This is a genomic window from Brachybacterium rhamnosum, assembly GCF_039526185.1.
In the GTDB taxonomy this organism is placed as follows: Bacteria; Actinomycetota; Actinomycetes; order Actinomycetales; family Dermabacteraceae; genus Brachybacterium; species Brachybacterium rhamnosum.
Map to the genome: position 1 here is coordinate 1 of NZ_BAAAIS010000003.1, position 114,720 is coordinate 114,720.

Genomic DNA, 114,720 nt, shown 5'->3' on the forward strand with positions numbered 1-114,720 from the left:
GTGCCCCTTGTGGGTGAGAGGCCCCCAGTAGATGACTGGGTTGATAGGCCAGATGTGGAAGCACAGCAATGTGTGGAGCTGACTGGTACTAATGGCCGATGACTTTTCAACACAAAGTTTTTGTTTGCTGGTGTTCGCGTCCACTGTGTGGTTCTGGAGAAGCAACTCCTGCCATCGCGTCCCCCTGGGTGGGGGTGTGGTTGGTCAGGGCTGGTTGGTCTCGCCGTGTTACGGCGGTCATAGCATCGAGGAAACGCCCGGTTCCATTCCGAACCCGGAAGCTAAGCTCGATTGCGCCGATGGTACTGCACTCGGGAGGGTGTGGGAGAGTAGGTCGCCGCCGGACATCTTCATCGGGAAGGGTGGAGGACGTCGCTGGGACACTCGGGAGAGTGTCTCGCCGTCCCCGCCCTTCCCTTTTTTCATGCCCTTTTCCAGGGCCGGCTCAGACGCCCGCCCGCTCGTTCGCGGCGCCCCCGGCTGTGCGCTCCCCGTTCTTGAGCGCGCAGTCCACTCCGCCGATCCGGTACGGATCGCGCTCGCGTGTCCGCCTTCGGAGGTGCGGGCCATCGGGGCCCGTGGATCCTGATGACAGGACCGTGGTGGGTGCCGTTGGGGGCCGTGCGACCCTGCACCCTTCCTTCGGCGAAGGGCTGTGACCGGCGTCGTCACGGCCCGTCACACCCTGGTGAGAGCAGTCACGGGAGGCGGGGTTACCCACGCGTCGGGTCTCCGGGGTCCCCTACAGTGGGGGCGCGGAATCATCAACTGAAGAGGGACGGTCGCGTGGCTGAGCACAGCAGGAATGAAAGCGACCGCGGGGACGGCGAGCAGCGCCGGGAGGCCCGCGGTTCGTCGCAGGGAGCCCGGGATCAGCAGCGCCGCGAGGGGGATCGCGGGCGTCGTCCCGGGGGCCAGGACCGCCGCGACTCCGGCCGCGGGTACCGCGGCACCGATCGACCGCGTCGGGAGGAGGACCGTCCGTTCCGTGGCGGGGATCGTCCCAACCGTGACGGTGCTCGTTCCTATGGGAACGGCGACCGTCCGCGCAGGGACGGCGATCGCCCCTACCGCAGTGACGACCGTCCGCGTCGCGATGGCGATCGCCGCTACCGCAGTGACGACCGTCCGCGCAGGGACGGCGATCGCCCCTACCGCGGTGACGACCGTCCGCGCCGCGACGGCGACCGATCCTTCAACGGGAGCGGCCGTCCGCGTCGTGATGGTGACCGTCCGTCCCACAGCGGCGACCGCCCCCGTCGTGACGGGGAGCGGTCCTTCCGCAGCAACGACCGTCCGCGTCGCGATGGCGACCGTCCCTTCCGTGGGAGCGATCGTCCCCGTCGGGACGACGACCGTCGAGGACCGCAGCAGCGGCGCGGCGAGCGGGGCCCGTGGCGCGACGACGATGGTCGCCCGTCCCGTGATGACCGTCCGTCGCGCCGCGGTGACGATCGCCGGGGCTCCTGGGAGGACCGTGGAGCCCGCCGCGACGACGATCGCGGCCGGCGTCCGTCCCGTGACGGGCACGGCCCCCGGGATGACCGTGGAACCTGGTCCGGTGGCGGCTCGCGCTCGTCCCGCCCGGGGCAGGAGGCGCGTGCGCAGCGGCCCGTGGAGCCGGAGATCCCCGCAGGCATCACCGGCGCGGAGCTCGACAAGGAGATCCGCGGTGAGCTTCGCGGCCTGAGCAAGGAGACCGCAGAGCGCGTCTCCCAGCACCTCGTCGCCGCCTTCGCGCTCGAGGAGGTCGCGCCTGAGGTCTCGCAGGAGCACGCCCGCTTCGCCGCCCGTCTGGGCGGGCGCGTCGGCGTCGTCCGCGAGATGAACGGCATCCTCGCCTACCGGGCTGGCGACTACAGCACGGCCGTGCGCGAGCTCCGCACCTCGCTGCGCATCACCGGCCGCACCGATGTGCTGCCGATGATCGCGGACGCGGAGCGCGGCCAGGGCCGCCCCGAGCGGGCCCTCGACATCGCCGCCTCGGACGAGGCCGCCGGGCTCGGAGTCGATGCGTCCATCGAGCTGATGATCGTCGTGGCCGGGGCCTACGCGGACACCGGTGACGTCGAGACGGCCCTGCGCACGCTCGACATCCCCGCGCTGCGCCACAAGGTCAACGGTCGCTGGCAGGTGCGGCTCTGGGTCGCCTACGCGGATCTCCTCGAGCTCGCGGGCCGCGGGGACGAGGCCCACCGCTGGCTCGTCCTCGCCGCCGATGCGGATACGGAGGGGCTGACCGATGCGGGGGAGCGGCTGGGCCGTCCGGCCCCGGAGGTCGCCCCCGAGCCCTCCTGGGAGGACGACGAGCAGATCTCCGTCCTCGACGCCTATGACACGGAGGCCGAGGAGCGGGAGCGCGCCGAGGCGGAGGACGAGGAGCCCGCTGAGGCCGGCGCGGATGCCGTCGAGCCCGAGGGCATCGATGAGGACGTGTCCCACGGCGCCGACGCTGCCGACGAGTCCGACTCCGACATCGACGTGATCGACGAGCCCGGGGCCGACGACGATCCGGAGGGCGGGACCGACCCGGAGACCGCGGCGTCCGTCGACGGCGACGCCTCGACGTCGCCCGAGGCTGCGTCGGAGACGAGCCCCGAGGCCGCGTCGGAGACGAACTCCGAGGTCGAGCCGGAGGCGAGCCCCGAGGTCGAGTCGGAGCAGGCCGAGCAGGCAGAGGGGGCCCGGTGATCCGCAGGCCGGACCTCTCCCTGCTCGAGCAGTACGACGCCTTCCTCTTCGACCTCGACGGCACCCTCATGCACGGTGCGCGCCAGATCCCCCACGCCGGGGACGCCGTCGAGGCCGTGCGCGCCGCGGGTCATCCCGTCGCCTTCGCGACGAACAACGCCTCCCGCACCCCCCAGCAGGCCGCCGACCACCTCGGCGTGGTCGGCATCCCCGCCCGGGCCGAGGAGTTCGTGACCTCTCCCCAGGTGGCCGCACGTCTGCTCTCCGATCGTGTCCCCGCCGGCGCGATGGTCCTGGTCGTCGGCGGCCCGAGCCTCGCGGCCGAGGTCGAGGCCGCGGGCATGGTCCCCGTGGAGGAGGACCGCGAGGACGTCGCCGCCGTCATCCAGGGCTGGAGCCCGGACCTCGGCTGGTCCCGCCTCGCCGAGGGTGCCTACGCGATCCGCCGCGGGGCCGTCTGGATGGCCACCAACGTCGACGCGACCCTCCCCACGGAGCGCGGCCTCGCCCCGGGCAACGGCTCGCTCGTCGCGGCGCTCCGCCATGCGACCGGTGCGGAGCCGCTCGTCGCCGGCAAGCCCGAGCCGGGCATGTTCACCGTCGCCGCGCAGCAGGTCGGCGCGCGTCGGCCGCTCGTGATCGGCGACCGTCTGGACACCGACATCGAGGGCGCGAACCGGGCGGGCGTCGACGCGCTGCTCGTGCTCACCGGCGTCGACGGTCTCGAGGACGCCCTCCGGGCCGATCCGGTGCGTCGGCCCACCCACGTGCTGCCGGACCTCGAGCGCCTCGGCGCCCCGTTCGCCCTGCCCGTCGTCGAGGGTGACCGTGCCCGCTGCGGCGCGGTCGGCGCGACCTGGACGGAGCAGGGAGACATCCGACTGGAGCACGGCGACATCGCCGACGACGGCCTGCAGCGTGCCGTGCTCGCCCTGCTGGCCGTGCACTCCGCCGACCGCGCCTGGACGGGCCGCCTGCTGGACGCGCGGGGGACCGCCCTCGGCCCGATCCCGCGGTGAGCGGGGAGCGGCTGGACCGGGCGCTGCTCGCGGCCGGCCTCGCCCGCTCCCGCACCCACGCCCGGCGCATCGTCGAGGAGGGGCGCGCGCGGATCGGCGGGACGCCGGCGACCAAGGTCTCCCAGCAGGTGCCCGCCGGTGCCGAGCTGACCGTGGTCGACGTGCCCGACGGCGTCGAGTACGCCTCGCGCGCCGCCCACAAGCTGCTCCATGCGCTCGAGGGGTCCGGGGTGGATCCCGCCGGCCTGCGCTGCCTCGACGCCGGGGCCTCCACCGGCGGCTTCAGCGACGTGTTGCTGCGGCGCGGGGCCGCGACCGTGGTCGCCGTGGACATCGGCCACGACCAGCTCGCCGACCACGTGCGCGCGGATGACCGCGTGATCGTCATGGACGGGACGAGCGTCCGCGACCTCACACCGGGCGTGATCGGCGGGGAGGTCGACCTGGTGGTCGCGGATCTCTCCTTCATCTCCCTGCGCACCGTCGTCGCCGCCCTCGCCGGGGCGGTCCGCGAGGGCGGCGACCTGCTGCTCATGGTGAAGCCGCAGTTCGAGGTGGGGCGGGAGGCGCTCCCGCGGACGGGCGTGGTCACCGATCCCGCCGCGCGCGAAGAGGCCGTGCTCGGTGTGGCCCGTGAGGCCGCGCTCGCGGGGCTGCGGCCGCTCGCCGCCCGCACGAGCGCCCTGCCCGGCCAGGACGGCAACCGCGAGTACTTCCTGCACCTGCGCCGCACCGGCGCGACCTGCGGGCTCGACGCCGAGGCCTATGACATGATCGGGGACGCCGTGCACGGTGAGGACCGCTCCGCGAGGAGCCGTGGTCCCCGGGGCGCGGCCGGCCATCAGCCCCCGCAGCACACCCAGGAGGATCCACGAGCATGAGACGGTTCCTCCTCTACGTGCACTCCGGGCGCGCCTCCGCGCTCACCGCGATGCTCACCGTCCTCGCCGAGCTCGGCAACCGCGGGGTCCGCGCCGTGATCATCGACGAGCAGTACGACGAGATCCGCTCCGCTCCCGCGAGCGCGCTGCCGCCGACCCTGCTCGACATCCTCGACTCCGAGGAGGTCGACGTCGTCGACGCCGTCACCGCGGCGGACATGGTCGAGCTCGGGATCGTCCTCGGCGGCGACGGGACCATCCTGCGCGCACTCGAGGTGGTGCGCGAGGCGGGGGTCCCCGTGCACGGCGTGAACCTCGGTCACGTCGGCTTCCTCGCCGAGAGCGAGGTCGCGGAGCTCTCCACGACCGTGCGCCGGCTCCTCGACGTGGACTACGAGATCGAGGAGCGCGCGACGCTCGACATCGTCGTGCGGGACTCCGCCGACCACGTCCTTCACACCGACTGGGCGCTGAACGACGCGAGCCTCGAGAAGGCGGACCGCCAGAAGATGATCTACGTGGTCATCGAGATCGACGGCCGCCCCGTCTCCTCCTTCGGCTGCGACGGCGTGCTCCTGTCCAGCCCCACCGGCTCCACCGCCTACGGGTTCAGCGCGGGGGGCCCGATCGTCTGGCCCGAGGTGGACGCCTTCCTGCTCGTCCCGCTCGCCGCCCACGCCCTGTTCGCGCGCCCGCTCGTGCTGGGCCGCTCCTCCGAGGCCGCGATCGAGATGACGATCGACAACCGCGACGAGGGCGTGCTCACCCTCGACGGCCGCCGGGTGGTCGACATCCACGCGGGGATGCGCATCGAGGGGCGGCTCTCCCCGCGCTCCGTGCGTCTGGTGCGCCTGAAGAACACCCCCTTCGCCGACCGCCTCGTGGAGAAGTTCCAGCTCCCCGTCGTGGGCTGGCGCGGCCGCGTGGGCCGGCAGGTCTGACCGGGGTCGCCGCGTGCTGTCCACCCTCCGCATCCGCCACATCGGCGTGATCGACGACGCCACCCTCGAGTTCGGTCCCGGCTTCACCGCCCTCACCGGTGAGACCGGCGCCGGCAAGACGATGATCGTCACCGGTCTCACCATGCTGCTCGGCGCCCGGCTCGACCGCGGCCGCACCGAGGTCGCCTCGACCGTCGACGGGACACTCGCCCTCGCCGGCCACGAGCGCCTCGCGGCGGCGCTCGACGAGCTCGGCGCCGAGGACGAGGACGGCGAGGTCCTCGTGGTGCGCCGCGTGACCCGCGACGGCCGCTCCCGCGCGCAGCTCGGCGGGGTCCCCGTCCCCATCGGCACCCTCGCCGATCTCGTGGGCAGCGCCGTGACCGTCCACGGCCAGTCCGACCAGCAGCGTCTCCGCGACCCCGATGCGCAGCGCGAGGCGCTGGACCGCTTCGCGTCCGGCACGCTCGGGCCGCTGCTCGAGCGCCACCGCTCCGCCTGGGCCGAGCGCTCCGCCGCCCGTTCCCGCCTCACCGAGCTCGACGAGCTGCTCGCGGACCGCGAGCGCCGCGGCGCCCGGCTCCAGGAGGCCCTCGAGCGGATCGAGGGGACCGACCCGCAGCCGGGGGAGGACGACGAGCTGCGCGCCGAGCTCGAGCGGCTCGGGAGCGCCGAGGAGCTGCGCGGGGCCGGCGCGACCGCCGCCGACGCCCTCGTCGGCGACGACGGGCCCTCGGCAGGCGCCCTCGTCGACATCGCCGCGGAGGCCGTGGGACGCGCCGCCCGCACCGACCGGACGCTCGAGCCGATGCTCGAGCGCCTCGACGCGCTCCGCATCGAGATCTCCGACCTCGCCTCGGAGCTGTCCCTGTACGCGGAGGGGATCGACGCGTCCCCCGGGCGGGTCGACGCCGCGAACGAGCGGCTCGCCGAGCTCACCGCCCTCGTGCGGGACCTCGGCGCCCTCCTCCCGGGCCCCGACGGCCCCGCCGAGGACGTCACCGCCCTGCTGGAGACGTCCCGCACCGCCGCCGTGGATCTCGACCGCTTCGAGGGCGCCGAGTCCGAGCGCGCCTCGCTCTCCGAGCGGCTCACCCGGCTCGAGGACGAGCTCGACGACGCCGCCACGGAGCTGACCGCTGCGCGCACGACCGCCGCGGCGGAGCTCTCCGCCGCCGTCCAGGAGGAGCTGCGACTCCTCGAGATGCCGGACGCCGCCCTCACGGTCGAGGTGACCGCCCAGGCACATCGCTCCCACGGCCGCGACGCCGTCGCGATCCTGCTCGCCCCGCACCCCGGAGCGACGCCCCGCCCCGTGGGCAGCGCGGCCTCCGGCGGCGAGCTCTCCCGCGTCATGCTCGCCCTCGAGGTGGCCCTCGCCTCCTCGCGCGAGGACCGCACCGCCGCTCCCGTCTTCGTCTTCGACGAGATCGACGCCGGGATCGGCGGCCGGGCCGCGCTCGCCGTCGGCCAGCGCCTCCAGCAGCTCGCCCGTCACGCCCAGGTCATCGTCGTCACCCACCTCCCGCAGGTCGCGGCGCACGCGAGCACCCACCTGCAGATCGTGAAGTCCTCCGCGGAGGGCGCCACCAGCTCGACCGTCGAGGTCCTCGACCGGGCCGAGCGGATCCGCGAGCTCGCCCGCATGCTCGCGGGCGACGACCACTCCGACCTCGCGCTCGCCCACGCCGAGGAGCTGCTCGACGACGCCCGGGCGGGAGCCCGATGAGCCCCGCCGTCTCCGGCACCGCGAGGCTCGGCCGCCGCACCAAGGACCTCACCCAGCGCCTCGAGGCCGGCGACATCGCCGTCATCGACCACGAGGACATCGACCGCGTCGCCGCCGAGGCCCTCGTCGAGCGTCGGCCCGCCGCGGTGATCAACGCAGCCGCCTCCACCTCGGGCCGCTACCCCAACGCCGGTCCGCGGATCCTCGTCGAGGCGGGGATCGTGCTCGTCGACGCCGTCGGCCCCGCCCTCTTCGAGACCCTCCGGGACGGCGACGCGATCACGATCGAGCACGGTGCCGTGCATCGGGACGGCGAGGTGGTCCTCCACGGCGAGGCCCAGGACGACGCGACCGTCGCCGCCGCCCAGGAGGCCGCCCGCGAGGGGCTCTCCGAGCAGCTCGAGCTGTTCGCCGAGAACACGATGGAGTACATGCTCCGCGAGCGGGACCTGCTGCTGGACGGCGTGGGCGCCCCGGACGTGCGCACCCCCCTGCACGGCCGCTCGGTGCTGATCGTGGTGCGCGGCTACCACTACAAGGAGGACCTCGCGACCCTCCGACCCTTCATCCGGGAGAACCGGCCCGTGCTCATCGGGGTCGACGGCGGCGCCGACGCGGTCCTCGACAGCGGCCTGCGCCCCGACATGATCATCGGCGACATGGACTCGGTCTCCGACCGGGCCCTGCGCTCCGGGGCGGAGCTCGTCGTCCACGCCTACCGCGACGGCCGCGCACCCGGCCTCGAGCGGCTGAGCGAGCTCGGCCTCGAGGACCGCGCGGTCGTGTTCGCCGCCTCCGGCACGAGCGAGGACATCGCCATGCTCATGGCCGACGAGAAGGGCGCGAGCGTGATCGTCGCCGTCGGCACCCACGGCACCCTCGAGGAGTTCCTGGACAAGGGACGCGCCGGGATGAGCTCCACCTTCCTCACCCGGCTGCGGATCGGGTCCAAGCTGGTCGACGCGAAGGGCGTCTCCCGGCTGTACCGCCAGCGCATCTCCACCCTGCAGCTCGTGCTGCTCGCCCTCGCGGGCCTCGTCGCCCTGGGCGCCGCCCTCTGGTCCACCGAGGGGGGCCAGGCGCTGTTCCAGATCGTCGGCGCCCGCCTGGACGGCCTGCTGTCCGCCTTCACCCTGCTGTTCGAGCCCCGGCCCGCCGGGCCGTAGGAGGGAACCGATCCCGTGATCGACTTCCGATATCACCTCGTCTCGCTGATCTCCGTGTTCCTCGCCCTCGCGGTGGGGATCGTGCTGGGGGCGGGACCGCTGCGCGACACCCTCGGGGACCAGCTCTCCGGGCAGGTCGAGCAGCTCCGCACCGAGCAGGACACCCTGCGCGGCCAGGTCGACGAGCTCGAGGCGAGCAACGACCAGCTCGCCTCGTTCATCAGCGGTGTGGGACCCCAGATCGTCTCCGGCGCCCTCGCCGGCCAGGACGTCGCCGTCATCACCGACGACGACTCCACCCGCAGCTCCGTCGCGGCGCTCGGCACGCTGCTCGAGGACGCGGGCGCCGGGACGACCTCCCCGGTCGCCCTCGGCTCGACGCTCTGGGACCCCGCCGAGGGCGACGCCCGGGACGAGGCCGTCGCGGACGTCGAGAAGATCGCCCCCGGGGCGCTGATCAGCCAGGGCGCGGGCGACGCGACCGCGCCGACCTCCTCGGAGCAGCTCGCGACCCTCGTGGTCACGCTGCTCTCCGCCGACGACCCCGCAGGGCTCACCGACACGCAGCGCGAGCAGCTCTGGCAGGTGCTCCAGGACCACCAGCTGGTGACCCTCGCCGACGGCGTCCCGGGCACGGTCGACGCCGTCGTCTACGCGAGCGCGGACCCCGCCGAGTTCACCGTCGAGGCGGACGACGAGACCACCGCGACCGAGCGCGCGCAGGGGCAGCTCGCCGCGCAGTCGGCCCTGCTGGCCCGGCTGGTCGAGGACGACGTCCCGGCCGTCGTCGCCGCCGTCACCCCCGCGAACGACGCCTCCACCGGCATCCTGCGCACCGTGCGCGGCGACTCCCGCTTCACGACGCTCTCGACGACCGACCGGCTCCAGGAGGCCGACGGTCCGGTCCTCGCCGTCCTCGCCCTGGTCGAGCAGACCCGCGGCGGATCCGGCGCCTACGGCACCACGACCGACGCCGACGCGCGCCTGCCGCAGATCCCGGAGACGCAGGGGCTCGGCACGGGCACCGGCGCCTCCGACGGCGGGGGAGCGGGATGACCGGGGGAGCGCTCCGCACGGAGCTCGAGCGCACGAACTACGCCGGCCGCACCGTGACCCTCGCCGAGGGCGCGGCCGTCGTCGGTGCGACGACCCTGCTCTCCCTCCGCGCGGGCCGCGCGGACGCCGCCGTGATCGGCGCCATCGGAGCGCTCGGCCTCGCCGACGACCTCATCGAGCCGCGACGCCGCCGTGCCGGGCTGCCCGTCGAGAAGGGGCTGCGCGGCCATCTCGGGGCGCTGCGCCGCGGCCGCGTCACCACGGGCGCCGCGAAGGCGATCGGCATCCCCGTGGTCGCCGGCATCGGGGCGCTGCTCGCACCGGGGCCTCGCCGGCCGGTGGGGCTGATCGTCGACGCGGGCATCGCCGCGGGATCCGCGAACCTCGTCAACCTGCTGGACCTCCGCCCGGGACGGGCGCTCAAGGCGGTGCTCCCCGCCGCCGTGCTGCTGGCGGCCGTGCCCGTGCGCGCCGGTGAGGCGCGGGAGGCCCGTGAGAGCAGCGGCGCCGCGCTGGCCCTCGCCGCGCTGCTGCCGGGGCTCACCGCGCTGCCGGCGGACCTGGGGGAGCGCGGCATGCTCGGCGACGCGGGGGCCAACGCCCTCGGCGCCGCCACGGGGACCGCCGCCGCCCGCCGCCTCCCCGTCCCGGCCCGAGCGGCCCTGCTCGCAGGGATCGTCGCGCTCACCGCGGCGAGCGAGAAGGTCAGCTTCAGCGCGGTCATCGACCGGACCGCGGCGCTGCGCAGGATCGACCGCTGGGGGCGCCGCCCGCTGCCGGTCGACGAGGGGACGCGATGAGCGCCGCGCCTGCGCCGCACGCGGCCGAGCCCTCGAGGAGCGTCGGTCCCGGTGCGGCGTCCCTCGGCCGGACGGTCCTGCGCGGTGCGGGGATCATCCTCGTGGTCACCCTCGCCGCGCGCGTCGCCGGCTTCGTGCGCTACCTCGTCTTCGGGGCGAGCGTCGGCGCCGGGGACGTGGGCACCGCGTACTCGACCGCGAACCTCCTGCCCAATGTGCTCTTCGAGGTCGTCGCGGGCGGAGCACTCGCCGCCGTCGTCGTGCCGCTCGTCGCGGGTCTGGTCCCCGAGCGGGACCGACCTGCCGCCGCGGAGGGCGGCGACGTCGCCGCGGAGCGGGCCGACGGCGCCCGGCGGGCGGACTCGATCATCTCCGCGCTGCTGGGCTGGGCGCTGCTGCTGACCGTCCCGGTCGCCGTCGCCGTCTCCCTGTTCGCGAGCCCCATCGCGGGCTACCTGCTCGCGGCCGACGGCACCGGCGCCTCCGGTGTGGCGCTCGGGGCGCGACTGCTGCGGATCTTCTCGGTGCAGCTGCCGCTGTACGCGGTCGCCGTGGTGCTCGGCGCCTACCTGCAGGCGCGGCGGCGGTTCTTCTGGCCGGCGATGATGCCGCTCATCTCCTCGCTCGTGGTGATGGGCGCCTACCGGGTCTACGCGCTGCTGGTCCCCGCCGTCGCGACCTCCACCACGATCTCCTCGGGTGCCGTCGCCTGGCTCGGCTGGGGGACGACGGCCGGGGTCGCCGCCATGGCTCTCCCGGTCGCCGTGGCCGCCCGCCGCTCGGGGCTGCGCCTGCGCCCCACGCTGCGCATGCCCGAGGGGACGGGACGCCGCGCCCTGCGGCTCGGGGCCGCCGGTCTCGGGGCCGTGGGCGCCCAGCAGGCGGTCATCGCGCTCGTGATGGTGCTCGCGATGCGCGCCGGCGGCACGGGGACGCTGCCCGTCTTCCAGTACGCCCAGGCGCTGTACCTGCTGCCCTTCGCGATCCTCGTGGTGCCGCTGGTCACCGCCGGGTTCCCGCAGCTGTCGGAGCTGCGCCTGGTGGGGGACACGATCGGCTTCGCCCGCGCCACGACCGCCGGGCTCCGCTCCGTCATCGCCGCTTCGGTGCTCGGCGCCGCGGCCCTCATCGCCGCCGCCCCCGCGCTCGAGCAGTTCTTCCGGCTCGTGGACCGCGCCGGCGCCGGCGGCGTCGGCTCCGCGACGGCGGCCCTCGCCCTGGGCCTGCCCGGCTTCGCCGTGGCGACCCAGTGCACGCGCGTGCTCTCGGCCGCGCTGCGCGCCCGCGACGCGCTCCTCGTGGGCTCCGCGGGCTGGGTGGTCGCGGCGCTCCTCATCGTGATCCTCGTGCTGCCCTCCCCGGGGCGCACGAGCGCCATGGCCGCCACGGCCTTCGGCCTCTCGATCGCCGGCGGCATGGCGCTCTCCGCCCTCGTGGGGCTGGGGCGGGTGAGCGACCTCGTCGCCCCCGGCGGCCAGATCCCGCAGCTGCGCCGGATGGCGATCGTCGCACCGCTCGCGATGGTCGTCGCCTCGGTGCCCGGCCTCCTGGTCTCCAAGGCGCTCGTCACGGCGGGCACGGGGACGATCGGGACGGTCGCTTCGGGGGTGCTCGCCGCGCTGGTCTCCGCCCTGGTCGCGGCCCCGCTGCTCGCCCTGGGGGATCCGCTGCTCGCCCGCTCCGTGATGCGCCGCCTGCGACGCCGCGGCGGCGAGGAACTGCCCGGGGCGACGGCGACGGGCGCGGGGGAGCGCAGCGCCGAGGACCCCTCCGCATGAGCCTCCGGGTGCTGCTCGTGCGCCCGCGGGCGAGCGGCGGGCTCGCCGCGCACGTGGACCAGGAGCACGCCGCGCTCGAGGGGGCCGGGGTCGGGGTCCGTGCCTCGGCGGCGGTGATCGGGGAGCGTCCCTCACCGCGCGCCGACGCGGCCGCCCTGCGTGTGCTGCGCCGGGAGACGGCCGCCCTGCGCGCGACCGGGCCGATCGCCGTGCACGCGCACGGGCTGCGGGCCGGCGCCCTCGCGGCGCTCGCCGTGCGCTCCCTGGGACCGGCCAGCGGCGCGGCACCGGTGCGGCTCGTCGTGACCCTGCACAATCGCACCGTCGGCGGCACGGCCGTGCGCGCCGTGGGGGCGGTCCTGCTGCGGATCCTCACGAGCCGCGCCGACGTCGTCCTCGCCGTCTCCCCGGACCTCGCCGAGCAGGCGGCCCGCGCGGGGGCGAGCGAGGTGCTCCACGCCGTCGTCCCGGCTCCCGCAGGCCCGTCGGGTTCCTCCGATCCTGTCGATCCGGCGGGTCCTGCTGACCCTGCTGACGCCGGCCGACCGCTCGACGTGCTCGTCATCGCCCGCCTCGCCCCGCAGAAGGGGCTCCCGGACCTCCTGGACGCCGTCGCGGTGCTCGAACGGGACCTGGTGTCCCGGGGCAGGGTGCGCGTCGGCATCGCCGGGGACGGGCCGCTGCGGCAGGCGCTCGCCGAGCGGATCGCCGCGGAGCGTCTGCCGGTGGAGCTGCTGGGACGACGCGAGGACGTCCCCGCGCTGCTCTCCCGCGCGGACCTCGTGGTCTCCGCGGCGCGCTGGGAGGGACAGCCGGTCGCGCTCCAGGAGGCCCTCCGCGCCGGCCGCGCGATCATCGCGACGGATGCGGGCGGGACCCGCTGGGTGACGCAGGAGGCCGCGACACTCGTGCCCGTGGGCGACGCTCCCGCCCTCGCATCTGCGATCCTGGAGCATCTCGACCCGGCGGTCCGCCGCCACCGGGAGCAGGCCTCGCGACAGCGGGCCCGCTCCCTCCCCGGAGCACGTGACATGACCGACCAGCTCCTCGACGTCCTGGCCCCCCGCGATCCCCGATGGTAGGTTGACAGTCCGTGGCAGATACCAGCGTGAACACCCCCCGAACCGGTACCGGACCGATCCCCAGGATCGGCCAGAGCGCCTCGACGAAGCCGTTCCGGAATCCCGGCACCTCCAAGCACATCTTCGTGACCGGGGGTGTCGTCTCCAGCCTCGGGAAGGGCCTGACGGCCTCCTCGCTCGGCATGCTCCTGCGCTCCCGCGGCCTCGCGGTGAAGATGCAGAAGCTCGACCCGTACCTCAACGTGGACCCGGGCACCATGAACCCGTTCCAGCACGGCGAGGTCTTCGTGACCGAGGACGGCGCGGAGACCGATCTCGACATCGGCCACTACGAGCGCTTCCTCGACGAGAACCTCGGCGCGGACGCGAACGTGACTACGGGCCAGGTCTACTCGAACGTCATCGCCAAGGAGCGTCGCGGCGAGTACCTCGGCGACACCGTCCAGGTCATCCCGCACATCACGAACGCGATCAAGGAGTCGATGCGCGCCCAGGCCGGTGAGGGCGTGGACGTCATCATCACCGAGATCGGCGGCACCGTCGGCGACATCGAGTCCCAGCCGTTCCTCGAGGCCGCCCGCCAGGTGCGCCAGGACCTGGGCCGCGAGAACGTGTTCTTCGTGCACGTCTCGCTCGTGCCCTTCATCGGCCCCTCCCAGGAGCTGAAGACCAAGCCCACCCAGCACTCCGTCGCCGCGCTGCGCTCGATCGGCATCCAGCCCGACGCGATCGTGCTGCGCGCGGACCGCCAGCTGCCCACCTCGGTCAAGGCGAAGATCTCCTCCATGTGCGACGTCGACATCGACGCGGTCGTCACCTGCGCGGACGCCCCCTCGATCTACGACATCCCCCACGTCATCCACGACGAGGGCCTGGACGCCTACGCGATCCGTCGACTCGACCTGCTCAGCCACGACGTGGACTGGTCGCAGTGGGACTCCCTGCTCCAGCGCGTCCACCACCCGGTGCACACCGTCGAGGTGGCGCTCGTGGGCAAGTACGTCGACCTCCCCGACGCCTACCTCTCGGTGACCGAGGCGGTCCGCGCCGGCGGCTTCCACCACAGCGCCAAGGTCGCGATCCGCTGGGTCGAGTCCGATTCCTGCGCGACCGCCGAGGGCGCCGCCGCGGCGCTCAAGGGCGTCGACGCGATCGTCGTCCCCGGCGGCTTCGGCGTGCGCGGCGTCGACGGGAAGGTCGGCGCCCTGCGCCACGCCCGCACCCACGGCATCCCCGCCCTGGGCCTGTGCCTCGGCATGCAGTGCATGGTCATCGAGTACGCCCGCACGGAGCTCGGCTGGGCCGACGCCCACTCCTCCGAGTTCGACCCGACGACCGCCCACCCGGTCATCGCGACGATGGCGGAGCAGCAGGACATCGTCTCCGGCGAGGGTGACCTGGGCGGCACGATGCGCCTGGGCTCCTACGACCACCAGCTCACCGAGGGGTCGCTCGCGGCGACCGTCTACGGCTCCACCCGGGTCGCCGAGCGCCACCGCCACCGCTACGAGGTCAACAACGGCTTCCGCGAGGAGATCGAGAAGGCCGGGCTGCGGATCTCCGGCGTCTCCGCGGACCGCTCGCTCGTGGAGTTCGTGGAGCTGCCCGTCGAGGAGCACCCGTACTACATCGGCACGCAGGCCCATCCGGAGCTGAAGTCCCGTCCCACCACGGCGCACCCGCTGTTCGCGGGTCTCGTCGGCGCCGCGATCGACGCCCAGAAGGCCACCCGTCTGCTCGAGGTCGACCCGGTCGAGGTGGACCCGGTCGTCGAGATCGACGACGCCGCCGCGGACGCCGAGGATGCCTGACCAGCACGAGGGGCAGGTCCCGCAGGAGCTGCGGGACCTGCCCTCCCCCCGACCCGTCGCCGAGCGCACCCTGCTGCACGACGGCATGGTCTGGGACCTGGTGCGCGACACGATCGACTTCGCACCGGGCGTCCGCTTCGACCGCGAGTACGTGTGGCACACCGGTGCCGTCGCCGTGCTCGCGGTCGACGACGCCGACCGTGTCCTGATGATCCGTCAGTACCGCCACCCCGTGGGCCACGAGCTCTGGGAGATCCCGGCCGGCCTGCTCGACCTCGACGGCGAGGCGCCGCATCTGGCGGCCGCCCGCGAGCTCGCCGAGGAGACTGGCACCGAGCCGCTGTCCCTCTCCACCCTGGTGGACCTGCGCCCCAGCCCCGGCGGGAACGACGAGGTCATCCGGGTCTACCTCGCCGACGGCGTCCGGGCGAGCGACCAGGAGTACGAGCGCACCCACGAGGAGGCGGAGATCGTCACGCGCTGGGTGCCGCTCGCGGAGGCGGTCACCGCCGTGCTCGAGGGCCGCATCACGAACGGCACGACCGTCTCGGCGCTGCTCGCGCTGCAGGCGGCCCGGACGACGGGCGCCGCCCTCCGCCCGGCCGACGCCCCTTTCATGGCCCGACCCGGGCGCGACTGAGCCGCCGCGGCGGGCGGAGGGCGACCGCCGGAAGCGCCTCCCGGCCTCAGCGGTCCTCGTAGAGGCAGAACGGGTGCCCGGCGGGGTCGAGCATGACGTGCACGTCCTCCTGCGGCTGGAACTCCGCGAGCCGTGCGCCGAGCTCCTGCGCCGCCGCGACGGCCGTCGCCACGTCACGAGCACCGATGTCGAGGTGCATCATCATGTGGGGCTCGCCGGGCCCGGCGGGCCACCTCGGCGGCGCATAGTGCTCCTCGCTCTGGAAGGCGAGGTTCGCCGGGGCTCCGGGGACCTGCATGGTGCACCAGTCCGGGGTGTCGGCGTGCAGAGGCCATCCGAGCAGGTCCCGGTAGAAGTGCGCGAGCGGCTGCGCCTGCGGGGCGCTCAGCACGGTCCCGATCCAGCCGCTGAGGTGCGGTCGCGAGGAGAGGGGTGGCGGGGTCTCGTCCATCGCCCCATCCCACGCCGGGCGGGCCGGGCCGTCAAGGACGGGGCAGCCTCATCGGCCCGTCTCGGCTTGCTCGACGAGCGCCCCTCGGATCACCGACGCGGTCTGCTCGACCTGCCAGGGCCGCGCGCCGAGGGCGAGCAGCTCCTCCTCGACTTGGGCGACGTCGCCCGGGGTCTCGTGCTCCCAGGTCCAGGAGCGCAGCACGCCCGGCTGGAGGAGGTTCTCGGTGGGCACGTGCAGCTCCTCCGCCCGCTCGCCGACGGCCGTGCGCAGCAGCTGGTACCGCTCCCAGACCTCGGGGTGCTTCTTCGACCACAGCTTGTGGGGCGGGGGATAGGACGCCTCGGAGCGGTCGGGCAGGTGCGCGGCGGGGAGGTCGAGGCCCGAGCGGGCCGCCTTCCACCAGGTGTCCTTCTTGCGCAGGGGCGCCGGCAGCGAGCGGTCGAAGGCCTCACGGCCGCGAGGGGACTCCTTGGCCGCCGCGACGATGTCGCGGTCCTTGATGACCCGGTGCGGGGAGAGGTCCTCGCGGGAGGCGATCTCGTCGCGACGCTCCCACATGGCGCGCGCCGCTGCGAGCTGCTTGGTCGAGCGCAGCCCACCGATGCCGTGCAGGCCCCGCCAGCTCGAGGAGCGGGTGGGACCCTGCTCCCGGGCCGCCTCGTGGGCGAACTCCTCGCGGGCCCACTGCTCCTTGCCCGCCTCGCGCAGTCGTGCCGCGAGCACGTCCCGCACCTCGACGAGGACCTCGACGTCGAGCGCCGCGTAGACGAGCCAGCTCTCCGGGAGCGGACGCTTGGACCAGTCCGCGGCGGAGTGCTCCTTGGCCAGCGAGAGGCCGAGGGTGTCCTCGACGACCGCGCCCAGGCCCACGCGCTCCATGCCCAGCAGGCGGGCGGCGAGCTCGGTGTCGAAGAGGGAGCCGGGACGCAGGCCCAGCTCGGCGAGGCTCGGGAGGTCCTGGCCGGCCGCGTGGAGGACCCATTCGCGCTCCGCGAGGAGCGTGGGGAGGGTCGAGGGCATCGTGAAGGCGAGGGGGTCGATGAGCGCCGTGCCCCCGGCCTCGGTGCGCAGCTGGACGAGATAGGCGCGTGAGCTGTAGCGGTAGCTCGAGGCGCGCTCGGCGTCGACCGCGACGGGCTCGTCGGGGGCGCTCGCCGCGGCCTCGCACCAGGCCAGGAGCGGCTGGATCCGGTCGATGACGGGCACGAGGCCGTCGCGCGGCGCGGTGAGCGGGGTCGGGGCGGGGCGCTCGGCGTCCTCGGCCGCGGGGTCCGGGGTGGTCTGGTCGCGGACGGGACCGGTCATCATTCTCCTGGGGAGGGGGCGGTGCTGGGGGAGCCGGGGGAGCGCGGTGCACGCGCCCGGTGGCTCGGGGCGATCGGTGCGACGCGCGCCGGGGCGGGCGGCAGGCCCCCCGCGGCGGCGAGCATCGCGGTCCAGGCGTCGAAGTGCGGGGCGAGGTCCTCGCCGGCGGGGGTCCACGAGACGCGCATCTCGACGTCGACCGTCGAGGGGCGCGAGGCGAGGGAGCCGTAGGACTGGGAGACCACGCGGGTCGCCGTGCAGCCCAGCTCGCGGGACTCGGCGCCGTGCAGCTCGAGGGACTCGGTGACCCAGGACCAGGCGACGTCGCCGAGCATCGACTCGATCGCGAACTCGGGCTCGAGCTGCGCCTGCACCAGCGCGACCATGCGCACCGTGCCGTCCCAGGCCTCCTGGCCCTCGGGGTCGTGGAGGATGACCAGGCGCCCGCTCGCGAGCTCCTCGTCGTGGACCACGATCTCCGCGGTCGCCGCCCATGCGGAGGGCGCCATGCGAGAGGGGGCGGGGATCTCCCGCCATTCCAGCTCGGGGCGCAACGCGGTGGCGGTCATCGCCGCGACGGCGGAGCGGAAGGCGTCGTCGCCGGGACGGAATCGATGCACGGACACGCGTGGGAGCGTATCCGGACGCACCGGGCGCACGGCGCAGGCGCGCCGCCCGCCGGGGAACCGGCTCCCGCGGTCCCGCTCGCGGTCACGGGAGCAGCGCCGGTGTCGGCGCGGAGGCGGGGCCCGGCGCCGCTCCGGCTCAGGCCCCGGCGGCGTCGTCGGAGTGGACGAGGCTCACCGAGTTGATGCAGTACCGCTCGTCCGTGGGGGTGGGGAAGCCCTCGCCCTCGAAGACGTGGCCCAGGTGCGAGCCGCAGCGGGCGCAGCGCACCTCCACGCGCCGCATGCCCAGCGACGTGTCCTCGAGGAGCTCGACGGCGTCGGAGTCCGCGGGGGCGTAGAAGGCGGGCCATCCGCAGTGCGCGTCGAACTGGGTCTCGGCGGTGAACAGCTCGGCGCCGCAGGCGCGGCAGGCGTAGGTGCCGGCCTCGCGGACCTCCTCGTACTCGCCCGTGAAGGGGCGCTCCGTGGCGCCCTCGCGCAGCACCTGGTAGGCGGCGGGGTCGAGGCGCTCGCGCCACTCCTCCTGGCTGATGGCCACGGGATAGGGACGGGATCCGATGGGCTGGTGGGACACGGGGTCCTCCGATCTGCGGGAGCGGTCGCGGCGGGCGGTGGGAGCGCCGTGGGGCGGCTCCGGGGGAGCGGGACCGGCCGTGCGCACGAGATCGAGGACGTGCAGGTCGGGGCCGATCGCTCCCAGCGGGCGCCCTGACTCGATCCTAGGCCGATGTCTAGACTGCTGGGCATGAGCCGCGACACCTCCGGGACCACCCTCCGCCACCGCGAGCAGGACATCCAGGAGCGCCGCACCTCCCTGCTCCCGCACATCCGCTGGGCGGACGCGGCCGTGGTCGGAGGGGTCGGCGCCGCCGGGGCCTTCGCCCTCAGCGCCGGGCTGCTCGCCCTCGGCGCCCGGGTCATGGCGCGGCTCCCGCTCGTGCCCCAGATGGGGATCCGCCAGCGGCCCGATCTCGCGGTCCGCGCCGTCTTCCCGGACCGCGTCCACCTCGACGAGTCCTCGGAGTCGCGCCGGGCCGGGTACCTCGCCCTGCGCCAGGGCGGGGGCGGCGTGCACCTCCGGCTGGGCCCCGTGGAGGGCCGCCCGACGCCGCGCACCGTCGCCCGTCCCGTGCTGGCGAGGGACACGGGCGCCCCGCTCCAGGTCGCGCGCACCAACGTCAACGGCTTCTTCTGGGCCGGCACCCCGTGGACGGCCCACGGCCTGCCCACCGAGGACGTCCAGGTCGACTCGCCGGTCGGGTACATGCCGGCGTGGCTGGTGCGGCCGGACGAGGCGGCGGGCTCCGCCCCGGGCAACGCGGACACCTGGGCGATCTTCGTGCACGGGCACGGATCGACGCGCGGGGAGTCGCTGCGCAGCATCCCGCTCCTGCACCGCCTGGGGCTCACGACGCTCGCGATCACCTACCGCAACGACGCCGGCGGCCCGGCCTCCGCCGACAGCATGTACCACCTCGGCTCGGACGAGTGGGAGGACACCGAGGCGGCGATCGAGTACGCGCTCGCGAACGGTGCCCGGCGCATCGTGCTCATGGGCTTCTCGATGGGCGGCGGCATCGTCCTGCGCACCTCCGTGCGCTCCGCGCACCGCGACGCGATCGCCGCGCTCGTGCTCGACTCCCCGGCCGTGGACTGGCAGGACATCCTCATCTACCACGCGACGGCGCTCAAGGCCCCGCGCCCCATGCGCCGGCTCGCGCTGTGGATGATGACCTCGAACCGGGGCGCGCGCATCGTGCGCCTCCACGAGCCGCTCGCGCTCGCCGAGATGACCCCCGACTTCTACGGCCGCACCCTGCGCCATCCCACGCTGCTCTTCCACGCTCTGGACGATGCGACGGTGCCGCCCGCCCCCAGCCGGCGGCTCGCCGCGCTGCTCCCGGACCTCGTGCGCTTCGAGCCCTTCGAGGGCGCGTCCCACACCCGCGAGTGGAACCGGGACCCGGGCCGCTGGGAGCGGATCCTCGCCGAGTTCCTCGTGGACACGCTCGATCTCGGGGTCGACGTCGGCGCGCTCGAGCTCCCGCTGCGGGACCCCGCCTCGCCGCCGCTGCCGCAGTCGGTCGGCACGCGGGTCTGAGCGGCCCCGGGAGGCGGGAGCCCGATCAGTCCCGTCGCCGCCAGCGCGGGATCATCGCCTCCTCGCCGAGCAGCAGCGAGTCCAGCGCCCAGCGCTGATCGCGAGGCGCCCCGTCGATCACGTGCGGGGAGCTCCCGCCCACCGTGCGCGCCGTGATCGAGAAGCACAGCTCGTCGAGCCGTCCCGCGGCGGCGAGCGTGCCCAGGGTGCCGGGCCCGCCCTCCGCCTGGATCGCGAGGAGCCCGCGCCCGGCGAGCACGTCGAGCGCCTCGACCGCGCCGGCGGCGGCGAGCACCTGCTCGGCCGGCAGCCCCGACCGCTCCCGGGCGGCGTCGAGTCCCGTCGACGGGGTGAGCAGCAGCAGCGGCCAGTGCTGGTCCAGACCCTCCGGCAGCTCGCCGGTCGTGGAGAGCACGGCGAGCAGGGGGGTGCGCCCACCGCCCGGTCGGTGGTCCCCGCCGGTGAGGTGCTCGTCCTCGGCCGGGTGCGTGTAGTCCTCGGCCCGCACGGTCCCCGCGCCCACGAGCACGACGTCCGCGAGGGCGCGCAGCACGCCGAAGACGAGCGAGTCGTCGGGATTGCGCAGGGTGCCGCTCGTGCCGTCGGCACCGGTCACGGAGCCGTCGATCGTCGTGTTCATCATGGCCCGCACGCTCGTGCGGCCGGCGGGCGGCGCATACAGCTCGGCGAGCGCGAGCGCCCCGTCGGCGTCGTCGTCGATCCGGAGGGGGCGGGGGAGGAGGGCGCCGTCGCGCCGGACCAGCTGCAGGGAGCTCATGCCCCGATCATCCCGCACCTCCCCGTGGACCGGGTCAGGTCCCGCGCGCCCCTACACTGGCCCGCGTGACCGCCGCCCTCGCCGACCGCCGCCCCGAGCCCACCCTGGACCGCCTCCTCGCGGACCTGGTGCCGCCGCCCCGGTTCGCGCAGGCGCGTCTGGAGACCTATCGCCCGGACCCCGAGCACCCCTCCCAGCAGCAGGCCAAGGAGCGGATCACGGCCTTCGCCGCGGAGCTCTCCCGCCCGCGGAAGGCCGGCCTGCTCTCACGGCTGCGCCGGCAGAGCACCGAGGCGCGCGGCATCTACCTCGACGGCGGCTTCGGCGTGGGCAAGACCCACCTGCTGACCTCGCTGTTCCATGCGGTGCCCGGCAAGCGGGTCTACGGGACCTTCGTCGAGTACACGGACCTCGTGGGGGCGCTCGGCTTCCAGCGGGCCGTGGACCTGCTGGGCGAGAGCGTCCTGGTGTGCATCGACGAGTTCGAGCTCGACGACCCCGGCGACACGCTGCTCATGACCCGCCTGATCCGTGAGCTCTCCGACCGGGGCGTCGCCGTCGCGGCGACCTCGAACACCCTGCCGGAGGCGCTCGGCGAGGGACGCTTCGCCGCCCAGGACTTCCTGCGCGAGATCCGCTCCATGTCCGAGCGGTTCGACGTCTTGCGCATCGACGGCGAGGACTACCGGCGCCGGGACGGGATCCGGGAGATCGCGGCGCTCCCGACCGATCAGGTGCGCGAGCATGCCGCGGCCCGGGAGGGCGCGACCCTCGACTCCTTCGACGACCTGCTCGACCACCTCGCGACCCTGCACCCCTCCCGCTACGGCGCCCTCATCGACGAGGTGACCGCGGCGCACGTGACCGGGCTGCACGTGCTCACCCACCACCACCACGCGCTGCGCTTCGTCGTCCTCGTGGACCGGCTCTACGACCGGGAGGTGCCGATGCTGCTCTCCGCGGAGGACGACGCCGCCGTGGTGCCGACCCTGTTCACCGAGGAGCTGCTGCGCAGCGGCTACCGCAAGAAGTACTACCGCTCGCTCTCGAGGCTCGCCTCGCTCGCCCACGACGGCCTCGCCCTCGCCGAGGAGCCCACGGCGCGCTGAGCCGGACCCGGGACCCGGGGAGTCGGCGGGTCAGACGGCGCGCACCACGAGGACGCCCGGGCCGTCGAGCCCCGTCACACCGACGCCGCCGGCCCCTCCGACGTCGGCCCCGTCGGCCTCACGGAGCGGCGCGCCGAAGCGGGCGAGCACCTCGCCAGCGACGGGGAGCACCGCACTGCCCTCACCCCGATGGGCGAGCACGGCGACGTCGCCCCGTCGCAGGAGCACCGTCTCCTCGGCGAGCACCTCGACGCCCGTCTCCCGCAGATCGGGGTCGCGCAGGGCGGGCAGGTCGCGACGCAGGCCGATCAGCGTGCGGTACCAGACGAGCATCCGTGCGTGCTCGTCCCGGGAGCGCTCCTCCCAGCGCAGGATCGAGGCGGTGAAGGTCGCGCGGTCCTGAGGGTCGGGGACCTCCTCCGCCCAGCCCATCCGCGAGAACTCCTCGGTGCGGCCCGCGGTGACGAGCCGCCCCAGCTCCTCGTCGTGGTCGGTGACATAGGCGAAGGGGGTCGAGGCGGCCCACTCCTCACCCTGGAAGAGCATCGGGGTGCCCGGTCCCAGGAGGATCAGCGCGGCCGCCGCGGCATGGCGCCGGGGGTCCAGGCCGTGATGGACGCGGTCCCCGGCGGCGCGGTTGCCCACCTGGTCGTGGTCCTGGAGGAAGGTGACGAAGGAGTGGGCGTCGTAGTCCGTCGAGGCCGGGTCGACGGGCGCGCCCCAGTCCTGTCCGCGGAAGCTCGAGTAGCCGCCGTCGTGGAGGAACACCCTCGTCAGGACCGTCGCGAGCACCTCGGCGGAGCCGAAGTCCCCGTAGTAGCCCTCCCGCTCCCCGGTGATCCAGGCGTGGACGCCGTGGTGGACGTCGTCCGCCCACTGCATGTCCATGCCGAGGCCGCCGTTCGCGACGGGGCTCACGGTCGCCGGGTCGTTGCGGTCGGACTCGGCGATCAGGAGCAGGGGACGTCCGGTCTCGCGCTCCCAGCCCTCCACGGCGAGCGCGAGCTCGGCGAGGAAGGGGAGCGCGGAGTCGTCGTGGAGCTCGTGCACGGCGTCCAGCCGCAGTCCGTCCAGGCCCATCCCCACGAGCCACTGGCGGGCGGCACCGATCAGGAACGCCCGGACCTCCGGCGACCCCGGCTGGTCGAGGTTCACGGCCTCGCCCCAGGGCGTGTGGTGGCGATCGGTGAAGTAGGGGCCCTGCAGGCCGAGGTAGTTCCCGGCGGGCCCCAGGTGGTTGAGCACCACGTCGAGCAGCACGGCGATGCCGCGCCGGTGGGCGGCGGCGACGAAGCGGGCGAGGGCCTCCGGGCCTCCGTAGGCGGCGTGCACCGCGTAGAGCCCCACGCCGTCGTAGCCCCAGCCGCGGTCACCGGGGAAGGCCGCGAGCGGCATGAGCTCGACCGCGTCCACCCCGAGCTCCACGAGCTCGTCCAGGCGCCCGATCGCGGAGTCCAGGGTCCCGCCGCGGCCGTCCGGCCCGGGGGTGAAGGTCCCCACGTGCAGCTCGTACAGGACACGACCCCGCAGCGGGCGCCCCTCCCAGGGAGAGCCCTCGGCGGCGAGGGCGCCGAGCGCGGCGAGGTCGACGACCTCGCTCTCGCCGTGGACGCCGTCGGGCTGGGACAGCGAGCGCGGATCGGGGATCCACGGTCCGTCCCCGTCCAGCCGGAAGGCGTAGCGCTCGCCGGGGCGGGCGGGGGAGCCCGGCAGCGTGTGCCAGCCCCGCTCGTCCCGCCGCAGGGACGAGACCTCGCCGTCGCGGCGGATCTCGACGTGCTCGGCCGACGGCGCCCAGATCGCATGGCCCCCGGCGAGCTCGTGGGAGACGGGCGGCGGCGTGCGGGTCATCGTCCCGCCCCCTCCGTCTCGCGGACCAGCAGGGCGACGGGCAGCTCCTCGAGCAGCTCCCGCAGCGGCACGAGGCCGCCGTCCGTCGACCGACCGCTGAGCAGATCCCGCCAGCGGCCCTCGGGCAGGGAGAGCCGCGCATCGCCCCAGCCTCCGCGCTGGGCGAGACCGTGCGCGAGGCGCGTGGCGACCGTGACCGCCTCGAGGGGTCCCTCGTCGACGCCCCGGCCGAAGGCGACCGCGTGGGAGGTGGTGGTCGGCAGCGGGCGGTAGGCGGCGTGGCGGCCGGCGAAGAGCTCCGGCCGCTCCCGGCGCAGGCCCAGCGCGCGGTGCGTGAGCCAGAGCTTCTCGTCGCCGACGCCGTCGGCGCCGGCGCCCTCGATCATCCTCTCGAGCCGCGCCGCGTGGGCCTCATGGTCGACGGGCCGACGGTTGTCGGGATCCACGAGGGACAGGTCCACGGTCTCGTTGCCCTGGTAGACGTCCGGCACGCCCGGCATCGTGAGCTGGACGAGCTTCTGGCCCAGGATGGCGGCCCGCTGGGCGGGGAGGGTCCGGCGGGTCCAGTCGGTGAGGACGGCGTCCACCTCGGGGGAGGCGAGCGCCGCCCGTGCGAGGTCCTGGACCTCCTGCTCGTAACCGGGATCCGGCTCGGTCCAGCTGGTGCGGGTCTTCGCCTCGCGCATCGCCTTCTCGAGGTAGCCGGAGAGGCGCTCCTCGGTGATCCGCGGCGCGTCCGACCCGGGCAGGTCCCAGCACGCCGCGAGCACCTGCCACAGCAGCAGCGCGATCGCGCCGTCCACCCGGTCGCCGCGCGAACCGGCGGTCGCCTGCTCGAGCGCCTGCACCGTCAGGGCCCAGTCGAGCGGTGCCTCCGTGAGCACCGCGAGCCGCGCGCGCACGTCCTCGCTGCGCTTCGTGTCATGGGTGGACAGCGTGGTCATGGAGTCCGGGCGGGTGCGGACCATCATCAGGGCGTGGTCGTGGAGGTCGTCCGGCTCCACCCCGATCCGGTCCGGGTCCGCGCCGACCTCCGTGACGGGCAGGAAGCGCGGGTAGCGGTAGAAGGCGGTGTCCTCGTGCGCCTTCGCGTGGACGGGCCCGCAGGTCTGCGCGAAGCGCACCACCACCTCGGCGCGGTCGGCGCTCGCCGTGCGTCCCGCGCTGCCCACCTCGTCGCCGCACACCAGGGCGACGACGAGCTCGAGCGCCGCGACGACGTCCTCGTCGTCCCCGAGCACGAGCCGTGCCCGCGCGGCGGCGTGCTCGATCACGGCCCGCTCGGCGCCCGGCGCAGGCTCCCCGGGCACGATGTACGCGCGATAGCGGTCCATCGAGCCCAGCAGCGCGACGACGACCTTCTGGAGGTTGCGCCGGGTCGTGTCGCGCAGGCGGATGTCCTCCTGGCAGATCCGGTGGATGAGGGAGGTGAGCCGTTCGATCTCCGCCCACAGGCTCGTGGACACGACGAGCCGGGTCGACTCCTCCGCGACCTGGTCGAAGCTGCGCTGGTCGCCGGTCATCCGCTGCCAGAGCTGGGTGAGCCCGAGCGCCCCGCGCGGGTCGTGGAACAGCCCGCCCACCCGCCACAGGGCGTCGTAGCCCGTCGTCCCGTCGCACGGCATGTCCCCGGGCAGGGTCTCCTCGCCCTCGAGGATCTTCTCCACGACCGTCCAGGCGGCCCCGCTCGCCGCCTCGAGGTCCCGCAGGTACCCGCGGGGGTCCGCGAGGCCGTCGGGGTGGTCGATGCGGTAGCCGTCGATCACGCCCTCGCCCTGCAGCCGCAGCAGCGTCGCGTGCGTGGCCTCGAAGACCTCGGGCAGCTCGACCCGGATCGCGGCGAGGGTGTCGACGTCGAAGAAGCGCCGGTAGTTCAGCTCGTCGTCCGCGACCTTCCAGTACGCGAGGCGGTACCACTGGCGCTCGAGGAGATCGGCGAGGCCCAGGTGCTCGGTGCCCGCGGCGAGCGGCAGGACGTGGTCGAAGTAGTGCAGCACCTGCTCCTCACGGGCGGTGCCGTCGCCCCGGGGGATCATCGCGGTGCCGACGGAGAGCTCGCCGTCGGCGAGCACGGAGCCGATGGGCCGCCCGAGCACGGGCACGAGGATCCCCTGCCCGGCGGGGTCGAGGTCGAACCAGTCGGCGAAGGAGGAGGCGGGGCCGTCCCGCAGCACGGACCACAGGGCGTGGTTGTGCCAGATCGGCGTCGGGATCGCCATGTGGTTGGGGACCACGTCGACGACCAGTCCCATGCCGTGGTCGTGGGCGGCGGCCGCGAGCCGGCGCAGCGCCTCCTCCCCGCCGATGTCCTCCGAGACCCGGCGGTGGTCGACGACGTCGTATCCGTGCATCGACCCGGGGGCGGCCTGCAGCACGGGGGAGCAGAACACGTGGCCCACCCCGAGCCGCGCGAGATAGGGCACGAGCGCGGCGGCCTCGTCGGCCGTGAACCCCGCGTGCATCTGGAGGCGGTAGGTCGAGGTGGGCGGGGCCGGACGGTCCACGGCGGGGACGGCTCCGGTGCGATGGGCGGTGGTCACGATGTGCCTCCCGGGGATCGATGGTCCGGCGGCTCCCCGGCCCGGTGCCGGGGAGCGCTCCTCAGCCGTGCTCGGTCGGTCTCAGCCCTGGTCCGTGCCGGCGGGGTCCTCGATCGCCGGCCGCATGAGCAGCAGCATCGAGTGCGGCGGGCGCGTGATGGTGGTCCCCGCGGCCAGCTCGGTGTCCACCTCGTCCTCACCGTCGGTGCCGAGCACGGTGGTCCACACGGGTCCGTGGTCCTCGCCCGGGAGCGTGAACTCGACCCCGTTGCCGGAGGCGTTGAACAGCAGCAGGGCGGAGTCGTCGACGATCTGGTCGCCGCGTGCATCGGGCTCCGGGATCGCCGAGCCGTTGAGGAACACCGTGAGGCACTTGTTCTCCGCGGCGTTCCAGTCCTCGTCCGTCATGGGGGCGCCGTCGGTGCCGATCCACTGCACGTCCGGGAGGCTCGAGGCGGAGCCCTCGCGCACCACTCCCTGCAGGAACCGCCGACGGCGGAAGATCGGGTGCTCGCGGCGCAGGGCGATCATGCGCTGCGTGAACCAGAGCATGTCCATCTGGTCCGGCTCGAGCTCCCAGTGCATCCAGGAGATCTCGTCGTCCTGGCAGTACGTGTTGTTGTTGCCGCCCTGGGTGCGGCCCATCTCGTCGCCGTGCAGGATCATCGGGACCCCCTGGCTGACGAGCAGCGTCGCCATGAGGTTCTTCGCGCGGCGCAGGCGGAGGTCGAGCACCGAGCGATCGTCCGTCGGCCCCTCCGCACCCGAGTTCCAGGAGCGGTTGTGGGACTCGCCGTCGTTCCCGCCCTCGCCGTTGGCCTCGTTGTGGCGCTCGTTGTAGGAGACGAGGTCGCGCAGCGTGAAGCCGTCGTGGGCGGTGACGAAGTTGATCGAGGCGATCGGGGTGCGCCCGGTGTGCTGGTAGAGGTCCGAGCTGCCGGCCAGCCGGGAGGAGAACTCGCCGATCATGCCCGCCTCGGAGCGATGGAAGTCGCGCACCGTGTCGCGGAAGCGGCCGTTCCACTCCGACCACAGCGGCGGGAAGCCGCCCACCTGGTAGCCGCCCTCGCCGAGGTCCCAGGGCTCCGCGATGAGCTTCACCTGGGAGATGACCGGGTCCTGCTGGATGATGTCGAAGAAGGCGGAGAGCCGGTCCACCTCGTGCAGCTCGCGGGCGAGCGTCGAGGCGAGGTCGAAGCGGAAGCCGTCCACGTGCATCTCGGTGACCCAGTAGCGCAGCGAGTCCATGATCAGCTGCAGCACGTGCGGGGTGCGCATGAGCAGCGAGTTCCCGGTGCCGGTGGTGTCGTAGTAGTGCGCCCTGTCCTCCTCCACGAGGCGGTAGTAGGACGCGTTGTCGATGCCGCGGAAGGACAGCGTGGGGCCCATGTGGTTGCCCTCCGCGGTGTGGTTGTAGACCACGTCGAGGATGACCTCGATGCCGGCCGCATGGAGGTTCTTGACCATGGTCTTGAACTCCTGGACCTGCTGGCCCCGGTCCCCGGCGTACGCGTACTCGTTGTGGGGCGCGAAGAAGCCGATGGTGTTGTAGCCCCAGTAGTTGCGCATCCCCTTCTCGACGAGGTGGCCGTCCTGCACGAACTGGTGCACGGGCATGAGCTCGACCGCGGTGACGCCGAGCTCGGTGAGGTGCTCGATGATCGCGGGGTGACCCATGGCGACGTAGGTGCCGCGGATCGACTCGTCGACGTCGGGGTGGAGCATCGTCAGGCCCTTGACGTGGGCCTCGTAGATCACCGTGTCGTGGTACTCGTGGGCGGGGGAGTGGTCGCTGCCCCAGTCGAAGTAGGGGGAGACGACGACCGAGTGCATCGTGTGCGCCGCGGAGTCCTCCGTGTTGCGCGCCTCGGGGTCCTCGAAGTCGTAGCTGTACAGCGAGGGATGGTTGCTGGCCATCCCCGAGATCGCCTTCGCGTACGGGTCCAGCAGGAGCTTGCTGGGATCGCAGCGCAGGCCGGCAGCGGGGTCGAAGGGGCCGTGCACGCGGTAGCCGTAGCGCTGCCCGGGCTGCACCGCGGGCAGGTAGACGTGCCAGACGAAGGCGTCGACCTCGGTGAGCTCGATGCGGGTCTCGGCGCCCGCGTCGTCGAGGAGGCACAGCTCCACGCGCTCGGCGGCCTCCGAGAACAGGGCGAAGTTGGTGCCGGAGCCGTCGAACGTGGCTCCCAGGGGATACGACTGACCGGGCCAGATCTGCATGGGCACAGGCTAGCGGCACGCGACCGGGGAACTCCCGTGAGCCGCACCCCTGGTCGGTTCCGCGCCCGAGTCGTGACCGAGGGAGGCGGGAAGAGGTCCGGGGACGACGAAGGCCCCGGCATGAGCCGGGGCCTTCGGATGGTGGGCGATACTGGGATCGAACCAGTGACCTCTTCCGTGTCAGGGAAGCGCGCTACCGCTGCGCCAATCGCCCGTTGCGCCCTGGGGCGCGGGGGAGGGATGGAGCGGACGACGGGACTCGAACCCGCGACCCTCACCTTGGCAAGGTGATGCTCTACCAACTGAGCCACGTCCGCACATCGGCCAGGCCGACGAAGAGCAACATTAGACCGACCTGCGGGTCGAGGCAAACCGAGACGCCCGGTCGTGGTCGAGGTCACCGTCCCGCGGCGAGGTCGCGCCTGCAGCGCGCCCGCGCAGTCCCCGCGGACCCGGCGAGCCCGCCTCCGGGAGGCATGTCGGGGCTCGACGGCGGCGACGACGGGAAGGGGTGCCGTGACGACGTAGGTCACATCGGATCTGGTCCGGACCTCGTCGAGGAGCGTGTAGGCTGTTCCAGGTCCGCTCGAGAGAGCAGGCCCCCGAGGGCGATTGGCGCAGGGGTAGCGCGCTTCCTTCACACGGAAGAGGTCACTGGTTCGATCCCAGTATCGCCCACGCAGGATCCCTGTGGATCCCGCACTGCGGACGTGGCTCAGTTGGTAGAGCATCACCTTGCCAAGGTGAGGGTCGCGGGTTCGAGTCCCGTCGTCCGCTCCACAGGGACGGCGCGCCCGACGAATCGTCGGACGCGCCGTCTCCGTATCGCGGGTGCACCGCACCCCGCGGTGGGTTGGCCGAGAGGCGAGGCAACGGCCTGCAAAGCCGTGTACACGGGTTCGAATCCCGTACCCACCTCCACCGCGTCCCCCGGGACGCGGAGCGGGCGATTGGCGCAGCGGTAGCGCGCTTCCCTGACACGGAAGAGGTCACTGGTTCGATCCCAGTATCGCCCACCGAGACGAGCCCCTGACCGGGAGACCCCCGGTCAGGGGCTTCTTCATGTCCCCGGGGAGATCGTCACGACGGCGCGGCGGCCAGGTCGGGGGACCGGCCGTCGGCGGCGAGGGACCGTGCCACGAAGCCCGAGACGAGCAGCTCGCGGACCGCGCCCGACAGCGCACCCAGGTCCGCGGCGGGGGCCGCGGCGGGGACCGCCACGCACTGCGGGATCCGCAGGAACGCGGGCTCGAGCAGGCGCCAGCCCGGGGCCTCCCGGAGCGCGGCCGTGAGCGGGTCCCGGATCCCCGTGATCACGTCGAGCGTCGGATCCTCGCCCGGCAGCGGGTGCTCGGGGAGGGGGACCAGCTCGGCGCCCTCGACCGTGCGCGCGAGATGCAGGTGCAGGGCGGAGCCCCTCTTGGCGCCGATGCGGAGCCCGGGGCGGTCGGCCTCCTCGGCGACCGTGGGCGGTGCGGCTTCCGGGACGGCGAAGCAGCCCTCGATCATCACGTAGGGATCCGTGAAGGCGAGCGTCCGGGACCGGTCGGGGTCGTGGGCGAGGAAGCCGAGATCCGCCGCGCCCGTCTCGAGAGCCTCCACGGCGTCACGGGCGGCGGTCACCGCCCGCAGCTCCACCGCTCGGCCGGAGCGCCGGCCGAGTTCCCGCGCGAGGTCCACGCTCACGCCGCGCGGGCTCTCCGGGTCGCCGTGCGCGAGCACCGCGTTGCCGAGGTTGATGACCGCGCGCAGCGGTGCGCCGTCCGCTCTCCGTCCGTCGTCCATGCCCTGACCCTAGGACGGGACCCCGGGACGGGACGAGCCCCGGACCTCGTGGAGGTCCGGGGCTCGCGGCGGAGCGGGGGCGGTCAGGCCCGCGCGGGGCCGTCCTCGGCTGACGGGTCCGCGTCGGCGGTCGGCTCCGCGGTCGCGGACGACGCCGCCTCCGCGGGGGCGCCGGCCGAGGTCGCCGGGCGGCCGTCGGTCAGACGCTTCGCGTCCTCCGGCGTCACCTCGACCACGGCCTCTACCGTGTGGAGGGCGAAGGGCTCGCCGTCGTGCTCGTCGATCGCGGACTCGATCGCGTCCTCGAGCACGTGCCGCGCGAGGCGGTTGCGGATCATGAGCGGGTCCTTCGACAGATCCTTCCAGATCGCCACGCACAGGAGCAGCATGACCAGGACGAACGGCAGCGAGGACACGATCGTGATGTTCTTCAGGCCGTTGAGGGCCTCGGCCGGCTCGTCACCGCCGGCCAGCAGCATGATCGCCGCGACGGCACCGGTCGCGACGCCCCAGAAGACGACCGCCTTGCGGGTGGGCTCCTCCGCACCGTGCTCGGAGAGGCCGCCCATGACGATGGAGGCGGAGTCCGCGCCGGTGATGAAGAAGATCGCCACGAGCACCACGGCCAGGACCATGAGGATGATGGTCACGAAGCCGGGGACGGGCAGCGCGTCGAGGGTCGAGAACAGGATCGTGTCGAAGTTGATGTCCGGCACGCCGTCCACGACCTTCGAGAGCATCGAGCCCTCGTCCTGGGCCCGCTCGGCGCGCTCCTGGATGCCGATCGCACCGCCGCCGAAGATCGAGAACCACAGCAGGGAGACGACCGACGGGACCAGCAGCACGCCGACCACGAACTGACGGATCGTGCGGCCACGGGAGATGCGGCCGATGAACAGGCCCACGAAGGGGCACCAGGAGACCCACCACGCCCAGTAGAAGACGGTCCAGCTGCTCATCCACTCGGCGAGCGACTCGTCACCGGCGGCCGCGGTGCGCGAGGCCATCTGCGGGAGCTGGTCGATGAAGCCGCCCACGGCGTTCGGGATGACGTTGAGGATGAAGAGGGTCGGGCCGCCGATGAAGACGATGACCGCGAGGACCACGGCGAGCACCATGTTGGTGTTGGAGAGGAGCTGGATGCCCTTCTCGATGCCGGAGACCGCGGAGGCCACGAAGCACGCGGTGAGGACCGCGATGATGAGGACGAGGACCGGGGAGGTCACCTTATCCATCAGGCCCGTGGAGGTGATGCCGCCGCCGATCTGGAGGGCGCCGAGGCCCAGGGAGCAGGCGGAGCCGAACAGCGTCGCGAGGATCGCGAGGATGTTGATGATCCGGCCGCCCACGCCCTCGGAGACCCGCTCGCCGAAGATCGAGGCGAACATCGCGGAGAACAGCTGCGCTCGGCCCAGGCGGTAGGTGCCGTAGGCCATGCCGAGCCCCACGATCGCGTACATGGCCCACGGGTACAGGGTCCAGTGGAAGAGCGTCGTGCCCATGGCGGTGGTCATCGCCTCGGGGGTCTGCCCCTCGACGGTGCCCGGCGGCGGGGACATGTAGAAGAACAGCGGCTCGCCCACCCCGTAGAAGATGAGGCCGATGCCCATGCCGGTCGCGAACATCATGGAGATCCACGAGGCGGTCTTGAACTGCGGCTCCTCGCCGTCACGGCCCAGCGGGATACGACCGAAGCGGGAGAACGCGACGACGAGCACGAAGATCGTGAAGACGGAGGCGGCGATCACGTACAGCCAGCCGAAGTTGCCGATGACGCCCGCGAGGGCGCTGTCCGCGACCGCGCCGAGGCCGGCGGGGGAGACGAGCCCCCAGATCACGAAGGCGATCGCGAGGACGGCGGCGACGCCGAACACGATGCGGTCGGTGCCCTGGGTGTGCTTCCGTCTGCGCCGTGGCTTCGCGTCGCGGAGATCGTCGAGGAGCTCCTTGGTCGTCTGTGTGTTCTGACTCATGGGGAACGTCGCCTCGGGCGGCCGCGATCGGGGATCGGCCGGAGGAGGGACGACTCCTTCCTGGGGTCGGGGATGTCGTTCCTGGCCACCATAGCGACGGCCGAAACGGTCAGAACCGGCGAAAAGGGAGGTCGGTCCGGTCCGGGGCATGTCTGACGTGCACCGATTCACCCCGAGGGGGTGATCCCGGTCTCATCGCTCCGGGCGTGGTGAGGTCCCCGTCGGCCCGGATCGGGGTCGTGGTCGGAGACGGTTCCCCGATACCATCGGCCGCGGAGCCGGCATCGTCGGCCGGCTCGACCCGCACACCAAGGAGCATCCCGTGGCCCAGATCGCCATCACCCTCGACGGTTCACCCCAGCGGATCGAGGAGGGGGCCACGGGCACGACGCTCTTCGAGGGCACCGCCTCGATCGTCGCGCTGCGCATCGACGGCGAGCTGCGCGACCTCGCCACGTCCCCCGCCGAGGGCCAGTCCGTCGAGGGCGTCGACATCTCGAGCCCGGACGGCCTCTCGATCCTGCGCCACAGCACCGCGCACGTGCTCGCGCAGGCCGTGCAGAAGGTCAACCCCGAGGCGAAGCTCGGCATCGGGCCGCCCATCACCGACGGCTTCTACTACGACTTCGACGTCGCCGAGCCCTTCACCCCCGAGTCGCTCAAGGCTCTCGAGAAGGAGATGGGCCGCATCGTCAAGGAGGGCCAGCGCTTCGTCCGTCGCGAGATCAGCGACGACGCCGCCCGCGCCGAGGAGGCCGCCGAGCCGTACAAGCTCGAGCTGATCGGCCTGAAGTCCACCGCCGACGACGCCGGCGAGGGCGCGAGCGTCGAGGTCGGCGCCGGCGGCCTGACCATGTACGACAACGTGAACCGGCGCGACGAGGTCGTCTGGACGGACCTCTGCCGCGGCCCCCACCTGCCCACCACCAAGCTGATCGGCAACGGCTTCGCGCTGACCCGCTCCGCCGCCGCCTACTGGCGCGGCAGCGAGAAGAACCCGATGCTGCAGCGCGTCTACGGCACCGCGTGGCCCACCAAGGACGAGCTCAAGGCGCACCAGCAGCGGATCGCCGAGGCCGAGCGGCGCGACCACCGCCGCCTGGGCAGCGAGCTGGACCTCTTCTCCTTCCCGGACGAGATCGGCTCGGGGCTGCCCGTGTTCCACCCCAAGGGCGCCATGATCAAGATGGAGATGGAGGACTACTCGCGCCGTCGCCACGTCGAGGCCGGCTACTCCTTCGTCTCCACCCCGCACATCACGAAGAAGAACCTCTTCGAGACCTCCCGCCACCTCGAGTGGTACGCCGAGGGCATGTACCCCCCGATGCACGTGGACGAGGAGGTGGACGGCGACGGCAACGTCACCAAGCAGGGCCAGGACTACTACCTCAAGCCCATGAACTGCCCGATGCACAACCTCGTCTACCGCTCCCGTGGGCGGTCCTACCGCGAGCTCCCGCTGCGGCTGTTCGAGTTCGGCAGCGTCTACCGCTATGAGAAGTCCGGCGTGGTGCACGGCCTGACCCGCGCCCGCGGCTTCACCCAGGACGACGCGCACATCTACACCACCCGCGAGCAGATGAAGGAGGAGCTGACGAGCCTGCTCGGCTTCGTGCTGGACCTCCTGCGCGACTACGGGCTCGACGACTTCTACCTCGAGCTCTCGACCCGCGACCCCGAGAAGTCCGTGGGCGACGACGCCACCTGGGAGGAGGCGACCCGCACCCTCGAGGAGGTCGCCACCGCGTCCGGGCTCGAGCTGGTCCCCGATCCGGGCGGCGCCGCCTTCTACGGCCCCAAGATCTCCGTCCAGGCGAAGGACGCGATCGGCCGCACCTGGCAGCTCTCCACGATCCAGCTCGACTTCTTCGAGCCGGAGCTGTTCGAGCTCGAGTACACGGCGACCGACGGCTCGCGCCAGCGGCCCGTGATGATCCACCGTGCGCTGTTCGGGTCGATCGAGCGCTTCTTCGGCGTGCTGCTGGAGCACTACGCCGGGGCGTTCCCGGTGTGGCTGTCCCCGGTGCAGGTGGTCGGGGTGCCCGTCGCCGCCGAGTACGCGCCCTACCTCGAGGAGGTCGCGACGAAGCTCCGTGAGCGCGGCGTGCGCGTCGTCGTCGACGACTCCGACGACCGCATGCAGAAGAAGATCCGCACGCACACCAAGGAGAAGGTCCCCTACCTGCTCATCGCCGGCGGCGAGGACCAGGAGAAGGGCGCGGTCTCCTTCCGCCTGCGCGACGGCAGCCAGGACAACGGCATCCCCGTCGACGAGGCCGTCGAGCGGATCGTCGCCGCGATCCGCGACAAGGCGCAGGTGTGAGCGAGGCCCCCGAGCCCTCCGTCGAGGACGCCCGCGGCTTCGCGGGCGTCCCCGACAGCACGCAGCGCCTGTGGACCCCGCACCGGATGGCGTACATCGGCGGCCAGGACAAGCCCGATGACCCGGACGACGCCGAGCAGTGCCCGTTCTGCTCCGCGCCGGGCCGCGACGACGAGGACGCCCTCATCGTCCACCGCGGCGAGGTCGCCTACGTGATCCTCAACCTGTACCCGTACAACACCGGTCACCTCCTCGTGTGCCCGTTCCGCCACGTCGCGGACTACACCGAGCTCACCGAGGCGGAGGTCGCGGAGGTCGCCGCGCTCACGCGGACCGCGATGCGCGTGGTGCGCGAGGTGTCGTCCCCGGCAGGGTTCAACCTCGGCATGAACCAGGGGGAGGTCGCCGGGGCGGGCATCGCCGCGCACCTGCACCAGCACGTCGTGCCGCGCTGGATGGGGGACGCGAACTTCCTCCCCGTCGTCGGCCGCACCAAGGCGCTGCCGATCCTGCTCGCGGACACCCGTGCGATGTACGCCGAGGCCTGGCCCGCCTGAGGGCCGGTCCCTCGGCGGGCAGGACCGGGCGCTGGGCTACGATGCGACAGGTCGACGGGCGCGCCGGGGGAGGCGCGCCGCACCACCGCCGCGGGAGGAGACCGGAGCGATGAGCACGATCCCGGCACCGCCGCGCGCCCCGCGGCCCGGGCCGCAGGGCCCGCCGCCGTCGCAGGTCCCGTCGGACGGGTACGGGTACGACGTCCGGCGGGTCGATCCGCAGGGCCCCGGTCGCCTGGCCGAGCCCCGCGGCCAGGAGCGCCGCCCGCGCCGTGCCTGGGTGCAGCGCCTCTACTGGATCCTCTCCCTGCTGGGGCTCGCCGTCACCGGGGCGGCCGTGTGGTTCTTTGTCATCCGCCCGCTGGGGCTCGGGACCTCCCTGGTCGCGTTCACCTCCGCGCTCGTGCCCGTCACGATCGTGCTCGCCGCCGTGTGGTGGGTGGATCGCTACACGCCCCAGCCGCGGATCACGCTCGTGTACGCCTTCGTCTGGGGCGCCGCCGGCTCCGTCGCGCTCACCTTCGTCATCGGCGGCGTCTTCACGGAGCTGGCCCTGCCGGAGGCGGAGGCCGGCTCCGCGACCGAGAGCTTCCTCGGCGCCGCCGTGCAGGCCCCGCTCGTCGAGGAGTCGATGAAGGCGCTGGGTCTCGCGGCGCTGCTGATCTGGGGGCGGCGCTTCCTGGGCGGCCCGATCGACGGCGTGGTCTATGCCGTGCTCATCGCCGCGGGCTTCGCGTTCACGGAGAACATCCTCTACTTCGGCCGCTCCTTCCACGAGGCGCAGGCAGCCGGGACCGTCGACGTCTTCTGGCAGACCTTCCTGCTTCGCGGTCTGCTCTCGCCCTTCGCCCACGCGTCCTTCACGTCGCTCTGCGGGCTCGGGCTCGGCATCGCGGCCGAGCGCCGCTCGCTCATGCTGTACTTCGGGCTCGGCCTGGGCGGCCTCTCGCTGGGCATGTCCCTGCATGCGCTCTGGAACGGCTCGAGCTTCTTCCTCGAGCCGGATCCCGAGCGCCCGCTCGCCGGCTTCCTGCGCTACTACCTGACCGTGCAGGTCCCGATCTTCCTGCTGCTCGTCGCGATCGTGCTGTTCCTGCGGCTGCGCGAGAAGCGGATCCTGCGCCGGCAGCTCTCCGAGTACGGCCGCGCCGGCTGGTTCTCCCCGGCGGAGGTCGAGGTGCTCATCTCCATGCGGGGCCGCGCCCGCGCCGAGCGCTGGGCCGCTCGCCACGGCGCCGTCGCCCGGATGGCGATGCACGACCTCATCCTCGCCTCCGTCGAGCTGGGAATGGAGCGCCACGGTGTGCTCCAGGGGCGTCCCACCGAGCGCACGCGGCGCCGTGAGCGCGAGCTGCTCGAGCGGATCACCGTGGACCGCCGCCAGGTCTCCGCCCTCGAACGGCCGGTGGTGCGCGGCGCGGGGACCTCCGCCCCCGTGCCCGTATGATGGTGCGGCGGTCCGCAGCTCCCGCGGGCCCGCACGCGCTCGGCTCACCGTGCGCGGGAACTCGCTGATTCCTTCGAGAGGGGACCGATGTCCGGGCACTCCAAGTGGGCGACCACGAAGCACAAGAAGGCTGCCATCGATGCGAAGCGCGGCAAGCTTTTCGCCAAGCTGATCAAGAACATCGAGGTCGCCGCGCGTGTGGGCGGTCCCGACCTGGCCGGCAACCCCACGCTCTTCGACGCCGTCCAGAAGGCGAAGAAGTCCTCCGTCCCCAACGACAACATCGACCGCGCCGTCAAGCGCGGCGGTGGGCTCGACGGCGGCGGCGTCGACTACCAGACGCTCATGTACGAGGGGTACGCCCCCGGCGGCGTCGCGCTGCTCGTGGAGTGCCTCACGGACAACAAGAACCGTGCGGTCTCCGAGGTGCGCCTCGCCTTCACCCGCAACGGCGGCAACATGGCGGACTCCGGCTCGGTCTCCTACATGTTCAACCGCAAGGGCGTCGTCACCGTGCCCAAGGAGGGCAACACGGAGGACTCCCTGCTCGAGATCGTCCTGGATGCGGGCGCCGAGGAGATCACCGACGAGGGCGACACCTTCGAGATCCTCTCGGAGGCGAGCGACGTGGTCGCGGTGCGCACGGCGCTCCAGGAGGCGGGCGTCGACTACGACAGCGCCGAGGCGCAGTTCGTGCCGAACCTCCGCACCCCGGTGGACCTCGAGGGCGCCCAGAAGGTGTTCCGCCTCATCGACGCGCTCGAGGACAGCGACGACGTCCAGAACGTCTACTCCAACGTCGACATCCCCGAGGACGTCGCCGCGCAGCTCGACGCGGAGGACTGATCGCGAGATGAGCCTGCGCGTCCTCGGTGTGGACCCCGGGCTCACGCGCTGCGGCTACGGAGTGATCGACGCCGGCTCCGGCCGCAGCGCCTCCCTCGTGGACGTGGGGGTCGTGAGGACCTCGCCGGAGGACACGATCGACGTGCGCCTGCTCGCGATCTCCCGGGGGCTCGAGGCCAAGATCGAGGAGCACGCCCCGGACGTCGTCGCGATCGAGCGGGTCTTCGCGCAGGCCAACACCCCGACGGTCATGAGCACCGCGCAGGTCACCGGGGTCGCGATTGTGCTCGCCGCCCAGCGCGGGATCCGCATCGCGCTGCACACGCCCTCCGAGGTGAAGGCCGCCGTGACGGGCAGCGGGCGGGCGGACAAGAAGCAGATCCAGGCCATGCTCGTGAAGCTCCTGCGGCTGGACGCCGCCCCACAGCCGGCGGACGCCGCGGACGCCGTCGCGATCGCGCTCACCCAGCTGTGGCGCGGCCCGGGGCCGGTGCGCCGCGACGCGAGCGGCGGGGCTCGCACGAGCGCTCAGTCCGTGTGGGCGGAGGCGGAGCGCGCGGCGCGGCGCGCCCGGGACTCCTCGACCTCCCGCTTCTGATCGAACAGCTGTTCTAAGGTGGTCGCGTGATCGCAACCCTGACCGGGACCGTGGCCTCGATCGGCCTGGAATCCCTCGTGCTCGACGTCCACGGTGTGGGCTACCTCGTCCGCACCACCCCCGCCGCCCTCGCGCAGACCCGCCACGGCGCCGAGCTGACCCTGCACACGGAGCTCGTGGTCCGCGAGGACTCGATGACGCTCTTCGGCTTCCCCTCCGCGCAGGACGCCGACGCCTTCCGGGTCGTGCAGTCCGTGAGCGGGATCGGCCCGCGGCTCGCGCTGTCCGTGCTCGCCGTGCTCTCCCCGGAGGACCTCGCCCGCGCCGTCGCGGAGCAGGACGTCAAGAGCATCACCCGCACCCCGGGCATCGGCCCCAAGGTCGCCAGCCGCATGATCCTCGAGCTCGGCGGCAAGCTCGCCCTCCCCGCGGAGCCGGCCGGCGGCGCCGCCGTCGGCACGCCCGCCCCCGCCGCGTCCGCCGCCGTGGACGCCCAGGTCGTCGAGGCGCTCGTGGGACTCGGCTGGCCCGAGAAGTCCGCCACCGGGGCCGTGGAGCGACTCCGCGCCGAGGCCGGCGAGGACGCCGACCTCGAGCCCGCCGCCCTCCTGCGCACCGCCCTCCAGTCGCTCGGCGGCGCGCGGTGACGGCAGACGGGATCGACGGGGCCGACGGGATCGACGCGACCGCCGACGCCCCCGAGGACGACGGCACCGCGCTCACCAGTGCGACCTCCGGCGCTCTCGAGCGGGCGGCCGAGGCGGCGCTGCGGCCGCGCCGGCTCGCGGACTTCGTGGGCCAGGAGGTCGTGCGGGAGCAGCTCTCGCTCGTCCTGGACGCGGCGCAGGCGCGCGGTCGCGCCCCGGAGCACATGCTGCTCTCGGGCCCTCCCGGGCTCGGCAAGACCACCCTCGCGATGATCATCGCCGCGGAGCTCGGTGCCCCGCTGCGGATCACCTCCGGGCCCGCCGTCCAGCACGCGGGCGACCTCGCCGCGATCCTCTCCTCCCTCGAGGAGGGCGAGGTGCTGTTCATCGACGAGATCCACCGTCTCGCGCGCCCCGCCGAGGAGATGCTCTACATCGCGATGGAGGACTTCCGCGTCGACGTGATGGTCGGCAAGGGCGTCGGGGCGACCTCGATCCCGCTCGAGCTGCCGCCGTTCACGGTGGTCGGCGCGACGACCCGCGCTGGGCTGCTGCCCGCGCCGCTGCGCGACCGCTTCGGCGTCGTCGGGCACCTGGACTACTACCGCGCCGAGGAGCTGCACCGCGTGGTGCTCCGCAGCGCCGGCGAGCTCGGCGTGGACATCCAGGGCGGTGCCGCGGCGGAGATCGCCTCCCGCTCCCGCGGCACCCCGCGCATCGCGAACCGGCTCCTGCGCCGGGTGCGCGACTGGGCGCAGGTGCGCGGCACCGGTGACCTGGACCTGGACGCGGCCCGCGCCGCGCTCGCCATGTACGAGGTGGACGAACGTGGCCTGGACCGACTGGACCGCGCCGTGCTGAGCGCGCTGTGCCGCCGCTTCGCCGGGGGTCCGGTGGGCCTGTCCACGCTCGCCGTCGCGGTGGGGGAGGAGACGGAGACCGTGGAGACCATGGTCGAGCCGTACCTCGTGCGGGAGGGCTTCCTCGTGCGGACCCCGCGTGGCCGCGCCGCGGCGACGGCGGCCTGGGAGCACCTCGGGCTCGAGGCGCCGCAGGGCGGCTCCGGCGCCGCCCCCATGCTCGGTCGGTTCTGACCCGCACCCGCCGCCGAGCCCCGCGCAGGACGGCGCGTCCCGCCGGTGGGGCTCCCGGCGGACTCGGAGGGAGCGGCGGGTACAGTGGTCCGGTCAGCCGTCCGCGGCCGGTGGAGCCGCGTCACGTGCGCGGGCCGTCCGGTCCGTCGAGAGGATCTTCGTGGATCTCCTGCCCCTCCTGCTCATCTTCGCCGTCATGCTCGTGCCGCTGATGTTCATGTCCAGCCGTCAGCGCAAGGCCCAGCGCGAGCAGCAGGCGAAGGTCGCCCAGCTCGGCGTCGGTGACGAGGTGCGCACCCACTCCGGGTTCTACGGGCTGATCGTCGAGGAGTTCGACGACGTCGTGATCCTCGAGTCCGAGAACGGCGCCCAGACCAAGTGGGCCCGCCAGGCGATCGCCGGCGCCGTCGCGCCCACCGAGGACACCGCTGCCGACGCCGCCGATGACGCCGTCGTCGAGGGGACCGCGACCGACGCGGACACCGCCTCCGACGCGCCGGTCGAGGAGGGCACCGTCCCCGGCGTCACCACCCGGGACACCGACACCACCACCGACGGCCGTCGCGACGCCTGAGGCGCCCGCGCGCCCCGGCTCCCGCCGCACACCGAGGAACCCCGCTCCATGCCCGTTCGTCGCATAGCCCTCACGGCGCTCGCGGTGCTGATCCTGCTGCTCGGCGGCGGGATCGGTGCCGGGGTGCAGTGGGGCGGCTGGAACGCCGCCCCGAAGCTCGCCCTCGACCTCGAGGGCGGCACGCAGATCATCCTGCAGGCCCAGACCACCGACGGCTCGACGATCGACCGCGACGCCATGGAGCAGGCGCGGCAGATCATCAGCCAGCGCGTGAACGCCATGGGCGTCGCGGAGACCGAGATCTCCGTGCAGGGCGGCACGAACATCGTCATCGACGTGCCGGGCACGCTGGACCAGGCGACGTCCGACGCCCTGCGGCAGACGGCCGCCATGTCCTTCCGGCCGGTTCTCGGCGCGGTCGCCCCCGAGGGGGACGGCAGCGCCCTGCCCTCCGACGGCGGCGGTGCCTCCGACGCGGGCGGCGACAGCGGCACGGGGGAGACCTCGAGCGCTCCCGCCGATCCCGCGCAGGGGCAGTTCACCGGGGCGCTCTCCTCGGACCAGACCCTCGCGGACCAGGCCGGCACCGATTCCGGCGAGCCGGACGCCTGGTCCCTCGACCAGCTCGACGCGGACGTCCAGGCCGAGCTCGGCGCCGTCGACTGCACCGATCCCTCCGCGCAGCAGGAGCGGATCGCCCAGGCGAAGGCCGACGAGCCGATCGTGGCGTGCGCGCCGGACGGCTCCGCGAAGTACCTCCTGGGTCCCGAGGTCGTCCCCGGCTCGGCGGTCGAGGACGCAAGCGTCGGCGCCGAGACCAGCTCGACCGGTCAGGCGACCGGCTACTACCTCGTGAACATGCGGTTCACGGACGCCGTCGGCCAGGACTTCGCGGACATGACCTCCGCGCTGTACAACGGCCAGGGCGCGACGAGCGCCTTCGCGATCGTGCTGGACGGCCTCGTGATCTCCGCCCCGACGGTCGAGGAGCCGTCGCCGGGCGGCGAGGCCTCGATCTCGGGCAACTTCACCCAGGACCAGGCGTCCCAGCTCGCCGACCAGCTGAAGTTCGGCGCGCTCCCGATCCAGCTCGACGTCGCCTCGGAGCAGCAGATCTCCGCGACGCTCGGCGCCGACCAGCTGTCGATGGGCCTCATCGCGGGCCTGATCGGTCTCGCGCTCGTCGTGCTCTACGCCTTCCTGCAGTACCGCGTGCTCGCCATCGTCACCACCTCGAGCCTCGCGATCATGGCGGTGCTGACCTACGCGGTGCTCACCGTGCTCTCGAACCTGCCGGAGATCGGCTACCGGCTCTCCCTCGCGGGCGTCGCCGGCCTCATCGTCGCGATCGCCTTCACGGCGGATTCGTTCATCGTCTACTTCGAGCGCGTCCGTGACGAGATCCGCGAGGGGCGCGGCATCGTCGCGGCCGTCGACCACGGCTGGGACCGCGCCCGGCGCACCATCCTCGCCTCCGACGCCGTCAACCTCGTCGCGGCCGTGGTGCTGTACGTGCTCTCCACGGGCGGCGTGCGCGGCTTCGCCTTCGTCCTCGGCGTGACGACGCTGCTGGATCTCGTGGTCGTCTTCCTCTTCACCCATCCGATGCTGCAGGCCCTCGCCCGCACGCGCTTCTTCGGCAAGGGTCACCCCATGAGCGGCCTCGACCCCGCGGTGCTCGGCCGGGCCGTCCCCGCCTACGCCGGCCGCGGGCGGCTCCGGGACGCCGAGGAGCGTCGGGAGACGATCGCCGAGCGGAAGGCGCGGCTCGCCCGCGAGTCCGCGGAGCAGTCCGGCGCGACCGAGCAGGAGGACGAGCGATGAGCGCGACCCTGGCCCAGCTGGGCAACTCCCTCCACGACGGCACGCGCTCCGCGCCGATCGTGCGGCGCCGGCGCCTGTGGTACCTGATCAGCGTCGCCGCGGTGCTCGTGCTCGGCACGCTCGCCGTGCTGCGCGGCCCCAACCTCGGGATCGAGTTCACCGGTGGCTCCGAGTTCCAGATCTCCGGGGTCCAGGACACCTCGCAGACCGCCGCCCGCGACATCGTGCGCGAGCACGTGCCGGACTCCGAGCCGAAGGTGACGGTGCTCGGCGGGAGCACGGTGCGCGTGCAGACCGAGCAGCTCGACTCGGCGCAGACCTCCTCGCTCGCCTCCGACCTCGCCGCGGGCTACGACGTGGAGTCCTCCGCGGTCTCGACCTCGTACATCGGCCCGGTCTGGAGCCAGGACATCACGCAGAAGATGCTCCGCGGCGTCCTCGTGTTCCTGGTCCTCGTCGCGATCGGCATGGCCCTGTACTTCCGGGACCTGCGGGCCTCCGGCGCCGCGATGATCGCCCTGATCCACGACATGCTGCTGACCGCAGCGGTGTACGGGGTGGTGGGCTTCGAGATCACGCCGAGCACCGTGATCGGCTTCCTGACGATCCTCGGCTACTCGCTCTACGACACGATCGTCGTCTTCGACAAGGTGCGCGAGAACACCGCCGGGATGCGGGTGCTCAACGGACCCGACTACGCGGACCGGGTGGAGCTCGCGGCGAACCAGACCCTCGTGCGCTCGCTGAACACCTCCGTGGTCGCCCTGCTCCCGGTGGGTTCGATCCTCGTGATCGGTGCCTTCGTGCTGGGGGCGGGCACCCTCAAGGACATCTCGCTCGCCCTGTTCGTGGGCATCCTCGCGGGCACCTACTCCTCCGTCTTCCTCGCCCCGGGACTGCTCGTGGACCTCCACCGGCTCACCTCCCGCGCCCCGCGCGGGCCCGTCGACCCGGCACCTCGCACGACGCTCGCCGAGCGGCGTGCCGCGCAGGAGCGCATCGCCTCCGGCACGGCGGACGACGCGTCCGACGGCGGCCCCGAGGAGGGGACCGATTGCGGGAACGGCGACGACGAGGCGACCGACGACGCCCCGGACGACGCCCCGGACGCTCCCGTATCCGTGGACTCGTCCCCGGACGTGCCTCCAGCGCGCCGGGTGCAGCCCCGCCGCAGCACCCGCAGCGGCCGATCCCACTCCCGACGAGGACAGCGATGAGCACCCAGCAGGACGCCCCCGGATCCGCGCGGCTCGCGGAGATCCTTGCGACCCGGATCGACGAGTACCCCGACTTCCCCGCTCCGGGGGTCCTCTTCCGCGACATCACCCCGCTCCTGCGGGACGCCGGCGCCTTCCGCGAGATCATCGCGCACTGGCGGGCGATGGTCCCCGCGGGCGTGGAGTACGTGGTGGGCACCGAGGCGCGCGGCTTCGTGCTCGGCGCGCCCCTCGCCTACGAGCTGGGCGCGGGCTTCATCCCGGTGCGCAAGGCCGGCAAGCTCCCCGGTTCCCCGGCGAGCCTCCGCTACGACCTCGAGTACGGCAGCGCCGAGGTGCAGATCCCCGAGGGCTCGCTCCCCGCCGGGGCACGCACCCTGGTGGTCGACGACCTGCTCGCCACCGGCGGGACGGCGGCGGCCACGATCGAGCTCACCCGGAGCTTCGGCGTGGAGCTCGTGGGCGCCTCCTTCCTCATCGAGCTCGAGGGCCTCGGAGGGCGCGAGAAGCTGCCTGCTGACGTCCCCGTCACGACCGTCTGGTCGATTCCGGACTGACCTCGCGCGCCGCCGCCGTCCGGGCCGGCACCGCAGGTGCCTCGTCCGGGCGCGGCGGACGACGGTCATCGGCACGGTGACCCGCGCGTAGACTGACGGGCCACGGTCAGGAGGCGCGCGATGCAGGACAGATCACCGCAGGACGGGACGTCCGTGCCCCCCGAGGTCGACGGCGGTGTCAGCGCGACCCGCTCGGGAGGGCCGGGGACGAGCACGGCCTCCTCCCCGTCGAGCCCGTCGCCGTCCGGGCGCAGCACCTCCGCCGTCCCGCGGCGCTCCCGCTCCCGGCTGTCGTTCTTCGGCGGTCGCGGTGGCCCGAGCGTCGATCCGCTGCTCGCGCCGCTGCTCGACACGATGGCCTCCGTGAGCCCCAAGGAGGACACCGCGCTCGTCCAGCGCGCCTTCACCGTCGCCGAGGCCGCGCACCGCGGTCAGATGCGCAAGAGCGGCGACCCGTACATCACGCATCCGGTCTCCGTCGCGACGATCCTCGCCGAGCTCGGCTCGCCGTCCGAGGTCGTCGCCGCGGCGCTGCTGCACGACACGGTCGAGGACACCGACTACTCCCTGGACCGCCTGCGCGCCGACTTCGGCGACGTCATCGCGGTGCTCGTGGACGGCGTCACCAAGCTCGACAAGGTGACCTACGGCGAGGCCGCGCAGGCGGAGACCGTGCGCAAGATGATCGTGGCCATGAGCCGCGACGTGCGCGTGCTGCTCATCAAGCTCGCGGACCGTCTCCACAACGCCCGCACCTGGAAGTACGTCCCGGCCGCCTCCGCGGAGCGCAAGGCCAAGGAGACGCTCGAGATCTACGCGCCGCTCGCGCACCGGCTGGGCCTGAACACCATCAAGTGGGAGCTCGAGGACCGCTCCTTCCAGGTGCTCTATCCCAAGGTGTACGAGGAGATCGTCGCCCTCGTCGCCCAGCACGCCCCGGCCCGCGAGCAGTACCTGCGCACCGTCTCCTCGCAGATCCACGAGGACCTGCGCAAGGCGCGCATCAAGGCGGAGGTGACGGGTCGCCCCAAGCACTACTACTCGATCTACCAGAAGATGATCGTGCGCGGCCGGGACTTCGCGGACATCTACGACCTGGTGGGCGTGCGCGTGCTCGTGGACTCGGTGCGGGACTGCTATGCGGTCCTCGGCACGCTGCATGCGCGCTGGTCCCCGGTGCCGGGTCGCTTCAAGGACTACATCGCGCTGCCGAAGTTCAACCTCTACCAGTCGCTGCACACCACGGTCATCGGTCCCACCGGGAAGCCGGTGGAGATCCAGATCCGCACCTGGGAGATGCACCGGCGCGCCGAGTACGGCGTCGCCGCGCACTGGAAGTACAAGGCGATGGCCGGGGGCGCGGCGGCGGCCGCGAAGCCCGTGGCGAGCGAGAGCGCCTGGCTGCGCCAGCTCATGGACTGGCAGAAGGAGACCACCGACTCCGGCGAGTTCCTCGACTCCCTGCGCTTCGAGATCGCCTCCCAGGAGGTGTACGTCTTCACCCCGAAGGGGGACGTGCTCGCGCTCCCGCAGGGGTCCACACCCGTGGACTTCGCGTACGCGGTGCACACCGAGGTGGGGCACCGGACGATCGGGGCCCGCGTGAACGGGCGGCTCGTCTCCCTGGACTCGACGCTGAGCACGGGCGACGTGGTCGAGGTGTTCACCTCGAAGTCCTCCGAGGCGGGGCCCAGCCGTGACTGGCTCGGTTTCGTCACCTCGCCCCGCGCACGCTCGAAGATCCGTCAGTGGTTCACGAAGGAGCGGCGCGAGGAGGCGCTCGAGCGCGGCCGGGAGGAGCTGGCCAAGGCGCTGCGCCGACAGGACCTGCCTATGCGGCGCCTGCTCACCCACGAGACGCTCGCCGCCGTCGCGGGGGACCTCAACCTGCAGACCGTCGATGCGCTCTACACGTCGATCGGCGAGGGCCACACCGGGGCGCAGAACGTCGTGGACAAGCTCCGTGCGACCTTCGGCGGCTCCGACGGCGCGGAGGAGGACGTCGCGGAGGCGACGATCCCGACCTGGGTGCGGCCCAAGCCGAGCACCCGCACGGAGCGCCACACCTCGGAGACGGACCAGGGGGTCATCGTCGAGGGCCATGCGGACCTCTGGGTGAAGCTCGCCAAGTGCTGCGCCCCGGTGCCCGGCGACCCGATCGTGGGGTTCGTGACCCGCGGGAACGGCGTCTCCGTGCATCACCGCGAGTGCGCGAACGCGATCCAGCTGACCGAGCAGCAGGGCGATCGGATGGTGGAGGTCAGCTGGTCCGGCCGTCACAGCACCGCCTACCTGGTGCACATCAAGGTCGAGGCGCTGGACCGGCCGCGGCTGCTCACCGATCTCGCGCTCGTGATCTCGGAGCAGCAGGTGAACCTGCAGTCCGCCTCGGCGCAGTCGAACGCCGACCGGCTCGCGGCGACGTTCTTCTCCTTCGAGCTCGCCGAGCCGAGCCACCTGCAGGCGGTCCTCGCCCAGGTGCGTCGCGTGGAGGGCGTCTACGACGTCTACCGCGTCACCGCGGACGGCAAGCCCGTGGGCGCGGGGGAGCCGCTGACCCGCGGCTGAGCCCCCGGGGCGGCCGGCGCGAGGTGCCGTCACGCGGCCCGGGAGCCCCCGACCGCATCGTGTGCCGGGACCAGCGCGCAGGCGCGGTCCATCGCCTCCTGCGCGGAACGCGACCCGGGATGGTGGGTGATCGCCTCGAGCCGGCGGCGGATCCCCTCGGGTGACGCGTGCCCGGCGGCGATCAGGCGGGACACGGCGGCGAGCCGCTCGGCATCGGGGGAGAAGCGCAGCAGATCCATCGACGTGCGGTCGGGGATCGTGAGCGGGGCCCCGCCGATGGTCTCCACCTCGTCCATGGCGACGCGGGCGCCGCGCTGGATCGTCCCGGCGATCGGTCCCCGGTGCGCGGACGAGATGAGCTCGACCTGGACGGGCGCCGTCCCACCGAGCACGACCCAGGCGGCCGTCACCCCGGCGAGCACGTGGTGGGGCCGCAGTGAGGCCCCGAGCGCGCTGCCCACGGCGAGCGCACGGCCGACGGCGGTGCCGACGACGTCCGGCGGGACGTAGATGCCCGGCAGCAGCCTCACGAGGTAGCCGTCCGCGACCATCCGCGCGGTGGTGGGGGTGTCCTCCCAGCGCTCGAGGGCGCGGGAGACGGGCACCGCGAGCTCCGCCGCGTGACGGGACCAGGCGAAGCAGGCGGGACCCAGGGGCGGCATCCGGGGACCGGGGGAGCGGGGAGGCGGGAGCCCGTCGTCCTGCGGTGGCGGGGGCGGGCCGGAAGGCGCGGGCGGCGAGTTCTGCATGCACCGACTCTGGGGGCACGGAGGCCGCACGGCAACGCCCCGCCCGTCCTTGTGGACGGGCGGGGCGTGGGGAGGAACGGCCGGGCCGTCCTCGTCAGCGGTGATCGCCGCGGTCAGCCGAGGTCGCGGGCCGAGCGCTCGATGACGGCGAGCCACTCGCGGCGGGCCTCGAGGGCTGCCTCCGCCTTCGCGATCTTCGCCGGGTCACCGGTCGCGCGCGCCTTCTCGAGGTCCTCCTCGTAGCCGGCGATCGCGGAGTGCAGCTGCGAGGAGGCGCCCTCGACGCGCGCCTTGGTGCGCGGATCGGTGCGTCGCCACTCGGCCTCCTCGGCGTCCTTCACGGCGCGCTCGACGCTGCGCAGGCGGTCGTCGATGCGACGCATGTCGCCGCGCGGGACCTTGCCGGCCGCCTCCCAGCGCTCCTGCACGGAGCGCAGGGCGTCCTTCGCCTTGTCGAGATCCTTCGCCGGGTCGATCTCCTCGGCCTCGGCCAGGAGCGCCTCCTTGACGACGAGGTTCTCGCGCTGCTCCGACTCGGAGGCCTCGAGATCGGCGTTCCGGGCGGAGAAGAAGGTGTCCTGCGCGGCCTTGAACCGGGCCCACTGGGCGTCGTCCTTCTTGCGCCCGCCGCGCGGGGCTGCGCGCCACTCGGCCATGAGGTCCTTGAAGGCGCGGACCGTCGGACCCCAGTCGGTGGAGCCCTGCATCTCCTCGGCGCGGGCGATGAGCTGCTCCTTGACGGCGGCGGCCTCCTCGTGACGCTCGTCGAGCTGCGAGAAGAACTGCTTGCGATGGCGGTCGAAGGTGGACCGCGCCGCGGAGAGCCGCTTCCAGAGGGCGTCCTCGGTGGGGCGGTCGAGGTTCACGTCCTCGCTCTGCATCTGCTTCCAGGTGGGGACCATCTGGCGCATGGTCTCCCCGGCGCTCTTCCACGAGATCTGCTCGGGCGGCGTGGCGACCAGCTGCTCGATCGACTCGACGAAGGCGGTGCGTCGGGCGATCGCGTCCTGACGGGCGGCGGTGCGCGCGCTCTCGAGCTCGGCGATCTGCGCCTTCGCCTTCTCGCGGAGCTCGTGGGCGCGAGCCCGCAGTGCGGGGATGTCACCCACGACCTGCGGCTCCTTCATGTTCTTGCGCAGGTTCTCGAGCAGTCGGTTGAGCTCGTTGTGAGTGTGCCCGGTCGTGGAGAGCTTCTTCTCCGTGAGATCGAGGAAGGCCACGAGATCGAGGTAGGCGCGCGCGAAGGGGTCCAGCGCGGTCGCGGGATCGATCCCCTGTGCCTGGCCGGCCTCGCCGAGGGCACGCACCTGGGTGCCGTCCTGCACGGTGACCGTGCCGTCCTCGGTGACGGCGCCGAAGGTCTTCGCCTCGTCGAGAAGAGCGGCGTCGTACTCGGTGACCGAGGGCGCCGCCGGCAACAGCGGGGCGGCCGGCTTGCGTCCGGCGAGGGCGGCCGGGGAGGGCGCGCCTCCCGGGGTGGGCCCGGGGCGGCCGGGGCGCGGTCGCGGCGCGGGAGCCGCGGCGGCAGGCGCCTCGGCGTCGGGAGCATCCGCGACGGCCGGCTCGGCGGGAGCCTCCACGGGGGCGGCCACGTCGGCGGCGTCGGCCGCGGAGGTCTCCTCGGGCTCGGGGGAGGTGGGGACGGGAGTCTCGGACTCGCTCACGATGGAGCTCCTTCGAACGGATCCGCTGCGCGGCGGGACACTGCCGCCACGAGGGCGGCCGGGCGGTGCGGGACCCTCCCGCGGAGCGGGGTGGGAACCACGTCACGGAACTCTACAGCGAGCAGATGCGCGCTCCGCCCTCTGCCCGCGCAGGCACCGGCCCCCGACGGGGCGGGGCTCCTGGCGCGGAGGACGGGACGACGCCCGCACGGCGAGGAGGGGATAATGGACCTGCCCGCTCTCCCCTCACCCTCGAAGGACGTGCACCCGCATGGCGAAGATCGCCGCTCTGTCCGGCTTCCCCGAATGGCTCCCTGCGGAGCGTCAGGTGGAGCAGCACGTGATCGACGTGTTCCGCGAGGTCGCGGAGCTCCACGGGTTCTCCGGCATCGAGACGCGAGCGGTCGAGCCCCTCGACCAGCTGCTGCGCAAGGGGGAGATCGACAAGGAGGTCTACCTCCTGCGCCGTCTGCAGGCCTCGGAGGAGGAGGACCCTGCCGCCGACGCCTCGCGCACACTCGGCCTGCACTTCGACCTCACGGTGCCGCTGGCCCGCTACGTGCTCGAGCACCAGAACGACCTCGCCTTCCCGTTCCGTCGCTTCCAGATCCAGAAGGTGTGGCGCGGCGAGCGGCCCCAGGACGGCCGCTTCCGCGAGTTCTACCAGGCCGACCTCGACGTGATCGGGCAGGACGTCCTCCCCTCGCACGTGGAGTCGGAGGTCGCGATCGTCATGGCGGAGATCCTCTCCCGCCTGCCGCTTCCCGCCTTCAGCATCCACGTGAACACCCGCAAGCTCTCCGAGGGCTTCTTCCGCTCCCTCGGCTTCGAGGACCACACGGCGGTGCTGCGCAGCCTCGACAAGCTGCCCAAGATCGGCGAGGACGCCGTGCGCACCCTCCTCGTCGACGAGGCCGGGGCCACCGCCGAGCAGGCCGACGCCGCGCTCGCCTTCGCGGGGATCCGCTCCCGTGACGCGTCCTTCGGCGACCGCGTCCGCGCGCTCGGCGGGACCGGCGAGATGGTCGAGGAGGGCATCGCCGAGCTGACCGCGGTGCTCGAGCGCGTCGAGGCGGCGGTGCCCGGGGTGATCCTCGCGGACCTCTCGATCGCCCGCGGGCTCGACTACTACACCGGCACCGTCTTCGAGAGCTTCGTCGAGGGCCACGAGTCGCTCGGCTCCGTCTGCTCGGGCGGCCGCTACGACCGTCTCGCGGAGGACAACCGTCACAGCTACCCGGGGGTGGGCCTGTCCATCGGTCTGTCCCGTCTCGTCTCCCGGCTGCTCTCCGCGGATCTCGCCCGGCCGAGCCGGCCCGTGCCCACCTGCGTGCTCGTCGCGGTCTCCGACGAGGCGTCCCGCGGGGCGAGCGAGACAGTGGCCCGCACCCTGCGCGGCCGGGGCGTGCCGTGCGAGGTGGCGCCGACCGCCGCCAAGCTCGGCAAGCAGATCCGCTACGCCGACCGGCGCGGCATCCCCTTCGTCTGGTTCCCGGGGGCCGACGGCGCCGAGGACGAGGTCAAGGACATCCGCACCGGCGAGCAGGCGTCGGCCTCGGCCGGCTCCTGGCAGGTGCCCGAGGAGGACCGCACCGTGCGGATCCTGCCGGCGTCCGAGGCGGCCCGACCCCGCTCCTGACCCGTCCCCGGGTACTCGCCGTCACACACGGCGGTGAGCACCCTCACCGTGTGCGAGAGTGGGAATGATCCCCGCACCGAGATCGTTGGAGGAACCATGGCTACCGTCACCCTGACCACCGAGAACCACGACACGACCGTCGAGGACGGCGTCGTCCTCATCGACTTCTGGGCGGGCTGGTGCGTGCCGTGCCAGCGCTTCGCCCCCATCTTCGACAAGGCGTCGGAGGAGCACCAGGACGTCACCTTCGCGAAGGTCGACACCGAGGACCAGCAGGAGCTCGCGATGCGCTACGGCGTCACCTCGATCCCCACCCTGGTCGCGTACCGCGAGGGCATCCCCGTGTTCTCCCAGCCGGGCGCGCTGCCCCAGGCAGCGCTCGAGGACCTCATCAGCCAGGTGAAGAACCTGGACATGGAGGAGGTCCGCAAGGCCTACGCCGAGGCGCAGCAGCCCTCCTGATCCGTTCCCGGCCCGCAGAGCCGCGCCGATCGCACGACGAAGGGCCCGCATCCGTGAGGATGCGGGCCCTTCTCGCGTGCCGGGACGGGGCGGCGGTCGCCCGCCGCCCCGCGGCGGTGGGTTCAGCCGTCGTGCCGGCGACCACCGTGGCGCTTCGCGTCGTAGCGCGAGGACTCGTCGCGACGGGCACCGCCGCGGTATCCCCCGCGATCGCCGTCGCGGTGGCGCGGGCGGTCGTCGTCGAAGCGACGACGGGGACGGTCGTCGCGCCCGCCGCGGCCGCCGCCGGCGCCGCCGCGGGGACCGGTGTCCTCGCTGATGCGCAGCTCGCGGCCGGCGATGCGCGCACGACTGATGTCCTCGATCTGCTTCGGGGAGAGGCTGCCCTTGATCTGGACGAGCGCGAAGTTCCCGAAGATCGAGATCTTGCCGACGTCCTTGCCGTTCAGACCGCCCTCGCCGGTGATCGTGCCGAGGATCGACGGCGGCTTGGCCCCGTGGGTGTGGCCCACGCCGATGCGGTACTGGGTGTAGCCGTGCTCGGTGCGAGAGCCGCCGGAGCGGTCGTCGCGACGGTCGCCGTGACGGTCGTCCCGACGGTCGTCGCGGTCGTGGCGACCGGTCTGCTGGGTGAACTCCTCGTCCTCGTTCTGCGCGCCGGGGCCGGCGTCTCCGACGGTCATCGCGCCGAGGACGGCGGCCAGCTCGAGCGGGTCGATGCCCTGGCTCTCGACGAACTCGCCGATCAGCTCGCGGTACAGCTCGAGGCGCCCGCGCTCCTGCCGGGCGGGGACCTCCTTGAGGAGGGTGGCCAGGCGATGCTTCGAGACGTCCCGCGGGGACGGGATCACGGCCTCCTCGAGGGTCTGCTTGGTGGCCTTCTCGATGGTGCGCAGCGTGCGGCGCTCGTGCCCGCCGATGAAGGTCAGGGCCTCACCGGAGCGGCCCGCGCGGCCGGTGCGGCCGATGCGGTGCACGTAGGCCTCGGGCTCGCGGGGCACGTCGAAGTTCACGACGAGCCCGATCTTCTCGACGTCGAGGCCGCGGGCGGCGACGTCGGTGGCGACGAGGATCTTCAGGGAGCCGTCGCGCAGACGCTCCACGATCTTCTCGCGGTCCTTCTGCGGCACGTCGCCGGAGATGGTCGCCGCGATGTGACCGCGGGCCACGAGCTCGGTGCCCACCTCCTCGGCGGCGGCGCGGGTGCGCACGAAGACGATCGCGGCCTCGGCGTCGGAGGTCGCGAGCACGCGGGAGAGCGCACCGGTGCGGTGACGGAAGGGCACGACGGCGAAGGTCTGGTGGACGCTCGAGACGGTCGAGGACTGCGGGGTGATGCTGATCCGCTCAGGATCGGTCATGTGATCGGCGGCGACCTTGCGGATCGCGGGCGGCATGGTGGCGGAGAACAGCGCCACCTGGCGCGAGGCGGGAGCCTTGGCGAGGATCTCCTCGACGTCCTCCGCGAAGCCCATGCGGAGCATCTCGTCGGCCTCGTCGAGGACGGCGAAGCGCACCGTGTCCAGGCGCAGGCTCGAGCGGCGCATGTGGTCCATGACGCGGCCGGGGGTGCCGACGACGACCTGGGCGCCGCGGGCCAGCGCGCGCTCCTGGGGCGGGTAGGGGGAGCCGCCGTAGACGGCGACGACCTCGAGGCCGCCGATCGACGAGGCGAACGAGGTGATCGCGTCGGCCACCTGCATGGCCAGCTCGCGGGTCGGGGTGAGCACGAAGGCCTGGACCTCGCGGAGGGACGGATCCACCGCGGCGAGCAGCGGGAGGCCGAAGGCGGCGGTCTTTCCGGTGCCGGTCTGGGCGACGCCGATGACGTCGCGACCCTGGAGCAGCACGGGAATGGCCTTGGCCTGGATGGGGGAGGGGCGCTCGAAGCCGAGGTCCGCGACCGCGCGGCGGAGCGCCGGCGGCAGGTCGAGGTCCTCGAAGGTGGGGCCCTCGCTGCGCGGGGCCGGTGCCTCTGCCGAGGGCTGCGCGGCGCTCTGCTCGTCCGTGCCGGGCTCGGCGGGGACGGAGGAGCTGGCGGCGCCCTCGTGATCAGGGGCAGGGGAGACGTCGGTCATGGTGTCCTTCGACGGAGGTGGGTGGTATCCCGCACCAGATCGAAGCGCAGGAGGCGGGCCCGCTCGGGGCCGTGACGGACCGGCGATGCCGCAGGTGGGCCGCTGGTCGGAACCCGTTCAGTCTACGGACGCCGCTTGCGCCGCGACAGGGGGCGCCGTGGCGAGATCGCTCACCTTGCGCGGTACTCTGAACCGGTGCCCCCGCGGCACGCCGACCGCTCGGCGGAGCCCCGCTCCCGCCGCCCCGAAGAACGAAGGACGACCTCGTGCTGCGCACCCACCACGCCGGCGAGCTCCGCACGGAGCACATCGGACAGACCGTCACCCTGACCGGCTGGATCGGCCGACGCCGTGACCACGGCGGAGTGACCTTCCTCGATCTGCGGGACGCGAGCGGCGTCGCCCAGGTCGTGGTGCGCGAGGACGAGGCGATGCACCTGCGCAACGAGTACGTCCTCAAGGTCGTGGGCACGGTCGACCGCCGCCCCGCCGGGAACGAGAACCCGCAGCTGCCCACCGGTGAGATCGAGGTCACCGCGACCGAGGTCGAGGTGCTCAACACCTCCGCACCGCTGCCCTTCCAGCTCGACGAGCACACCGAGGTCGGGGAGGAGGCGCGTCTGCGCTACCGGTACCTCGACCTGCGCCGGCAGGGCCCCGCGGCCGCGCTGCGGCTGCGCTCGCAGATCAACCGCGCGGCGCGCGAGACGCTGCTGGACGACGGCTTCGTCGAGATCGAGACGCCGACGCTCACGCGCTCCACCCCCGAGGGCGCCCGGGACTTCCTGGTCCCCGCGCGGCTCTCGCCGGGCTCCTGGTACGCGCTCCCGCAGTCGCCGCAGCTGTTCAAGCAGCTGCTGATGGTCTCCGGCATGGAGAAGTACTTCCAGATCGCGCGCTGCTATCGCGACGAGGACTTCCGCGCGGACCGCCAGCCCGAGTTCACCCAGCTCGACATCGAGATGAGCTTCGTGGACCAGGAGGACGTCATCGCCCTCGCCGAGCAGCTGCTCGTGAACGTGTGGCGGACGGCCGGCCACGAGGTCAGCACGCCGATCCCGCGGATCACCTACGAGGAGTCGATGCGGCGCTACGGCTCCGACAAGCCGGACCTGCGCTTCGACCTCGAGATCGTCGAGATGACGGAGTACTTCGCGAACACGCCGTTCCGCGTGTTCCAGTCCCCGTACGTGGGCGCGGTCGTCATGGCCGGCGGCGCCTCGCAGCCGCGTCGCACGCTCGACGCCTGGCAGGAGTGGGCCAAGCAGCGCGGCGCGCGCGGCCTCGCCTACGTCCTGGTCCAGGAGGACGGCAGCCTCACGGGTCCCGTCTCCAAGAACATCTCCGAGGAGGAGAAGGCCGGGCTCGCGGAGAAGGTCGGGGCGAAGCCCGGCGACTGCGTGTTCTTCGCCGCGGGCGAGGCCAAGCCGTCCCGCGCGCTGCTCGGCGGCGCCCGCGCCGAGATCGCCGAGCGCCTGGGCCTCATCGACCACGACGCCTTCTCCTTCGTGTGGGTCGTCGACGCGCCCATGTTCGAGCCCGCCGGCGACGCGGTCGCCGCGGGCGACGTGGCCGTGGGCTCCGGCGCCTGGACCGCCGTGCACCACGCCTTCACCTCCCCGAAGCCCGAGTTCCTCGACAGCTTCGACAAGGAGCCCGGCGAGGCCCTCGCCTATGCGTACGACATCGTCTGCAACGGCAACGAGATCGGCGGCGGCTCGATCCGCATCCACCAGCGGGACGTGCAGGAGCGCGTGTTCTCCGTCATGGGGATCGACGAGGAGCAGGCCCGGGAGAAGTTCGGGTTCCTCCTCGACGCCTTCGCCTTCGGCGCCCCGCCGCACGGCGGCATCGCCTTCGGCTGGGACCGCGTCGCGGCCCTGCTCGCGGGCACCGACTCGATCCGCGATGTCATCGCGTTCCCGAAGTCCGGCGGCGGCTTCGACCCGCTCACCCAGGCACCGGCCGCGATCACGCCCCAGCAGCGCAAGGAGGCCGGGGTCGACGCGAAGCCCGAGCCCAAGGCGTCGCCCAAGGACCAGCCGGCGACCGCCGGTGACGCCGCGCAGGGCGCTCCCGACGCCTGAGCCGGAGCACCACGAGGGAGGGCCTCGCACCGTACGGTGCGAGGCCCTCCCTCGTGCTGTCGCGCTGTCCTGCACGGCGTCCGGCTCGCGCTGTCACCGCCTGCCGGACCCCGGGGCGGGGGCTCAGCGCTTCGCGCGGGGCTGCTTCGGCTCGACCGGCGCGCCGCCGTGCTTGACCTGGGGCTTGGGCAGGCGGAAGCGGCGGATCTGGATCGCGCGCATGATGCCGTAGCCCACGAGGCCCCGCTTCACCTCGCCGAACTCCTCGGTGAGTGCGGCGCGCAGCCGGCGGCGCAGGAAGAACGCGTCGATCACGCAGATCGCGATGCCGCCCCACAGCAGCGCGATGAGCAGGGTGCTCATGGCGAGGTAGAGCGACTGGTCGATCAGCGGCAGGACGAGCGCGACGATCATGAACACGAGCGCGACCGGGAAGAAGTACTCGGCGACGTTGTGACGGGTGTCCACCAGGTCCCGCACCCGGCGGCGCTCGGGGCCGCGGTGCTGGAGCGGCATCTTCGCCTCGTCACCGGTCACGAGGGCCTGCTGGGCCTCCATCTGACGGGTCCGCGAGCGCTCGCGGTCCCGGCGACGGGCCTCCTTGCGGTCGGAGACGACGAGAGGCCGGCGACGGGCGGCCTCCGCCTCCTTGCGGGAGCGGGTCGGGCGGCCCTTCGCGGCGGTGCGCGCGGCATCCGTGTCACGGGATGCGGGGCTCTCGGGGGTCGGCGGCTGGGAGGAGTTCACCACGGCAGTCTAGGCGGAGCGTCCCCAGGGAGCCTCCCAGGGGGCCGGTACGGTGGGAGCCATGAGCACGACCTCCTCCGCACATCCCGTCCCGGCCCCCGATCCCGCCCTGGTCCAGGAGCTCCGAGCACGGTTGGAGCCGATGCTCGAGCGCTCCGTCGCCGACCTCGAGGACCTCGTCCGCATCCCCTCGATCGCCTTCCCGGGCTACGACCGCGAGCCCGTGCAGCGCAGCGCGTCCGCCGTCGCCGCCCTGCTCGAGGACGCCGGGCTCCCGGACGTGAGGATCACGGCCGTCGAGGACGGCGCGCCCGCGGTGATCGGTCGCCTCCCCGCCGCGCCGGGACGCCCCACGGTCATGCTCTACGCGCACCACGACGTCCAGCCCACCGGGGACGTCGACTCCTGGTCGAACGAGCCCTTCGCGCCCGAGCGTCGGGGTGACCGGCTCTACGGCCGCGGCGCGGCGGACGACAAGGCCGGGGTCATGGCCCATGTCACGGCCCTGCGCCTGGTGGGGGAGCAGCTCGCGGCGGAGGGGATCGGTGTGACCGTCTTCGTCGAGGGGGAGGAGGAGGCCGGGTCGCCGACCTTCCGCCCCTTCATCGAGGCGCACCGCGATGCGCTCGCGGCGGATCTGATCATCGTCGCGGACTCCGCGAACTGGGCCGTCGGCACCCCCGCGATCACCGCCTCGCTCCGCGGCCTCGTGGACGCGGTGGTGGAGGTGCGCGTCCTCGAGCACGCCGTGCACTCGGGCATCTTCGGCGGTCCCGTCCTGGACGCGCCGACCCAGCTGGCCCGACTGCTCGCGACGCTGCACGATGACGAGGGCGAGGTCGCGATCGAGGGGCTCGTCCACGCCCCGGACCCGGCCGTCGAGATGCCCGAGGAGGACTACCGCCGCGACGCGGGCGTCCCCGAGGGTCTCGAGCTCTCCGGCCGCGGGTCGATCGCGGCGCGGATGTGGACGAAGCCGGCCCTCTCGGTGATCGGCATCGACGCGCCGTCCGTGCGCGAGGCCTCCAACACCCTCGTCCCGGTCGCCCGGGCCAAGGTCTCCCTGCGCATCCCCTCGGGCCAGGACCCGCAGGCCGCCCAGGACGCGCTGCTGGCGCACCTCGAGCGCCACACCCCGCGCACCGCCCGGGTGACCGTGCATCCCGGCGAGCAGGGTCGTCCCTACGGCGCGGATCTCGCGAGCCCGGCGACGGCGCTGGCCCGGCAGGCGCTCGGCGCCGCCTGGGGCACGGAGGCCGTCGACACGGGCCTCGGGGGATCGATCCCCTTCATCGCCGACCTGCTCGAGGTCTTCCCGCAGGCCTCCGTCCTCGTGACCGGTGTCGAGGATCCGCAGTCCCGCGCCCACGGGATCGACGAGTCCCTGCACCTGGGGGAGTTCGCCCGGGTGTGCCTCGCTGAGGCCCTGCTGCTGCTCGGCGCGGGCTCGCTCCCGCAGGCCGAGGGATGAGCCCGCTCGAGGAGGAGCGCCGCCCGGAGCCCGTGAGCGCCGCGGCGGTGCCGCTGCTCGGGCTGGGACTCGTGCTCGGCTTCCTGGGCGGTTACATGCTGGGATGGTGGGGAGCCGTCGTCGTGGCGCTCGTGCTGATCGCCGCGCTCTCGGCGGTGCTCGGCGGTCGCAGCCGCGCGGCCGCCGGGGCAGCCGCGATCGGCGTCGTCATCGGCTACGTCGCCATCATGCTGGTCGCCGCGTTCCGCGGGCTGCTGTGGTGATCGGTCCCGCCGGGGAAGGGGAGTGCCTGCCCGAGCGGCAGGACGGGCCGTCCACGCGTGCGGTGCCATACACCATCCGCGGCGCCCGAGGCGTACGCTGGACCCATCCGCAGCACCCGAGGAGGACCGCATGACCACGACGACCGAGCGTCCCACCGCCGCGCACCAGGTGACCCTCACCCCGGAGGCGGCCGGCAAGGTGAGCACCCTGCTCGAGCAGGAGGGTCGTGACGACCTGCGCCTGCGCATCGCTGTGCAGCCCGGCGGCTGCTCCGGCCTGATCTACCAGCTCTACTTCGACGAGCGCCTCATGGACAACGACCTCACGGTCGAATTCGACGGCGTCGAGGTCGTGGTGGACAAGATGAGCAGCCCGTACCTCACCGGTGCGGTGATCGACTTCTCCGACACCATCGAGAAGCAGGGCTTCACGATCGACAACCCCAACGCGCAGAGCTCCTGCGCCTGCGGTGACTCCTTCGCCTGAGCCGCGAGACGGTCCGCGACGGCGGGCGACCCCCTCGGGGGTCGCCCGCCGTCGTGCATCCGGCCCGCTCCCGGCCTCGCGAGGGCCGCGGCCGCGCATCGGTGACCGCGGCAGGTGGCAAGGGACACACCGTCCTCCGGTGAAGCCTCGTTCCCACAGCGTGCCGGTGGTCCGGGGCCCGCGCGGAGCACGTATGATGACGGGGTGCCGTGACGTGGAGGGCGCGCCGCCGTCGTGCGGATCGTCCACCTCGGCCCTCGTCCCCACGAGGCGCGGCACCATGGGCACGTCCCCGCCCATGTGAGTACCAGCCCTGGCCCCCGCAGCAGTCCCGCCCTCCACGAGCGGGTCGCGCCACGGAACCGGTCGGGGACGACGAGCGGAAGGTCATCCTTGTGATCCCCCAGGCCCCCCAGCGCGCGCGGCGCAGTCGCCGCATGGCCGCCGGCATCGCTCTCGCAGCACTGGCCCTGGCCGGCTGCACCGAGAAGCAGCAGCGGGGGTTCCTCCCCGGCTACAGCGACGGACAGGTCACCGACCAGACGGCGCGCATCACGAACCTCTGGGTGGGGTCCTGGACGGCCCTGGTCGTCGTCGGCCTCATCGTGTGGGGTCTGACGATCTGGTGCGCCGTCGCCTACCGGCGCCGCAAGAACGACACCGGCTTCCCGATCCAGCTGCGCTACCACGTGCCGCTCGAGCTCATGTTCACCCTGCTGCCCGTCGTCATGGTGCTCACGCTCTTCTACTTCACCCAGCGCGACCTCGACGAGACCGAGGCGCTCGACAAGGATCCCGCTGTCACCGTCACCGCTGTCGGCAAGCAGTGGAGCTGGGACTTCAACTACGAGACCGCCGACGGCCAGCAGGTGCACGAGCCCGCCGGTGTGCAGTCCTTCGAGACCGGCGTGGAGGGCGCGTCCGAGTCGCTCCCCGTGCTGTACCTCCCCGAGGGTGAGACCGTCGAGTTCCAGCTCGAGTCCCGCGACGTCATCCACTCGTTCTGGGTCGTGGACTTCCTCTACAAGAAGGACATGATCCCGGGACGCACCACGACCTTCCAGCTCACGCCCGAGCGCTCGGGCACCTACCGCGGCAAGTGCGCTGAGCTGTGCGGCGAGTACCACTCGGACATGCTGTTCAACGTCGTCGTGGTCCCGGCCGACGAGTTCCAGGCGCACCTCGACGAGCTCGAGGCCGAGGGCAACACCGGCGAGCTCGGCGTCGACCTCAACCGCAACCAGGACGACTGGTCCATGCGCGAGAAGTACGACGAGGGCGTGGACCGCACCCAGCGCACCGCCGACACCACGACCACGCAGGAGGGGGACAAGTGAGCGCCCAGACCGAGATCCGCCCAGGAGCAGAGGCTCCGGCGCGGTTCAGGAAGACACCCGAGACCGGCCTCGGCAAGCAGTTCTTCACCCTGCTCACCACGACCGATCACAAGATGATCGGCCTCATGTACATGGGGATGGCGTTCGCCTTCTTCTGCTTCGGCGGAATCCTCGCGCTCATGATCCGCGCCGAGCTCTGGGAGCCCGGCCTGCAGGTCGTGGTCTCCAAGGACCAGTACAACCAGCTGTTCACGATGCACGGCACGATCATGCTGCTCATGTTCGGCACCCCGCTGTTCAACGGCTTCGCGAACTATCTCGTGCCGCTGCAGATCGGCGCCGTCGACATGGCGTTCCCGCGCTTGAACATGTTCGCCTTCTGGCTGACCCTGTTCGGCTCGCTCATCGCCGTCGCCGGCTTCCTCACCCCGCAGGGCGCCGCCTCCTTCGGCTGGTTCGCCTACGCGCCGCTGTCGGACACCACGTTCACCCCGGGCCTCGGCGGTGATCTGTGGGTATTCGGCCTCGCCCTGCAGGGCTTCGGCACGATCCTGGGCTCGGTCAACTTCATCACCACGATCATCTGCATGCGCATGCCCGGCATGACCATGTTCCGGATGCCGATCTTCACCTGGAACATCCTCATCACGGGCGTGCTCGTGCTGATGGCCTTCCCGCCGCTGGCCGCCGCGCTGCTCGCGCTGGGAGCGGACAGGCGGTTCGACGCGCAGATCTTCAACCCGGAGAACGGCGGCGCCATCCTCTGGCAGCACCTGTTCTGGTTCTTCGGTCACCCCGAGGTGTACGTGCTCGCGCTGCCGTTCTTCGGCATCGCCTCGGAGATCATCCCGGCCTTCAGCCGCAAGCCGATGTTCGGCTACAAGACCCTCGTCGGCGCGACGATCGCGATCGCCGCCCTGTCCGTGACCGTGTGGGCGCACCACATGTACACGACCGGCGCGGTCATGCTGAACTTCTTCGCCTTCATGACGATGCTCATCGCCGTGCCGACGGGCGTGAAGTTCTTCAACTGGCTGGGCACGATGTGGCGCGGCTCGATCACCTTCGAGACGCCGATGCTGTTCACGCTCGGCTTCCTCACCACCTTCACCTTCGGCGGCCTGACCGGCGTGATCCTCTCGTCGCCGGTGCTCGACTTCCACCTCTCCGACACCTACTTCGTCGTGGCGCACTTCCACTACGTGATCTTCGGGACCGTGGCCTTCGAGATGTTCGCGGGCTTCTACTTCTGGTGGCCCAAGATGTTCGGCTACAAGCTCCACGAGGGACTGGGCAAGCTGCACTTCTGGCTGCTGATGATCGGCTTCCACACGACGTTCCTCGTCCAGCACTGGCTGGGTGTCGAGGGTGCGCCCCGTCGTTATGTGAACTACCTCGCGGAGGACGGCTTCGGCTGGATGAACCAGCTCTCGACGGTCGGCGCCTTCATCCTCGGCGCGTCGACGCTGCCGTTCATCCTGAACGTGGTGCTCACCCACCTCAAGGGAAAGAAGGTCGAGGTCGACGATCCGTGGGGCTACGGCGCCTCCCTCGAGTGGGCGACCTCCTGCCCGCCGCCGCGCCACAACTTCCACTCGCTGCCGCGCATCCGGTCCGAGCGCCCCGCCTTCGACCTGCACCACCCCGAGGTCGCCGCGCAGGACCACATGCTGCACGAGGAGCCCGTGCAGAACCCGAGGAGCAACTGATCCATGAACACCACGTCGAAGATCTTCTACATCATCGGGACCTTCTTCCTCGTCGTCGGTATCGTGTACGGCGTGCTCTCGCACGGCAGCGAGCCGATGGGGATCGAGCCCGTGGGCGCGATCGCGCTCCCCGGCGCCTTCGCCATGTCGTTCATGATCGCGGCCTACACGGGCTTCAAGGCGAAGTCCTTCCCGGGCCGGCCTGATGACGACCACGACGCCGAGGTCGAGGCCGAGGCCGGCGTCCAGGGCAGCTTCGCCCCGTACAGCTGGTGGCCTCTCTGGACGTCCCTCGGCGCCGCGATGGTGTTCCTCGGTGTGGCCGTGGGCTGGTGGCTCTCGACCTTCGGGATCATCCTCGCCATGTACGGCGTGATCGGCTGGGTCCTCGAGTTCTCCCGCGGACAGCACGCGCACTGACACCCGGCTCCGCCTCGTGCGGATCCTCCGAACGGCCCCGCTTCGCTCCGGCGACGCGGGGCCTTTCCGCGTCCCGGGACGTCGAGGGGCCGTTCCGCGCCCCGAGATTCTGGACGGCGCGACAGCCACGCGGCAGGCTGTCGCTCGACGGCGCCCGGTCCGGGCAGCCGCGAGCCCCCGGAGGTCCCCATGTCCTTCTACCTGATCACCTTCCCGTCCCGCGCCATGCGGATCCCCGCCGAGGAGTTCCAGGACGTCGTGGACGCCTCCCATGCGGTCGTGGAGGAGGCGAAGGCCGCCGGGGTGTACCGCTTCGGCGGTGGGATCGACGAGAGCGTGGCGCCCGTGCTGATCGGGGCCGACGGCTCGCGGCAGGACGGGGCGCATCCGCTGCGGGCCCCGCTCGACGGCGGCTACACGGTCCTGGACCTCGCCAGTCGGGCGGAGGCGGAGCAGTGGGCCGCGCGCATCGCCGCCGCGTGCCGGTGCCCGCAGGAGCTCTACGTGTTCGGCGACGACCCGACCAGCTGAGATCGCGGCAGCGGGGGAGCAGGCGGACCCGCGCACGTCCGGAGGACAGGATTTAAAGGCTGTAGTAATGAGTACGTCCGGTCGAGTGTGTTCTGCAATGGCACTGCCCATCGGCGCCGGGCGGAGACGTGCTGGCCTCGGCAGAGCGGCCCACGATGAGCACGATCGGCAGCAGCCCGACGGACGAGCGCTGGGAGGTCCGCCTCATCGACGGGACGAGGTGGGACGACTTCGCCGAGCTCGTGGAGCGCAACGGCGGCGTCCTCGGCGGCTGCTGGTGCAAGGGGCATCACGCCACGGCGGAGGGCATCTCGCATCATCAGGTCCCCGGGATCGACAAGAGGGCCACCAAGGAGGAGCTCGTCCGTTCGGGACGGGCGCACGCCGCCCTCGTGTACGACACGCACGGGGTCGGCCAGGGATGGGCCAAGTACGGAAGGCACGAGGAGCTGCCGCTGCTCGCGCAGAACCGTCTGGCGTACGAGAAGGAGCCCGGGACGCTGCCTGACTGGCGCATCCCCTGCCTCTCCACCGACACGCGTCATCGCCGTGTGGGGATCGCGAGAGTGGGTCTCGCGGGGGCGCTCGCCCTCATCGCCGCCGACGGCGGGGGAGTCGTCGAGTCGACGCCGGAGATCGTCGGGGGCCGCGTCGCCCTCGGGCGCTTTCTGTTCCACCAGGCGTCGGTGGAGCTGTTCGAGGAGCACGGCTTCGCGCGGATCCGCCGGCTCGGGACGTGGGCCTGGCTGGTGCGCCGCACCGTGGCGGCCGCGCCGCAGGAGTAGCGACGCCCGCGATCACGCCGCCTCCGCGGCGCATCACCGCCGGACACGAAGGAGCCCGGGAGAGTGGCTCTCCCGGGCTCCTGCGATCAGCGGCGGCGGATGCTCAGTGCATCGCCTTCTCCGCAGGGATGCGGTAGTCGCCGTCCGTGACCTCGTCGATCACGTGCTTCTCGTGGTGCGCATGCTCCATGGCCTCCCGCAGCTCGGCGGGGGAGACGGGGGCGATGCGGTCCTTGAAGAAGAACGACGTGGCCTTGGCGCGCAGCGCCGAGACGCCGTTGCCGGCCTTGAGCGGACGGAAGTCGTCGTGCTGCACGAGGACCCAGCGCTCGAACTCGTCGAGCGGCTCGTGGATCTCGAGCATGTCGCCGGTCTTCGTCCGGACCACGCGTGAGGTCTCCTCGCCATGGAGGACGAGATTGCGCTTCTGACGCTGGATCGAGAGGCACAGGCGCTTCGTGATCCAGAACAGCAGCACCGGGGCGACGAAGATCGAGATCCGGAACAGCCACGTCAGGTCGTTGATCGACAGGTGCATCTTGAGCGCGATGAGGTCGTTCGTCGCGGCCATGGCGAGGATCAGGTAGACGCTGATCCAGGCGACGCCCAGACCCGTGCGGACCGGTGTGTTGTACGGAAGATCGAGCACGTGGTGCTCACGGTCGTCACCCGTCACCCACGCCTCGATGAAGGGGTAGAGCGCGAGGAAGGCGAGCAGACCGCCGTACACCACCATGGGCAGCAGGATGTTCAGGGACACCGTGTAGCCGAAGATCGTGAACTCCCAACCCGGGATCAGGCGGAGGCCGCCGTCGGTCCAGAGCATGTACCAGTCCGGCTGGGATCCCGCGGAGACCGGGGAGGGGTCATAGGGCCCGTACACCCAGATCGCGTTGATCGCCGTCGTGGCGGAGACGAGGGTGATGATGCCGAAGACGAGGAAGAAGAAGCCGCCTGCCTTCGCCGTGTACACCGGGAACAGCGGGAAGCCCACGACGTTGCGGTCGGTGCGGCCCGGGCCCGGGTAGTGCGCGTGCTTGTGGGCCACCAGCATGACGAGGTGGATCGCGATGAGCCCCAGGATCATGGCCGGCACCAGCAGGATGTGCATGGTGAAGAAGCGCGGGATGATGTGGGTGCCCGGGAACTCGCCGCCGAACAGCAGCATCGAGATGTAGGTGCCCACGATCGGGATCGCCTTCATCAGGCCATCCACCACGCGCAGGCCGTTGCCGGAGAGCACGTCGTCGGGGAGCGAGTAGCCGGTGAAGCCGGCGACCATGCCGAGGACCATGAGGGAGAAGCCCACGAGCCAGTTGAGCTCGCGCGGCTTGCGGAAGGCGCCGGTGAAGAACACGCGGAACATGTGCACGAAGATCGCGACCATGAACACGAGCGCGGCCCAGTGGTGCATCTGCCGGAACAGCAGGCCGCCCTTGACCTCGAAGGAGATGTAGAGGGTCGACTCGTAGGCGCGGGACATGTGCATGCCCTGCAGCGCCTCGTACGGCCCGTCGTACTCGACCTCGGTCATCGAGGGGTCGAAGAACATGGTCAGGAACGTGCCCGAGATCAGCAGGATGACGAAGCTGTACAGCGCCACCTCGCCGAACATGAAGGACCAGTGGTCGGGGAAGATCTTCCGCGCGAAGAACTTCACCAGGCCGCCGCCGCCGACGCGCTCGTCGAGCCAGTCGCCGCCCACGGCGCCGAGCTTCATCACGCGTCCGGGCTTCTCGCCGGCGCTCTGCGTCCGGGAATCAGAAGTCGTGGTCGTCACGTGATCACTTGTCCTTGTGGATGTCCCAGAAGCTGGGACCGATCGGCTCGGGGAAGTCTCCGGTGGCCACGAGGTAGCCCTCGGCGTCGACCTCGATCGGGAGCTGGGGGAGCGGGCGGTGCGCCGGGCCGAAGATGACCTTCGCGCCGTCCGTGACGTCGAACGTGGACTGGTGGCACGGGCAGAGCATGTGGTGCGTCTGCTGCTCGTAAAGGGCCACCGGGCAGCCCACGTGGGTGCAGATCTTCGAGAACACGAGGATGCCCTCGTGGCCGTTGGCGAGGCTCTCCTCGTTCTTGCCGAGGGCGGGGTCGATGCGGACGATCACCGCTGCGGCCTTCGCGCGCTCCTCGAGGAAGTGCTCGGTCTCCTCGGTGAGGTCCTCCGGCATGACGTGGAAGATCGAGTTCATGGCGACGTCGGCGGCGCGGATCGGCGTGCCGTCGTGGTCGCGGGCCAGGCGCATGCCGGCCTTCCAGAAGGTGTGGTGCAGCTTGTTGCCCGGGAGCGGGCCCAGCGTCGAGAGCGGGGCGAGCACGGCGATCGGCAGCGCGGCGAGCGCGGCGACCATCGTCGTGACGATGAGCGGGCGACGGCCGATGCCGGACTCCTGGAGACCCTCGGTGATGATCGCCGCGGCGGCCTGACGGGTCTCGTCGGTGCCGCGCAGCGCGTGGCGCTCCTCGACCATCTCCTCGTCGGGCATGAGGGTCTTGGCCCAGTGCACCGCAGCGGCGCCGATGAAGAACACCGCGATCGCGAGGCCGAGGCCCGTGATGAGGTTCGACCACCACACTGCGCGGGTGGAGCCCTCCTCCGCGAAGATGTTCGTCCCGGTCGGTGTGACGAGGAAGTACGCCGCGATGAACACCGCGGTGCCGAGGACGGAGAGGAGGAAGAGGCCCGCGACCACGCGCTCGGCGCGGCGCTCCGCGCGCTTGTCGGAGTCGGCCTGGCGGTGGACGTGGGGGGCGAGGCCCGGATTCGGGAACCCGCCGCCCTCCTTCGGGGCGATGGCGCTGACCCCGCGGGTGGGGGAGCTGCCGTCGAGATTGTCGTTCATGTGCTCGTTCACTTGGCCTTCGCCCCCAGCCACGTGGCCGTGCCGAGGAGAAGGGCGAGGATGATGGTCCAGGCGTAGAGGCCCTCGGTGACGGGACCGAGCGAGCCCAGGGAGAGGCCGCCGGGGGAGCCGGTCTCCTCGAGGGAGTGGAGGTACGTGACGACGTCACGCTTGTCCTCGGCGGAGAGGTTCGTGTCGTTGAAGACCGGCATGTTCTGCGGGCCGGTCTCCATGGCCTCGTAGATGTGCTTCGCCTCGACGCCCTCGAGGGTCGGCGCGAACTTGCCGCGGGTCAGCGCGCCGCCGGCGCCGGCCGCGTTGTGGCACATGGCGCAGTTGATCCGGAAGATCTCCCCGCCCTTGGTCGCGTCGCCCTGGTCGGTGTCGAGGTACTCGTCCTCCGGCACCGACGGGCCGGGGCCGAGCGAGGCGACGTAGGCCGCGAGCTGACGGGTCTGCTCGTCGTCCATCTGCGCGGGCTTGCGCATGGCCTGGGCGCCGGAATTCTCCATGGGCATGCGGCCGGTGCCGACCTGGAAGTCGACGGCGGCGGCGCCGACGCCGATCAGCGACGGGCCGAGTGTGTTGCCGTCCGAGTCGGTGAGGCCCTCGGCGTTGGTGCCGTGGCAGGTCGCGCAGTTCGCGAGGAACAGCGACTTGCCGGCGTCCACGTCCTCCTGCGTGTAGGCCTCGGCCTGGGCGGTGCGCGGCTGGAAGGCGGCGTACAGCCCGCCGGTCGCGACGAGCGCGAGCAGCAGGATCACGAGTAGCGCCATCGGGTGATGGCGACGTGCGGCGAGTGCCTTCACGGTTCGAACCTCGATTCGTGGAGGGGACGAGCGGGGGAGGGATGGGCGAATCCGGTGGGACGGGCGACCGCGGGGCGGCCGACCGCACCGCGGATCAGAAGATGGTCCAGTCGAAGCTGACCGGGACGACGTGATCCGGGCTGATGGCGGTCATCATCGGATCGAGCATGTAGACGATGAAGAACAGACCGATCCACACGACGTCCACGAAGTGCCAGTAGTAGGAGAGGCAGATGACGGAGATCTGCTCGTGCTGCGTGAACTTCTTCGCGGACCACAGGCGCACCATCACGAGCAGGAACGTGACGAGACCGCCGAGGACGTGCAGCCCGTGGAAGCCGGTGGCGAGGTAGAAGATCGAGCCGAAGGGGGAGGACGAGAGCGTGACGCCCTTGTGGATCAGCTCCGTGTACTCGAAGGCCTGGCCGGAGATGAAGAAGGCGCCCATGAGGAAGGTGAGGACGAACCACTCGATCGCACCCCAGCCGGCGATGTTGAAGATCGATCCGGTGCGGCGCTTGCGCGGCGGGAAGACCTTCTTGCCGAGGCGACCCTCTGCCATGAACACACCCATCTGGCAGGTCACCGAGCTGAGCACCAGGATCGTGGTGTTCAGCAGGGCGAAGCCGTGGGTGAAGTGGGCCTGGCCGTCCGCGAACGTGTCCGGCACCGAGGATCGCAGCGTGAAGAACATCGCGAACAGGGCGCCGAAGAACATCAGCTCGCTCGAGAGCCAGACGATCGTGCCGATCTGCGTCGGGTTGGGGCGGCCGACGGCTGCTGTGGCAGCGGCGGCAGGGCGCTCAGACAGGGTCGCAGTAGTCACGTCACCATTATGTCGTGCGGTCAGATTCGGTGGATGCGGCTCACGACTCCCGCGCCCACTGCAGGGCACCGCCCTGACGGACCCCGCCAGCATATCCCTCCTGACGGCCTGTCACGAACCGGGACACGCCCCCGACGTCCCAGGTGGGTGGCCACTGCAGGTCCGGGGCCCACCGCACGCGGGCGGCGGCGCCTCCCGCGGGCCGCGGTCGTGACGAGCATCCCACCGGTTCGTCGCCCGGCACCGGGGATCCGAGGCGTGGGAGCTGTCGCCCCCGGGCCCCGCCCGGTGGGAGGATCGGGCCATGAGCGCTGTTCCCGCCGTCCCCTTCACCTGGTCCCGGATCATCGGCCGTCTCGTGCGCGGCGAGGAGCTGGACGGCGCCGAGGCCGGCTGGGCCATGGACGAGGTCTTCTCCGGCGGCGCCACCCCCGTGCAGCTCGCCGGCTTCCTCGTCGCCCTGCAGTCCAAGGGGGTCACGAGCACGGAGCTCGAGGCGCTCGCGGACGCGATGATCGCCCACGCGCGGCCCGTCTCGCTGCCGGAGCGAGCGATCGACATCGTCGGCACCGGCGGCGATCTCGCCCACACCGTCAACATCTCGACGATGGCCTCGGTCGTCATCGCGGCGAGCGGTCGCACGGTCGTCAAGCACGGCAACCGCGCCTCGACGTCGAAGTCGGGCTCCGCGGACGTCCTGGAGGCCCTCGGCGTGCGCCTGGACCTCCCGGTGCCCCAGGTGGAGGCGCTCGTCGAGGAGATCGGCATGACCTTCCTCTTCGCGCAGGTCTTCCATCCCTCGATGCGCTTCGCGGCGGAGGCTCGCAAGGGCCTCGGCATCCCGACCGTCATGAACATCCTGGGGCCGATCACCAACCCCGGACGACCCCGGGCGAGCGCCGTCGGCGTGGCGGATCCCCTCATCGCCCCGACCGTCGCCGGCGTCTTCGCGGCACGGGGGACCTCGGCGCTCGTCTTCCGCGGTCAGGACGGGCTCGATGAGCTGACGGTCACCGCCCCGTCGGACGTCTGGGAGGTGCGCGGGGGAGAGGTGCGCGAGCACGTGCTCGACCCCGTCGCGCTGCTCGACGTTCCCCGCGCGGGGCACGACGCGCTCCGCGGCGGCACCGCCGAGGAGAACGCCCAGGTGGCGCGCGACGTCTTCGACGGGGTCCGGAGCGGGAGGCTCGAAGCCGTGCGTCACGCGGTGCTGCTCAACGCGGCGGCCGGGATCCAGGCCCATGACGGGATCGATCTCCCGGCGGAGGGAGGCTTCGAGGAGCGCTTCACCGCCGCCTTCGCCGAGGCCGAGGCGACCCTCGAGGCGGGCGGGGCCTCCGACCTCGTCGATCGGTGGGCCCGCGCCTCCCAGCGGGCGCAGGCCGAGGGCTGATCCTCCGGGGCGACCGGAGGGGGGATCCGCTCCGGTCAGCCGTCGAGGCCGAGGTCGAAGGCCGCGTCGAGATCCTGCTTGGAGTAGGTGCGGAAGGCGATGTTGGTCGAGGTGTCGACGATGCCCTCGACCTTCCCCAGCCGGTCCGCGATGACGTCGGCGAGGTCCTCGTGGGCCCGGACGCGGACCACCGCGATGAGGTCCACGTCCCCGGTCACCGAGTAGACCTGCTCGACCCCGTCGATGTCGACGACGGCCTGGGCCACCTCCGGGATGCGCTGGGGCTGCACGACGATCGAGACGATGGCGGTGATCATGGGGCTCCTCCTGGGACGACGGGCCGCTCCCGGCCCCGGGGCGCGGGAGGACGGCATGCAGTGCCGACCCTATGCCCCGGCGGCGTCCGCGTCCGGGTCCTCGTCCGCGTCCGTTCCGGTGTCGGTGCTCTCGTCATGATCGGGAGCGGTCCTCGCGAACCGCTCCGCGAGGGCCTCGGCGTCGAAGCGGGCGCGCGCCGGCTGCTCCCACGTGCCCTCGACGAGCACTGTGCGCACGCCCTCGCCCTCGAGCCACCCCAGGAGGATCTCCGCCTCCTGATGGTGGCCCTGGCACATGGGTGCCGGGACGGGGAGATCGGGGTCGCGGCGCGCCGCGAGCTCCTGCGCGGCGGCGACCGGGTCCGTGGACCACGGGACGAGCGCGGTGGCCGCGAAGGCGCCGTGCCGCACCGCCAGCAGCTCCCACCCGCGGCCGCCGATCACCGGGTCCGAGCTCGGCCGCGCCGCCACGAGGAGGTCGACCGCTCCGATCGCGCGGAGCCGGGATGCCCTCCGCGCGGCGGCGAGATAGGTGAGGGTCGTGCGGCGAAGCCTCTCCGCCTCCTCGTAGCGGCCCGCCGCGACGTGCGCCCGCAGTCGGCCGGCGACGTGGTCGAGGACCTCGGAGGGGTCCTCGAGCAGCGCGCGGCGGATCCGCGCGCGATGACCGCCCTTGAGGGGCGTCCCGGACGCCCCGTGCTGCTCGAGCGCGCGGCCGCGCCCCATGACCGCATCGGTGAGCAGGGCCTTGAGGGGCTCGAGGTCGTGGCGGCTCACGAGCGGTCCGATCTGCGCGGAGCCGTCCTCCTCGGGACGGGCGAGCCGCGCGGCGCGCAGCCCCTCGCGCCCCGGCCCGAGCCGGAGCCAGAGCGCCTTCTCGGGGGTGAGACCCTGGCGGTTCGACGGGGGCTTCTCCGCGGCGATCATCCGCAGCTCCCGGACCGATGCCTCCGTGGGGGTCCGGCACTCGAGGATCCGCACCTGCTCCGCCCGCGGGAGCATGTCGAGCACCTTGCGCCGCGTCTCCGCTGCCGTGAAGTACGTGCGCACGCGGGAGCGGAGGTTGCGGGAGGTGCCGACGTAGAGGGCGTTCCCCGCGATGTCGACGAAGGAGTAGACCCCCGGAACCGCCGGGATCCCCTCGGCGAGGTGCTTCTTGCGCATCTGCGCGGGGCTCGTGCGCCGGTGGGCGGATCCGAGGTCCTCCAGGGTCCCCGCCGCCGGGCCGAGCCGCGCGATGATCGCGTGCAGGACGTCCACGGTCGCGCGGGCGTCGGAGAGCGCGCGGTGATCGGGGGTGACGGAGGCGCCGACGTGCGCCGCGAGGGTGCCCAGCTTGTGATCGCGCACCTCGTCGCGCCGGAAGACCGTCCGGGCGAGCGCGAGGGTGTCCAGGACCGTCGGGCGAGGCCAGGTGAGCTCGAGCCGCGCGGCATGGGCGGTGAGGAAGCCGACGTCGAAGCGGGCGTTGTGGGCCACGAGCGCCGCGTCCCCCACGAAGTCGAGGAACATCGGCAGCACCGTCCCGATCACGGGGGCGTCGCGCACCGTCGCGTCGCTGATCCCCGTCAGCGCCGCCACGTACGCGGGGATCGGCCGCTGCGGGTCCACGAAGCTGCGGAACTCCCCGAGCACCTCCCCTCCGCGCACCTTCACCGCGCCGATCTCGGTGATGCCGTCCGTGCTCGGATCCGTCCCGGTGGTCTCGAGGTCGACGACCACGAGCGTCGCCTCCGCGAGCGGGGTGCCGAGGTCCTCGAAGCTCATCTGTCGGCGGCGGGCGGGCATGGCGGCAGACTACGACGGGGCCCTGACGAGCGGGTGGGGACCACCGGCCGTCAGGGCCCCGTCGGGACCGGGACGCTCAGGCGCGGGGCCGGGAGTAGATGCCCTCGATGACCTCGGAGAAGTCCTTGACGACGATGTTCCGCTTGAGCTTCAGCGAGGGCGTGAGGTAGCCGTTCTCCTCGGTGAAGTCCGTGTCGATGACCTCGAACACGCGGATCGACTCGGCCCGCGAGACGGTCTGGTTCGCGCGGTCCACGGCCGTCTGGAGCTCCGCGTGGATCCGCTCGTCCTTCGCGGCCTCGGCGACGGTCATCTCCGGGAGCCCGTTGTTCCGCAGCCAGGTCGGCAGCATCTCCTCGTCGAGGGTGAGGACGGCGGCGACGAACGGCTTCTGATCGCCCACGACCATGCACTGGCTGATCAGCGGGTGCGAGCGCAGCACGTCCTCGAGCGGCGCGGGGGAGACGTTCTTGCCGCCCGCGGTGACGATGAGCTCCTTGGTGCGCCCGGTGATCGAGAGGGAGCCCTCCTCGTCGAGGGAGCCGAGGTCACCGGTGTGGAACCAGCCGTCCTGGAGCGCCTCGGCCGTCGCCTCGGGGTTGTCGTGGTAGCCCTTGAACACCATGACGCCCTTGACCAGGATCTCGCCGCTGTCGGCGATCGCCACGGCGGAGCCCGGCAGCGGCGGGCCGACGGTGCCCGGCTTCACGTCCCAGGGCATGTTCACCGCGACGGGCGCGGTGGTCTCGGTGAGGCCGTAGCCCTCGAGGATCGTCACGCCGATGCCGCGGAAGAAGTGCGCGAGGCGCTCGCCGAGCGGGGCGCCACCCGAGACGGCCCAGCTCACCTGACCGCCCATCGCGTTGCGCAGCGTCGAGTAGACGAGGCGGTCGAACAGGGCGTGGCGGAGCCGGAGCGTGACGGGCACCGATCCGGCCATCTTCGCGCGGGACCAGGCGATGGCGGTCTCCGCGGCCATGGCGAAGATCTTCCCCTTGCCGCCGGCGACGGCCTTCGCCTCCGCGCCGTTGTAGACCTTCTCGAACACGCGCGGCACGGCGAGCAGGAAGGTCGGGCGGAAGGCCTCGAGGTCCGGCAGCAGGTTCTTGGTGTCCGGGGTGAACGCCGTGGTCGCCGGGTGCGAGACGGCGAGCACCGTGAGCAGGCGCGCGAAGACGTGCGCGAGCGGGAGGAACATGAGCATCCGCGACCCCGGGGGCAGGACGATGTCGCCGAGCAGGGTCACCGCGCTGCGGGTGGTGTCCACGAAGTTGCCGTGCGTGAGCTCCACACCCTTGGGCCGGCCGGTCGTGCCGGAGGTGTAGATGATCGTGGCGACGTCGGAGAGCGACTGGGAGGTGCGACGGGCCTCGAGCTCCTCGTCGGTCACCTTCGCGCCGCGCTCCTTGAGGACGTCGAGGATGCCGTCCTCGAGCACGCCGATCTGCTCGAGCGCGGGGAGCTCGCCGCGCACCGACTCCATGTCCTCGCGGTGGCGGGCCTGCTCGACGATCGCGAAGCGCACCCCGGAGTTCGAGGCGATCCACTGGATCTGGCTGGGGGAGGAGGTCTCGTAGATCGGCACGGGGACGCCGCCGATCCACCAGGTGGCCCAGTCCACGAGGGTCCACTCGTAGGAGGTCCGGGCGAGGATCGCGACCGCGTCGCCGACCTGCATCCCGGAGGCCATCAGGCCCTTCGCCACCGCGCGCACCTCGTCGAGGAACTCCTGGCCGGACATCGGCACGAAGGCCCCGTCGTCGTCCCGACGCTCGAAGACCGGGATCGAGGGGTGGGACGCCACCCTCCCCAGCAGAAGGTCCGTGATGTTCTCGTCCTCGCGGCTGGTGTGCTGGGCGGCCGTGCCGTACTGCTTCATCGAATCTCCTTCGATCCGGGTCGTGCCCCCGCTCCGCGAGCGGCGCGGGCGTCCGGATGCGCTGGTGGGGGTCGAGGCGAGTGTACGGCAGGGCACCGTACGATGTGGGCGGCCAGCCGGCCGGACGACCTGGATGACTTGGACGACGTGGAAGGGGAGCCATGCTCTCGATCGGTGTGGACATCGGCGGCACGAAGATCGCGGCGGGCGTGGTCGACGAGGACGGACGCATCATCGCCTCGACCACCCGACGCACCCCGGCCACCGATGCCGAGCTCATCGAGGCGGGTGTGGCGGACGCCGTCACCGAGCTGCGGGCGCAGCACGAGGTCGTGGGCGTCGGGGTGGGGGCCGCGGGCTTCGTGGACGCCGACCGTCGCGTGGTGCGCTTCGCCGCGAACCTCGCCTGGCGCGACCGGGCGCTCGCGGAGCACCTCGAGACCGCCACCGGCCTGCCCGTTGTCGTCGAGAACGACGCGAACGCGGCCGGCTGGGCGGAGTACCGCTTCGGCGCCGCGCGCGACGCGGCCCACATGCTCATGGTCACGGTCGGCACGGGCCTCGGCGGTGCCGTCGTCCTGGACGGCCGCATGCTGCGGGGCAGCGGCGGATTCGCCGGCGAGATCGCGCACATGACCGCCGTGCCCGACGGCCAGTGGTGCGGCTGCGGCCGCCGCGGCTGCCTCGAGCAGTACACCTCCGGCACCGCCCTCGTGCGGTCGGCGAAGCACCGGGCGGCGATTGGCGACCCGGTCATGGAACCGCTCGTCGCCGCCGCCGGCGGGGACCGGGAGGAGATCACGGGACCGCTCGTCACGCGCCTCGCGCAGCAGGGTGATCCGGGGTCGGTGGATCTCCTCCACGACCTGGGCACGGCGCTCGGCCGGGGCGTCGCCTCGATCGCGGCGCTGCTGGACCCCGGGGCGATCGTCGTGGGCGGCGGCGTCGCCGCGGCCGGCGACCTGCTGCTCGAGCCGGCGCGCGCCGCCTACGAGGCGGACGTCACCGCGCGGATGCACCGTCCGATGCCCACCTGGGCGATCGCCGCGATGGGCAACGAGGCAGGGATCGTCGGAGCGGCGGACCTCGCCCGCTGAGGCGCCGCGGGACGGACGCGCGAGGGGATCAGAGCTCGATCCCCTCGTCGTCCCCCGTCCGGCGGGTGGGCACCTGCAGCAGCAGCGCGATCAGCCCACCCACGGCGATCAGCCCGCCGAGACCGCCGAGCCAGGCCGGCAGGGTCGCGGAGACGGTCGCGACGAGCAGCAGCACGAGCCCGCCGACGAGCGCCGTCCAGGACCACAGCATGGGGGAGGACGCCGGCTCGAGGTCGGGGTCCGGCGGCACGAAGTCGCCGAGCAGGGCGGCCTCCTCCTCGTCCTCGGCCTCCCGGTCCCCGGGAGCGGGGCGCGCGCCCGCCGAGGGGTGAGCGGCGCGGGCACGGGCACGGGACTCCTCGCTCGTCACGGCGGGGGCGTCGTCCGTCCCGCCCTCCCACGGGTCCACGTCCTCGTCACGCCGGGCGGAGTCCTCCGCGGCCGGCTCGCGGGGCGCCTCGCCGGGGCCCACCACGAGCCCCTCGTCGGCGAGCATCCGCGAGAACTCGGCGTCGACGTCCCGGTCCTCCGGGCGCTCCTCCCGCGGCGCGGTCACGTCGGCCGCCCGGGAGCGGGGACGTGCCGGTCCAGGAACGCCGCCGAGCGCGCGAAGAGCAGCTCCGCGTCGTGGTCCAGCGGCGCCAGGTGATAGCTGCGGGGGAGCGGCAGGCGCTCGACGGGGCCGCTCACGCCGGACGCCACGATGTCGCTGTCGCTCGCCGGGACGGTGTGGTCCTGCGGCGAGGTCGCCAGCAGCAGCGGGACCTCGACCGCGCCGAGACCGGACCGGGTGCGGGCGAAGAGCCGGCGGAGCTGGGCGACGGCCCGCGTGGGCGTGCGGTCGTAGGCCTCCTCCACGGCGCCGGGCAGGGCGACGTCCGAGCCGATCGGGGCGACGGAGCGCACGACGGGGGCGATCACCCCTGCGACGCGGGCGACCGGGGGCACGGTCATTCCCGGGTTCACGGCGACGAGCGCCGCGATCCTCCCGCGCAGCTCCGGGTCCTCCCCGAGGGCGAGGGTCAGCGCGCCGCCCATCGACAGCCCGCCGATCGCGATCGGGCCGTGGTCCTCGGAGAGCGCGAGCGCCGCGTCCCGCAGGGCGCCGTACCAGTCCTGCCAGGTGGTGCCCGCGAGGTCCTGCCAGCGCGTGGCGTGGCCGGGCAGCAGCGGCAGCTCGACCTCCCAGCCGCGCTCCGCGTGGTGCTCCGCCCAGGGCCGCAGCGACTGCGGCGATCCCGTGAACCCGTGGCACAGGAGCAGCCCGCCGCGGGGGCTAGAGTGACCCCGCGCACGCCACGGCCGGGACAGTTCGCTGAACGTCATGTGCCCATCGTCGCACCCGCGCCCGCGTGCTTCATCACGGGCCCGTCCCCGACCCCGGGCCGACCGCCCGCGGGAGCACCCCGCCGCCCCAGGAGGAGACCGGATGCTCTACGACATCGCCAAAGGACCGGTGCGGACCGTGATCCGCGTCGTGTGGCGACCCGACCTGCGCGGCGCCGACCGCATTCCCACGACCGGCCCCGTCGTGCTCGCGTCGAACCACTGCGCCTACTCCGACACCGTCATCCTCCCCGCGCTCATCGAGCGCACCGTCCACTTCCTCGGCAAGTCGGACATGTTCTCGAGCCGTTCGGCGGCCGGACGGATCGGCGGCTGGATCATGCGCCAGCTCCGGGTGATGCCCGTGGACCGTGCCGGGGGCAGCGCCTCGGAGGCCGCGATCGGCGCCGGGCTCGCGGTGCTGAGGTCCGGCGGCGTGCTCGGCATCTACCCGGAGGGGACGCGCAGCCCGGACGGCCGGCTGCACCGCGGCAAGACGGGCGTCGCACGGCTCGCGCTCGCCGTGGACGCTCCGATCGTGCCGGTCGCGATGATCGGCAGCTTCGAGGCCCAGCGGGGCCGCCGGTTCCTCCCGCGGCGTCACCCGCGGATCCGGGTGCTGGTGGGGGAGCCGATCGACGCGTCCGCGATCGCCCGATCGCTCGGCGACGCGGAGAGCGCCGTCGTGCTCCGCGCCGTGACCGACGCGGTCATGGACGCCATCGCGGAGATGTCCGGGCAGGAGCGGGTCGACGAGTACGCCGGTGACGTCAAGCGCCGCCTGCGAGAGGCGGGGAGCGCGACCTCCCCGGGGGGCCGCCGCCCCTGAGCGCGCTCGCCGCGCGGTCGGACCTCCGACGTCCGGGCCGCCCACGGTCCGAGGCCCGGACCGTGGGCGGGAGAGCTCCGCGGGGCCCGTACCCTGTGGGGGTGACCCAGTTCAGTCCCGATGCCCCTGCCCGCGCCCACTCCTTCACGCTCTCGGCGGCCGACGACGGCCTCGCTGCGCTCGGGGGCTGGCGCGAGTATCCGCGGGTCCAGCAGCCGACGTGGCCGTCGGAGGACGCGCGCGCGCAGGTCTTCGACCGTCTGCGCTCCGCGCCGCCGCTGGTCTTCGCCGGTGAGGTGGACGTGCTGCGCTCGCGGCTCGCGGCCGCCGCGCAGGGCGAGGCGTTCCTGCTCCAGGGCGGGGACTGCGCGGAGACCTTCGCGGACTCCACCGCGGACAGGATCCGCAACAAGATCCGCACGATCCTGCAGATGTCCGCGGTGCTCACCTACGGCGCGTCCGTGCCGGTGGTGAAGATGGGCCGCATGGCGGGCCAGTTCGCCAAGCCTCGCTCCTCGGACACCGAGACCCGTGACGGCGTCACCCTGCCGACCTACCGCGGTGACGCCGTGAACGCCTACGCGTTCACGGAGGAGTCGCGACTCCCGGACCCGCAGCGCCTGTGGGAGACCTACACGACGAGCGCCTCGACGCTGAACCTGCTGCGCGCGTTCACGGGCGGCGGGTTCGCGGATCTCCGCGAGGTGCACTCGTGGAACCGCGGCTTCACGTCGGGCCCCGGCTACGACCGCTACGAGGAGCTCGCCGGTCAGATCGACAAGGCGATCCGGTTCATGGACGCGATCGGCGCGGACTTCGACTCGCTCAAGGTCGTCGAGTTCTTCTCCTCCCACGAGGCGCTGCTGCTCGACTACGAGGAGGCGCTGTCCCGCGTGGACTCGCGGACGGGCGAGATCTACGGCTGCTCGGGCCACTTCCTGTGGATCGGTGAGCGCACCCGCCAGCTCGACGGCGCCCACGTGGACTTCATGTCCAAGCTGCGCAACCCGATCGGTGTCAAGCTCGGGCCGAACGCCTCGGTCGACGACGCGCTGCGTCTGATCGACCGCCTCGATCCCGACCGTGAGCCGGGGCGTCTGACCTTCATCACCCGGATGGGCGCCGACAGGATCCGCGACGCGCTCCCGGCGCTCGTCGAGGGCGTCCGCGACGCGGGTGCCCGGCCGGCATGGGTCACCGACCCGATGCACGGGAACACGATCACCTCGTCCAACGGCTACAAGACCCGCCGCTTCGAGGACATCCTCGACGAGGTCGTGGGCTTCTTCGAGGTGCACCAGTCGCTCGGCACGGTCCCGGGCGGGCTCCACATGGAGCTCACCGGCGACGACGTGACCGAGGTGCTCGGCGGCAGCGGCCACATCGACGAGGCCGGTCTCGAGCGGCGCTACGAGACGCTCGTGGATCCTCGTCTGAACCACCAGCAGTCCCTCGAGCTCGCCTTCCTCGTGGCGGAGATGCTCTCCCGACGCTGAGACGGCACGACGCCCGGCTGCACGCAGGGGCGGTGCGATCCTCGGATCGCACCGCCCCTGCGTCGTCCCGGGAGCGGGAGGCTCAGAAGACCGAGATGGTGACCGTGGAGCCCTTGGCGACCTGGTCGCCGGCGGTCGCGGACTGCTGGTAGACGAGGCCGAAGGCTGGGTCGCCCTTGGGGTGCTCCACGGAGACCTTCAGGCCGGCGGCCTCGAGCGTCGAGCGCGCATCCGCCTCGGACTTCTTGAAGACGTCGGGGACCGTGACCATCTCGGGTCCCTGCGAGATCACGAGGTTCACCGTGTCCCCACGGTGGAGGGTGCCGGAGGCCGGGGACTGGGAGACGACCGAGCCCTTGGGCACGCTGCTCGAGTGGGCGCTCGAGGTGGTGACCGTGAACCCGGCCGCCTCGAGCGCGCTGCGTGCGGCGTCCGCGCCGCGGCCGGTCTGGTCGCTCACCGCGATCGGGACCCGGCCCTGGGAGACGACGACGTGGACCTCCCCGCCCTCGGGGAGGGAGTCGGCCTCCTGGCTCTGGGAGATGATCTCGCCCTTCGCGACGTTCTCGGAGTACTCCGGGTCGTCCTCGACGAGCACGAGGTTCTGCGCCTCGACCGCGTCGCGCGCCTCGTCCACGCCGAGCCCCGTGAGATCGGGGACCTCGAAGACCTGCTCGCCGCGCGAGACGACGAGCTCCACCGCGGTCCCCTTCTTCACGACGCCCCCGCTACTGGGGCTCGCGGTGATGACGTGGCCGGCGGGGACCGTGTCGTCGTAGCGCTCGACGGTGCGGACGGTGAGATCGGCGGAGTCGAGAGCCTGCTCGGCGTCGGTGAGCTGGGTCCCCACGAGCACCGGGATCGTGCGGTCGGCCCCGGGGCCGGTGTTCGCGTACCAGTCGACACCGCTCCAGGCGCCGGTGCCGAGCGCCGCGACGAGCGATCCGATCGCGAGCATCGCGGCCGGACGCGAGCGGCGACGCGCCGCGAGCGGCAGGTGGCGTCCGCGCCGGGCGCGGGGTGCACGCATGACGACGGTCCGCGGAGGCTCGTCCGCGCCCTCGCCGTGTCCGTCGGAAGGGACGTCGTCCCCGGCATCCCCGGTCCCGGTCGTCGCCCCGTCGCCGTCCTCACCCGGGGGGAGGGCGGTCCGGCCGGTGTCGGCCCCGTCATCGGGGAGCGGCTCGGGGCCGACCGCCGCACTCGCACGTGGACCGGCGTCGGCGGCGGTGTCGGTCCCGGGCGCGTCGACGTCGGGGGCCTCCGCGGCGAAGGGGCGCGGCCCGGTGCGCAGGGACGCGAGCGCCTCGTCGAGCCGCGCGGTCGCCAGGCGCACCTCGCCCGTGCTGGTGTCCGGTCCGTTCTCGAGCGAGCGCGGCCGGGTGGCGAGCACCCCGGCCGGGAGGGTCCGGCGCAGGTCCTGGACGCTGCGGAGCAGCTCGGCGGCGCTCGAGGGACGGTGCTCGACCGTGCGCGAGCTCGCCCAGGTGATGAGCGAGTCGAGCTCGGTGGGCACGCCCTCGACGCGGCCCGAGGGGGCGGGGATGTCCTCGTGGACGTGCTGGAAGGCGATGTGCACGGGCTGGTCGCCGGTGAAGGGCTGAACGCCGGTGAGCATCTCGAAGAGCACGACCCCGAGCGAGTACAGATCGCTGCGCTCGTCCATCTGCCCGCGCGTGACGACCTCGGGGCTGATGTACGCGACCGTGCCGAGCAGTGTCGCGCTCGCGGAGGAGTTCGAGGTGCCGATCGCGCGCGCCAGCCCGAAGTCGGCGACCTTCACCGTCCCCTCGCGGTCGATGAGGATGTTCTCGGGCTTGATGTCGCGGTGCACGATCCCCGCGGCATGGGCGGCGACGAGCGCCTGGAGGGTCTGTGCGGTGACGTCGAGCGCATCCCCCACGGTGAGGCGCCCCTGGTCGGCAATGCGGGAGCGGAGGGTCACGCCCTCGACGAGCTCCATCGCGAGGTAGATGCGGTCCTCGTCCTCGCCCTGGTCGAAGACGCCCACGACGTTGCGGTGCGCGAGGCGGGCCGCGGCGCGCGCCTCCCGGCCGAAGCGCCGGCGGAAGTTCTCGTCGGTCGCGAGGTGGGGATGCATGATCTTGAGCGCCACGACACGGTCGAGGCGCTGGTCATGACCGCGATACACGGTGGCCATGCCGCCGCGCGCGATCGGCTCCTCGACCCGGTAGCGGTCATCGAGGAGCAGGCTGATGCCGGGGGAAGTCGACGTCGCCGCGCTCACGAGGCCCACTGTAGGTCGGGCATCCGGGGAGAATCATGTGCGACACGGCGGCGGAGCGACCGGGATGCCCCGTGATGTCGGGAACACCCCGTGCGGCCGCACGGCCCGCGGCAGGCGCCGGGAGCGGCGCTGTGGCACCCTGGGGGACGTGGACGACCTCGAGAACCTCATCACCCAGTGGCTCCCCCTGCCCGACGTCGCCGAGCGCCTCGATGTCGAGGTATCCCAGGTGCGACGGCTCATCGAGGAGGGGAAGCTCGTCGCCGTCCGCCGCGGCGACCCCGTGGTCCGCTCGGTCCCCGAGGAGCTGCTCGTCGACGGCGAGATCGCACCGCACCTCGCCGGGACGATCACCCTGCTGCGCGACGGCGGCTTCTCCGACGTCGAGCTGCTGGCCTGGCTCTTCCAGGCGGATGACACGCTCCCGGGGCGGCCGATCGACCAGCTCCGGGCCGGACAGCGCGGAGAGGTGCGCCGGCGCGCGCAGGCGCTCGCCTTCTGACCGCCCGCTGACGGCCCGCCGCCCCGTGGCCGGCCAGGAGCCGGGGCTCCCGCTCAGCCGCCGATCGACTCCACGTCGGTCGCGGAGTCCGCGATCGACTGCAGCCCGGTGACGCCCAGCGCTCCCAGCTCGCCGCACTCCGCGGCCCGGGAGAGGATCGACCGGGCCCGCTCCGCGGCGGCGCGCACATCACGCACGACGGAGTCCACCGCGCCCGTCCGCACCATGAGCTCCTGCACCGCCGTGACGTCCTCGGCCGCGGCATCGGGCCTCCCGACTGTGCGCTCGAGCAGGCGGCGGCCCGCCGCGTCCGTCGCGGCCACCGTGCGGGCCAGGAGCACGGTGCGCTTCCCCTCGGCCACGTCACCGCCGATCGGCTTCCCGGTCGCGTCGGCGTCGCCCACGACGCTGAGCAGGTCGTCGCGCAGCTGGAAGGCGGTGCCGATCTCGGCGGCCCAGGTCGACAGCAGCTCGAGCGCCTCCGCCCCCGCGCCCATGAGCGCGGCCCCAGCGCGGACGGGGCGCAGCACCGTGTAGGGGACCGTCTTCCACCGGATCACGGCGAGCGCGGCCTCCTCCTCCGAGGGAGCGGACGTGAAGCCGCCCGCCTGGTGGAGGACGTCGAGGTACTGGCCGCTCATGACCTCCGTGCGCAGGCGCGCGAACTCGACCGCGGCGGCGGCGGGACGGGGGCCCGCGCCCGGGGACGCGACCTCGGCGGCGAGCTGCTCGGACCAGCTGAGCGCGAGATCGCCCAGGACGATCGCGGTCGCGATGCCGAAGTCCGCGGCGGAGCCGTCCAGGCCCCGTTCGCGGTGCGAGGTCGCCGCCTCGACGTGGAGGGCGGGGCGCCCGCGACGGGTGGGGGAGTGGTCGATGACGTCGTCGTGCATCAGAGCGGCGGCCTGGACGAGCTCGATCGCCGTGCCGAGCGCGGCGAGACGCGACACCTCGTCCTCGTCGGGGGCGCGGTCGAGCGCCGCGATCCCGCCCCAGAAGCAGAAGCGCGGGCGCAGCAGCTTGCCGCCTGCGAGGTAGTCCTCGACCACGCCGACGAGCTCCTCGGCCTCGGGGGCGACGGCGCCGAGGTGGGCGCGGTGCGCGGCGAAGGTGCGCTCCCGGCTCTGCGCGATCGCGGCGACGAGCTGCGCGTCCAGCGCCTGGGGTGCGGTCGTGGTGCCGGTGGGTCCAGCGGAAGTCATCGGGGCGTTCCTCCGTACGGTGCGTCCCTGGATCCTCCCACGCCCCGCCGGGACCTTTCCTCCCCAACGTCCCGGCGTCCACACCGTCGGCCGTGCCTCCCCGGGCCGGGCCGGCACCGGTCAGGGTCGGGACATGACCACCCACGTCCCTGCGGCCGACGGCCCCCGCGCCCTCCGCCTCCACGACCCCGCCGAGCTCCTCGCCGGCATCCGCCTCTCCTTCGGCGAGCTGATCGCCGACGCCCTCGTGCTCGTCGGCCACGCCGGCGACGGCGGCACGCCCGTGCTCGCCCGCTCCGACCTGGTGACCCTGCTCGTCCCCGACGCCGAGCTCCAGCTGCGCCACCAGCTGGCCCTGCTGAGGGAGCAGGGCTGCACCGCCGCCGCGGGGGTCCTCGTGATCGGCGACGGCCGGGAGAGCCTGCTCCCCGGCCTCGTCGAGGACGCCGCGCTGTTCCTGGGCCCGCTGCTCCTGGGCGCCGCCCGGGTCGAGGGGTGCTTCGCCCTCGGCCCGATGTGGGTGGTCGGCGACGGGACGGGCGTCGAGGTGATGCTCGGCGAGCGCTCCGGGTCGTGCGTCGAGGTCCTGGTCTCCCCTCCCCGGAGGCTCCGGGACTTCGAGGAGACGGACGTCGCCGTGCGGGCCGTCCTCTCCGGGGAGTCGCTCGTCGCACCGGTGACCGCAGGTCCCGGGCTCGAGGAGCTCGGGCGGTCGCTGCGCCTGGGCGGCGAGCGGATGCCCGCCTTCGGACGCCCCGGGGACGCGCACCTCGTGCAGCTGCTCGAGCGCAGCGGGGACACGATCGCGCGCCGCTGCGGCCCCGGCCCGGCGGGAGGTCACGACGGCTCGGTGACGGACTGTGAACACCTCGAGGAGCTGCTCAGCGCACTCGCCCTGGACAGCGTGCACTGGGCGGTCATCGGGATCTGCGCCGACCGGGGACGCGAGGGGCGGGTCCCGCGCGACGAGCTCCTCCAGGCCATCACGAGCGACCCGGATCTCCGGCCTCATCCCGACGTCTGCGCAGGTGGGAGATGGTACGAGACGCTCGAGGGGCTGCGGCTCCTCGCGCTCGCCGCGCAGGGCTCCGGGGACGCGGAGCATCGCGGGACCGCTGCGGCGGCGTGGAAGGGGGCGACCGTCGCCCTCACGGTCCTGGCCTGGTGGAACCATCGTGGCGCGACGGCCGGGCATCTCGTGGAGGAGCTCCGGATCCACGATCCCGCCTCCACTCTGGCACCCTTGCTGACGCGCCTGATCGACACCCCGATCCGCCCGGCCTGGTGGCCGGAGCGCTGAGGAGGGCGCCGGACGAGAGGAGAGCGAGGCGGTGACCATGATCGGCGAGCGCAGGCCAGCCGCGGTGACCCTGCAGGACGACCGCGCACTCTCCGGCGGCGCGTGGCGCCCCGAGCTGGGCCCCGGGCACCGGAGCTTCGCGGGGATCGGCGATCTCCCCCTCGAGAGCGGCGACGTCCTCGCGGACGTCACGATGGCCTACGAGACCTGGGGGACGCTCGACGAGGAGCGCGGCAACGTCGTGCTCGTCCTGCACGCCCTCACCGGCGACTCGCACGTCATCGGCGCCCAGGACGCGTCCCACCCGAGCCCGGGCTGGTGGGAGGACCTCATCGGCCCCGGGAAGGCGATCGACACCGACCGCTGGTTCGTCATCGCCCCGAACGTGCTCGGCGGCTGCCAGGGCAGCACCGGGCCCAGCAGCCCGGCACCCGACGGCAGGCCCTACGGCTCGCGGTTCCCCCTGCTGACCGTCCGTGACCAGGTGGCCGCGGAGCGGGCGCTGTGCGACCACCTCGGCCTCCTCGACCTCGCTCTGGTCATCGGCGGGTCGATGGGCGGCATGCGGGCGATCGAGTGGGCGTGCACCCACCCCGGGTCCGTGCAGCGCCTCGCCGTCATCGCCTCCTCCGCCCGGGCGAGCGCGGACCAGATCGCCTGGAACAGCGCGCAGATCGCGGCGATCCGCGCCGACGCCGGTTTCCACGGCGGCGACTACTACGACCTGCCGGCGGAGGAGGGGCCGCATCGCGGGCTCGGCGTCGCCCGCCGGATCGCCCACACCACGTACCGCACGGCCTCCGAGCTCGAGTCGCGCTTCGGGAACCAGGCGCAGCCGGGGGAGGACCCCTTCCGCGGCACGGGCCGCCACCAGGTGACGAGCTATCTCGACCACCACGCGGCGAAGCTCTCCCGCCGCTTCGACGCGAACTCCTACCTCGTGCTGGCCCAGTCGATGAACACCCACGACGTCGGCCGCGGCCGGGGCGGCACCGCAGCGGCGCTCGCCGCCGTGCGGGCCCGCACGCTCGTCGTCGCGATCGACTCCGACCGGCTCTTCCCGCCCGCCCTCGTCGAGGAGACGGCGCGGTACGTCCCGGGCGCCGCCTGGCACGTGGCCTCCTCGCCCGTCGGGCACGACGCCTTCCTGCTCGCGCACCCCGATCTGGACGAGTGGATCGCCCGCCTCCTGGCCAGCTAGGCTGGCGGGAGCCGGATCGGCGCGGAGTCGTCGCGGACCGGTCCGCACGCAGCGCACCCGCAGGAGGTTCACGCATGACGATCGTCGTGGGATTCACCCCGTCCGGTCAGGGCATGGCGGCGCTCGCCGCCGCCGTGCGCGAGGCGCGCCGCAGCCGGGACGCGCTCGTCATCGCCTCCCACACGTACCACCACTCCGAGCACGGTCCCGCCGTCGCCGGGGAGGAGGAGACGCGAAGCGCGCTCGCCGAGGTCGGGGGTGAGGACGTGGACTGGTCGCTCCGCCGCAGCGGGGACCAGGAGGACGTGGGGGAGTTCCTGCTCTCCGCCGCCGCGGAGTCCTCCGCGCGCCTCCTCGTGATCGGCCTGCGACGGAAGTCGCCGATCGGCAAGCTGAACCTCGGCGCCGCGGCCCGGCGCGTGGTGCTCGGCGCCGACATCCCGGTGCTCGCCGTCAAGGACGAGACCCCGTCCGGCGCCCTCGCGTCCTGAGGTCCTCCGCGCACGGTCGCACCGCTCCTGCATCTCGCGCTCCCCGTCGGAGCGCGGCTCCGCCCCCGGGCGAGGTCTGCGTCACCGGTTCCCGCCCTCGGGGGGCCATGGGAATAGACCGTGCCCGGAGACGTTATACTTTCCAGGCTTGACGGCACCGTGCCTTCGTGCGCCATGAACCCGGTGGGGACCGGGACGGAGTGAGGCGCCGGTACCTGTCAGCCGCGCGAGAAGACCGAACGCCACAGCGCGCTCGCACCGCAGGGTGCAGCGCCGGAAGAAGGAACTCTGTGACCTCCTCCAAGACCCTTGAGACCACCGCCGACACCACGACCGAGGTGGATGTGCAGGCCGAGGAGACCCCTGCCGCCGGCACCGCGGCGAAGAAGACCGCCGCGAAGCGCGCCGGGGCGAGGACCACCGCCAAGAAGCCCGCCGCCAAGAAGGCCACCGCCAAGAAGGCGGCCGCGAAGGCCTCCGGCGAGGAGCCCGAGGTCGAGGAGCCCGAGGCCGAGGAGGCCGACGAGGCCACGGCGGAGAACACCGCCGCCGATGCCAAGGTCGAGGACCGCGGCGGCTTCGTGTTCAACGCCTCCGAGGACGATGCCCCCGCGCAGCAGGTCGTCACGGCCGGTGCGACCGCGGACCCGGTCAAGGACTACCTCAAGCAGATCGGCAAGGTCGCGCTGCTGAACGCCGCGCAGGAGGTCGAGCTCGCCGAGCGCATCGAGGCCGGCCTGTTCGCCGAGCAGCTGCTCAAGCGCGACGAGTCGATCGTCAAGACCAAGCAGGGCCGTGAGCTCGGCATGATCGCCGAGGACGGCCGCGCCGCGAAGGACCACCTGCTCGAGGCGAACCTCCGTCTCGTCGTGTCCCTCGCCAAGCGCTACACCGGTCGCGGCATGCTCTTCCTGGACCTCATCCAGGAGGGCAACCTGGGCCTCATCCGCGCCGTCGAGAAGTTCGACTACGCCAAGGGCTACAAGTTCTCCACCTACGCCACCTGGTGGATCCGCCAGGCGATCACGCGCGCCATGGCCGACCAGGCTCGCACGATCCGCATCCCGGTGCACATGGTCGAGGTCATCAACAAGCTCGCCCGCGTGCAGCGCCAGATGCTCCAGGACCTGGGTCGCGAGCCCACCCCGGAGGAGCTCGCCAAGGAGCTCGACATGACCCCGGAGAAGGTCGTCGAGGTCCAGAAGTACGGTCGCGAGCCGATCTCCCTGCACACCCCGCTGGGTGAGGACGGCGACAGCGAGTTCGGCGACCTCATCGAGGACTCCGAGGCGGTCGTCCCCGCGGACGCCGTGAGCTTCACCCTCCTCCAGGAGCAGCTCCACTCGGTGCTCGACACCCTCTCCGAGCGCGAGGCGGGCGTGGTCTCGATGCGCTTCGGCCTCGAGGACGGTCAGCCCAAGACCCTCGACGAGATCGGCAAGGTCTACGGCGTGACCCGTGAGCGGATCCGTCAGATCGAGTCGAAGACGATGAGCAAGCTCCGTCACCCCTCGCGCTCGCAGGTCCTGCGCGACTACCTCGACTGAGCCCCGCGCTCCCGGCCCTCGCGGCCAGGTCGCACGAGACGGCGCCGGCACCCTGTGAAGGGGGCCGGCGCCGTTCGGTGTCGGTGGCTGAGGCTGGAGCAGGGGAGACGGGACGAGGGCGCCCACCATCAGGTGGACGCCCTCGGATGCTCGGGTCCCGCAGGGGACGGGAGATCAGTCCTCGACCGGCTCCGGCTTCGCGTGGAGGCGCTCGGTCTCGTCGATGACCTCGGAGGCGATGTCCTTCAGGGCATCGCCGTGGGCGCGGGCGTGGTGCGCGCAGAACAGCAGCTCGCCGCCGGCCTGCAGCACCACCTTGACGTACGCCTGGGCACCGCAGCGATCGCAGCGGTCCTTCGCCGTCAGGCGGGGGGCTTCGAGAGTGAGGTTCATGGGTCCTTTTGTAGCACCTGGGCCCGCGCGGGGGGAGGGAGTCGTGACCCGGTTCGCCAGGGGCGCAACACCCTGTGACCCCGGTCCCCGTCGTGCCTGCGTCGGCGACGCCGACGGCGTGCGGGAGCGGGCAATGCCGGGCCCGGAGGCCTCGCGGCCGTAGGATCGCAGGGTGTCCAGCTCCTCCACCTCCTCCCGTCCCGCGGCCTCCGCCTACGACGCCCGCAACCTCCAGGTCCTCGAGGGTCTCGAGGCCGTCCGCAAGCGTCCCGGCATGTACATCGGGTCCACCGACTCGCGCGGCCTCATGCACTGCCTGTGGGAGATCCTCGACAACGCCGTGGACGAGGCCCTCGGCGGCAACGGCGATTCCATCGGCGTGCTGCTGCACCCCGACGGCTCCGTCGAGGTCCGGGACACCGGGCGAGGCGTCCCCGTCGACACGGAGCCCCGCACGGGCCTGACGGGCGTCGAGGTCGTGTACACGAAGCTCCATGCGGGCGGGAAGTTCGGCGGCGGCTCGTACGCCGCCTCGGGCGGCCTGCACGGCGTCGGCGCGAGCGTCGTCAACGCGCTGTCCGCGCGGCTCGACGTCGAGGTCGACCGTGCAGGGAAGACGTACGCGATGAGCTTCCAGCGCGGCCAGGCGGGTGTCTTCGAGGACGACGGCGACCCGAGTCCCGCCGCGCCGTTCACCCCGGCGGACGGCCCCGCCGAGCTGCGGATCGTCGGCAAGGCCAAGCGGGGTGTCACCGGCACCCGTGTGCGCTACTGGGCGGATCCCCAGATCTTCATCAAGGGCAGCCACTTCTCCCTCGACGACCTCACCCGCCGCGCTCGCCAGACCGCCTTCCTCGTCCCCGGGCTCGAGATCGCGATCACCGACCACCGCCCCGAGGCGTCCCCGGACCAGCCCGCGACCCGCACCTACCGCTACGACGGCGGCATCTCCGAGTTCGTGGACTACCTCGCCCAGGACCAGCGGATCACCGATGTCGTGCGGCTCCAGGGCACGGGCGAGTACACCGAGACCGTCCCCGTCCTGGACAGCAAGGGGCACATGGTCTCCCAGGAGGTGTCCCGCAGCTGCGAGGTGGACATCGCCCTGCGCTGGGGCGCGGACTACGACACGACCCTGCGCTCCTTCGTGAACATCGTCGCGACCCCCAAGGGCGGCACCCACGTCGCCGGCTTCGAGCAGGCCCTCGTGAAGGTCATGCGCAAGCAGGTCGAGAACCAGGCGCGGCGCGTGAAGTTCAACGCGAAGAACGAGAAGATCGAGAAGGACGACACCCTCGCCGGCGTCACCGCCGTCGTGAGCGTGCGCATCGACGAGCCGCAGTTCGAGGGGCAGACCAAGGAGGTGCTCGGCACCCCCGCGATCCGCCAGATCGTCGGCCGCGTCGTCGAGGAGCGCCTGACGGCCTTCCTCACCTCGACCGCGAAGGGCGAGAAGGAGCAGGCCGCGCTCGTCATCGACAAGGTCGTCTCCGAGATGCGCGCCCGCATCGCCGCGCGCATGCACAAGGAGGTCTCGCGGCGCAAGAACGCCCTGGAGTCCTCGACCATGCCCACCAAGCTCGCCGACTGCCGCTCGACCGACGTCGAGCGCTCCGAGCTGTTCATCGTCGAGGGCGACAGCGCGCTCGGCACCGCGAAGCACGCCCGCTCCTCGGAGTTCCAGGCCCTGCTGCCCATCCGCGGCAAGATCCTCAACACCCAGAAGGCGTCCATCACGGACATGCTCAAGAACGCCGAGTGCGCGGCGATCATCCAGGTGATCGGCGCGGGCTCGGGACGCACCTTCGATCTCGACGCGGCCCGCTACGGCAAGATCATCATGATGACCGACGCCGACGTCGACGGGGCCCACATCCGGACCCTCCTGCTCACGCTCTTCCACCGCTACATGCGTCCGCTCGTGGAGGCGGGGAGGGTCTACGCCGCGGTGCCCCCGTTGCACCGCGTCGAGATCGTCCACGGCGGGTCCAAGAAGAACGAGCTCGTCTACACCTACTCCGAGGCGGAGCTGCTGCGGCTGCTGAAGAACCTCGAGAAGCGCGGCAAGCGCTACAAGGAGCCGATCCAGCGCTACAAGGGCCTCGGCGAGATGGACGCCGACCAGCTCGCGGACACCACCATGGACCCCCGTCACCGCACCCTGCGGCGGGTCCGCATCGAGGACGCCGAGGCGGCGAGTTCCATGTTCGAGCTGCTCATGGGCTCCGACGTGGCGCCCCGCAAGCAGTTCATCATCGAAGGAGCCGAAGAGCTCGACCGGGAGAGGATCGACGCATGAGCGTCTCCGTGCGCGTCATCCCCTGCCTCGACGTCGACGCCGGTCGCGTCGTCAAGGGCGTGAACTTCCAGGACCTGCGGGACGCCGGTGACCCGGTCGAGCTCGCCGCCCGCTACGACCTCGAGGGAGCGGACGAGCTCACCTTCCTCGACGTCACGGCCTCCTCCTCCGGCCGCTCGACCATGATCGACGTGGTCCGTCGCACTGCCGAGCAGATCTTCATCCCGCTCACCGTGGGCGGCGGCGTGCGCAGCGTCGAGGACGTCGACCAGCTGCTGCGCGCCGGCGCGGACAAGTGCGGGGTGAACACCGCCGCGATCGCCCGCCCCGCGCTCGTGTCGGAGATCGCCGAGCGCTTCGGCAACCAGGTCCTCGTGCTCTCGATCGACGCCCGCCGCGTCACCGAGGGCACCCCCGAGGGCAGTGCGCGCACGGGCTCCGGCTTCGAGGTGACCACCCACGGGGGCCGCCGCGGCACCGGTATCGACGCGATCGCCTGGATCCGTGAGGTCTCCGAGCGGGGTGTGGGGGAGATCCTGCTGAACTCGATGGACGCCGACGGCACGAAGGACGGCTTCGACCTCGAGCTCATCACGCTCGCCCGGGAGGCGACCGGGGTGCCGCTCATCGCCTCCGGCGGGGCGGGCACGCCCCAGGACTTCGCCCCCGCCGTGCACGCCGGGGCCGATGCGGTCCTCGCGGCGAGCGTCTTCCACTTCGGGCCGATGACGATCGGCGAGGCGAAGGCCGCGATGGCGGCCGACGGCATCTCCGTGCGGTGAGCATCCCGCTGGGCACCGGGCCGGACGACAGCGGCTCCGGCGGCGTCCTCGCACCCCTCGACGTCGCCGCACCCGTGCTGGAACCGCACAGTCGGCGGCGCGTCCTGGCGGCCCGCGCCGTGCTGGCCCTCCTGCTCGCCCTCGCGGTCGGAGCGGCCTGGCTCGTGTGGGACAACCGCAGGCTCGTCGTCACCCCGGTCGCCGTCGCCGCGAGCACCTGGCCCGCGGGGGAGCGGCCGCTGCGGATCGCCCATGTCTCCGATCTCCACGGCGGCGGGGACAGCGCCGCCCGCGCCGCGCTCGTGGAGGCCGTCGCCGCGCAGCACCCGGACCTCGTCGTGATCACCGGAGATCTGGTGGACCGCCGCACCCGGGACCTCTCCGGGGCGCTCGAGGTCGCGTCCTCACTGGCCGGCATCGCGCCGACGACGATGGTGCTCGGCAACCACGAGGCGGACTCCCCGCTGCGCGACGAGCTGCTCGCGGGCATGACGGGCGCCGGGGTGCAGGTGCTCCGTGACGAGGCGACCACGATCGAGGTGCGGGGCACGACCGTGACCGTCGCCGGGATCGACGACCCGCGGGTCGCCTCGGTGGACGGCGTCGTCCCCGCGGACCCGGGCACGGTGCTCGACTCCCTGCGCCTCCCCACGGACGCTCCGGTCGTGCTGCTCGCCCATCGCCCCGAGCTCTGGGAGCACTACGTGCGCGAGGACGTGGACCTCGTGCTCTCCGGCCACGCCCACGGAGGGCAGGTGCGTGTGCCCGGGATCGGCGGTCTCTACGCCCCGCACCAGGGATGGCTCCCGGCGCTCACCGAGGGCGCGCACGTGAGCGGGACGACGACCATGGTGATCAGCCGGGGCCTCGGCGACGGCATGCTCCCGGTGCGCGTGAACAACCCGCACGAGCTGGTGATCGTGGATCTCGCCGCGTCGCCCAGCGGCTGACGCTCCGTCGCTGACCCTCAGCGGGACCTGCCGTGCACTGGGCAGCACGGACGAGACGGCCCCCGGTCCCACGAAGGGACCGGGGGCCGGTCGTCCGCGGCCGGGGTCACAGCACGTGCAGGACGCCGGAGGCGAGCAGCGCGCGCTGATGGCTGCGCTCCCGCTCCCTCAGGCGCTGCTCGTGGCGGAGCACCTCCTGGGGTGAACGGCGGCGCAGGAGCCTCCGCGCGAGGAGCAGGGCGCCCGGGAGCGCGGGCTCCTGGGGGCGGGCCGGCACGGTGCCCGGCGCCGTACGGTGCTCGTCCTCCGCGCGTTCGGCGAAGCTGTGATCGTCGAACACGGGGTGGTGGAGCGGAGCAGGATGGCGCGCGGTGACGGGGAAGGAGGGATCGGTGGTGTCGGTGGGGGGATGACGGCGGTCGACGTCGAGCTCGATGCTCATCTGGGGTCTCCTGAGTCGGTGGTCACGATCCTTCGCCGGTGCGCGGACAGCACCTGACCGCGGATCGGGAGGGATCCGGGCAGGGGAGGGCGCGCGGCAGGACCGCAGGGGTGAGGGGGGCGGAGCGGGCTCCGCCGGTGAGGGACGGGGACGCGGTGCGTCACCGGGCCCTGTCGGGCCTCCGCCCGGTCAGGACGGGAGGCGGGTGGCCGTCAGCGGACGGCGGCGGTGCCGGTCGGCGTGCCGGGGCGGGAACCCCCGGGGCCGAACGCCTTCCGCGCGGCGGGCTGCCGCAGGGACCGGGGGATCGTCGCGCCCAGCACGGCCGGACCGGCCGCGGGGGCCGTGGTCGTGGTCGGGGTCGTGATCTCCATGGGATGTACTCCATCACGGCGCCTCGCCCGGGTCCAGCGAATAAACCTGCAGGCAGCACGACGCCCCGTCACCGGGCTCGGGACGAGCGGCGGTGACGGGGCGAGGGGAGCGGGCGGCGGCCCGGAGCGGGCCGGGCCGGGAGGGTCAGCCGAGGACGGTGTAGGTGACGCCGATCGTGAGGCTGTCGCCGGTGGTGAGCTCCACTGCCGCGTCCTTGGCGACCGCCGGCTCGACGCACAGGAAGCCGGGCCAGGAGTCGTCGGGCACGTCGGCCATGCCGGCCGCGAGCTCGGTCCAGGGGTTCCAGACGACGGTCTTCGCGGTGCCCCGCGGGCTCGAGACGATCGTGCGGCCCGCTCCCTCGTCGACGATCCGCACCTCGCCGGCGCGGTCCACGACCCGGTCGGTGGGGCCGGTGAGCACGAGGTCCCCGGCGGGGAGGACGTCGGCGGCGAGGCCGCGCGTGTTGTCGAGGTACTCGGCGCCGCCGAGGCCCTCGATCCGCACCCGGCGCACGTCGGACACGGCGAGGTAGGTGTGCAGGGCCGCCTCGACCTCGAGAGCGATGCCCGCGGTGAGCGTGAGGTCCAGCGAGAGCTCCGCACCGATCCGCACCACGAGATGTGCGGAGAGCTCGGTGCGACCGGCGGGGGAGACGAGGTGCAGGACCACGTCCTCACCGGCGGTCTCGGCGCGCTCGAGCGTCCATCGGACGTTGCGCAGCCACCCGTGCTTGACCTCCTGGTCGCCATGCCGGCCCGGGCCGAACCAGGGGCCCACGAGCGGCACGCCGCCGCGGATCGCCGCCCCGTGCCCGAACGCCGAGTCGGGGGAGAGCCAGAGGACGTCCGTGGTCCCCGCGGGCGCCCAGCTGGTGAGGTGGGCGCCGTCGAGGTGCAGGGCCGCGCGGGCGGCGGGGGTGTCGACGAGCACGGCGTCGGCGCCGTGGTCCTCGCCCCGGCGCACGCCGGCCGGGAGGGGGAGGTCTGCGGGTGCTGTGGTCATGGCCCCATGCTCCCATCCGGGGCGGCGAGCGCGTCGTCGCCGTTCGTCGGCGGGTGCTCCTGCGCGTCCTCGGCCCGGGCCTCCTCGGCGCCGTCGGCCGCGGCGGAGACGATGCGGATGAACAGCAGCAGCCACGCGTAGACGATCGCGGCGGCGCCCATCTCGAAGGCCGTCATGTTGAGGTAGCGCACCTCCACGAACATCACGGTGATCGCGACGAGGAGCGCGAAGGCCGTGATCGTCACCGGCAGCAGCCCGCCGGGCATCCGGCGCAGCAGCACCGGGGTCACCACGAGGAGCGCACCGAACACCACCACGAGGGTCTGGGCGATGACGTCGTGCCAGGTGACGCTCACGTCGCGGGAGACGAGCGCGACGAGGGCCACGAGCACCCCCACGGCGGAGAGCAGGGTCCGGACCACGGCGGTCACCCAGGCCGGCTCCCCGGCGGAGGCGGCCCAGCGGTCGAGGTCGTGGGCGAGGAACTCGGTGACCGTGAGCAGCGCGACGCCGGTGAGGAGCAGCGTGAGGTTGAAGGTGACGCTCGCGAGGTCGCCGCCCTCGCCGAGCTCCGAGAAGTACCGCTCCCACCAGTACCGGTCCGTCGCGTTCATCGCGCTCGCGAGGACCCCGGCGGTGAGGAACACCGCGAGCAGCGTCGCGAGGGAGCGACCGGTGAGCGCGGACCCGGCCGCGGAGGTCGCATAGGCTCCCGCCGCGCTCGCCACGACCACCCAGAAGGTTCCCGCCATGCGGTCCAGGGCGACGCCCTGGAACGCCTGCTGGAACACGCCGAACAGCGCGCTCGTGAGGAAGAGCCCCAGCAGCCCGTACACGAGGGCGAGGCCCACGATGTCCAGCGCCCTGCGCCACCGGTGGGCGCCGCCGAACCACGGCATCGACCGCGGCGTGACGACGGCGAGGACGAGCGCCGCGGTCGCCGCGGCGCAGCCGAAGACCGACAGCGCCGCGACCTGGCCGATCGACCCGGTCCCCGCGAGCGGAGCGGTGCCGCGCAGGAACACGAGCCCCACGGCGAGGCCCACGACCGCCCCGCCGCCGCCGAGCACGAGGTGCAGCGACTCCTCCCTCGTCGCGCGGGAGGCCATGAGGGCGAGGCGGGGAGCCATGGGGGAGGTCAGCCCACCGCGGCGATCGGGACCGCGACCGGGGTGCCCGAGCCGTCGCGGCGACCGAGCGGATCGGGCAGGTCGATCGGCTGCCCGGCCTCCGAGCAGGCGCGCGCGGGGTGCGGCACGACCCAGGCGCCGATCAGCACGTCCTCACCGCGCAGGAAGCGGTGGCAGCGGACACCGCCGGTCGCACGGCCCTTCGCGGGGAACTCCGCGAGCGAGGACACCTTGAGCGAGCCCGTCTGCAGTAGCGGCAGGGTCGCCGAGGAGCCGGAGACGGTGACGACGTCCGCCGGGGCGGTGACGTCGACGACCCCGAAGGAGAGGACCCGCGCACCGGCGCCCAGCTTGACGCCCGCGACGCCGCCCGCGGAGCGCCCCTGCGGGCGCACGCCCGACGAGGGGAAGTGCAGCAGCTGCGCGTCGGAGGTGATGAGCACGAGGTCGAGGTCCGCGTCGTCCTCGAGGTCCACGACGCCGACGACCTCGTCGCCCTCCTTGAGCGAGATGATCTCGAAGCCGTCGGAGCGCGGGAAGTCCAGCTGGACCCGCTTGACGACCCCCTGCCGGGTGCCGAGCGCGATCGCCCCGCCGCGCTCGAGGTCCGCCGGCGCGAGGCGCACGAGCGCGAGCGCCCGCTCGCCGTCCTCGAGGTCGACGAGGTCCGCGAGGCGCGTGCCGCCCGCGAGCGAGGGCGCCCCGGCGGTGGGGGCGAGGGAGGGGAGGTCCACGACGGAGAGCTGCAGCACCCGGCCGCGGCTGGTCGCGACGCCGGCGGTCGCGCGGGTCGTCGTGACCACCCGCGAGACGATGACGTCGTGGGAGGCGCGGCCGCCCTCGCGCACGAGATCCTCGGTGCCCGCCGTGCGGGCGACGAGCCCGGTGCCGGTGAGCAGGACCGTGCAGGGCTCGTCGGCCACCTCGAGCCCGGCGCCGGAGGCCGCGGGGCGGCTCTGCTCGGAGGCCTCGAGCAGCACGGTGCGGCGGGGCGTGCCGTGCTCGGCGGCGACCGCGGCGAGCTCGTCGGAGACCAGGGCGCGCAGCACCTGGTCCGAGCCGAGGATCTCCTCGAGGCGCGCGATCTCGGCGAGCAGCTCGTCCCGTTCGCCCTCGAGCTCGATCTGGGAGAACTTCGTCAGCCGGCGCAGCCGCAGCTCGAGGATGTACTCCGACTGGACCTGCGAGAGGTCGAAGACCTGCATGAGCCGCGTCCGCGCGGAGTCCACGTCGTCGCTCGTGCGGATGATCTGGATGACCTCGTCGATGTCGACGAGCGCGAGCAGCAGGCCCTCCACGAGGTGGAGGCGCTCGGAGCGCTTGCGCAGACGGTGCTCGGTGCGGCGGCGCACCACCTGCAGACGATGGTCGACGAACACCTCGAGCAGCTGCTTGAGGCCCAGGGTGCGCGGCTGCCCGTCCACGAGCGCCACGTTGTTGATGCCGAAGGACTCCTCGAGCGGCGTGTAGCGGTAGAGCTGCTCGAGCACCGCCTCGGGCTCGAAGCCGGACTTCACCGTGAGCACGAGGCGCAGGCCGTGGTGGCGGTCCGTGAGGTCCTGGTAGTCGGTGATGCCCTGGACCTTCTTCGCCTGCACCGCGTCGCGCAGCTTCTCGGCGACCTTCTCCGGGCCCACCTGGTAGGGCAGCTCGGTGACGACGATGCCCTTGCGGCGGGTCGTGACGTTCTCGATGCGCGTGGTGGCGCGCATGCGGAACGAGCCGCGGCCCGTGCGGTAGGCGTCGCGGACCCCGTCGAGGCCCGTGATCCGGCCGCCGCTGGGCAGGTCCGGCCCGGGCACGAGGCGCATGAGCTCCTCGAGGGGGGCGTCGGGATGGGCGATGAGGTGGCGGGCCGCGGCGATCGTCTCGACGAGGTTGTGCGGCGCCATGTTCGTCGCCATGCCGACGGCGATCCCCGAGGCGCCGTTGACGAGGAGGTTCGGGTACTGGGCCGGGAGCACCTCCGGCTGGGTCAGCTGGTTGTCGTAGTTCGGGACCAGGTCCACGACGTCCTCGTCGAGGGAGTCCGTTACCAGCTGCGCCGCCCGGGCGAGGCGCGCCTCCGTGTACCGGGGCGCGGCGGGGCCGTTGTCGAGGGAGCCGAAGTTGCCGTGGCCGTCCACGAGCGGCAGGCGCATCGAGAAGTCCTGCGCCATGCGCACGAGCGCGTCGTAGATCGCGGTGTCGCCGTGGGGGTGGAGCTTGCCCATGACCTCGCCGACCACGCGCTGGCTCTTGACGTGCCCGCGATCCGGGCGCAGGCCCATCTCCGCCATCATGTAGAGGATGCGGCGCTGCACCGGCTTGAGCCCGTCGCGCGCGTCGGGCAGCGCCCGGGAGTAGATCACCGAGTAGGCGTACTCGAGGAAGGACGTCTCCATCTCGCTGGTGACGTCGATGTCGACGACGGTCTCCTCGAACGGCTCCTCGGCGGCCGGGGACTTCGTGGTGCGTGAACGGGCCATGGGGGCCATTCTTGCCCATGACCGGCACGGGGACGGGGAGGCGTGGCCCGGCGCGGGACCGTGGTCCCCGTCTCCCGGACCGTGCGCGACGATAGGATCCCGGCATGGCGGATCGGCACGGACCCTTCCCGTCCCCCTCGGAGCGGAGCGCGGGACGACGCTCGCGGCGCCGCGGCGCCCCCGCGCCGGCGCCGGCGGCGTACCCCGCCCACTGGGAGGCGGACATCGCGCTGCGCGACGGCTCCGCCGCGCACCTGCGCCCCATCCTCCCCGAGGACGCCGACGCCCTCCAGGACTTCCACGTGCGCCAGTCCGAGCACTCCCGGTACCTGCGCTTCTTCGCCCCGATGCCGCGGCTCTCCCCCCGGGACCTGGAGCGGTTCACCGTCGTGGACCATCACGACCGGGTCGCGCTCGTCGTGCAGCGGGGCGAGGAGATCATCGCCGTCGGCCGCTACGACCGGACCTCGCCCGAGGAGGCGGAGGTCGCCTTCAACGTCTCCGACGCGAGCCAGGGCACGGGGCTCGCCTCTGTGCTGCTCGAGCACCTCGCGGCCGCGGCCCGCGAGGTGGGGATCTCGGTCTTCACCGCGGAGGTCCTCCCGCAGAACGCCCGCATGCTCTCCGTGTTCACGGACGCCGGCTTCGACGTGCGGCGCGTGCTCGACGACGGGGTGGTCATGGTCACCTTCCGCATCGACCCGACGGCGCGATCGCTCGAGGTCATGGCGGAGCGCGAGCACCGCGCGGAGGCCCGGGCCATGGAACGGCTGCTGCATCCCTCCTCCGTGCTCGTGGTCGGCGTCTCCACGCGCGCCGACTCGATCGGCGGCCGTGTGCTCTCCGCCCTCGAGGGCTCGGGATGGCAGGGCGATCTGCACCTCGTCTCCCGTGACGCCTTCGAGGTGCGCGGGCACCTCGCCCGGCCCCGCATCGCGGACGTCCCCGGACCCGTGGACCTCGCCGTGATCGCCCTGCGCCCCGAGTCCTGGCTCGAGGCGATCGAGGAGTGCGCCGCGATCGGCGTGCGCAGCGTGCTCGTCCCCACCGAGGGGCACACGGACAGCGTGGAGGGCCGGCGCCGGCAGCGCGAGCTCGTCGCCGAGGTCCGACGCCACGGCATGCGGCTGCTGGGCCCCGGCTCGCTCGGCGTCCTGCGCACGGGGGAGGACGCGCTGAGCGTCTCGCTCTCGCCGCGCCTCCCGCGGCCGGGCACCGCCGCCGTCGCCGGCCAGTCCAGCGCGCTCGGCGCGATGCTCCTCGCGGGGGTCGACGAGCGCGGCACCGGCGTGCACGAGTTCGTGGCCGTCGGGAACCGGGCCGACGTCTCCCTCAACGACGTGCTCCAGCACTGGGAGGACGACGAGCGCATCGAGGTCATCGGCCTCGCCCTCGAGACGATGGGGAACCCGCGCAAGTTCACCCGGATCGCCCGCCGCCTCACCCGCAGCACGCCCGTGGTGGTGCTCCGCCCACCGGGGTTGCGGGTGAGCGGCACCCCCGGTCACGACGTGCGTGAGTCCTCCCTCCCGCGGCGCGCGCTCGACCAGGTCCTCGCCTCCTCCGGGGTGGTGCAGGCGCGGACGGTCGACCACCTGCTCGACGTGGTCGACGCCGTCTCCCGCCAGGGCGTCCCCAAGGGGCCGCGGGTCGCCCTGCTCTCCAACACGGCGGCGCTCGGCGCGAGCCTGCGCGGCGCGGCCGACGAGGCCGGCCTGCAGATCGTCATCGACGACCGGAACGTGCCGCTCGCGGCGGACCCCCGCGTCATGCAGCGCGCCCTCACCGCCGTCGCCGGTCCCGATCGCGCGGACCTCATCATCGCCGGGGTGATCGACCCGCTCGCGGGGGACCACCTCGGCGCCCTGCGGGAGATGGCGACCATCGCCCGGCACAGCGAGGTCGCGCTCGTCGTCTGCCTGGTCTCCGAGCGCAGCCGCTTCCAGGAGGTGCACGAGGCGGTCCGGGAGGACCTCGCCCTCGCGCCCGTCCACGTGACCCCCGCGCTCGCCGTGCGCGCGGCCGCCGGCATGCTCGCCGCCGCCGAGCGGCCCGCGGCGGACCGCGAGGAGCTCGCGGTGCGGGAGGACGTGGACCGCGCCGCCGCCCGCAGGATCGTCGAGCGGCACCTGCCGCCGGTGGGGGAGCGGGTCACCCTGGACCTCGAGACCACGCGCGCGCTGCTCGCGGCCTACGGGCTGCCGCTGCTGCCCTCGCTCCCCGCCGCGGACGCCGAAGAGGCCGTCCGCGCGGCCTCAACGGTGGGCTACCCCGTCGCGCTCAAGAGCACCGACCCGGTGCTGCGCCACCGCGCGGACCTCGGCGGCGTGCGGCTGGACATCACCGACGCCGTGCAGCTGCGGCACGCCCACGCCCGGATGCGCGAGGACCTGTCCTTCTCGAGCGCGCCGCTCGAGGTGCAGTCCATGGCCCCCACGGGCGTGCCGATGGTCGTGCGCAGCGTCGAGGACCCCTCGCTCGGCCCCGTGGTGTCCCTCTCCGTGGCCGGGGACGCGACGGACCTGCTCGAGGACATCGCCTACGCGATCCCGCCCTTCTCGCAGCGCGCCGCGCGGGAGCTCGTGGACGCCCCCGCGAGCGCCGTGAAGCTCTCGGGGGAGCGAGGGCTCCCGCCGGCGGACAGGGACGCCCTCGCGGACGTCGTGGTCCGCACCGGCCTGCTCGCCGAGGACGTCCCGGAGCTCGCCTCCTTCGAGCTGTACCCGGTCGTCGTCGCGCGGGAGGGCGCCTTCGTGGTCGGTGCGCGGGCGGAGCTCGCCCCGGCCCCCAACCGGACGGACGGCGCCCGCCGCGCGCTGCTGGGCGGCCGCTCCGGCTGAGCCGCTCCGCCGTCCCCTCCCGCATGGGACAATCGGAGGATGACGACCGCGCTCCCCGCCTCCCTGACCGCGGACCTCGAGACCGCGGGCTACTTCCCGCAGACGGCCGGCGGCTCGCTCGCCCTGTCGCTGCGCGGCGCCCCCGTGCTGGGGCACCTGGTGCGGCCGGAGACCACCTTCGACGGCCCCGAGGTGCGCCGCCACCTCACAGTGCTCGTGCTGACCCCCCGCCACCTCCTCGTCAGCCACCTCGACGACGACCCGGCGGACGACCTCAACCCCAGCCAGGTCATCGCGACCACGGAGCGCATCCGCCTCAGCCGCGTCACCGGCACCGGGCTCTCCCAGGTCTTCGACACCGAGGGGACGAGGGTGCGGGGCAGCGAGGCCGAGGTGACGCTCGGCATCACCTGGGGCGGCACCCGTCGCGTCGACCTCGAGCGCGCGGACTGCGGCGACCCGTCCTGCCAGGTGGACCACGGCCTCAGCGGCACCGTCGCCCCCTCGGACCTCGCCCTGCGGGTGAGCGCGCTCGCCGACGGCGAGGCCGCCGTCCAGGAGGCGCTCGCCTTCCACGGTCTGCTGCTCGACGCCGTCGACGCGCTCGACTCCTGAGCCCGGTGCAGCCCGCCGACTGGCCCTCCGACCTGCTGCCGCCGCCCTTCGCGGCGGGCGCCCGTCCCGCGCTGCTCGACGTCGTCGCCCCGCTGGCCCGGGCCGACGCCCGTGGGCGCGACGTCGTCGTGCTGATCGACGGCCTCGGCGCCGAGCTGCTCGAGGAGCACCGCGCGCTGACCCCGACCCTGCGCCGTCTCGCCGGGAGCACCGAGCGCATCCGCACCGTCGCCCCCTCCACGACGGCGACCGCCATGGTGTCGCTGCACACGGGCCTGGCGCCGCTCGAGCACGGGGTGCTCGGCTACACCGCCATCGATCCCGCGACGGGCACCGCCGTCAACCAGATCACCGGTGAGCCCGGGATCGACCCGCAGCGGTGGATGCCGCTGCCCGGGCTGCTCGAGGAGCACCCCCGCCGCGCCGTGCAGGTCGCCCCCGCGAAGCATCAGGGCTCGCACCTCAGCCGCGTCGCCTATCGCGGCTGGGACTTCCAGGGGCACGGCCGCCACGACCGCGCGGACGCGGTCCTCGTGGCCGTGCGGCGCGCCGGCCCGGACGGCCTCGTGCACCTGCACGTCGACGACGTCGACCATGCGGGGCACCACCACGGCACGGACTCCGACGCCTGGCGCGAGGCGCTCGCCGAGGCGGACGCCCTGCTCGGCACCCTCCTGCGGCGCCTGCCCTCGGGCACCCGTGTCACGGTCACCGCGGACCACGGCATGGTCGACACGGACCCCGCGCACACCGTGGACCTCGCCGACCATCCGTCGCTGCAGCGGCTCGCTGGCACCGTCGCGGGGGAGGCCCGTGCGCTCGCGCTCGCCGTGCGCGAGCGGGACGAGGCGCCGCTGCTCGCGGCGGGGCTCGCGGAGCTGCTCGTGGACCGCGCCCTCGTGCTCACCCGCGACGAGGTGCTCGGCTCGGGTCTGCTGGGTCCGCAGGGCGCCGAGCCCTCCGCCGTCGCCGCCGGACGGGTGCCGGACGTCCTCGTGCTCGCCCGCGGCCGCTGGGGTGTCGACGACTTCTCCCGCCGCCCCGAGGGCGCACGGAAGCTGGTCGGCGTGCACGGGTCGCTCACGCCGCGCGAGGCGCTCGTCCCGCTGCTGCGCACGGAGGCCTGAGCGCCGGGTCCCCGGGACGACGGATCACGGGAGACGTCGGGCACCGAGGACGACGACAGCGGCCCCGCCCGTGAGGACGGAGCCGCTGCCGAGGTGGGCGGTCGAGCCGCTCAGTCGTGCTTGGCGCCGAAGACGATCTCGTCCCAGCTCGGCATCGAGGCGCGGCCCTTCTTCGCGGGCTTGGACGCCTTCTTCAGGGCGGGGGCGCTCTTCTGCTCGGGCTTCCCGGTGCTCTCCGCAGTGTCCTCATCGTGCCCATCGGCGCCTGGGGCGTCGGGGACCGACGGGTCCTCGGTGGCTCCCGCGTCCTCGTCACGAGGGTCGTCGAAGCCGGGGAGCGGGGTGAGGTCCTGGGTGAGGTCCACCGTGTCCTGGTACTGGAGCGGCTCCGGGGCGGGGGCGCCGTCCTCGTTCTCGAGCTCGCCCTCGCCGGAGGGGGCGGTCGCGGCGTCGTCCGTCAGGTCCTCGGAGAAGGGGTCCTCCTCCTCGGGGGCCGCTCCCGCATGGTCCCGCTGCGCGTCGAGGTCCGGATCGGCGTCCAGGCCACGGTCGGCGGACGGCACGATGTCGGCGTCGGCGTCGGCGTCGGCGTCGTCGGCCGGACCGGTGATCCCGCGCGACGGCGTGCTCCGCGGCACGTCCTCGTCCAGGGTGCTCCACACGCCGGCGGAGTCGTCGTCCTCGAGCGGCGGCACCGACCGCAGCCCGCGCCGGGCGTTGAGCGCGTCCAGCTCGGCCTCGTCGAAGGCGGCCGGATGGGCGGAGCGCTCGGCCGCGCCGCGGCGCGGCCCGGCGGACTCGTCGAAGGAGCCGTCGGCCTCGAGGTCGTAGACGGAGCTCTTGACCGCCATCAGACGGGTGCGGCCGCGGGACGGCTCGACGGGGGCGTCCTCGTCGCTGATCCAGCGCGCCTCGTCGTCGACGGGGGCGAGGGAGCGGTTGTCGAGATCCGCGACCCAGTGCGCCTGCCGGGTGCGACCGGCGGCGTTGAAGCTCAGCTCGAGGGTCCAGGTGCCGTCCGGGCGGCGCCAGGCGTCCCAGGCGACGTCCTCGGCGGCCTGACGGGCGGCGAGCCGCTCGGAGACCACGGAGGTGAGGGAGGGGCCGCCGCGTCCCACGGGGAAGGTGCGGGCACGGCCCGCGGTCCACTCGCGCTCGGCGAGCACCGGGCCCTCGTAGCGACGCACGTGCTCGACGGTGATGGCCGCGAGCTCGGCGATCTCCTCGGCGCTGCGTCCCGACCGCAGCAGGCCCTGGATCTGGCGGGGGCTGAGCGGGGCGGCGTCGGCCGCCTGGATCATGCCCAGCGCCGGTCGGTCGCGCCGGACGGCGGCGCGGAGCGCCTCGTCGATGCGCAGGGTGTACCGCTCACCATCGGAGTCGAGGAGGATGAGGTGCTCCCCGTCGTCGTGGATCCCGTCGAGCTCGAGCTCGCGCATCGTCGTCCTCTCCGTCGGTGCCTGGTCGGAACGTGGACCGAGTCTAGACGCCGAACATAGCGTGTCGCGCAGGGAACTCGCTGATGCGCCGCGCCCGGTGGAGGGGACGCGTGGGACCCGTGTTGTCGCATGCCGGGCGGTCTGCAATAATGCCGCCGCATTCGGCGTTGTGTCGCGCATCGGCCCGCAGGGGACGGGCGCCTGCGCACAGCCGAGGATCCACCCCCGGAGGACGGCGGAGCTCGCCCCCGTCATCCCCCGGACCACCACCAGGAACGGACCGTAGATGGCCACAGATTACGACGCACCGCGCAAGAACGACGACGAGTCGAACGACGACTCGATCGAGGAGCTCAAGGGTCGATCGAACAAGGCGGCGACGCCGGTGGTCGACGAGGACGAGGCGGAGGCCGCGGACTCCTACGAGCTGCCCGGCGCGGACCTCTCCGGTGAGGAGCTCTCCGTCCGCGTGCTGCCGCGGCAGGCCGACGAGTTCACCTGCGCCAGCTGCTTCCTCGTGAAGCACCGCAGCCAGATCGACCACGTCGAGGGGACCCTCATCATCTGCACCGAGTGCGCCGCCTGAGCGCATCCGCAGAGCATCACCCCCGCATCGCGGGTCAGAGCCGACGGCGCCCCTCCGGGAGGAGGGGCGCCGTCGGTGCATCAGGGGAGAGGGGCATCAGGAAAGAGCGGCCGCCGCGCGGCGGCCGGGCTCGCGGGGCTCAGGCGCTGCGCAGGGCGAGCGCGAGATCCTCGGGACGGCGGGTCGAGACGACCCAGGCGGTCGTGGGATCGCCCTCGTCGAGCACCTCGGCGCGCAGGCCCGAGCGGATCCAGCCGCGGGTGAGGTGGAAGGCGAGGGGCTCGAAGCCGACGCCCATCGTGCGCTGCCAGTCCTCGCCCTCGAGCTCCTCGGGAGTCCCCAGCAGCCCCACCTCGATCTGCGCGCGTCCCGCGCGCAGGCGCCCCCCGCTCACCTCGACCACGGGAGCGGTGAGCACCCCGAGCACGACGGCCACGACGATCCCGACGATCCCGACGACCAGCGCGAGCGTGGCGCCCAGCGGCACGAGCACCACGCCGCACATGGCTCCCACGGCGATGATGACGATCCAGGTGCCGATCCCGGGCAGCAGGCGCTCACGGTGCAGGGGCGCGCCCGGCGGAGCGGCGGCCGGCCGGGTCCCCGCACGGGAGGACGGGACGGCAGGATCAGGGGGGATCGGGGCGGCGGGGGAGCTCCCCTCGGCGGCGTCGGACATGCCCCCATCGTCTCACGCAGAGCTTGGACCACTCCTCAGCACGGAGCGCCTACCCTGGGTCCCATGCCTTCCACCACCCCGACCGCCACCGCCGCGGGCGCCGTCCCCGCGGAGGGTGCACCCGAGCTGCGCCTCCGCCTGGCCGAAGGGGCCGTCGCCCCCGTCCGCGCCCACGCGGACGACGCCGGCCTGGACCTCTCGAGCGCCGAGGACCTCACGATCGCCCCGGGCGGCCGTGCGCTCGTGGACACGGGTCTCGCCGTCGCCCTCCCGCCCGGCACCGTGGGCCTCGTGTGCCCGCGCTCGGGCCTCGCCTCCCGCCACGGCGTCACCGTGCTCAACGGCCCCGGCGTCGTCGACGCCGGCTACCGCGGGCCGATCAAGGTCGCGCTGCACAACACCGATCCCGCCGAGCCCTTCGCGCTGCGACGCGGCGACCGGATCGCCCAGCTCGTCGTGGTCCCCTTCCTTGCCCCCGTCCTGCGCACCGTCGAGGAGCTCGACGACACCGAGCGGGCGGCCTCCGGCTTCGGGTCGAGCGGCGGCTTCGGGCCCGCCACGGACGGGGAGGTGGCCTGAGATGGGACTGTTCTCCCGCCGCGGCAGGAAGGCCGCCGAGGACGTCGACGAGTCCCGGGTCGGGACCGCGGACGGCACAGGGACCGCTGCCGGCGCCGCGAAGGCCGATGCTGTCGACGCCGGTGACACGGCCGACGCCGAGAAGGAGCAGGGGCGCGCCGCGCACCTCGAGGACGGCCCCTACGACGCCTCCGACGCGCCAGAGGAGGAGCGCATCGACCTCGGCGGCATCCAGGTCCCGGGGATCGACGGTCTCGAGCTGCGCATGGAGGTGGACCAGCGCACGAACGCCGTGACCGGCGCGAACCTCGTGCTGGGCGGCTCCTCGCTCCAGGTCCAGGCCTTCGCGGCGCCGAAGGCCAGCGGGCTCTGGGACGAGGTGCGCACCTCCCTGCGCGACTCCGTGGTCGGGCAGGGCGGCACGGCGGAGACCCGCCCCGGCCCCTTCGGCACCGAGCTCATCACGCGACTGCCCGTCAAGCGCTCCGACGGCCGCACCGGCTACCGACCCGCCCGTTTCCTGGGCGTCGACGGTCCCCGCTGGTTCCTCCGCGCGATCCTCACCGGGAAGGCGCTCGGCGACCCGGCGCAGGCGAAGGAGTTCGAGACGCTGATCTCGCGGCTCGTCGTGGTCCGCGGGCACGAGGCGATGGCCCCGCAGGAGCTCATCCCCCTGCACCTGCCGGGGGAGCGCGTCGCGCCGACCTCCGCTGCGCCCGACGAGCTCCTCGACCCGCTCGCGCGCGGTCCCGAGATCACCCAGATCGGATGAGCGCCGCCGACGGCGGCACGCCGGAGCAGGGGAGCGGATCCGCCCCGGGCGGCGGGCAGCGCCAGGACGGAGCCGAGGACCGGCGCGCCCGCGGCCTGGGCGGCGTGCTGCGCCAGGAGGAGTTCTCGGTGCGCGACGCCGTCGGCGGTCCGCGCGGGATCGCCGAGTCCGTCGCGCCCACGCTCCTGTTCGTCGTGCTCTTCGTCGTCACCCGCTCGGTGGCCGTCGCGGCGGTCGTCGCGGTCGCCGTGGTGGTCGTCGCGCTCGTGGCGCGGCTCGTCCAGCGGCAGAGCCCGCAGACCGTCCTCGGCGGGCTGATCGGGGTGGCGCTCGGCGCGGTGCTCGCGCTCCGCTCGGGCGACGGCACCGACTTCTACGCGCCAGGCATCGCGATCAACGTCGTGACCCTCGTGCTGCTCGTGGTCTCGGTGCTCGCCCGTCGTCCGCTCATCGGCCTCGTCGTGGGCGCGCTCGACCCACGGGTCGAGGACTGGGCGCAGGACCCCGACGCCCGCCGTGTCTACACCCGTGCGACCTGGCTGTTCGCCGGTCTGTACGCCGCGAAGCTCGCGGTGCAGGTCCCGCTGCTGCTCGCGGGACAGGTCGCGGCGATGGGCGTGGCCAAGCTCGCCATGGGTCTGCCGCTGTTCGCCGTGGTGGCCTATCTGGTCTGGCTCATGCACCGGTCGCTGCTCGCGCGCCGGGCGGCACGAGCGCAGGACGGACCGGCGCACCGCGCCGGGTAAAGAATCGATCCCGATCCGCCGCCACGGCGCCAGGTGCGTCCGCATCGCGATCATCGGGGTGGGAGACTGGCCCGGACATGAACGAGTCCGCGGCGGGTGCCGCCGCGGGAAGGGAGCGGGACGCATGAACGCCACGGACTCCGAGCCGGAGCGCACGGTCGAGGACGCCGCCGCGCAGGGCCGTCTCCTCTCGCTGACCGCCGAGCGTCCCGCCGCCGGCGGCACCTTCGTCGCCCGCCACGAGGGTCGTGTGGTCTTCGTCCGCGGCACCGCTCCCGGGGAGACCGTCACCGCCCGTCTGCTCGACGACCCCGAGCAGGCGGCCGACGCGCGCTTCTGGCGCGCCGAGGCGATCGACGTGCTCGAGGCCGGCGTGGACCGTGTCCCCTCCGTATGGGCCGAGGCCGGCGTGGACGGCGTGGGCGGCGCGGAGTGGGCGCACATCGCCCTCCCTGCGCAGCGCCGCATCGCCTCCGAGGTCATGCAGGAGCTGCTCCAGCGCGCCGGCGTGACGAGCTACCCGATCGAGGACGTCCAGGTCGAGCCGGCCACCCATGACATGGACGGACTGGGATGGCGCACCCGCGTGCGCTTCGCGGTGGACGCCGACGGCGCGGTGGGCATGCGCGGCTGGCGCTCCCACGAGGTGCGGTCCGTGGGGGAGAACCCTCTCGCCGCCCAGGCGATCCGCGACCTGGACCTCGGCTCGTGGACCGCGCCGGAGGGCGTCGAGGCGATCGACGTCGTCGCGCCCTCGGCGGGCCCGCCCGCGGTCGTCCTGATCGGCCGGGAGCTGGACCCCGCCTCGGTGAGCATCCCGGACTCGTGGGGGGACGCCGACGTCGCCGTGCGCACCGCGCAGGGGCTGACCCCGCTGCGAGGAGACGGCACCGTCACCGAGCGTGTGGGGGAGCGGCTGTTCACCGTCGCGGCGACGGGCTTCTGGCAGGTGCACCGTCGGGCCGCGGAGCTGCTCACGGAGGTCGTCTCCGGTGATCTCGCCGCGCCCCGAGGCGGCAGCGTCTGGGACCTCTACGGCGGTGTCGGGCTGTTCGCCGCGGCCGCGGCGGAGCAGGTGGGCCAGGACGGCTCGGTCGTGAGCGTCGAGGGCAACCGTCGGGCCTCGCAGCTCGCGGCGGAGAACCTCGAGGACCTCCGGCAGGTCTCCACCGCGACCGCGGACGTCACCGACTGGGTGCGGGCGCGTCGCGGCGGCGTCGACGTCGTCGTGCTGGACCCGCCGCGCTCGGGCGCCGGGGCGGAGCTCATGGAGCTGCTCACGAAGGTCGTGCGGGAGCGGATCGTCTACGTCTCCTGCGAGCCGTCGACCCTCGCCCGGGACCTCGCCGTCGCGGAGAAGGCGGGCTGGGGCATCGTGGACCTGCGCGTCTTCGACCTCTTCCCGCACACCCATCACGTCGAGTCGGTGACCGTCCTGGAGCGCCCGCTGCGCTGATCAGGCGCACTCCGGCGTGCCCACTCGAATATCGGGACGCAGGAATTCGCTAATGCGGTGAGCATGCCCTTGGCGGCGGAACTCACGGCCCCGCCGCAGTGTGGCGGCGGCGAGGCTCCGCCGGACGAGTGCCCTGCGTGCTAGGGTTATCTTGACGTCAAGATAACTGGTCCGTGGCCCCTCGCCCCGTGATCGCCGCGTCATTCCGGCGCCGACGGAGAAGTCCGTGCAGTCCGCTCCGCGACGCTGTGACCGCGATTACGATGGACGAGTTCGCCCACGACATGAAGGAGTGTGCCCCGTGAGCACAGTCGATTCGTTCTCCGCGAAGCAGAATCTCAGCGTCGGCGAGACCGACTACGAGATCTACGCCCTCGACGCCGTCGATGGCGCTGAGAAGCTTCCCTACAGCCTCAAGATCCTCCTCGAGAACCTCCTGCGCACCGAGGACGGCGCGAACATCACCGCCGAGCACGTGCGCGCCCTCGCCGGATGGGACCCCACCGCGGATCCCTCCGTCGAGATCCAGTTCACGCCGGCCCGGGTGATCATGCAGGACTTCACCGGCGTGCCCTGCGTCGTCGACCTCGCCACCATGCGCGAGGCCGTGCAGGACCTCGGCGGCGACCCCGAGCGCATCAACCCGCTCGCCCCCGCGGAGATGGTTATCGACCACTCCGTCATGATCGACGTGGCCGGCCGCCTGGACGCGCTCGAGAAGAACATGGAGCTCGAGTACGAGCGCAACCGCGAGCGCTACCAGTTCCTGCGCTGGGGCCAGACCGCCTTCGACGACTTCAAGGTCGTCCCCCCGGGCACCGGCATCGTCCACCAGGTCAACATCGAGCACCTGGCCCGCACCGTCATGACCCGTGAGGTGTCCGTCAACGGGGAGGCGCCGGTGCTGCGCGCCTACCCCGACTCCTGCGTCGGCACCGACTCCCACACCACCATGGTCAACGGCCTGGGTGTGCTGGGCTGGGGCGTGGGCGGCATCGAGGCCGAGGCCGCGATGCTCGGCCAGCCGGTCTCCATGCTCATCCCGCAGGTCGTGGGCTTCAAGCTCACCGGCGAGATCCCCGCCGCCGCGACCGCGACCGACGTCGTGCTCACGATCACCGAGATGCTGCGCCAGCAGGGCGTCGTCGGCAAGTTCGTCGAGTTCTACGGCGAGGGCGTCGCCCAGGTGCCGCTCGCGAACCGCGCGACCATCGGCAACATGAGCCCCGAGTTCGGCTCGACCTGCGCGATCTTCCCGATCGACGACGTGACCGTCGACTACCTGCGCCTCACCGGCCGCTCCGAGGAGCAGCTCGCGCTGGTCGAGGCCTACGCCAAGCGCCAGGGCCTGTGGCACGACCCGTCCACCGAGGCGCAGTACTCGGTGACGCTCGAGCTGGACCTCTCCACCGTCGTCCCCTCGATCGCCGGCCCCAAGCGCCCCCAGGACCGCATCGTGCTGTCCGAGGCCAAGGAGTCCTTCCGCGAGGTGCTGCCCTCCTACGCGACCGGCCACCCGGCCGTGAGCAACGGCGACGGCTCCTTCCCGGCCTCCGACCCGGCCACCCCCGACTCCGACAACGAGTCCGGCGGCCCCGCCCCCGAGCACCAGCACGTCACGGGCCGCGCCTCGCAGCCCACCGCCGTGAAGGGCGCGGACTACACGATCGACCACGGCATCGTCTCGATCGCCTCGATCACCTCGTGCACCAACACCTCGAACCCCTCGGTCATGATGGCCGCCGGCCTGCTCGCGCAGAACGCCGTGGACAAGGGCCTCGAGGCGAAGCCCTGGGTGAAGACCTCGATGGCCCCCGGCTCGCAGGTCGTCACGAACTACTACACGAAGGCCGGCCTCTGGCCCGCCCTCGAGCAGCTCGGCTTCCACCTCGTGGGCTACGGCTGCACCACCTGCATCGGCAACTCCGGCCCGCTCGCGCCGGAGATCTCCGAGGCGATCGCCGAGAACGACCTCGCCGTCACCGCGGTGCTCTCGGGCAACCGCAACTTCGAGGGCCGCATCAACCCCGACGTGAAGATGAACTACCTGGCCTCGCCGCCGCTGGTCATCGCCTACGCGCTCGCGGGCACGATGGACTTCGACTTCGAGAACGACGCGCTGGGCACGGACAAGGACGGCAACGACGTCTACCTCCGCGACATCTGGCCCAACCCGACCGAGGTCGAGCGGGTCATCGGCGAGAACATCACGCAGGAGATGTTCTCCGAGGACTACAAGGACGTCTTCGCCGGTGACGACCGCTGGCGCGGGCTCGACACCCCCGAGGGCGCGACCTTCGCGTGGGACGAGGAGTCCACCTACGTGCGCAAGCCCCCGTACTTCGAGGGCATGGGCGCGACCCCGGACCCGGTCGAGGACATCACGGGCGCCCGCGTGCTCGCCAAGCTCGGCGACTCCACGACGACCGACCACATCTCGCCCGCGGGCTCGATCAAGGCCGACTCGCCGGCCGGTCGCTACCTGCGCGAGCACGGCGTCGAGCGCAAGGACTTCAACTCCTACGGCTCGCGCCGCGGCAACCACGAGGTGATGATCCGCGGCACCTTCGCGAACATCCGCATCAGGAACCAGCTCCTCGACGGCGTCGAGGGCGGGTACACGAAGAACTTCCTGACCGGCGAGCAGGAGTTCATCTACGACGCGGCGCAGGCCTACGCCGAGCAGGGCATCCCGCTCGTGGTCCTCGCGGGCAAGGAGTACGGCACCGGCTCCTCGCGCGACTGGGCCGCCAAGGGCACCAAGCTCCTGGGCGTCAAGGCCGTCATCACCGAGAGCTACGAGCGCATCCACCGCTCCAACCTCATCGGCATGGGCGTGCTCCCGCTGCAGTTCCCCGCGGGCCAGAACGCCGAGTCGCTGGGCCTGGACGGCACGGAGACCTTCGACATCTCCGGTGTCACCGCGCTTAACGAGGGCACCACGCCGAAGACGGTCGCCGTGAAGGCCACCAAGGAGGACGGCTCCGTCGTCGAGTTCGACGCGGTGCTCCGCATCGACACCCCCGGCGAGGCGGACTACTTCCGCAACGGCGGCATCCTGCAGTACGTGCTCCGCTCGCTGGTCGCCGCCTGACGATCACCGCGCTCTGAGCGGCGCCCCGTCCACCTCCTGGTGGGCGGGGCGCCGTCGTTCGGGGGCGGCGGTGGTGGCCCGGCGCGGGGATACGAGCACCCCTGAGCACAGGATCTGCACCCTGTTGCAGATGGCTCCCGTACGCCGTGAATCCCCGGTGAAGATATGCACAGATGTGACCATGCCTCCCGTCGATCCTGGTCAGGGAGTCGTACGCTGGGCTGGTCCCGTCCCCGACCTCCTTGGGAGGAACGCGCGTGCCCACCACCCAGCAGCGCTCCTTCACCTCGCTGATGCGCACCGCCGCGCCGAGCGACCTGCCGACGGCGCCGTCGGCCCACGCCGAGGTCGCCCCCGCGGAGGTCGCGATCCCCGCGGACCCCGCCGCGCTGCGCGCCCTGGACCCCGAACAGCTCCCCGGGCTCGCGCGCACCCTGCGCCGGCGACTGCTCGAGATCTGCTCCCGCACGGGCGGGCACCTCGGCCCGAACCTCGGCGTCGTCGAGCTGACGATCGCCCTGCACCGCGAGTTCGTCTCCCCGCAGGAGCCGATCGTCTTCGACACCGGGCACCAGGCCTACGTCCACAAGATGCTTACCGGACGCGCGGACCTCCCCGGTCTGCGCAGCGCGGGCGGCACCTCCGGCTACCCCGACCGCGGAGAGTCCGCCCACGACCTCGTGGAGAACTCCCACGCCTCCGGCTCGATCGCCTGGGCCCACGGCCTGGACCGAGCCCACCGACTCGCCGGGCAGGACGGCGCGAGCGTCGCGGTGATCGGCGACGGCGCGCTCACCGGCGGCGTGGGCCTCGAGGCGCTCAACGAGCTCGCGGCGGACCGCGGCTCCCGCACCGTCGTCGTGCTCAACGACAACACCCGCTCCTACGCCCCGACCGTCGGCGGTCTCGCCCGGCACCTCGCGTCGCTGCGCGACGGGGACGTCCCTGCGGGGACGGACGTCTTCACCGCGCTGGGGCTGACCTACGTGGGGCCGGTCGACGGGCACGACCACGAGGCCCTCGCCGTCGCCCTGCGCCAGGCGCGGCGCGCCGCGGAGGACCCCTCCCGCCCCGGTGTCGTCGTGCACGTGCTCACCCGCAAGGGCGCCGGCTTCGCCCGCGCCGAGTCCGACGCCGTGGACCAGTGGCACGCCACCGGCCCCTTCGCCCTCGACGACGAGACCGACGCCCCCGCCGCCGCGGACACCTGGACCCGGCGCCTCGGCGAGGCCGTGCTCGACGCTGCCCGGGAGGACGAGAAGGTCCTCGCGATCAGCGCGGCGATGGTCGACCCCGTGGGGCTCACCCCGATGCAGGAGGAGATGCCGGACCGTGTGCTCGACGTCGGCATCGCCGAGCAGCTGGCGCTGGACACCGCCGCCGGCCTCGCCGCGGGCGGCCGACGGCCCGTCGTCTCCCTCTACGCGACCTTCTTGGGTCGCGCCCACGACCAGCTGCTCCTCGACCTCGCCCTGCACGGCGAGGACGTCCTCATCACCCTCGACCGCGCGGGCGTCACCGGCGACGACGGCCCCAGCCACCACGGGGTGTGGGACCTGGGCCTCGCCGCGCAGGTGCCTGGGCTGTCGCTGTGGGCGCCGCGGGACGGCGAGCGGCTCGCGGGAGCGGTGCGCTCCGGGCTCGCGACCTCCGGTTCTTCGATCGTGCGCTTCCCCAAGGGCGCCTGCCCGCCCGATCTCCCGGCCACGGCGACGATCCCCGCGGGCGACGTGCTCGCCGGGGATCCTGACGCCCCGATCGACGTGCTCCTCGTGAGCATCGGCGCCCTCGCGGGCCGAGCCGTCGAGGCCGCCCGCCTCGTCGCCGCGGAGCAGGAGGGCGCGAACGTCCTCGTGCTGGACCCGGTGCAGGCGCTGCCGCTCGGCGATGCGCTGCTCGACCTCGCGAGCGCCGCCTGCGCCGTCGTCACGCTCGAGGACGGCATCGCCGAGCGCGGCATCGGTGCGGCCCTCGCCGTGCGCCTCGCCGCTCGGGGCACCCTGTCCCGCCCGGCACCGGTGCTGCGCACACTCGGCCTCGCCCAGGAGTTCGTGCCCCACGCCAAGCGCGACGCGATCCTCACCGCGTACGGACTGGACGCCGAGGGGATCGCCGCGAGCCTGCGCCGCGTGCTCGGCTGAGCACGCGGGAGAGCGGACCGTGGACGCCGCGGAGCCGTCCCCGGGGAAGCCCGCTCGCTCCCGGCGGTGACGGTCTGACAGGGTGGGGCCCATGAGCACCCTCACTGCGGATCTCGCACGTCTCCGCGAGGCCTTCGTCCTCAGCGAGCTCGGGACCGCGAGCCTGACCCCCTTCGCCGCGGTGCACCGCTGCCGCACGCGGGCGGGCGAGGACGCGGTGCTCAAGCGCACCGCGCGCGCCGCCCCCGCCATGGCCCGCTGGCTGCGGGCGCTCGACGCCGCCGGGGTCGACGTGGTCGTCCCGCTCGCCGAGGCGCAGGAGGTCGACGGCGCGACGTGGGTGCTCTACCCGTACATCGAGGGGGAGCGGTACAGCGGCACGACGGAGCAGCTCCGCGCCGCCGGCGACCTGCTCGGACGCCTCCATGCCGCGGAGGTGCCGCTCGAGGGCCTGCGCCGCTACGCCCACCCCAGCACCGTGCGCGCCGAGGTCGAGGCGGACCTCGTGACCCTGCGGGAGATCCTGCACCGCGCCCTGCCCGCGGAGCGCGCCGCCGCGGCGGACGCCTCGATCACCGCGCTCGGCGCCCGCTGGTTCGAGCGCTCCTGGCCCGCCCTGCGCGCCGCGGACCCGGACCTCCCGCGCACGGGCGTCAGCTCCGACTGGAAGGCCGCGAACCTCGTGTTCCGGCCGGAGGGCGCGGTGCTCGTGGACCCGGACAACGGCGGTGTGGAGCCGCGGCTGCTCGACCTCGCCCTCGCACTCGTGCTCTTCCCCTGCGAGACGCCCGGCGCGCCGCCGCGCATGCTCGAGCCCGCCGAGTGGGACGTGCTGGCCGGCGCCTACGCGCGGCACGTCACGCTCACCGACCGGGAGCGGGAGCTGTGGCCCGCGGCGCTGGACCACCAGTGGTGGGAGGAGGGCACCTGGGTGCTCGAGGACGCCGGGGAGGACGGCTGGACGGATCCCGTCCAGGGCGGCTACCTGCGCTCGCTCGCCGAGTGGGACCCCGCCCCGTACCTCCTGCCCGCCTGACCGGCGCAGCGGGGGAGTCAGCCCAGCGAGGAGCGCGGGGCAGGATCGTCCGCGCGGGCGGTGAGCACGACCGGGTCGCCGTCGGTCACCTGCAGCGTGTGCTCGGCGTGCGCGCCGCGGGAACCGTCGGCGGAGAGCTGGGTCCAGCCGTCGCGCTCGTCGACCACGAGCCGGTCGGTCGTCGGGACGAGGAAGGGCTCGACCGTGATGAGCTGCCCCGCCACGAGGCGCACGCCCTCCCCGGGGGTCCCGTGGTTCGGCACGAACGGCGCCTCGTGCATCGTACGGCCCACGCCGTGCCCGCCGAAGCGGTCGTTGATCGTGTAGCCGAGGTCGTGCGCGGCCGTCATCACCGCATGGCCGATGTCGCCCACCGTGCCGCCGGCGCGGACCTGGTCGATGCCGGCCCACATGACGCTCTCGGTGTCGCGGATCAGCTGCAGGTCCTCGGGCCGCGGGGTGCCCACGGGGACCGTGACGCAGGAGTCCGCGACCCAGCCCTCGAGCTCGACCGCGAAGTCGAGGGAGAGCAGGTCGCCGTCGGCCAGAACCCGGTCGTGGGGGCGGCCGTGCAGCACGCCCTCGTTGACCGAGGTGCAGATGACGTGCCCGAACGGCGAGGCGCCGAAAGCCGGGTGGTAGTCGATGTAGCAGCTGGTCGCGCCCGCCTCCCGGATCAGGCGGTGCGCCTCCGCATCGACCTCCAGCAGGTTCCAGCCCGGCTCGACCACGGTGCGCAGGTGCGAGAGCACGGAGGCGACGAACTCGCCCGCGGGCCGCGCCTGCGCGAGCGTGGGCAGCTCCTGGGCCGAGGAGCGGCGGCGCCGCCCGATCATCACCGCGTGCCCTCCGGGGCGACCGGCTCGGGGTGCTCGCCCGGCGCCGCGGGATCCGTGCCCGCGGCCGGACGGCGCGTGACGAGCTCCGCACCCACCCAGGCGATGCCGCCGCTGAAGAGCGCGGCCCCGATGAGGTGGAGGAAGACGACCGCCGCGGGGAGGCCCGCGAAGTACTGGACGTAGCCGATGACGCCCTGCAGCGCGGTGAGCAGCAGGAGGACGATCGCGGCGCGGCGCGGGGCGCGGTCCGCGCGGCCCTTCAGCAGGATCACGAGCAGCGCCACGAGCAGGGCGCAGAAGACCCACACGGCGGCCGCGTGGGCGCGGGCGATCTCGACGGGGTTGATGAGCAGGCGGGTGATGTCGCCGCTGTCCCCGGAGTGGGGGCCGGTGCCGGTGACGATCGTGCCCAGCACGAGGACGACGAAGCCGGCCGCCGCGAGCGGCGCGTAGACCCACACCGCGGCGCGGGGCGCGGCGAGACGGCGCGGCCCCTCCTCGTCCATGGCGCGCACGAGGAGCACCGTGGAGGCGACGACGAGCAGCGGCGAGATGAGGAAGTGGGGGCTCACGAGGCCCGGGTGCAGGTGGAGGATCACGACGAGGGCGCCGATGAGCGCCTGGGCGATGGTGCCGATCAGGGGCACGGCCGCGAGCAGGAGGAACGCCCGGCCGCGGTGCCGCATCCAGCGCCAGGTGACGATCAGGACGAGCACGGCGACGATGCCGAGCAGGCCGGTCATGGTGCGGTTGCCGAACTCGATGAACGGGTGGATCCCGGACTCCGGCGTGTACCGCGGGGTGAACTGGCCG

Annotated in this window: 96 protein-coding genes, 6 tRNA genes and 2 rRNA genes (1 of these 104 only partly in view); 66 read left to right on the forward strand and 38 right to left on the reverse strand. The window is 73.1% G+C overall.

The genetic code is table 11. The annotated features are described in order from the left end of the window. Positions 1–111: ribosomal RNA gene (locus ABD080_RS10095) — 23S ribosomal RNA — on the forward strand; the annotation flags it as partial. 118 nt (positions 112–229) lie between these two features. Then, positions 230–346: ribosomal RNA gene (rrf, locus tag ABD080_RS10100) — 5S ribosomal RNA — on the forward strand. 332 nt (positions 347–678) lie between these two features. Here the strand turns inward: rrf and ABD080_RS10105 are convergent. Next, entirely contained in the window at positions 679–1,530 is an 852-nt protein-coding gene (locus ABD080_RS10105; protein WP_264451626.1) for a hypothetical protein, read from the reverse strand. Between the two features lie 84 nt (positions 1,531–1,614). Between ABD080_RS10105 and ABD080_RS10110 the strand changes: the two genes are divergently transcribed. The 12 genes from ABD080_RS10110 to ABD080_RS10165 all read left to right on the forward strand — a co-directional run bounded on the left by ABD080_RS10110 (position 1,615) and on the right by ABD080_RS10165 (position 15,594). Next, on the forward strand, positions 1,615–2,691 hold the full coding sequence (locus ABD080_RS10110) for a hypothetical protein (RefSeq protein WP_264451627.1): 1,077 nt from the start codon (positions 1,615–1,617) through the stop codon (positions 2,689–2,691). Then, positions 2,688–3,710, forward strand: a complete 1,023-nt coding sequence (locus ABD080_RS10115) for an HAD-IIA family hydrolase (RefSeq protein ID WP_264451628.1) — start codon at positions 2,688–2,690, stop codon at positions 3,708–3,710. The genes ABD080_RS10110 and ABD080_RS10115 overlap by 4 nt, the downstream gene beginning before the upstream one ends. Continuing rightward, positions 3,707–4,591, forward strand: coding sequence for a TlyA family RNA methyltransferase (locus ABD080_RS10120; protein WP_264451629.1), 885 nt, complete (start codon positions 3,707–3,709; stop codon positions 4,589–4,591). Before ABD080_RS10115 ends, ABD080_RS10120 begins: the two co-directional genes overlap by 4 nt. After that, entirely contained in the window at positions 4,588–5,532 is a 945-nt protein-coding gene (locus tag ABD080_RS10125; RefSeq protein WP_259362595.1) for an NAD kinase, read from the forward strand. Before ABD080_RS10120 ends, ABD080_RS10125 begins: the two co-directional genes overlap by 4 nt. A 13-nt stretch (positions 5,533–5,545) precedes the next feature. Beyond that, on the forward strand, positions 5,546–7,261 hold the full coding sequence (gene recN / locus ABD080_RS10130; RefSeq protein WP_343904691.1) for a DNA repair protein RecN: 1,716 nt from the start codon (positions 5,546–5,548) through the stop codon (positions 7,259–7,261). Continuing rightward, entirely contained in the window at positions 7,258–8,427 is a 1,170-nt protein-coding gene (gene steA, locus ABD080_RS10135) for a putative cytokinetic ring protein SteA (protein ID WP_343904692.1), read from the forward strand. The genes recN and steA overlap by 4 nt, the downstream gene beginning before the upstream one ends. 15 nt (positions 8,428–8,442) lie before the next feature. Next, positions 8,443–9,483 carry a copper transporter gene (locus tag ABD080_RS10140; RefSeq protein WP_343904693.1) on the forward strand — a complete coding sequence of 347 codons (1,041 nt, stop codon included), beginning with the start codon at positions 8,443–8,445 and terminating at the stop codon, positions 9,481–9,483. Then, positions 9,480–10,283 (forward strand): hypothetical protein, encoded by an 804-nt coding sequence (locus ABD080_RS10145; protein ID WP_343904694.1) that lies wholly within the window; start codon positions 9,480–9,482, stop codon positions 10,281–10,283. Before ABD080_RS10140 ends, ABD080_RS10145 begins: the two co-directional genes overlap by 4 nt. After that, the gene (gene murJ / locus ABD080_RS10150) at positions 10,280–12,061 is read left to right on the forward strand and encodes a murein biosynthesis integral membrane protein MurJ (RefSeq protein ID WP_343904695.1); all 1,782 of its coding nucleotides are present in this window, start codon (positions 10,280–10,282) and stop codon (positions 12,059–12,061) included. The genes ABD080_RS10145 and murJ overlap by 4 nt, the downstream gene beginning before the upstream one ends. Next, the gene (locus ABD080_RS10155; RefSeq protein WP_343904696.1) at positions 12,058–13,143 is read left to right on the forward strand and encodes a glycosyltransferase; all 1,086 of its coding nucleotides are present in this window, start codon (positions 12,058–12,060) and stop codon (positions 13,141–13,143) included. Before murJ ends, ABD080_RS10155 begins: the two co-directional genes overlap by 4 nt. A gap of 65 nt (positions 13,144–13,208) precedes the next feature. Continuing rightward, positions 13,209–14,954: a CTP synthase gene (gene pyrG / locus ABD080_RS10160; protein WP_343906076.1), complete on the forward strand. Its 1,746-nt coding sequence runs from the start codon at positions 13,209–13,211 to the stop codon at positions 14,952–14,954. Then, the gene (locus tag ABD080_RS10165) at positions 14,947–15,594 is read left to right on the forward strand and encodes an NUDIX domain-containing protein (protein ID WP_343904697.1); all 648 of its coding nucleotides are present in this window, start codon (positions 14,947–14,949) and stop codon (positions 15,592–15,594) included. Before pyrG ends, ABD080_RS10165 begins: the two co-directional genes overlap by 8 nt. Before the next feature lie 46 nt (positions 15,595–15,640). On the opposite strand, the gene ABD080_RS10170 is transcribed toward ABD080_RS10165, so the two are convergent. From ABD080_RS10170 to msrB, 4 genes are all read right to left on the reverse strand, one after another. Continuing rightward, on the reverse strand, positions 15,641–16,045 hold the full coding sequence (locus tag ABD080_RS10170) for a VOC family protein (RefSeq protein ID WP_343904699.1): 405 nt from the start codon (positions 16,043–16,045) through the stop codon (positions 15,641–15,643). A gap of 48 nt (positions 16,046–16,093) precedes the next feature. Beyond that, on the reverse strand, positions 16,094–17,353 hold the full coding sequence (locus ABD080_RS10175; RefSeq protein ID WP_343904701.1) for an HRDC domain-containing protein: 1,260 nt from the start codon (positions 17,351–17,353) through the stop codon (positions 16,094–16,096). Then, on the reverse strand, positions 17,353–17,979 hold the full coding sequence (locus ABD080_RS10180; RefSeq protein ID WP_343904703.1) for a DUF3000 domain-containing protein: 627 nt from the start codon (positions 17,977–17,979) through the stop codon (positions 17,353–17,355). Before ABD080_RS10180 ends, ABD080_RS10175 begins: the two co-directional genes overlap by 1 nt. A gap of 139 nt (positions 17,980–18,118) precedes the next feature. Further along, positions 18,119–18,556, reverse strand: coding sequence for a peptide-methionine (R)-S-oxide reductase MsrB (gene msrB / locus ABD080_RS10185; RefSeq protein WP_259360102.1), 438 nt, complete (start codon positions 18,554–18,556; stop codon positions 18,119–18,121). A 171-nt stretch (positions 18,557–18,727) separates the two neighbouring features. On the opposite strand from msrB, the gene ABD080_RS10190 reads away from it, so the two are divergent. Further along, a complete protein-coding gene (locus tag ABD080_RS10190; protein ID WP_343904707.1) occupies positions 18,728–20,083 on the forward strand; it encodes an alpha/beta hydrolase family protein in 1,356 nt (451 codons plus the stop codon). A 25-nt stretch (positions 20,084–20,108) separates the two neighbouring features. On the opposite strand, the gene ABD080_RS10195 is transcribed toward ABD080_RS10190, so the two are convergent. Continuing rightward, positions 20,109–20,861, reverse strand: a complete 753-nt coding sequence (locus ABD080_RS10195; protein WP_343904709.1) for a dihydrofolate reductase family protein — start codon at positions 20,859–20,861, stop codon at positions 20,109–20,111. Positions 20,862–20,926: 65 nt separating this feature from the next. On the opposite strand from ABD080_RS10195, the gene zapE reads away from it, so the two are divergent. After that, positions 20,927–21,970 (forward strand): cell division protein ZapE, encoded by a 1,044-nt coding sequence (zapE, locus tag ABD080_RS10200; RefSeq protein WP_343904711.1) that lies wholly within the window; start codon positions 20,927–20,929, stop codon positions 21,968–21,970. Between the two features lie 30 nt (positions 21,971–22,000). Here the strand turns inward: zapE and treZ are convergent, their stop codons facing one another. From treZ to ABD080_RS10225, 5 genes are all read right to left on the reverse strand, one after another. Then, entirely contained in the window at positions 22,001–23,821 is a 1,821-nt protein-coding gene (gene treZ, locus ABD080_RS10205; protein WP_343904713.1) for a malto-oligosyltrehalose trehalohydrolase, read from the reverse strand. After that, positions 23,818–26,283, reverse strand: a complete 2,466-nt coding sequence (treY, locus tag ABD080_RS10210; protein WP_377827328.1) for a malto-oligosyltrehalose synthase — start codon at positions 26,281–26,283, stop codon at positions 23,818–23,820. Before treY ends, treZ begins: the two co-directional genes overlap by 4 nt. 159 nt (positions 26,284–26,442) lie before the next feature. Then, positions 26,443–28,581 carry a glycogen debranching protein GlgX gene (gene glgX, locus ABD080_RS10215; protein WP_343904717.1) on the reverse strand — a complete coding sequence of 713 codons (2,139 nt, stop codon included), beginning with the start codon at positions 28,579–28,581 and terminating at the stop codon, positions 26,443–26,445. 139 nt (positions 28,582–28,720) lie between these two features. Next, positions 28,721–28,795, reverse strand: a tRNA-Val gene (locus ABD080_RS10220). Positions 28,796–28,822: 27 nt separating this feature from the next. Further along, positions 28,823–28,898: transfer RNA gene (locus tag ABD080_RS10225), tRNA-Gly, on the reverse strand. A 289-nt stretch (positions 28,899–29,187) separates the two neighbouring features. Here ABD080_RS10225 and ABD080_RS10230 point away from each other — a divergent pair. The 4 genes from ABD080_RS10230 (at position 29,188) to ABD080_RS10245 (ending at position 29,597) form a co-directional block, all read left to right on the forward strand. Next, a tRNA-Val gene (locus ABD080_RS10230) sits at positions 29,188–29,259 on the forward strand. A gap of 26 nt (positions 29,260–29,285) precedes the next feature. Then, positions 29,286–29,361: transfer RNA gene (locus ABD080_RS10235), tRNA-Gly, on the forward strand. A gap of 67 nt (positions 29,362–29,428) precedes the next feature. After that, positions 29,429–29,502: transfer RNA gene (locus tag ABD080_RS10240), tRNA-Cys, on the forward strand. Positions 29,503–29,525: 23 nt separating this feature from the next. Beyond that, positions 29,526–29,597, forward strand: a tRNA-Val gene (locus ABD080_RS10245). A gap of 64 nt (positions 29,598–29,661) precedes the next feature. On the opposite strand, the gene ABD080_RS10250 is transcribed toward ABD080_RS10245, so the two are convergent. Together ABD080_RS10250 and ABD080_RS10255 are read right to left on the reverse strand one after the other, a co-directional pair. Beyond that, positions 29,662–30,366, reverse strand: a complete 705-nt coding sequence (locus tag ABD080_RS10250; protein WP_343904719.1) for a transporter substrate-binding domain-containing protein — start codon at positions 30,364–30,366, stop codon at positions 29,662–29,664. 83 nt (positions 30,367–30,449) lie between these two features. Then, complete coding sequence (locus ABD080_RS10255; RefSeq protein ID WP_343904721.1) at positions 30,450–32,339, reverse strand: BCCT family transporter; 1,890 nt, start codon at positions 32,337–32,339, stop codon at positions 30,450–30,452. A gap of 322 nt (positions 32,340–32,661) precedes the next feature. Between ABD080_RS10255 and thrS the strand changes: the two genes are divergently transcribed. The 12 genes from thrS (at position 32,662) to ABD080_RS10315 (ending at position 46,591) form a co-directional block, all read left to right on the forward strand. After that, positions 32,662–34,662: a threonine--tRNA ligase gene (gene thrS / locus ABD080_RS10260; RefSeq protein WP_343904723.1), complete on the forward strand. Its 2,001-nt coding sequence runs from the start codon at positions 32,662–32,664 to the stop codon at positions 34,660–34,662. Further along, complete coding sequence (locus ABD080_RS10265; protein WP_343904725.1) at positions 34,659–35,219, forward strand: HIT family protein; 561 nt, start codon at positions 34,659–34,661, stop codon at positions 35,217–35,219. The genes thrS and ABD080_RS10265 overlap by 4 nt, the downstream gene beginning before the upstream one ends. A 109-nt stretch (positions 35,220–35,328) precedes the next feature. Beyond that, positions 35,329–36,666 (forward strand): PrsW family intramembrane metalloprotease, encoded by a 1,338-nt coding sequence (locus ABD080_RS10270; protein WP_343904727.1) that lies wholly within the window; start codon positions 35,329–35,331, stop codon positions 36,664–36,666. An 87-nt stretch (positions 36,667–36,753) separates the two neighbouring features. Further along, positions 36,754–37,512 (forward strand): YebC/PmpR family DNA-binding transcriptional regulator, encoded by a 759-nt coding sequence (locus ABD080_RS10275; RefSeq protein ID WP_343904729.1) that lies wholly within the window; start codon positions 36,754–36,756, stop codon positions 37,510–37,512. Positions 37,513–37,519: 7 nt separating this feature from the next. Then, positions 37,520–38,110: a crossover junction endodeoxyribonuclease RuvC gene (ruvC, locus tag ABD080_RS10280; protein ID WP_343904731.1), complete on the forward strand. Its 591-nt coding sequence runs from the start codon at positions 37,520–37,522 to the stop codon at positions 38,108–38,110. A gap of 26 nt (positions 38,111–38,136) precedes the next feature. After that, entirely contained in the window at positions 38,137–38,757 is a 621-nt protein-coding gene (gene ruvA / locus ABD080_RS10285; protein WP_343904733.1) for a Holliday junction branch migration protein RuvA, read from the forward strand. Continuing rightward, positions 38,754–39,851, forward strand: a complete 1,098-nt coding sequence (ruvB, locus tag ABD080_RS10290) for a Holliday junction branch migration DNA helicase RuvB (protein WP_377827295.1) — start codon at positions 38,754–38,756, stop codon at positions 39,849–39,851. Before ruvA ends, ruvB begins: the two co-directional genes overlap by 4 nt. Positions 39,852–40,011: 160 nt before the next feature. Further along, positions 40,012–40,425 (forward strand): preprotein translocase subunit YajC, encoded by a 414-nt coding sequence (gene yajC, locus ABD080_RS10295; protein WP_343904735.1) that lies wholly within the window; start codon positions 40,012–40,014, stop codon positions 40,423–40,425. A gap of 48 nt (positions 40,426–40,473) precedes the next feature. Then, positions 40,474–42,249 carry a protein translocase subunit SecD gene (gene secD / locus ABD080_RS10300; protein WP_343904737.1) on the forward strand — a complete coding sequence of 592 codons (1,776 nt, stop codon included), beginning with the start codon at positions 40,474–40,476 and terminating at the stop codon, positions 42,247–42,249. Continuing rightward, the gene (secF, locus tag ABD080_RS10305; protein ID WP_343904739.1) at positions 42,246–43,466 is read left to right on the forward strand and encodes a protein translocase subunit SecF; all 1,221 of its coding nucleotides are present in this window, start codon (positions 42,246–42,248) and stop codon (positions 43,464–43,466) included. Before secD ends, secF begins: the two co-directional genes overlap by 4 nt. After that, on the forward strand, positions 43,463–44,023 hold the full coding sequence (locus ABD080_RS10310; protein ID WP_343904741.1) for an adenine phosphoribosyltransferase: 561 nt from the start codon (positions 43,463–43,465) through the stop codon (positions 44,021–44,023). Before secF ends, ABD080_RS10310 begins: the two co-directional genes overlap by 4 nt. A 120-nt stretch (positions 44,024–44,143) precedes the next feature. Then, positions 44,144–46,591 carry a RelA/SpoT family protein gene (locus ABD080_RS10315; RefSeq protein ID WP_343904743.1) on the forward strand — a complete coding sequence of 816 codons (2,448 nt, stop codon included), beginning with the start codon at positions 44,144–44,146 and terminating at the stop codon, positions 46,589–46,591. A gap of 29 nt (positions 46,592–46,620) precedes the next feature. Here the strand turns inward: ABD080_RS10315 and ABD080_RS10320 are convergent, their stop codons facing one another. Next, positions 46,621–47,253 (reverse strand): hypothetical protein, encoded by a 633-nt coding sequence (locus tag ABD080_RS10320; RefSeq protein WP_343904745.1) that lies wholly within the window; start codon positions 47,251–47,253, stop codon positions 46,621–46,623. A gap of 200 nt (positions 47,254–47,453) precedes the next feature. Next, a complete protein-coding gene (locus ABD080_RS10325) occupies positions 47,454–49,004 on the reverse strand; it encodes a DUF349 domain-containing protein (RefSeq protein ID WP_343904747.1) in 1,551 nt (516 codons plus the stop codon). A 271-nt stretch (positions 49,005–49,275) separates the two neighbouring features. Here ABD080_RS10325 and hisS point away from each other — a divergent pair, with 271 nt between their 5' ends. Both hisS and trxA read left to right on the forward strand, forming a co-directional pair. Beyond that, positions 49,276–50,643, forward strand: a complete 1,368-nt coding sequence (hisS, locus tag ABD080_RS10330) for a histidine--tRNA ligase (RefSeq protein WP_343904749.1) — start codon at positions 49,276–49,278, stop codon at positions 50,641–50,643. A gap of 96 nt (positions 50,644–50,739) precedes the next feature. Next, positions 50,740–51,105, forward strand: a complete 366-nt coding sequence (gene trxA, locus ABD080_RS10335; protein WP_264449208.1) for a thioredoxin — start codon at positions 50,740–50,742, stop codon at positions 51,103–51,105. A 122-nt stretch (positions 51,106–51,227) separates the two neighbouring features. On the opposite strand, the gene ABD080_RS10340 is transcribed toward trxA, so the two are convergent. Beyond that, a complete protein-coding gene (locus ABD080_RS10340) occupies positions 51,228–53,183 on the reverse strand; it encodes a DEAD/DEAH box helicase (protein ID WP_264449206.1) in 1,956 nt (651 codons plus the stop codon). Positions 53,184–53,449: 266 nt separating this feature from the next. Between ABD080_RS10340 and aspS the strand changes: the two genes are divergently transcribed. After that, positions 53,450–55,270, forward strand: a complete 1,821-nt coding sequence (gene aspS, locus ABD080_RS10345; RefSeq protein ID WP_264449205.1) for an aspartate--tRNA ligase — start codon at positions 53,450–53,452, stop codon at positions 55,268–55,270. Between the two features lie 123 nt (positions 55,271–55,393). On the opposite strand, the gene ABD080_RS10350 is transcribed toward aspS, so the two are convergent. Continuing rightward, positions 55,394–56,017, reverse strand: coding sequence for a DUF3043 domain-containing protein (locus tag ABD080_RS10350; RefSeq protein ID WP_264449204.1), 624 nt, complete (start codon positions 56,015–56,017; stop codon positions 55,394–55,396). 61 nt (positions 56,018–56,078) lie between these two features. On the opposite strand from ABD080_RS10350, the gene ABD080_RS10355 reads away from it, so the two are divergent. The 8 genes from ABD080_RS10355 (at position 56,079) to ABD080_RS10390 (ending at position 63,020) form a co-directional block, all read left to right on the forward strand. Next, a complete protein-coding gene (locus ABD080_RS10355; protein ID WP_264449203.1) occupies positions 56,079–57,488 on the forward strand; it encodes a dipeptidase in 1,410 nt (469 codons plus the stop codon). Continuing rightward, the gene (locus tag ABD080_RS10360; protein WP_264449201.1) at positions 57,485–57,751 is read left to right on the forward strand and encodes a hypothetical protein; all 267 of its coding nucleotides are present in this window, start codon (positions 57,485–57,487) and stop codon (positions 57,749–57,751) included. Before ABD080_RS10355 ends, ABD080_RS10360 begins: the two co-directional genes overlap by 4 nt. Before the next feature lie 130 nt (positions 57,752–57,881). Next, positions 57,882–58,238: an iron-sulfur cluster insertion protein ErpA gene (gene erpA / locus ABD080_RS10365; protein ID WP_264449199.1), complete on the forward strand. Its 357-nt coding sequence runs from the start codon at positions 57,882–57,884 to the stop codon at positions 58,236–58,238. A 395-nt stretch (positions 58,239–58,633) separates the two neighbouring features. After that, positions 58,634–59,575, forward strand: a complete 942-nt coding sequence (ctaC, locus tag ABD080_RS10370) for an aa3-type cytochrome oxidase subunit II (RefSeq protein WP_264449198.1) — start codon at positions 58,634–58,636, stop codon at positions 59,573–59,575. Continuing rightward, a complete protein-coding gene (gene ctaD / locus ABD080_RS10375; protein WP_264449196.1) occupies positions 59,572–61,284 on the forward strand; it encodes an aa3-type cytochrome oxidase subunit I in 1,713 nt (570 codons plus the stop codon). The genes ctaC and ctaD overlap by 4 nt, the downstream gene beginning before the upstream one ends. Before the next feature lie 3 nt (positions 61,285–61,287). Continuing rightward, entirely contained in the window at positions 61,288–61,704 is a 417-nt protein-coding gene (locus ABD080_RS10380; protein ID WP_137770949.1) for a cytochrome c oxidase subunit 4, read from the forward strand. A 189-nt stretch (positions 61,705–61,893) separates the two neighbouring features. Then, positions 61,894–62,235 carry a YciI family protein gene (locus tag ABD080_RS10385; protein ID WP_343904756.1) on the forward strand — a complete coding sequence of 114 codons (342 nt, stop codon included), beginning with the start codon at positions 61,894–61,896 and terminating at the stop codon, positions 62,233–62,235. A 155-nt stretch (positions 62,236–62,390) separates the two neighbouring features. After that, positions 62,391–63,020 carry a GNAT family N-acetyltransferase gene (locus ABD080_RS10390; RefSeq protein ID WP_343904758.1) on the forward strand — a complete coding sequence of 210 codons (630 nt, stop codon included), beginning with the start codon at positions 62,391–62,393 and terminating at the stop codon, positions 63,018–63,020. Between the two features lie 103 nt (positions 63,021–63,123). On the opposite strand, the gene qcrB is transcribed toward ABD080_RS10390, so the two are convergent. The 4 genes from qcrB to ctaE form a co-directional block, all read right to left on the reverse strand. Beyond that, the gene (gene qcrB, locus ABD080_RS10395) at positions 63,124–64,800 is read right to left on the reverse strand and encodes a cytochrome bc1 complex cytochrome b subunit (RefSeq protein WP_137770946.1); all 1,677 of its coding nucleotides are present in this window, start codon (positions 64,798–64,800) and stop codon (positions 63,124–63,126) included. 4 nt (positions 64,801–64,804) lie between these two features. Beyond that, on the reverse strand, positions 64,805–65,863 hold the full coding sequence (qcrA, locus tag ABD080_RS10400; protein ID WP_343904761.1) for a cytochrome bc1 complex Rieske iron-sulfur subunit: 1,059 nt from the start codon (positions 65,861–65,863) through the stop codon (positions 64,805–64,807). 8 nt (positions 65,864–65,871) lie between these two features. Next, positions 65,872–66,672: a cytochrome bc1 complex diheme cytochrome c subunit gene (gene qcrC, locus ABD080_RS10405; protein ID WP_137770944.1), complete on the reverse strand. Its 801-nt coding sequence runs from the start codon at positions 66,670–66,672 to the stop codon at positions 65,872–65,874. Between the two features lie 94 nt (positions 66,673–66,766). Next, complete coding sequence (gene ctaE / locus ABD080_RS10410) at positions 66,767–67,498, reverse strand: aa3-type cytochrome oxidase subunit III (RefSeq protein ID WP_343904763.1); 732 nt, start codon at positions 67,496–67,498, stop codon at positions 66,767–66,769. 304 nt (positions 67,499–67,802) lie between these two features. Here ctaE and trpD point away from each other — a divergent pair, with 304 nt between their 5' ends. Then, complete coding sequence (trpD, locus tag ABD080_RS10415) at positions 67,803–68,891, forward strand: anthranilate phosphoribosyltransferase (RefSeq protein ID WP_137770942.1); 1,089 nt, start codon at positions 67,803–67,805, stop codon at positions 68,889–68,891. A 35-nt stretch (positions 68,892–68,926) separates the two neighbouring features. On the opposite strand, the gene ABD080_RS10420 is transcribed toward trpD, so the two are convergent. The 3 genes from ABD080_RS10420 to ABD080_RS10430 form a co-directional block, all read right to left on the reverse strand. After that, a complete protein-coding gene (locus ABD080_RS10420) occupies positions 68,927–69,208 on the reverse strand; it encodes an Lrp/AsnC family transcriptional regulator (RefSeq protein WP_137770941.1) in 282 nt (93 codons plus the stop codon). Between the two features lie 69 nt (positions 69,209–69,277). Beyond that, a complete protein-coding gene (locus ABD080_RS10425; protein WP_343904767.1) occupies positions 69,278–70,996 on the reverse strand; it encodes a DEDD exonuclease domain-containing protein in 1,719 nt (572 codons plus the stop codon). A gap of 76 nt (positions 70,997–71,072) precedes the next feature. Next, positions 71,073–72,875, reverse strand: coding sequence for an AMP-dependent synthetase/ligase (locus ABD080_RS10430; protein ID WP_343904769.1), 1,803 nt, complete (start codon positions 72,873–72,875; stop codon positions 71,073–71,075). A 161-nt stretch (positions 72,876–73,036) separates the two neighbouring features. On the opposite strand from ABD080_RS10430, the gene ABD080_RS10435 reads away from it, so the two are divergent. Continuing rightward, positions 73,037–73,972: an ROK family glucokinase gene (locus ABD080_RS10435; protein WP_137770938.1), complete on the forward strand. Its 936-nt coding sequence runs from the start codon at positions 73,037–73,039 to the stop codon at positions 73,970–73,972. Positions 73,973–74,000: 28 nt separating this feature from the next. Here ABD080_RS10435 and ABD080_RS10440 read toward each other — a convergent pair whose 3' ends face one another. Both ABD080_RS10440 and ABD080_RS10445 read right to left on the reverse strand, forming a co-directional pair. Beyond that, the gene (locus tag ABD080_RS10440) at positions 74,001–74,528 is read right to left on the reverse strand and encodes a hypothetical protein (protein WP_137770937.1); all 528 of its coding nucleotides are present in this window, start codon (positions 74,526–74,528) and stop codon (positions 74,001–74,003) included. Next, a complete protein-coding gene (locus ABD080_RS10445) occupies positions 74,525–75,298 on the reverse strand; it encodes an alpha/beta hydrolase (RefSeq protein ID WP_343904772.1) in 774 nt (257 codons plus the stop codon). Before ABD080_RS10445 ends, ABD080_RS10440 begins: the two co-directional genes overlap by 4 nt. Before the next feature lie 103 nt (positions 75,299–75,401). Between ABD080_RS10445 and ABD080_RS10450 the strand changes: the two genes are divergently transcribed. Further along, on the forward strand, positions 75,402–76,127 hold the full coding sequence (locus ABD080_RS10450; protein ID WP_137770935.1) for a lysophospholipid acyltransferase family protein: 726 nt from the start codon (positions 75,402–75,404) through the stop codon (positions 76,125–76,127). A 101-nt stretch (positions 76,128–76,228) separates the two neighbouring features. After that, positions 76,229–77,623, forward strand: a complete 1,395-nt coding sequence (locus ABD080_RS10455; protein ID WP_168198099.1) for a class II 3-deoxy-7-phosphoheptulonate synthase — start codon at positions 76,229–76,231, stop codon at positions 77,621–77,623. Positions 77,624–77,705: 82 nt separating this feature from the next. Here the strand turns inward: ABD080_RS10455 and ABD080_RS10460 are convergent, their stop codons facing one another. Continuing rightward, positions 77,706–79,871 carry a PASTA domain-containing protein gene (locus tag ABD080_RS10460; protein ID WP_343904775.1) on the reverse strand — a complete coding sequence of 722 codons (2,166 nt, stop codon included), beginning with the start codon at positions 79,869–79,871 and terminating at the stop codon, positions 77,706–77,708. A gap of 148 nt (positions 79,872–80,019) precedes the next feature. Here ABD080_RS10460 and ABD080_RS10465 point away from each other — a divergent pair, with 148 nt between their 5' ends. Next, on the forward strand, positions 80,020–80,373 hold the full coding sequence (locus ABD080_RS10465; RefSeq protein ID WP_343904777.1) for an Rv2175c family DNA-binding protein: 354 nt from the start codon (positions 80,020–80,022) through the stop codon (positions 80,371–80,373). Positions 80,374–80,426: 53 nt separating this feature from the next. Here the strand turns inward: ABD080_RS10465 and ABD080_RS10470 are convergent, their stop codons facing one another. Beyond that, positions 80,427–81,575: a polyprenyl synthetase family protein gene (locus ABD080_RS10470; RefSeq protein WP_343904779.1), complete on the reverse strand. Its 1,149-nt coding sequence runs from the start codon at positions 81,573–81,575 to the stop codon at positions 80,427–80,429. A 133-nt stretch (positions 81,576–81,708) separates the two neighbouring features. On the opposite strand from ABD080_RS10470, the gene ABD080_RS10475 reads away from it, so the two are divergent. The 4 genes from ABD080_RS10475 to ABD080_RS10490 all read left to right on the forward strand — a co-directional run bounded on the left by ABD080_RS10475 (position 81,709) and on the right by ABD080_RS10490 (position 86,114). Next, a complete protein-coding gene (locus tag ABD080_RS10475; protein ID WP_137770930.1) occupies positions 81,709–82,875 on the forward strand; it encodes a hypothetical protein in 1,167 nt (388 codons plus the stop codon). A 37-nt stretch (positions 82,876–82,912) separates the two neighbouring features. Next, positions 82,913–84,076 carry a homoserine O-acetyltransferase MetX gene (metX, locus tag ABD080_RS10480; RefSeq protein ID WP_343906080.1) on the forward strand — a complete coding sequence of 388 codons (1,164 nt, stop codon included), beginning with the start codon at positions 82,913–82,915 and terminating at the stop codon, positions 84,074–84,076. A 74-nt stretch (positions 84,077–84,150) separates the two neighbouring features. Then, on the forward strand, positions 84,151–84,567 hold the full coding sequence (locus ABD080_RS10485) for a universal stress protein (RefSeq protein ID WP_137770929.1): 417 nt from the start codon (positions 84,151–84,153) through the stop codon (positions 84,565–84,567). A 167-nt stretch (positions 84,568–84,734) separates the two neighbouring features. After that, complete coding sequence (locus ABD080_RS10490; protein WP_370296990.1) at positions 84,735–86,114, forward strand: RNA polymerase sigma factor; 1,380 nt, start codon at positions 84,735–84,737, stop codon at positions 86,112–86,114. Positions 86,115–86,288: 174 nt separating this feature from the next. Here ABD080_RS10490 and ABD080_RS10495 read toward each other — a convergent pair whose 3' ends face one another. Then, on the reverse strand, positions 86,289–86,507 hold the full coding sequence (locus tag ABD080_RS10495) for a DUF7455 domain-containing protein (RefSeq protein WP_137770928.1): 219 nt from the start codon (positions 86,505–86,507) through the stop codon (positions 86,289–86,291). Positions 86,508–86,679: 172 nt separating this feature from the next. On the opposite strand from ABD080_RS10495, the gene ABD080_RS10500 reads away from it, so the two are divergent. Genes ABD080_RS10500 through ABD080_RS10510 form a run of 3 tightly spaced genes read left to right on the forward strand, consistent with a single transcriptional unit; the run spans position 86,680 to position 90,538 of the window. Continuing rightward, entirely contained in the window at positions 86,680–88,806 is a 2,127-nt protein-coding gene (locus ABD080_RS10500) for a DNA gyrase/topoisomerase IV subunit B (RefSeq protein ID WP_343904782.1), read from the forward strand. Then, positions 88,803–89,588 carry an imidazole glycerol phosphate synthase subunit HisF gene (gene hisF / locus ABD080_RS10505; protein ID WP_343904784.1) on the forward strand — a complete coding sequence of 262 codons (786 nt, stop codon included), beginning with the start codon at positions 88,803–88,805 and terminating at the stop codon, positions 89,586–89,588. The genes ABD080_RS10500 and hisF overlap by 4 nt, the downstream gene beginning before the upstream one ends. Next, on the forward strand, positions 89,585–90,538 hold the full coding sequence (locus ABD080_RS10510) for a metallophosphoesterase (RefSeq protein WP_137770925.1): 954 nt from the start codon (positions 89,585–89,587) through the stop codon (positions 90,536–90,538). Before hisF ends, ABD080_RS10510 begins: the two co-directional genes overlap by 4 nt. Before the next feature lie 106 nt (positions 90,539–90,644). On the opposite strand, the gene ABD080_RS10515 is transcribed toward ABD080_RS10510, so the two are convergent. The 5 genes from ABD080_RS10515 to ABD080_RS10535 all read right to left on the reverse strand — a co-directional run bounded on the left by ABD080_RS10515 (position 90,645) and on the right by ABD080_RS10535 (position 95,958). Continuing rightward, positions 90,645–90,980: a hypothetical protein gene (locus ABD080_RS10515; protein WP_137770924.1), complete on the reverse strand. Its 336-nt coding sequence runs from the start codon at positions 90,978–90,980 to the stop codon at positions 90,645–90,647. 212 nt (positions 90,981–91,192) lie between these two features. Beyond that, a complete protein-coding gene (locus ABD080_RS10520; protein WP_168198097.1) occupies positions 91,193–91,354 on the reverse strand; it encodes a hypothetical protein in 162 nt (53 codons plus the stop codon). 145 nt (positions 91,355–91,499) lie between these two features. Next, positions 91,500–92,360 (reverse strand): D-hexose-6-phosphate mutarotase, encoded by an 861-nt coding sequence (locus ABD080_RS10525; RefSeq protein WP_137770923.1) that lies wholly within the window; start codon positions 92,358–92,360, stop codon positions 91,500–91,502. Further along, entirely contained in the window at positions 92,357–93,490 is a 1,134-nt protein-coding gene (locus tag ABD080_RS10530; protein WP_205750646.1) for a hypothetical protein, read from the reverse strand. Before ABD080_RS10530 ends, ABD080_RS10525 begins: the two co-directional genes overlap by 4 nt. 8 nt (positions 93,491–93,498) lie before the next feature. Beyond that, on the reverse strand, positions 93,499–95,958 hold the full coding sequence (locus ABD080_RS10535; protein ID WP_137770922.1) for a DNA gyrase/topoisomerase IV subunit A: 2,460 nt from the start codon (positions 95,956–95,958) through the stop codon (positions 93,499–93,501). 104 nt (positions 95,959–96,062) lie between these two features. On the opposite strand from ABD080_RS10535, the gene ABD080_RS10540 reads away from it, so the two are divergent. Genes ABD080_RS10540 through ABD080_RS10550 form a run of 3 tightly spaced genes read left to right on the forward strand, consistent with a single transcriptional unit; the run spans position 96,063 to position 100,540 of the window. Then, on the forward strand, positions 96,063–98,798 hold the full coding sequence (locus ABD080_RS10540; protein ID WP_343904788.1) for a bifunctional acetate--CoA ligase family protein/GNAT family N-acetyltransferase: 2,736 nt from the start codon (positions 96,063–96,065) through the stop codon (positions 98,796–98,798). A gap of 39 nt (positions 98,799–98,837) precedes the next feature. Next, positions 98,838–99,413 (forward strand): DUF5998 family protein, encoded by a 576-nt coding sequence (locus ABD080_RS10545; RefSeq protein WP_137770920.1) that lies wholly within the window; start codon positions 98,838–98,840, stop codon positions 99,411–99,413. Positions 99,414–99,418: 5 nt separating this feature from the next. Beyond that, positions 99,419–100,540 carry an alkaline phosphatase family protein gene (locus ABD080_RS10550; protein ID WP_343904791.1) on the forward strand — a complete coding sequence of 374 codons (1,122 nt, stop codon included), beginning with the start codon at positions 99,419–99,421 and terminating at the stop codon, positions 100,538–100,540. A 110-nt stretch (positions 100,541–100,650) separates the two neighbouring features. Here the strand turns inward: ABD080_RS10550 and sepH are convergent, their stop codons facing one another. After that, positions 100,651–101,979 (reverse strand): septation protein SepH, encoded by a 1,329-nt coding sequence (gene sepH / locus ABD080_RS10555; RefSeq protein ID WP_343904793.1) that lies wholly within the window; start codon positions 101,977–101,979, stop codon positions 100,651–100,653. A 286-nt stretch (positions 101,980–102,265) separates the two neighbouring features. On the opposite strand from sepH, the gene ABD080_RS10560 reads away from it, so the two are divergent. Next, complete coding sequence (locus ABD080_RS10560) at positions 102,266–102,565, forward strand: DUF4193 domain-containing protein (RefSeq protein WP_137770918.1); 300 nt, start codon at positions 102,266–102,268, stop codon at positions 102,563–102,565. 139 nt (positions 102,566–102,704) lie between these two features. On the opposite strand, the gene ABD080_RS10565 is transcribed toward ABD080_RS10560, so the two are convergent. Further along, positions 102,705–103,244 carry a DUF3093 domain-containing protein gene (locus ABD080_RS10565; protein WP_137770917.1) on the reverse strand — a complete coding sequence of 180 codons (540 nt, stop codon included), beginning with the start codon at positions 103,242–103,244 and terminating at the stop codon, positions 102,705–102,707. A gap of 63 nt (positions 103,245–103,307) precedes the next feature. Here ABD080_RS10565 and dut point away from each other — a divergent pair, with 63 nt between their 5' ends. The 7 genes from dut (at position 103,308) to ABD080_RS10600 (ending at position 113,068) form a co-directional block, all read left to right on the forward strand. Continuing rightward, positions 103,308–103,823, forward strand: coding sequence for a dUTP diphosphatase (gene dut, locus ABD080_RS10570; RefSeq protein WP_137770916.1), 516 nt, complete (start codon positions 103,308–103,310; stop codon positions 103,821–103,823). Between the two features lies 1 nt (position 103,824). Next, the gene (locus ABD080_RS10575; RefSeq protein ID WP_343904796.1) at positions 103,825–104,595 is read left to right on the forward strand and encodes a DUF3710 domain-containing protein; all 771 of its coding nucleotides are present in this window, start codon (positions 103,825–103,827) and stop codon (positions 104,593–104,595) included. Beyond that, positions 104,592–105,341, forward strand: coding sequence for a DUF3159 domain-containing protein (locus ABD080_RS10580; protein ID WP_343904798.1), 750 nt, complete (start codon positions 104,592–104,594; stop codon positions 105,339–105,341). The genes ABD080_RS10575 and ABD080_RS10580 overlap by 4 nt, the downstream gene beginning before the upstream one ends. Positions 105,342–105,465: 124 nt before the next feature. Further along, positions 105,466–106,797, forward strand: coding sequence for a class I SAM-dependent RNA methyltransferase (locus ABD080_RS10585; RefSeq protein ID WP_137770913.1), 1,332 nt, complete (start codon positions 105,466–105,468; stop codon positions 106,795–106,797). A 301-nt stretch (positions 106,798–107,098) separates the two neighbouring features. Next, positions 107,099–109,891 (forward strand): aconitate hydratase AcnA, encoded by a 2,793-nt coding sequence (gene acnA, locus ABD080_RS10590; RefSeq protein WP_343904800.1) that lies wholly within the window; start codon positions 107,099–107,101, stop codon positions 109,889–109,891. Positions 109,892–110,148: 257 nt separating this feature from the next. Next, positions 110,149–112,032, forward strand: a complete 1,884-nt coding sequence (locus ABD080_RS10595) for a 1-deoxy-D-xylulose-5-phosphate synthase (protein WP_343904802.1) — start codon at positions 110,149–110,151, stop codon at positions 112,030–112,032. Between the two features lie 91 nt (positions 112,033–112,123). Then, positions 112,124–113,068: a phosphotransferase gene (locus tag ABD080_RS10600; protein WP_343904804.1), complete on the forward strand. Its 945-nt coding sequence runs from the start codon at positions 112,124–112,126 to the stop codon at positions 113,066–113,068. Positions 113,069–113,085: 17 nt separating this feature from the next. On the opposite strand, the gene map is transcribed toward ABD080_RS10600, so the two are convergent. Beyond that, the gene (gene map / locus ABD080_RS10605; protein ID WP_343904806.1) at positions 113,086–113,907 is read right to left on the reverse strand and encodes a type I methionyl aminopeptidase; all 822 of its coding nucleotides are present in this window, start codon (positions 113,905–113,907) and stop codon (positions 113,086–113,088) included. Then, on the reverse strand, positions 113,904–114,720 hold the 3' portion of the coding sequence (locus ABD080_RS10610) for a COX15/CtaA family protein (protein ID WP_343904808.1). The gene runs 236 nt beyond the window's last position; the window shows 817 of its 1,053 coding nt (coding positions 237–1,053); its start codon lies beyond the right edge, outside the window; it ends in the stop codon at positions 113,904–113,906. The genes map and ABD080_RS10610 overlap by 4 nt, the downstream gene beginning before the upstream one ends.

What these genes read in the sequence shown, in the direction of transcription:
- ABD080_RS10125 (WP_259362595.1), top strand. Translation starts at nt 4,588, where the DNA reads ATGAGACGGTTCCTCCTCTACGTGCACTCCGGGCGCGCCTCCGCGCTC.
- steA (WP_343904692.1), top strand. Translation starts at nt 7,258, where the DNA reads ATGAGCCCCGCCGTCTCCGGCACCGCGAGGCTCGGCCGCCGCACCAAG.
- ABD080_RS10145 (WP_343904694.1), top strand. Translation starts at nt 9,480, where the DNA reads ATGACCGGGGGAGCGCTCCGCACGGAGCTCGAGCGCACGAACTACGCC.
- murJ (WP_343904695.1), top strand. Translation starts at nt 10,280, where the DNA reads ATGAGCGCCGCGCCTGCGCCGCACGCGGCCGAGCCCTCGAGGAGCGTC.
- ABD080_RS10155 (WP_343904696.1), top strand. Translation starts at nt 12,058, where the DNA reads ATGAGCCTCCGGGTGCTGCTCGTGCGCCCGCGGGCGAGCGGCGGGCTC.
- ABD080_RS10165 (WP_343904697.1), top strand. Translation starts at nt 14,947, where the DNA reads ATGCCTGACCAGCACGAGGGGCAGGTCCCGCAGGAGCTGCGGGACCTG.
- ABD080_RS10170 (WP_343904699.1), bottom strand. Translation starts at nt 16,045, where the DNA reads ATGGACGAGACCCCGCCACCCCTCTCCTCGCGACCGCACCTCAGCGGC.
- ABD080_RS10175 (WP_343904701.1), bottom strand. Translation starts at nt 17,353, where the DNA reads ATGACCGGTCCCGTCCGCGACCAGACCACCCCGGACCCCGCGGCCGAG.
- ABD080_RS10190 (WP_343904707.1), top strand. Translation starts at nt 18,728, where the DNA reads ATGAGCCGCGACACCTCCGGGACCACCCTCCGCCACCGCGAGCAGGAC.
- ABD080_RS10195 (WP_343904709.1), bottom strand. Translation starts at nt 20,861, where the DNA reads ATGAGCTCCCTGCAGCTGGTCCGGCGCGACGGCGCCCTCCTCCCCCGC.
- treZ (WP_343904713.1), bottom strand. Translation starts at nt 23,821, where the DNA reads ATGACCCGCACGCCGCCGCCCGTCTCCCACGAGCTCGCCGGGGGCCAT.
- treY (WP_377827328.1), bottom strand. Translation starts at nt 26,283, where the DNA reads ATGCACGCGGGGTTCACGGCCGACGAGGCCGCCGCGCTCGTGCCCTAT.
- glgX (WP_343904717.1), bottom strand. Translation starts at nt 28,581, where the DNA reads ATGCAGATCTGGCCCGGTCAGTCGTATCCCCTGGGAGCCACGTTCGAC.
- ABD080_RS10250 (WP_343904719.1), bottom strand. Translation starts at nt 30,366, where the DNA reads ATGGACGACGGACGGAGAGCGGACGGCGCACCGCTGCGCGCGGTCATC.
- ABD080_RS10255 (WP_343904721.1), bottom strand. Translation starts at nt 32,339, where the DNA reads ATGAGTCAGAACACACAGACGACCAAGGAGCTCCTCGACGATCTCCGC.
- ABD080_RS10270 (WP_343904727.1), top strand. Translation starts at nt 35,329, where the DNA reads ATGAGCACGATCCCGGCACCGCCGCGCGCCCCGCGGCCCGGGCCGCAG.
- ABD080_RS10275 (WP_343904729.1), top strand. Translation starts at nt 36,754, where the DNA reads ATGTCCGGGCACTCCAAGTGGGCGACCACGAAGCACAAGAAGGCTGCC.
- ruvC (WP_343904731.1), top strand. Translation starts at nt 37,520, where the DNA reads ATGAGCCTGCGCGTCCTCGGTGTGGACCCCGGGCTCACGCGCTGCGGC.
- secD (WP_343904737.1), top strand. Translation starts at nt 40,474, where the DNA reads ATGCCCGTTCGTCGCATAGCCCTCACGGCGCTCGCGGTGCTGATCCTG.
- secF (WP_343904739.1), top strand. Translation starts at nt 42,246, where the DNA reads ATGAGCGCGACCCTGGCCCAGCTGGGCAACTCCCTCCACGACGGCACG.
- ABD080_RS10310 (WP_343904741.1), top strand. Translation starts at nt 43,463, where the DNA reads ATGAGCACCCAGCAGGACGCCCCCGGATCCGCGCGGCTCGCGGAGATC.
- ABD080_RS10315 (WP_343904743.1), top strand. Translation starts at nt 44,144, where the DNA reads ATGCAGGACAGATCACCGCAGGACGGGACGTCCGTGCCCCCCGAGGTC.
- ABD080_RS10320 (WP_343904745.1), bottom strand. Translation starts at nt 47,253, where the DNA reads ATGCCGCCCCTGGGTCCCGCCTGCTTCGCCTGGTCCCGTCACGCGGCG.
- hisS (WP_343904749.1), top strand. Translation starts at nt 49,276, where the DNA reads ATGGCGAAGATCGCCGCTCTGTCCGGCTTCCCCGAATGGCTCCCTGCG.
- trxA (WP_264449208.1), top strand. Translation starts at nt 50,740, where the DNA reads ATGGCTACCGTCACCCTGACCACCGAGAACCACGACACGACCGTCGAG.
- ABD080_RS10340 (WP_264449206.1), bottom strand. Translation starts at nt 53,183, where the DNA reads ATGACCGACGTCTCCCCTGCCCCTGATCACGAGGGCGCCGCCAGCTCC.
- ABD080_RS10355 (WP_264449203.1), top strand. Translation starts at nt 56,079, where the DNA reads ATGAGCACGACCTCCTCCGCACATCCCGTCCCGGCCCCCGATCCCGCC.
- ABD080_RS10360 (WP_264449201.1), top strand. Translation starts at nt 57,485, where the DNA reads ATGAGCCCGCTCGAGGAGGAGCGCCGCCCGGAGCCCGTGAGCGCCGCG.
- erpA (WP_264449199.1), top strand. Translation starts at nt 57,882, where the DNA reads ATGACCACGACGACCGAGCGTCCCACCGCCGCGCACCAGGTGACCCTC.
- ABD080_RS10380 (WP_137770949.1), top strand. Translation starts at nt 61,288, where the DNA reads ATGAACACCACGTCGAAGATCTTCTACATCATCGGGACCTTCTTCCTC.
- ABD080_RS10385 (WP_343904756.1), top strand. Translation starts at nt 61,894, where the DNA reads ATGTCCTTCTACCTGATCACCTTCCCGTCCCGCGCCATGCGGATCCCC.
- ABD080_RS10390 (WP_343904758.1), top strand. Translation starts at nt 62,391, where the DNA reads ATGAGCACGATCGGCAGCAGCCCGACGGACGAGCGCTGGGAGGTCCGC.
- qcrA (WP_343904761.1), bottom strand. Translation starts at nt 65,863, where the DNA reads ATGAACGACAATCTCGACGGCAGCTCCCCCACCCGCGGGGTCAGCGCC.
- trpD (WP_137770942.1), top strand. Translation starts at nt 67,803, where the DNA reads ATGAGCGCTGTTCCCGCCGTCCCCTTCACCTGGTCCCGGATCATCGGC.
- ABD080_RS10420 (WP_137770941.1), bottom strand. Translation starts at nt 69,208, where the DNA reads ATGATCACCGCCATCGTCTCGATCGTCGTGCAGCCCCAGCGCATCCCG.
- ABD080_RS10425 (WP_343904767.1), bottom strand. Translation starts at nt 70,996, where the DNA reads ATGCCCGCCCGCCGCCGACAGATGAGCTTCGAGGACCTCGGCACCCCG.
- ABD080_RS10430 (WP_343904769.1), bottom strand. Translation starts at nt 72,875, where the DNA reads ATGAAGCAGTACGGCACGGCCGCCCAGCACACCAGCCGCGAGGACGAG.
- ABD080_RS10435 (WP_137770938.1), top strand. Translation starts at nt 73,037, where the DNA reads ATGCTCTCGATCGGTGTGGACATCGGCGGCACGAAGATCGCGGCGGGC.
- ABD080_RS10445 (WP_343904772.1), bottom strand. Translation starts at nt 75,298, where the DNA reads ATGACGTTCAGCGAACTGTCCCGGCCGTGGCGTGCGCGGGGTCACTCT.
- ABD080_RS10450 (WP_137770935.1), top strand. Translation starts at nt 75,402, where the DNA reads ATGCTCTACGACATCGCCAAAGGACCGGTGCGGACCGTGATCCGCGTC.
- ABD080_RS10470 (WP_343904779.1), bottom strand. Translation starts at nt 81,575, where the DNA reads ATGACTTCCGCTGGACCCACCGGCACCACGACCGCACCCCAGGCGCTG.
- ABD080_RS10475 (WP_137770930.1), top strand. Translation starts at nt 81,709, where the DNA reads ATGACCACCCACGTCCCTGCGGCCGACGGCCCCCGCGCCCTCCGCCTC.
- metX (WP_343906080.1), top strand. Translation starts at nt 82,913, where the DNA reads ATGATCGGCGAGCGCAGGCCAGCCGCGGTGACCCTGCAGGACGACCGC.
- ABD080_RS10485 (WP_137770929.1), top strand. Translation starts at nt 84,151, where the DNA reads ATGACGATCGTCGTGGGATTCACCCCGTCCGGTCAGGGCATGGCGGCG.
- ABD080_RS10495 (WP_137770928.1), bottom strand. Translation starts at nt 86,507, where the DNA reads ATGAACCTCACTCTCGAAGCCCCCCGCCTGACGGCGAAGGACCGCTGC.
- hisF (WP_343904784.1), top strand. Translation starts at nt 88,803, where the DNA reads ATGAGCGTCTCCGTGCGCGTCATCCCCTGCCTCGACGTCGACGCCGGT.
- ABD080_RS10515 (WP_137770924.1), bottom strand. Translation starts at nt 90,980, where the DNA reads ATGAGCATCGAGCTCGACGTCGACCGCCGTCATCCCCCCACCGACACC.
- ABD080_RS10520 (WP_168198097.1), bottom strand. Translation starts at nt 91,354, where the DNA reads ATGGAGATCACGACCCCGACCACGACCACGGCCCCCGCGGCCGGTCCG.
- ABD080_RS10525 (WP_137770923.1), bottom strand. Translation starts at nt 92,360, where the DNA reads ATGACCACAGCACCCGCAGACCTCCCCCTCCCGGCCGGCGTGCGCCGG.
- ABD080_RS10530 (WP_205750646.1), bottom strand. Translation starts at nt 93,490, where the DNA reads ATGGCTCCCCGCCTCGCCCTCATGGCCTCCCGCGCGACGAGGGAGGAG.
- ABD080_RS10535 (WP_137770922.1), bottom strand. Translation starts at nt 95,958, where the DNA reads ATGGCCCGTTCACGCACCACGAAGTCCCCGGCCGCCGAGGAGCCGTTC.
- ABD080_RS10540 (WP_343904788.1), top strand. Translation starts at nt 96,063, where the DNA reads ATGGCGGATCGGCACGGACCCTTCCCGTCCCCCTCGGAGCGGAGCGCG.
- ABD080_RS10545 (WP_137770920.1), top strand. Translation starts at nt 98,838, where the DNA reads ATGACGACCGCGCTCCCCGCCTCCCTGACCGCGGACCTCGAGACCGCG.
- sepH (WP_343904793.1), bottom strand. Translation starts at nt 101,979, where the DNA reads ATGCGCGAGCTCGAGCTCGACGGGATCCACGACGACGGGGAGCACCTC.
- ABD080_RS10560 (WP_137770918.1), top strand. Translation starts at nt 102,266, where the DNA reads ATGGCCACAGATTACGACGCACCGCGCAAGAACGACGACGAGTCGAAC.
- ABD080_RS10565 (WP_137770917.1), bottom strand. Translation starts at nt 103,244, where the DNA reads ATGTCCGACGCCGCCGAGGGGAGCTCCCCCGCCGCCCCGATCCCCCCT.
- dut (WP_137770916.1), top strand. Translation starts at nt 103,308, where the DNA reads ATGCCTTCCACCACCCCGACCGCCACCGCCGCGGGCGCCGTCCCCGCG.
- ABD080_RS10575 (WP_343904796.1), top strand. Translation starts at nt 103,825, where the DNA reads ATGGGACTGTTCTCCCGCCGCGGCAGGAAGGCCGCCGAGGACGTCGAC.
- ABD080_RS10580 (WP_343904798.1), top strand. Translation starts at nt 104,592, where the DNA reads ATGAGCGCCGCCGACGGCGGCACGCCGGAGCAGGGGAGCGGATCCGCC.
- ABD080_RS10585 (WP_137770913.1), top strand. Translation starts at nt 105,466, where the DNA reads ATGAACGCCACGGACTCCGAGCCGGAGCGCACGGTCGAGGACGCCGCC.
- ABD080_RS10600 (WP_343904804.1), top strand. Translation starts at nt 112,124, where the DNA reads ATGAGCACCCTCACTGCGGATCTCGCACGTCTCCGCGAGGCCTTCGTC.